Here is a 115,343-nt window from a genome sequence, read left to right on the forward strand (position 1 = left end):
GATCTCATAGATGCGTGAAACCCGAAGGCCAGTCCAAGCGTCTAATGTTGTAGAAAGCAAGAATGCCGGTCGATGGAGCAAGACTCTCCCGGCGGAAAAAGATTAAGTTGCGTCACTGGCCTCCCGGCACGGACAAATCAACGTTCGTGCCGTCTTTTTTTTGCATTTTACCCCGGAACTCTCTTTCTTCACGACAAATTCGGCCGCGCAAGTCCACACGCCTGTCTGCTGCTGAGCTAATATCGTCTTCAGGAGCAGCGCATGAAACGGATATTCATGGGCCTTGCTGTAGGCCTTGCCACCATCGCAAGCTACGCCCAATGGTCAAACCCGGCCGATGACATTCCCGCATATCACACTGCTCCGCCTGCAAAGGGCGAGAAACTGCCGGCCCTTCTTTCTGGTAGCCAGCTTCAGGGAGACTACTTCCGCTTCCCCTGGCAGAAAGAGGTTTATAAGGAGGCGGCGCAGGTTCCCAATGTGCTCTATCAGCTTCCCTGCTATTGCCGCTGCGATAAGGCCCTGGGGCATGCCAGCCTTCACAGCTGTTTTGAGGGTACGCACGGCGCTGTCTGCTCCACCTGCGCGAAGGAAGGCGCATACGCCTATAAGATGTCGAAGCTGGGCAAGACCCCGAAGCAGATTCGTGAAGGCATCGAGCGCAAGGACTACGAGTCGATCGACCTGAACCAGCTTGGCGGATAAAGCTTAGTCTGATTCGTTCCTGCTGCTACATTCATCCCTTACACTCGTTCTATGCCCCGCGGCTTTTTTCTCACTTTTGAAGGACTGGATGGTTCGGGCAAGACAACGCAGTTGCGCAGGCTCGCCAGCTGGCTCGAAGCACATGGCCACAAGGTAACCGTTACGCGGCAGCCGGGAGGCACGCGCATCGGCGACCGCATTCGGCAGCTGCTGCTCGATTCGAAGACCGAGAACCTTGCCCCTCGCGCCGAGCTTGGCCTGATGTTCTCGGACCGCGCACAGGCTATTGCCGAGGTGATTGTTCCGGCACTTGAAGCCGGAAATGTCGTGCTTTGCGATCGCTACACCGATTCCACCGAAGCCTACCAGGGCGGCGGGCGCGAGCTGGGCAGTGAAATCGTCCTGCAGCTGCACGCGGTCATGTGCGGCGGACTGCAGCCTGATCTGACGATTCTGCTGCTGCCTGATTTTGATGCGTCGCTGGGACGGGCGCGCCGCCGCAATGAGAAGAATGCGAAATCCGGCACGGATGAAAACCGCTTTGAGCGCGAAGACTCGGCTTTCTATCGCCGGGTCTATGACAAATACCGCGAGATTGCAGCGCGGGACAGATCTCGAGTGGCCGCGATTGAAGGCGATGCCTCGATCGAGGAGATTCATCAGCGGATTGTCGAAGTTGTAGACAACCGGCTGCGATCAAAGGCAGATTCTCCGCTTCCCGCCCCAGTCCGATCATGCAGCTAACTTGCTCGCCATAGCATGAACTCGCTACTCTCATCCTGTGGGCTTTCAGGATTTTCTCGGTAATGAATCAACTGTGCGCCACCTGCGCGAGAGCATCGCGCAGGGCCGGCTGCCTCATGCGCTGATCTTTGCCGGGCCGCGCGGATCGGGCAAATACACGCTGGCCATCATGCTGGCGCAGGCGGCAAACTGCCTCAATCCCCAGGAAGCAGATAGGCTGCCGGACTTTTGTGGAGCTTGCCGCAACTGCGTGCGTATTGCCGAGGCGATGCCGCTGGAAACGCGCGTGGAAGAGGCGATTGCCGCGCGCGAAGATCTGCGAGAGGTCGACAAGAAGGAAACGCGCATTCTGGTACAGACACACCCTGACGTGCTGGTGATTCCGCCGGATCCTCCGCAGCTGCTCATCAAGCTGGGTCAGGTACGGACGGTCATTCGCGAAATCTACCGCATTCCTTCCGGAGCAAAACGCGCGTTTTACATCTTCACCAGCGGCGCGTTTATGAAGGAGGCGGCCAATTCACTCCTTAAGATTCTCGAAGAGCCTCCGCCGCACGCGAGCATCTTTCTGCTTGTGGAAAATACGGGAGAGCTGCTGCCAACCATCCGCTCGCGCGCCGGCATCGTAAGACTCGGCGCTCTCCCCTTCGATCAGCTGGAGCAGCTGATCGCGCGTCAACGTTCCGATCTGCGTTCTGCGCAGCGCTCGCTGGTTGCGAGATTAGCGCAGGGCGCAGTAGGAGCAGCCCTGGGCTTTAATCTCGAGCTCTATCTCGCACATCGACAGGATGCTCTGGTGCTGCTGCGCAACGCAACGCGCGAGCCGGACCACTCTGCGCTCTTTCGCATGACAGAAACTTATCGCGCCGGAGCAGAGGGACAGGAAAAAACCGATGGGTTGCTGCGTGCGCTATCAAGCCTGCTTGAAGACATGCTGCTCATCCAGAGCGGACAGTCCGCGCTGGTTCGCAATATCGACGTGCAGACAGAACTGAATGCAATGGCGACGGCCGTCTCCTTTGAATGGATCGAGAATACAGCACGCGCCGTACAGCAGGTGCGTTCCGGCATGAGGCGCAATCTGCTGCGCTCACTTGCCCTGGATGCCTTCGCTGCCGAGATTCACGCACGCGCTTAGCATCCGGCAGGAAATACTTTCCTGCATACATTCCCACTTCATGAAAAAAATGCGCTGCCGGGTTCTTCATTTTTCCATTAAAAGGGTTTATTCCGCAGGAAAGTGATTTCCATGCACAACATACTTGAGTTACTCTGTGTTTAATTTCAACGCTTCTCAAATTAAGACAAGTTACAAAATAGACGCTGTTCAGCAGCACTTTTGAGTAGTCCAGAGCGCGAAGAACAGCATCTTATCTTGTAAGTATTTGCTTTGGAAAATTATGGCGAACCCGTCACCACTTCCTTTACCGGACGAGACTGGCGCGCGTTCTGTTGATTCTGCTCTGGCCTCAGATACTCAAGCCCCTGCGGAACAACCTGCGCCCGTAAGCCTCGCCGCAACCGGCCCCCGTAAACTTATCCGACCGTCACTGCCGTCGCGCGCTTTGAACAAAAGCCTGCTGCGGCGAAACGGTCAACCCCTGCTCGCGCACCATGAGATGATGACATCTCCGCACAGCCAGGAAAGCTCGCACGCCGAGACCTTCTATTTTCAGAAACAGGCGCAGGCGCAGACGCCGATGGTCTTCATCCTCGACGATGGCGAGCGCATTGAAGGCCATATCGAATGGTATGACCGCAACTGCATCAAGGTACGCAACCACACGCGCGTGCTGATTTATAAATCGAGCATCAAGTATCTGTATAAGGCGCAGGAGAGAGAATAGAGAAAACAGGAAAATAGGGAACAGGGAGATAGTTTTTAGCGCATCGGCCAACTCCTGTTCCCTACTTCCCTATTTCCCTCCCTGCTTCCCTGTTCCCTGCCTTAACAAGCCGGTCGCGGATGGCAATGCCGATTTCTGTCGCCGCCGGCATCGGGCAAAGAATCACCTTAGCTCCTGCCTGATCGAGGGAGCGCAATCCCGCAAAAAGCCGTTGTGCCAGCTTTACAGGATCGTTCCAGTTGCCCCATTCGAAGACAACTGCATTCGTCGTACTTATTCGCTGCGCAAATTCGTCGGGAAGCATCAGTCCGGGCTTCGCGCCATTCTGCTGTGCTCTCTCGACGGCTGCGGTAAATGCGGCAATCTGTGCTTCACCTTCTCCTTCAATCAGAATGAGCTTGGCCCGTGGAGCATAATGCCGCAGGCCTACACCCGGTGACGGCAGCGATTCCGGAGCAGGTTCGTCGAGCTTCGTCGATTCGTTGAAGGCCACTGCATCGACTCCAGCAGCACGCACCTGGTCGAGAGAAATTATGCCCGGACGATAGATGACTGCCGGCGATTCACAAACGTCAATGACCGTCGACTCGAGGCCATGCCTGGTTTCACCGGCATCGAGAACTGCATCGATGCGGCCGTCCAGGTCTTCGAGAACGTGAGCGGCTGTCGTCGGGCTTGTGCGGCCAAAGCGGTTCGCGCTGGGCGCAGCAATCGGCACACCCGCTGCCTGGATCAGTGCATGCGCTACAGGATGCTGCGGCATGCGCACGCCGACCCGCGGACGTCCGGCCGTCACCACATCGGGCACTGGGCTGCTCTTTTCGAGAAGCAGCGTGAGCGGCCCCGGCCAGAACCGGTCGATCAGCAGCGTCGCTGCTTCCGGCACATGCTTCGTAATTTTCTGGAGCATCGCTGTGTCCGAAATATGGACAATCAACGGGTCCCACGAGGGGCGCTGCTTCGCTTCGAAGATTCTGGCGACAGCCGCAGCGTCGAGCGCATTTGCTCCCAACCCATAGACGGTCTCGGTCGGGAAGGCAACTGTTCCACCCTGCCGGAGAATCTCCGCAGCCTGCTCGATTGCGGCTCGTGCTTTCTCTGAATCGAGATGGATGGGATCGATCTTGAGCCGCAACGTATGCATGATCTTATTTTAGGGCGCAGAAAGGAGAGGGAAGTAGGGGTTAGGCATTGGCTTTCAGTTCTTCTCATCGGCCGATGCGCTGAGAAACTATATCCCTAACCCCTACTTCCCTATTCCCTGCTTTTCTGTGCCCTATACTTATCCCATGAGCGCGGTTGAGATCGAGGTGAAGTTTCGTGTTGCTGATGGCGCAGCGCTGGAGCAGAAGCTGGCGGCACTTGGCTTTCGCCGGATCACTCCGCGAACGTTTGAGAAGAACATTCTCTTCGATACGCCGGATCGCGCTTTGCGGGCGCAGCAATCCATTCTGCGCGTCCGCCAGTATGGCGAGCGCTGGATTGTGACCCACAAGTGCCTGCCCAAGGACTACGACGCGGAGGCGCGTCACAAGCACCGTGTCGAGACCGAGACCGAGGTCGGGAACGGAGAGACGATGGCCATCATCTTCAGCGAGCTCGGGTACAAGCCGGCCTTTACCTATGAGAAATGGCGTACCGAATACGCCGACAATACGGGCCACTGCGTAATTGACGAGACGCCGATCGGACTATTTGCAGAACTCGAAGGCCCCGGTGAATGGATCGATGAGATCGGGCACAAGCTGGGCGTTGATTCTTCCGAGATGATCACACTGAGCTATGGGCGGCTCTTCGATGAATGGCGTGCAAAGACCGGGAGTTCGGCTACTGATCTGACATTTGCTCAAATAACAGGGAAATAGGGAATAGGGAAATAGAGATTAGGAAGATAGGGATGAGGTTAACTCCCTGATTTTCCTACTTCCCTAATCCCTAATTCCCTGCTTTCTCAAGCCCGCCCATTTTCTGCCGATAAAGACCTCAAACCAGCGGATTCCCCGCTGCATCCAGAGGTCATCCATGAATTTTCTGAAATTTCGTACTTCTGCCTTCGGAGTGTTGTGGCGTCTAGCCATTTCGATTGTCTGCCTGGCTGCTGCTCTGCCCGTGCACGCCGATGAGCGCCGGGTGGAAAAGCGCATTCCCCCGATATATCCGGAACTGGCCAAGCGGATGCGCATTTCCGGGGTTGTGCATGTCGAAGCCACGGTCGCTGCTGACGGGAGCGTCACCGCGGCCAAGGCCACAAGTGGCAACAAGATGCTTACGCCCGCGGCTGAAGACGCGGTAAAGCGCTGGAAGTTTGCTCCGGGCGACGGACAGTCCACGGTCGGCATCGACGTCAACTTTGAAGCGAACTAGCTGTTCAGAAAAGGAAGCATTCTCATGTCATTCATGCAGTCGCGCCTGACCAATAAACTGCGGCTTAGCACCGGCGTGCTGGTGCTGAGCATCCTGCTCGGCTCCTCGGCCGCTTACCTGAAGATGCGCCAGGCCAGCCGGCTTTCGGAAAGTGTTGCCGCTGACCAGATACCCGCGCTTTCAGCAGTGCGCGATCTGCGAATTGCTCTGCTCGATTCGTCGAATGCGCTCAAGGCCTATATGCTTTTCGGCATTGATCCCGCGATGGCTGCACGCTACCGGGAAACTCTGGAGAAAAGCAAAGCCGAGGCGAATCAGGCCGTTTCGCAGATCCAGGCCAGGCGGCAGATTATCAATGCCATGGCGGGCGCGGCGCAGGTCGACAACATGCTGAACGAATACCATGCCTTTGAGCAGGGTCAGGCTCGCGTCGAAGCAATGGCCATTGGACAGGGCAGCGACAGCACCAGCAAGGCATACGATCTTCTGCAGGGTGAAGTAGCCGATCACGAGGCCGCCTGCCGAAAGGCAGCTTCTTCCGTGGTTACAGCTGTGACGGAAGCTGCCGATGCAAGCCTTCATGAAACGGTGCATTCCATGCGCCTCGAGGCCATCTATCTGTGGGTTGCGATTCTCTTCGGCGGCATTATCGGTTCGGCGCTGGCCGAGCTCACCATCCGCCGCGTGGTGCGCTCGGTGGTTCTGGTTGCCAATCGCGCACAGCAGATTGCTGAAGGTGACCTGATGGGCGAGACGCTTCACACCGATTCCAATGACGAAGTCGGCAGCCTGGCGAGCTCCATCAATCGCATGCAGGACAACCTGCGCGAAATGATCCGCACTATGATGGAGATTTCAAACATGGTGAACGGCGATGCCGAAAAGCTTGCGCACTCCTCGGCCGAGTCCTTCCGCCGCACCAAGGAACAGAGCCTCCAGACACAGCAAGCGGCAACGGCCATGCAGGAGATGTCCATCAGCATCGCCGAAGTCTCAAAGCATGCGCAGAATGCTGCCGAGAACGCCAAGGAAGCTTCGAAAACTGCAAAAACGGGTGGTTCCACTGTCGAGCAGATGCTCATCAGCATGCAATCCATTGCAGACTCGGTCCGCAACACTGCTGCCACCGTCCAGCGCCTCGGCAAGGAATCTGAACAGATTATCCGCATTGTCAACGTGATTGAAGAAATTGCGCAGAAGACCAACCTGCTGGCACTCAACGCCGCGATTGAAGCGGCGCGCGCCGGAGAGCAGGGACGCGGCTTTGCTGTTGTCGCCGGCGAAGTACGGCGCCTTGCGGAAAGCACACGCAATGCGACCAGCGAGATCGGCCAGATGATCGAGGGCATTCAGGTGCACACGCGTTCCGCTGTGGACGCCATGGAAGCCGGCACTGCAACGGTGAACGAAGGAGTTGAAACCACCACGCGCGCTGGCGAAGCACTGCAACGCATCATCCACATGGCCGACCAGGTGGACAGCATGATTGCGCAGATCGCTGCTGCTGCGATGCAGCAATCCGAAGCCGCGCGTCAATCGAGCGCGAACGTGGACATCATCAACCGGCTTGGTGAAGAAAATGCCGCCGCGATTCCGGAAAGCAACACCATTGTCAACTCTGTACAGTCAGGAGCAAAGCGTCTGCAGGAGCACATTGCGCGCTTCAAGCTTGAAGAAGAGCGCTATTCCTCACGTCCTGCATTCCATAAGCCGGGGTTTGCAACGCAGACTGCCGCAGCCTACGGCGATTGATCCTGTTCGAAAAAGAAGGGTAGAGCACCCCCTGGCTCTACCCTCTCTTTCTGCGCCATGACCGAACCCTCTCCATGGCGAGAATAAACTGCCAGTGCTCGTGGTTTCCTTGTCCTTCCTTGTCGCGTACCCAGCCTCTCTCTGAACGCGCTCCCATATGTCATGCCAATGTCACGACCGTGTCATCTCTTTACTTTTTCCATTCACCGCAAAATTTGATGACATGAATTCTATGGTCCATAGAATTTAGCGTGTGTTTAAGGAGCTTTCTTGCATGTGGCTGCTATTCCTCTTCTCTCTTTTCTCCGTTTCAGCGAAAGCAGACGATGCTTCGCAAATCACGCAGTTGCTGCGCACCAAAGACCAGGCACTGCTCGACGCCATTGCTCCGGGCAACGCGAAAATATGGGACGATGCACTCGCCAGCAATGCCATCTATGTGGACGAGAACGGAGTCATCATGGATCGCGCTGCGTTTTTTAAACAGTTTGCTCCCCTTCCTGCAGGAGCCTCAGGAAACATCGTCATCAGCTCTTACCAGGCGACCCTGCATGACGATGTTGCTACTGTTATTCACACCGATGACGAGACCGAAAACTATCATGGCCAAATTCTGCACGCGCGTTATCTGATGACAGAAACATGGCAGAAAAAAGGCGGCGATTGGAAACTCCTGCAGGTGCACGCCTATGCAATGCTGAAAGACCCGCCTGCAATCCAGCTCAGCACGAAAGAGCTCGATGAATATGCCGGAACTTACGTTGCCGGAGACCTGAAGCAAACGCTCCATCGCAATGGCAACCACTTAGCGAGCCAGCGCGAAGGCCGGCCAGATATCCCATGGGATGCCGAGCTGCACGATATCTTCTTTGTCGAAGGACAGCCGCGCATACGCAAAATCTTTCAGCGCGATGCAGATGGAAAGATCACCGGCTTTGTGGACCGTCGCGAGAGCTGGGACCTGGTCTGGAAGAAAACGCAGTGAACAGAGCATTCTGCTACTCTGGGCAGGATGCCCACCAACTTCCGCTCCGCTATCGAAGAGTTTATCCGCAGCAACGCAAAACCCGTTGACAAATACGGACATCAGCCGCGTCTTTATGCATTGACACAGGCCATTGGCAAGGGCCTGGCCTATGACGATGATGTGGTATTCGCAGCGGCATGGCTACACGATCTCGGCGTCTTCATCGGGCACCGCCCTGAAGATCCAGCCGAACTCGCGCGCTGGGACCACGTGCGCTACGCATGCGAGCGCGTCCCGCAAATTCTTACTGATGCGGGTTTTCCTGGAGAAAAAATCCCGGCGGTGCTTTCAGCGATTCGCGAGCACCAGCCGCACGATGAGCCGGCAACTATCGAAGCCACTATTCTCCGCGACGCCGACATTCTCGAACAGCTGGGCGCCGTCGGCACCTTGCGCACGGTTACGAAAGTCGGCCGCGATACGCGCTATGCGACATTTTCAGAAGTGATGAAGCCCCTGCAAAAGAATCTTGAAACACTGCCCGGGAAGATTCGGCTGGAAAGCACAAAGCGCCTGGCAGAGTCACGAATCGCTGTGCTCAAGAATTTTCTTGATGCGGTTGAATCAGAGTCTGCAGGCGCTCTGTTTTAGAGCAGGCTAAGCTTCGTTCGCCCCATGGCATTTCTTATACTTCTTGCCTGAGCCGCAAGGGCAGGGATCATTGCGTCCAACCTTGTCACCTGTCCTGCGCTGTGCCGGAGCAGCTCCGTCATCGCTGCTTCCTGCCATGCGCGCTTGTTCGAGCTCGCGCTGCTTCTTGCGCTGGAACTCACGCTCGATCTGGTCAATGGTCGTGCTTGGCTGACGCGTTGGAATCGGGACTGAGGGCCGCTCTTCTACTGCTACCGCTGAAGGCGCGTGATGCTCGCTTGCTTCCGCCGATACCACCGGAGGCGCAGACGGGATCACTGGCCTGGGGCGCGACGGAATCTGCAGCGGCTGACCATCCGGCCCGACAATCTGCATGAGGAAGAGGAAGCGCACAGTGTCTTCCTGGAAGCGCGCCATCATGGTCTCAAACATCTCGAAGGACTCTTTCTTGTAGGCCACCAGCGGGTCCTGCTGGCCGTAGCCGCGCAGCCCGATGCCTTCCTTCAGGTGGTCCATGTTGTAGAGATGGTCCTTCCACAACCCATCGAGCACGCTGAGCATGATCATGCGCTCATGGAAGCGCATCTGCTTGTCGCCGATGATCTGCTCTTTCGCTTCATAGCGGTCTTTCAGACGCTCAAAGAGTGCCTCGCCGATCTCATGCCGTGTCAGTTCATTGAGATTGACGCCCTCAGCATCCACATCGAATCCGAATTGTCCGATGAGCGCGGTCTTCAGTGCATCCACGTCCCACTGCTCGGGGTGGATCTTCTCCGGCGCGTGCTCATCGAGCAGATTGCTCAGGATTGACGCAACGTAATCCTCAATGATGAGCTCTTTCTGGTCGAGCCCTTCGAGCAGCTGGTGACGCAGTCCGTAGACTGCCTCGCGCTGCTTGTTCATCACGTCATCGTATTCAAGCAGATGCTTGCGGGCTTCGAAGTTCTGCGCTTCGACTGCCTTCTGCGCTGCCTCGATGCGCTTTGAGATCATGCGCGACTCGATCGGCACGCCCTCTTCCATACCGAGGCGCTGCAGCAGTGTCGAGACCCATTCCCTCGCGAAGATACGCATCAGATCATCTTCGAGCGAGAGATAGAAGCGTGATGCACCCGGATCGCCCTGGCGTCCCGCGCGTCCGCGCAGCTGGTTGTCGATACGCCGCGACTCGTGCCGCTCGGTGCCGATGATATGCAGGCCGCCCGCCGCTACGACCGCGTCATGCTCCTGCGCCGCATTCGTTGCATAAGCAGCATAGGTGCGGTCCCAGGTCTCCTGCGTCGTTTCGAACTCCTGCCCCTGGTAGTAGAAGCGCATCATGCCCGGAGCAGCCATCGGATTCAGCGCGCCTTCAGCCACGCTAACTGCACGCGCCGCGCCCTTCTTTACCAGGTCCTGCTTGGCGACAAACTCGGCATTGCCACCGAGAAGAATATCCGTGCCGCGGCCTGCCATGTTGGTGGCAATGGTGACCATGCCCAGGCGACCGGCCTGTGCTACGATCTCGGCTTCGCGCTCGTGGTATTTCGCATTCAGAACGACGTGCTTTACGCCTTTGCGCTGCAGAATCTGCGAAAGCAGTTCTGATTTCTCAATCGATGTGGTTCCCACGAGAGCCGGCTGGCCCTTTTCATGCAGCTTGGCAATCTCGTCCGCTACAGCGAAGTATTTTTCTTTGGCCGTGCGGTAGACCACGTCGGGGTTCTCGATGCGCAGCATCGGCTTGTTCGTCGGAATCACGACGATCTCAAGCTTGTAAATCTTGTCAAATTCAGCCGCTTCTGTCTCCGCCGTTCCGGTCATGCCGGCGAGCTTCTGATACAGGCGGAAGTAATTCTGGAAGGTGATCGTCGCCAGCGTCTGGTCTTCGCGGCGGATGTTCACGCCTTCCTTAGCTTCAATGGCCTGGTGCAGGCCATCAGACCAGCGGCGCCCGGGCATCAGGCGGCCGGTAAACTCGTCTACGATGATGACTTCGTTGCCCTGCCCGTTGTCCTTCACTACATACTGCACATCGCGCTTGTAAAGCGAATGCGCCTTGATCGCCGTTTCGACGTGGTGTTTGAATTCCCAGTTTTCGGGGTCGGCGATGTTGCCGATGCCCAGCAGCTGCTCAACCTTCTCCCAGCCGTCGTCGGTCACGCTGATGGTCTTGTGCTTCTCATCGACCACGTAGTCGCCGGTAAGGATTTTCTCTTCGCCGCGCTCGATCTCTTCGCCCTGCTCAAGCTGCGGAATGATGCGGTTGACGCGCGCATATTTGTCGGTCGTCTGGTCTGTGGGACCGGAGATGATCAGCGGCGTACGGGCTTCGTCGATCAGGATCGAGTCCACTTCGTCGACGATGCCGAAGTAGTGGCCGCGCTGCACGCAATCCGCCAGCTCAAACTTCATGTTGTCGCGGAGGTAATCGAAGCCAAATTCGTTGTTGGTGCCGTAGGTGATGTCGGCTCCATAGGCTTCGCGGCGCTGGTTGTCGTCAAGGTCATGCACGATCACACCGACGGTCAGCCCCAGGAACTCGTAAATCTTGCCCATCCACTCGGCGTCGCGCTTGGCCAGGTAGTCGTTCACGGTGACCACGTGTACGCCGCGCCCGGCGAGAGCATTCAGATAACAAGGCAATGTTGCGACGAGCGTTTTGCCTTCGCCCGTCTTCATTTCCGAGATCTTGCCCTGGTGCAGCACCATGCCGCCAATCAGCTGCACATCGAAGTGGCGCATATTCACTGCGCGGCGGCCCGCCTCGCGGACCACAGCAAAGGCTTCAGGCAGAATCTCATCCAGGGCCTGCTTCTCCGCAGCCTTGCGTTCCTCAGCATCTTCGATGCCTTCAAGGGACCTGGCAATGCGCGCCTTGAACTCCTGCGTCTTAGCACGAAGCTCATCGTCAGAGAGCCGCTGCACATCCGGCTCCATAGCATTAATCGTCTGGACGACAGGCAGCAGGCGCTTCACCACGCGTTCATTGCTGGTCCCAAAAACCTTAGTAAGAGCACTACCGATCAAAGCAAAATTTCCTCAATTTATAGTATATGGTTTTGGAAGAGCGACCGCGAAATACATCGTCACCTATGGCGCATTATTTACGCTCTTTTGGAGAGCAAATTTGAGCACCATGGAGCAAACCGTCAAAACGTAGATAATCAGTATTGCGTAATCGACATAATTTGCAGTTTTGGGAGCGCCGGACGTGATAACGGCATGAAGTGCCCATAGAGACAAAAAATGTGCAGCTATAACCTCGGTTGCTTTGTCTTGTCTAATCGCTTGGATGGCAGCCACACTAGCGATAACCGCAATAAGAACAATCAAAATCGTCAAATTTCGAACAAAGTATGACCTCTCAATAACTATTGCGAATCGGTGGCGTTTCCATGTCACAGGTTCGGACATTTCGTATCCACTTTTAATGAAATCTGCCTCTGGACTTGTATATTGGGAAGACCAAATGAAAAGGTCTTTTTTCGTCGCAGGTCTGAATACATAGCCAGGATCTCCAAAGGAATATGTGATCGCACCTTCTTCGACATCCGCTGAAGGCACAATCCGCCCGTTATTTTTTAGACGCACCCTTTCTTGGATAGCTCCAATGAGTAAATATTTATCAAATGGGTAAACAATCGGATTACCAATGAGCCAGAAGTTAAACTCTTGTTCCTCCGGAGGGGTCGGTTTCATAGTAGTTCCAATTGTATTGAGTGAATCTGGGTAGGCGTTAAATAAGAAATCATTCCGGATGCCGGAAAGCAAAAAATCAGTTGATTTGTCGTTTACTATGAGTGGCTCAAACCAGAAACTGCACTTAATCTTTGTTGTTTCTCCCGCAAGCAGGAGATAGTCGCAATCCGGAACTTCTTTAGATTTTTGCGGTTTAACACTACCAAATTCATGAAATACCGGTTTTACTGCAATAGCAGCGCGCTGATCATCTGGATCAATTGATTTGACTGTCAAGTGATATCCCAAGCCACTCAGATGCTCATACGCGAAGTTCGAAGTAGAAGGATATTCTTGAGCTGATTTCAGAATCACAACCAAATACCCGAGCAGAAGCAACGATAATGCGGCAAGTCCTATTTTCTTAACTAGCATTTTTAAATACCACGCAAAACAAACGGATTCCTAATCGTAATCCTGCTGATCTTCTGCCCATCCTGCATGTCCTCAGAGTAGAGCGTGTCGCATCCTGCTTCGAGAGCGGCAGCCAGAATCAGCGCATCGTAGATGTGATTTCCATATCGCGCGGCAATCTTGAGAGCGGTCTCATGAATCTCGATCGTCACAGGAACAGGCGGCTCGCATAGAGCACGAAAAGCCGCAAGCGCCTCACTTATCTCACGCCACTCCATGCCAAGTTTTCGCCTGGCAACAGAGGCAAATTCGTTCAGTACCTGCACGCTGATGAATCCACCTTGAGCAAGAAGCTCTTCAGCAACTGCTGCTCGCGGGTCGCCTTCAGAAACTGCATAAATCAGGATGGTGGTATCGAAGAACGGCCTACCGCTCATGCGCGGCAGCCCTGTCAAAGGTAAATCCGGCAGGCAGTGGACAGCGGAGTTTCCGCAAGCGCTCGATTGCTTTTTCCCGGCTGCGGTCCCGGCTGATTTCGAACTCTCTCAGGCCTGCAATTCGCACTTCAATCTGGTCACCATCTTTGAGCTCAAGAGCTTCGACGACAGCAGATGGCAGACGGATCGCAAGGCTATTTCCCCATTTGGATACCTGCATGAGCCTCTCCTCGGATATACATTAATAATAGTATATCCGCATTGCGGATTACTTCCCCACCTTAATCAGCAAAAGCGCATCGCTGCCCATCTGCAGCGTCAGCCGGCCGTTGCTAAGCTTCCGCCGCTCCGGGTCACCCAACGTGCTTTCGCGGTTCATCTGTTCTACCTGGGCTTCTGTGGGATAGATTGGCTTGCCCATTGCCGCATAGGACTTGAGTGCGTTGCCATGGTTCTCGTCCACGCGCTGGATCGTCACCCGAGCATCGGCACGCACTCCATGAATCGCCAGCGTTATTTCTTTCTCCACTGGAGGCTGGCCGGGATCGACCAGATTCCATGCAGCAATCGCTAACGATCCATCAGGCAGCTTTGTGACGATGACGTTCTTCGACGGATTCGCCAGCCGCTGCTGGCCTAACTGGTGGAGTAACGCAAAGTCATAGTAGCTGGGCTTGTTGATGCCGCCCTTGGCGCGCAGTCCAAACTCGCCGATGAAGGGTTTCTCGATCGGGCCGCCTTCTTCAAAAACATCGGAGAAGGTCCAGAAGGAGAGCGCATCTACTTTGCCGTCGCACTCGCGGACTGTGTTTGCCAGAGCAGGACCAACATACGGTGTGTCTCGGGATTCCATCTGGCCGGGGACATTCCACTCCGTCCACAGCAGCGGAAGGCTCGGAGTTGCCGATGCCTTGATCTCGCCTCTTACTCTCTCGACGGCGCGGCAGACGCGGTCGTCCATGGGAATGTCTTCGTTGGTGCCGAAAAGATTATGCACCGTGTCATCGGCATAGCCGTGCGTCGAGACGAAATCTACCGGCACATGGTTCTCAGCCGTGTATTTCAAAAACTCGGGAATCCATGCGGCAGCCGCCGTCGCCGGTCCTCCGACGCGAAGACGCGAATTGATGGATTTCAGATCGCGAGCTGTATGGGCGTACAGCTCAAAATACGATTCCATGCGCGGAATGCCATTCCAGAAATCGATGTTCGGCTCATTCCACACTTCGAAATACCACTGCGCTACTTCTTCGATGCCATAGCGGTCGACAAGGTGCTGCGCGAAGTGCTTCATCAGGTCGTCCCAACGCTCCAGGCTCTTCGGCGGCGAGACATTCTGCTTGTACCAGAAGGGATGCAACGCATCGGGATTGAAGGCCAGTTTCTTCGGCATGAAACTGATCTCGACGACCGGCCTCACTCCGTTCTTCAGCAGGCCGTCATAGATCTGGTCTACATACGAAAAGTTATAAACCGGATTGCCACGCTCGTCTTCGTTGTAAACGCCCACTTCGTCATGCAGGATGGCATGGAAGCGCACGTAGCGAAAATCGGTGACCTGTTTTACTGCGCGCAGATCGTTGCGATAGCTCTCGCGCAAGGTGAGAATCGCTCGTCCTGAGCCGAACATCTCCTCCCAGAAATGCGGGAATGGCGTAGCGGGCCCAGTCGCGTCGATTTCCACCTGCTCTTGCGCAGAGGCGCGGTGAACAGTACCTGCAACGAGTAACAGAGGCAGAGACAAAAGCAGCAAACGCCAGCGATTTGTATGAAGCATGAAATTATTCTTTCTAAAATCAGGCGAGAAAAACCAGAAGCCGTGGCCAAAAACTTCCGGGGAGGCAATTGCCTCCCCGGATCTGAATAAGTTTCATCGGAAGCAAGGACTCAGAAAGAGAACCTTGCCTGTATATCCATCGTTCGGCCTCCCAGAGCGCCCTGCGCTTGTCCGAAGGAAGCGGAAGTGATGTCCGTTACGATACTGCTGCCGTTAAGGTTCAGATTGTTAAAGAGATTGAACGCGTCCACGCGGAACTCGAACTTCGCATCCTCGCCCAGCACAGGCATCTTGGGCAAGCCAAAGCTCTTTGAGAGCGTTGCGTCCACATCTCTGTAGTTAGGTCCGGTGAGGAAGCCGCGTGAAACTCCGGGAGACTGCGGAGCAGGACCAGCTGCAGGAGGCGCAGACGTGACCGTCGTATAAGCAGGAACCGTGAAGTAAGCCTGTCCTCCATTCGGATAGTTCCGATTGAACCCGCCGCTCGACGCACTGCCGCTCGACGGCCCCGGGCCAGACATAAACGCTTTGTTGCTGGTGTCATGTCCTGCTCCGCCAATGTAAGCTGCCGGACGCAGCGTGTTATACGGGCTGTTCTGGAAGTAGAGTGTGCCGCCTTGTACAGGCACGGTTGGTGTCCACGGGAAACCAGTGTGAACGTTGAAGATACCGCTCAATGACCAGCCGCCCGCGACTTTCTCCAGCCAGCTGTGGCCACCGGTGAAGAACTTCGGCTGCCACAGTCCCCACAATTTGAAGGCATTCTGCACGTTGTAGTCGGAACGCCCATACTGGAACTTACCGTCATAGAAATAGGCATCTTCATAGTAGGGCTGCGAACCCTGATCCAGGCTTTTCGCCCAGGCATACTCGGCGTCCAGCGAGAAACCATGTGCAAAATCGTGCCGCAGGCCGGCAAGCATGCTGTTATAGCTTGCATTGCCACGATTGCTGTAGAAGCCAACCTGCGTAAGCGTAGGATTCAGAGCAATGCCCTGCACAGCAGCAAGCGCATTCTGGTCGGACTGCAAGAGAAGGTGGCGCGAAATGCTTCCCTGGTAGCCAAGCGTTGCCACCCAGTTCCAGCCAAGGTCGTATTGCGTGTCGAGCGAGTAGTGATAGGTATAGATTGTCGACACGTTCGGGTCGAAACCTACGACGCTGGCAGTGCCGGTAAGCGGCAGGTTATTCGGACCGAATGCTGTAATTGTGGAAGGATTCGGGGGATATCCATACAACGAATGTATGTCGCTCGGCAGAGCATACACGATGCCAGGATTTGAAGATGTAGCCGTGCTGCAGCAGAGACTGGCGTTCAAAATATTAGGTATATTGTTTGTCCCGTTGGCGCTGATAGCAATTTCGTTCTGGTTATAGTTCATGCCGAAGCCGCCGCGGATTACAAACTTCGGCTGCGGATTCCAGGCGAAGCCAACCTGTGGACCAAAGTTGCCTTTCTGCGCGTTGTACAGGTTGCCGCCGATGCGCATGGAAAGCCCCGTCAGCCTGTCCTGGCCAGAGCCAAGCTGCGCCACGCTCAGGTTGTTCTGTTTGGAATAAAACGGCGAAAAATAGGAGTAGCGCACGCCAAGATTCAACGTCAGCTTTGGAGAAACTTTGAAATCATCCTGGATAAAGAATCCCCAAAGGTTTTCCCGGTTGTCCTGGCGATTTGCTGTCGGAGTACCGGTGAGTGGATTGAATACACCAGTCTCAGAATACGGAGCATCGTTCAGAAAATCCCAGACATTGGCAAAGTGGAACGTAGGACGTGCTGCATAGGGAGCTTCATTCAGATAGTAAAGGCGAGTCACGCCGCCGCCCATCTTCAGAGTGTGCCGTCCGGCGATCTTGGTCAGAATGTCCTGGTAACTGTAGGTCCATTGGTTGAAGATACTCGGCCCGGGGGTGCCAAAATATTGTAACGACTGGTTACTGTTCACTGGAAAGTCATAGCTGTTTCCATTTACATCAAAGTTGGCCTGGGAAAGACCAAAAGCAGCATCTGGATTGTCGGTAATCTCATTCCAACGCCATCCGGCAGCATTTACGCGCGCCTCGTTCAGAAGTGTTGGCGAAAAGATGTGGTTCCACAATCCGGCAAAAGCGTCGTTGATTCCCGAGTGATGCCAGAGGTTCGCGGCGCGTATCGTACCGTTGTAGTCGGTGTTACTGGTTGGCACCCAGTAAATGGTAAAAGTAATGCGGTCGTTCGCGGATACGTTGGCATCCAATCGCCCGTTGTACTGCGATTCCGTTACCTTGTTCGGATTCACCGTATTCATCAGTGCAATATCTGGAGATCCATCAAGACCATTGCCGGTGCCTGGAGTTGTATTGCCCACCCATGTTGGATCGTGTGTCCCCAGTGGCGTCGTCAACGGAGAGCCAATATCAACGCCCTGACCAGGGATTGTACGGCATTGCGTTCCTTCGCTCAGGCCAATGCTCGCGCATGTTCCGCCGACGATGGCGCTGGCGCTCGCCCCTTCACCGGGGAAGCCGAGGTATTGCGACGCAATGCTACCCGAAGGGGCTAACTTGTCAAATTGCGGCGTTTCATACCAGTTCGTGGCTGTGGAGACTGTATTGTTGCGCAGTGTTTCGTAATTGAAGAAAGCGAATATTTTGTCTTTCCAGATCGGACCGCCAAGGCTTCCGCCATATTGATTGAAGCGGCTGTTGTCTCTCAGGAGTCCACGTTGTGCTGCCGTTGAACCTATAGAATTCGGACCATTCCAGCTTTGATAGGCATTCAAACCAGGCCGGTCAGCTTTAAAAAAGAGGCTGCCATGCGGCGTATTGGTGCCGCTCTTCGATGTGACTTGAATCTGCGCGCCGGAGAAGCGGCCGCTCTCGGCATCGTAACTGTTGGCAACCACCTTTACGTTGTCCACCGAATCTTCGCTCGGCGTTACTACTGTGGATCCACCCCAGACGGCGCTCGCTGTGCTGATGCCGTCGATCGAAATTCCATTCGCATTGTTCTGGCCGCCATTGGCGACAATCTGTGGAGCATTTTCCGTTTTGAAGATACCGTCGGTTGAGCTGGAGCCTCCAGTGTTCGCCCCGGGCATCTGATACGAGCCGCCTCCGCCCTGTTGCGACGCATCGCCGAAGACTCCAGGAGCGAGCTGCGTAAGCTGCATCACGTCACGGCCAAACGACGGCATGTGCTGAATCTGTCCGCTCGATATCGTGCCGCTGATGGTTGCTGTCTGCGTATCGAGACGCTTGATTGCGTCGCCTGACACGGTAACAGTCTGCGATATCTGCCCCACTTCCATCTGAATATTGACCGCATTTGACTGTTCTGGAATTAAATGAAGGTCCTGGACAGTCTTTGTCTGGAATCCGTCCCTCTCTACTGTCAGCGTGAAGCTGCCAGGAGGCAGAGCGTTGAAGTTATAGACGCCGCTGTCGTTCGAAGTAGCCATGAGCTTCTGGTTCGTATCGTTGTTTTGAAGCGTGAGCTTCGCGCCCGGGACCACGGCGCCTGAAGTATCAGTCACGACTCCCTGAATTGATGCGCGAAATTGTGCAACGGCGGATGGGACCACAACAAAGGCTGCCAGAAGAGCGAGAAGTGTCCCATACTTGCGCCACAAATCATTTATGCATAGGCTGCTACCTTGTGCATTTTGCATGTTGCCTCCAATAAACAATGTGCTGTTCCTGGGAGTGTCTTCATTTCAAATGCCGCAACATGGGTGCGATTCGGCTTAGGCGATAGCATCTGACACTCCTCAAAGAACGTCTGTCAAACGATTCAGACGTCAAAGAACCGTCATCGTAAACACACCAATGGTTTTATGATGCATTTGCTTGAAGCAAGGTAACTATACGGAGGTTTGAAATATGAGGACTAACCAAGAAAGTAATGGGCTGCGAAGAAGGTACACTAAACGTATGCCATCCGACCGGATAGTTACAGATAGTCTGCTCCGCTGATGAGCTAGATGCAAATACATCCAAATGAGTTTTATTTCCCTTTTTTGATGGTGACAAACCATATACATCAACGGTTACAAAACTTCACAATTAGTAGTGGAACCGGCGGCCATCGCGCGACGTAATTCTGACAGGTTGAAATGCATAGGACCCGAGCTGAAGTTAGTACTGCGTGGTTGCGCATCGATGCTTTCCCACTGTTGTTTCGAGCAGGTTTCTGGATCTGCATTGTGATTGCGCTGGCCGTGGCAGTGAGACGGATGGTAGCGCTGGTCCATCCATCGCAGGGTGGTCCTCCGCAAATGGCAGGCCTCGATGCGGCATTTGCATCACATACTGCTCTGACGCTGGCGCATATTCTTCCTGCAGGATTGTTTGTACTGATGCTTCCTTTTGCTTACAGCCGCAGGCTCAGCGCGTCAGAGCGCGTGGAACGCATGCTGTTTCCGCTCGGAGTTATCGTAGGCGTGACCGCTTACCTGATGAGCAGCTATGCAGTCGGTGGATGGATCGAGCGCTCGGCAGTTCTCTTCTTCAACAGCCTCTTTCTTTTCTCGCTGTTGCGCGCGTGGTGGTCTATGCGGCACGGTGAGATTCAACTGAAGCAGCAGTGGATGGCCCGCGCTGTTGCCATCCTTCTGGGCATTGCCACGACCCGTCCGGTGATGGGAGTGTTCTTCGCTACCAGCATGCTGACGCATCTTAAACCACAGCAGTTCTTCGGCATGGCCTTCTGGATCGGCTTTTCCATCAATGCAATTGCAATTGAGTTGTGGCTTCGCTTGAGAAAAACTCCTCAGGTCTTATATGCATAAGACCCAAAGGATGCAGGATGTATCTCTGCTCTGCTAGTCTGATTAGTTTCACATCAGAACGGAGCAAGCATACACAATGGCCTTTAAATTCAAGGGTGTCGACTTCATCGGTTTCGACGCGCTCCTCAGTGAAGACGAACGCCTTACGCGCGACACTGCCCGCCAGTTTATTGAAGATAACCTCATCCCCATCATCGAAGAGTGCAACCGCGAAGGCCGCTTTCCGCGCGAGCTCGTGCCGCAGATGGGTGAGCTTGGTTTCTTCGGCGCGAATCTTCATGGATACGGCTGCGCTGGCATGTCGAATGTGGAGTATGGCCTGGTAATGCAGGAATTTGAACGCGGCGATTCCGGAGTGCGCAGCTTTGTGAGCGTGCAATCAGCGCTGGTGATGTATCCCATCTATACGTTTGGATCGGATGAACAGAAAGACTTCTGGCTGCCAAAGCTTGCGAAAGGCGAAAAGCTCGGTTGTTTCGGCCTGACCGAACCTGACTTCGGCTCGAATCCCAGCGGTATGCGTACCCGAGCCCGCAAAGTTGGCGATGAGTATGTCCTGAACGGTGAAAAGATGTGGATCACTTCGGGCACTATCGCCGATGTCGCCGTCATCTGGGCGAAGGTGGATGATGAAGGCGATCGCGTACGCGGCTTCCTGGTGGAGACAGACCGTCCCGGCTTCTCGGCTTACGATGTTCACGGCAAGTGGTCGCTGCGCGCATCGGTTACGTCGGGCCTTTCGCTGCAGGACGTCCATGTTCCGGCAAAGAACCTGCTGCCCGGCAGTGATGGACTGAAGTCCGCGCTGATGTGCCTGAACCAGGCGCGTTACGGCATCAGCTGGGGAGCGACCGGAGCAGCCATGTCCTGCTACGACACTGCCCTGCAGTATTCATTGCTGCGCAAGCAGTTCCGCGATGAGCCGATTGCGAGCCACCAGCTTATACAGGAAAAACTGACGTGGATGATCACGGAAATCACCAAGGCACAGCTGCTGTCACTGCAGGTAGGCCGCCTGAAAGATGCAGGCAAGGTGGGCCACGAGCATATCTCGATGGCAAAGCGCAACAATGTGTGGATGGCCCTTGAATGCGCGAGGATGGCGCGGGACATTCTGGGCGGTAACGGCATTACCGATGACTACCCGATCATGCGCCACATGATGAACCTCGAATCCGTGAAGACCTATGAAGGCACGCACGACATTCACACGCTCATCATCGGCCAAAGCATCACCGGGGTTCCGGCCTATTAAAAACAATTTTGATAAACCTGCTCTGAATGTCCGAAAGATAGGGGGTAAAGACGTAAACACTTGGCAGTATTGGATCATCCAATATGCAAGGTTTGGATGGCTTTTCCTGCCATTCGCCGGAATAGAACAGAAATTATTGAAAGCGGATAATTTCTGAATAAAGACAGGCTTCGATCAAAAACGGATTGCCGTCGACTCTACAGGATTTTTTATGCAGTTCCCCAAGCCCCAGAGACGGCCCGAACTCGATGCCTTGCGCGGCCTCTTCCTCGTCTGGATGACGCTGACCCACTTGCCTACGCGCTTCAGCGACTTTGTCAATCAGCCTATAGGCTTTGTCTCTTCCGCAGAAGGATTCGTCTTTCTTTCTGCTCTGCTGGTGGGCAGGGTCTACATGCGCGTCGCGCTCGAGAGCGGCTCTGCACTTCGAGCTACTCTATGGCGGAGATCATTGCGCATCTACGCCTATCACCTCCTGATGCTTGCGCTCGCCTTCACGGTTGCAGCCGCGTATGCGGTCAGGACGCATCATGCAGCGATCTATAATCTGCTGAATTTCTACATCGACCATCCCTTTGTCGCCATCATCGGCTCAATATTGTTGCTCTATTGCCCGCCTCTGCTCGACATTCTGCCGATGTACGTCATCTTTCTCTTCTTTACGCCGCTGGTGCTCACCTCTGCCGTGAAACGCGGATGGGGCAGGATTCTTGCCGCCAGCGCGGCATTCTGGCTCTTCGCTCAGTTTGGATTACGGGATGTAGTCCACAGCATCATCGTGCGCATTACAGACTTGCCTATTCCCCTGCAGGAAACCGGAGCGTTTAACCTCTTTGCCTGGCAGGCTGTATGGATTGCGGGCCTGTGGCTTGGCGCAAAATCCGCCACGGGCGATGTGCCGCTCAAGCGCATTCCCGGTTATGCAGTCGCGATCTGCGCAGCAGTGTGCCTCTTTTTTATCGGAATCCGCCACGAACTGCTTGGTCCACACCTGACACAGCAGGCGTTAGGAATGAAGCTGGATAAGTGGCAGATCGGCCCGCTGCGCGTCGTCAACCTGGTCACGTTTACCATTGTCTTTTACTGGCTGCGAAAATATGTGCTGCGCATCGTAGCAATCGAGCCATTTCTCACATTGGGAAAAGCATCGCTGCACGTCTTCTGCGCGCACGTGTTCTTTGTTTTTGTCGGGCTGGCGCTTCTCTACAACGATGTTCCGCAACTGCACGGCGGAGTTGCGATTGCGCTCCTGGCTATTACATTTGCAGGATTGATCTTTATCGCTGTACGAGAAGTAAGAAAGCAGCGCGCCGAACGTCTCCGGCAAGAGGCCCGGAAAACAAAACCTCGCATTCCTGAGCCTTCACTGGAACGGCCACACGAAGTGTTTCATTAAGAATTTAGACAGCGATGGTGAATGCGTCCTCTGTGCGCGTCACTTCGCGGTACATCGTGTCGCGTTCAAAGGGCTGGCAGCCTGCCTCGCGAATCAGACGAACCAGATCCTGGCGGCGCATGCCTTGCGGCGTAGTAGCGCCTGCATCGTGGTAAATTTTCTCTTCGACCACCGTCCCATCGACATCATCCGCGCCAAAACGCAAAGCAATTTGGGCAATCTGCGGAGTCATCATCTGCCAGTAGGCCTTGATGTGCGGAAAGTTGTCGAGCAGCAGGCGGCTCACGGCAATCTGGCGAAGGTCGAGCATGCCTGTCGTGCGCGGAAGGTGCTCGAGCGGCGTGTGGTCCGGGTGAAACGCCAGCGGGATAAACGTCTGGAAGCCTTGCGTGTCATCCTGCACGGCGCGCAGCCGCAGCAGATGATCGACGCGATCCTCATTATTTTCGACATGGCCGTAAAGCATGGTTGCATTCGACTTCAGGCCAAGCTGATGCGCAGTACGCGCTGTCTCCAGCCACTCGTCACCGTCAATTTTGTGGTCGCAGATGATGTGGCGCACGCGGTCTGCAAATATCTCGGCGCCGCCGCCCGGCAATGAATCCACGCCGGCATCCCGCAGTTTTTCGAGTGTCTCGCGAATTGAAAGTTTGCCACGGCGCGCCAGGAATGCAACTTCGACCATGGTGAAGGCTTTGATGTGCACCTGCGGGAAACGCTCTTTGAGTCCGCTGACCAGATCGAGAAAATATTGCAGCGGCAGATCAGGATGCAGCCCGCCTACGATGTGAAATTCCGTGACGGCTTCAGTGTATCCGGAGGCAGCTGCCTCCCAAGCCTGGTCGAGCGCCATGGTGTAAGCGCCTGGTGAATCTTTCTTGCGGCCAAAGGCGCACAAACGGCATGCCGCGACACAGACATTTGTCGGATTAATGTGACGGTTAACGTTGAAATAAGCGATGTCTCCATGCAGCTTTTCGCGAACATAGTTGGCGAGCCAGCCGACAGCGAAGATGTCATGCGAGCGGTATAGAGCGAGACCATCATCAAAATTCAACCGCTGACCGGAAAGAACTTTTTCTCGAACAGGCTCAAGCTGCGCATCGCTGGTTTGAAACGGATGCCGGGCTACAGGAAGTGTCATCGCTGATCCTCATTTACATGATAATGGAAGGATTCCCGCCGCATCTATTTCAGATATCCTCTAATTCATGTGCGTTTGAAGCTGTCTCACTGATAACATGCGTCAAGAAGCAACCACACAAACTTCAAAAGCCAAGGTTCTACGATTGCCCCATCGCTTGCGCTTGCTCCTTTTTCTCGTTTTTTCCTTCGTTCTACTGCCTGGCGCCAGGGCCAATCAGCCGAACGATACGCCCAAGGCTGCAGTTTTTCCTGCCCTGAGCGCATATAGCCTGGATAAAGCAAAAGTGAACCTTCCTGCCGATTTCGTCGGCAAGGCGAACCTGCTTTTGATTTCCTTCCAGCCTGAACAGGCGAAGGAGATCGAGACCTGGATGCCATACGCCCAGGCACTCCAGCACATGAATTTTGAATTCCGGTATTACAAAATTCCGGTGTCCAATTCAGAAAACATGCTCTACCGCTGGTGGGACACGTCTTCGCTGCGCAGCGTCGAAACCGATCCGGAATCGTGGCACTGGATCATTCCGCTCTATCTCAACAAGCAGGATTTTCGCCGTTCTTTGAATATTCCTGATGAGAGGTCAGTTGTCGCGCTCCTCACGGACAAGAATGGCCAGGTTCTCTGGAGAGCGTCGGGGCGATTTAACGATGACAAAAAAGCATCCTTGACTACAGCTGTTGCCTCTGCGACTCGCTGATCTGCTTTGTCATTACAAAAGCATCCAGAGAGCCCATGTAATAGCCCGGAATTCTTCCCGTCACTTCATATCCCATGCGCGTATAGAAATTCTGCGCGTTCAGATTATCGACAGCGACTTCCAGTTTGATGGAGCCAACAGCCTGGGAGCGAAAGTGTTCCTCTACTGCTTCCAGCAGCATGCGTCCCACGCCGTGACGGCGAGCTTCCTGAACCACATCAATCGTGATGATGTGTCCACGCGGCATATCTTCATGCAGGTAAGTATGGCCGATACAAAATCCCAGGATGGCGCTGTCATCGTTTACGGCAACTGATGTGCAGGCCTTGGGATGTTGAAGGTAATAGCGAAGCTCAGCCTTGGAATAGGCGATGCCAAGCGGGAAGCAGGCCTGGTCGATTTCATACAACCGCTCCAGGTCTGCCCGTTGAAAACGTCGAAGCTGAATCACGCAGAAGAAAGTTTATGGCTGCGAGCCCGCGCCTGTCTTGATGCTTGCAGATGTCTGTTCCCCGCCAGGCTGGATAACAACTCCATCAAAAAGAGAAGCCGCCACCAGACGCTCACCCAGCGATCGCACAGACCGGACAGTCCAGCCCGTGTCCCACCACTTCCAGGTCTTGTTATCCACATCAAGCGCGAGAACAAGAGTCGACCGCCACGATGTGACGACAAGACGACCGAGCTGTTTGTTGAAACTGAGGCCGTTGATATCGGCTACGGGCAGGGTCACCATCTGCTGCCAGCTTTTGCCGTGGTCCTCACTGAAGAAGAGCCCTTCCCGTCCACCGACCCAGAGGCTTTCATTCGGCGCAGTGGATACAGCCTGAACCGAGCTGAGCTTTGTCGGCAGGCTGATGGGATTCCATGTCGCTCCACTGTCGGTAGAGATCATCAACTCGCGCCGGTTTGCGGCCAGCACTTCACTTCCCTTCGCGCTGACGAACAGAAAATCTTCGCCCTTCAATATTGGCGGGGTCCAGGCCGATCCCTGGTTTTCACTGCGATAGACACCGTCTGATGTTGCTGCGTACCAGACCGGGCCGCTGGTGCTGATGTCGTTCACGCGGGAACTGATCGGTGTAACCTGGGGAACCTGTGTCGTTTTCTTGATTCTTTTCTTATTTCGAATGACGTAGGTCGTCTTCTCTGTGTAAGTGACTGTATTTCCGTCCTGCTCCCATGCAGACCCGTTCCAGCGGAAGATACCGCGTCCAGTTCCTGCAAGCAGCATGCCGTCGTCTGTCTGGACCAGCGAGAAGATATCCTTGCCATTCAACCCGTCACTGCGCTGCTTCCACGTCGCTCCGCCATCTTCCGTCACAAAGACGCCGCCGTAGCCTTTATCATTGAGCACTCCGGCATAGATGGTTTCGGGATGCTTGGCGTCGGCAAGGATAGTTGCCACCTGCCGCTGTGAAAATCCACTGTTTGCGGAAGCAAACGTCGTTCCCCCGTCCTGGCTCGCAAGAACACCACTGCGGTCGGTCGCCAGCAGCACATGCTTCGAATCCTTGGGGTCGACAAAAATATCGTTGATGATGACATCCGGCCCGGTCAAGCGCGACCAGTTCACGCCATCGTCGGTCGTTTTGTAGAGGCCCTCAGTAGTTCCGGCGTAAACTGTCTTCCTGTTTGATGGGTCCTGCATCAGAACGCGTGTGCGGCGCGCTGTAGAAGGAATGCCCTGTACTTTGCGATAGAGTTCGCCGGCGTTGTCACTGCGATAAATCCCCGAGCAGGCGCTGGTGTAGATCACCGTCGGGCGCGCTGGGTCAATGATGATCGAGAAGACGTCGGAATCGTCGATCAGGCCCTGCTTGATGTTATGCCAGTTGGCGCCGCCATCGGCTGTCTTCCAGGGCAGGTGCCAGGTTCCGGCATAAATGACATGCGGATCATAGGGATCGATGGCGATGGATTCCACTTCGTGTATCTCTGTGCTGTCCGGAGGACTGATCAGTTTCCAGTGATCGCCTCGGTCTTCACTGCGATACACGCCGGCAAGAGATCCAGCCACTAATACCTTGGGATCTGATTTAGACTGCGCAAACGCGCGCACCGACTGGCCTTCCATATCGTGGCTGGCCGTCCAGGTCTTGCCGCCGTCATGGCTGATGTAAATGCCTCCCGACGGATGATCCACCTGCCATACGCCGGCATACAGCGTCTTCGAATCGGAATTGTCAATGGCCAGGCTGTCTACTACGAGATTGTCGGCCTTGCCCAGGCGCGCGAGTCGCTTCCAGGTATTTCCCCCGTCTCCCGACTCATAAATCCAACTGGTTAAAGTACCGAGATAAATATGCTGCGGATTGGCCGGATCAAAGGCCAGACTGCGGGCGTCGCCGCCATTCGGGCCCACGGGCAGCCACTTCTCAGACTGAGCATGCGCCAGATTCGGACCAAATAGAAGATATACGGCTAAACCAAGGAGAAAAAACTGCAAAGGCTTTCGTTTCATCATGTCCAACTATTACTTTACTCCCGTTTTTTGCACTTGCCAGTGCTTCATTGGATGCAGGCACAAAGAGAAAGGCCAGCCGAATTTCTTCGGCTGGCCTAAGTGGTTGATATACCGCGTTACTCGCCGGCGTGATGGCGACGGCGGCCGTGGTGTCTTTCCCCAAGCGGCTTGCGCGGCTGTGCGGTGACGCTGGACTCATCGACTGCGGTTGTGCCCGGCACATCCGTGTCGAAGCTGGCACCTGCCGGCACGAGGTAGTCTTCCACCTCAGGCGAGCTGGCACTGCCAGTGCGTACCTGGATGCGGCTGGCGTCAATGCCCTTCTCCTTCACCAGGTAGTCCTTCGTGTTCACTGCACGCTGTGCTGCCAGGTTGGCCGGCGGAGGAGCATGTCTCCTTCTGCCTCTCGGCGCAGCCTGCTCATCCGGGCTGGCGTTGCCGACGACAACCACGGTTGCATCAGATGTACGCTGCGCGTTGAGCGCCACGTCATCGAGGCAAGCCTTGGCTTCGTTGTCGACGCGTGCCGGACGGCGCTTGTCGCGGTTAAAGGTGATCGAGCAGAGTGTCTGCGTCTTCGGAGCAGGAGCCGCAGGAGCATTGATCGACACCGAGCAGGTACCCGAAGCCGTCTGTCCCTTGTCATCTGCAACGTTGGCAGTCACTGTGATCGTGCCAGCCGGAGCGCCTGCTGTGGACAGCGTCGCCGTGTTGCCGGTGCCGCTGATCGAGCCAGAAGAAGCGCTATAGCTGTAGGTCAGAGGACGGTTCTGCGGGCTAACGCCGCTGGCCGTCACGGTAACCGTGTCGCCCGGGTTCACGCTGGAAGGATTGGCCGAGCAGCTTACTGTCGGCGGCTCATACTGCTTCACCGTGAAGTTCGCGGTGCAATCTGCGAACTGTCCAGGCTTCTGGCCTTCGCTCACGTGGCCGGTAACGGTGTAGCTGCCGGGCTGCAGACCCGTGGTGTCCACATTCGCCGTAGCCGTATCACCCTTCACCGTCACGCCCTGACCGGACCAGCTGTAGGTCGCAGTCTTCTTGGGGTTCAGGTTGGTAGGAGTGCCGGTAACGGTGACCGGATCGCCGGGATATACAGATGACGGGTTCGCCGAGCAGCTGTATTCCACCGGAGGCGGCGGAACGATGTTGCCGAACTTCCAGACAAGGCCGGTGCTCAGGCGCGCCGCATTCACATTGGCGCGGCCGCCGAAAGCGACCTCCGGACCGTAGTTGGCATGGAAGTACTCATAATCCGCCTGGAAGAGACGGAGAGCGAGATGGTGGCCCCAGAAAGGCAGATCGTAATCGAGTCCGCCACCAGCGGTAAGCGCCGGGCCCCAGGTCGCTTCATGTGCTGCGAAGGGCTCAGCATTCGGACCGCCAAGCTTTACCGCGCCAGCCAGAGCGTGAACGAACGGGGTAATGCCTTCTGAAGTTGGATAACGGAAAATCGGACCACCCTGAATGGTGTAGGCCGAGTCATTCCGGCCATCAGGATGAGCACCGAACTCAACCTGGCCGCCGAAATAACGGTTGAAGTAATAAGCGACACTGCCAATAGCGCCGAGATCGACCGATGAATAGGTATCACTGAATACCGATCCATCTACCTGAGGTGTCCGCACCGTGCCATGAGGCGCCAGGTAGGAATAACCAGTAAAAACATCGATTCGGGAAACGGGCCGCTCTAACGGAGCAGCCGGCTGTGGGTTCGAACTCTGCCCGAAAAGACTCGTTGCTCCGAGTCCTACGGCGCAACCAAATAGCAGAATTCGGCTCACGGAACTTAACGGACGAGTTTGCATGCGTCTATCCTCCGCAACCATAGCTTTGAGAAATTACAACTACTGAAGAGATCTGGCTTAAGACATCAAGCCTGCAGAACTGCCAAAAACTACATTTGAAAACTACAACGGTATAAAAACTACCACAGCTAATTAGCTTAGAGCATAAATTCTTCAATGAGTTGCCTAGAATCTTGCCCTTGCAGCAAAAAGCATCCTCACAGTAAATACCAGAAAAACGAGCCAAAACACCGAAACAGTGTCGGAGGCCCCTTCCTGGTTAAAAATCAAAACCCCGTAACGGGTAGCGTTTTCTAAGTTATTGAATTTTATGCTTTATTGCAAGTTCAGGACTCGCTTAAAGCTGCCGCGCTCGCGCTGAATCTTTTCCTGAAGCAGCGTAATGGCATATAGAAGCTGCTCCGGACGCGGTGGGCATCCGGGAACATATACATCCACAGGAATCACCTGGTTCACTCCCTGGAGAAGGGCGTAGTTATTGAAAACGCCCCCAGAAGTGGCACATGCCCCCATGGAAATAACCCACTTGGGCTCGGGCATCTGCTCATAGAGACGGCGAATGACAGGCGCCATCTTCTGCGAGACGCGCCCTGCAATCACCATCAAATCCGACTGGCGCGGCGAAGGGCGAAACACTTCCGCGCCGAAACGCGCAACATCGAAGCGCGACGCGCCCATCGACATCATCTCGATCGCACAGCAGGCAAGGCCGAAGGTCATCGGCCAGACAGAATTCTTGCGAATCCAGTTGATCGCCGCATCAAGAGATGTGAGAAACACACCGTCCGGCTGGTCATAACCATAGCTGACTTCCCGCAGCTTCTCGCGGTTTTTCCCACTGCTCTCAAGGTTGCCAAACAGATACCGGTCATGCGCTAATTCGCTCATATCTCTACTATAACGCCGCTTTCTTCCTGGAAAAAACCAGGCATAGAGTTTTCCCCGCACGTCAGCGCAAGAATTTGCGCTATCCATCGCTACAAAATCGCGGACCCGCACGATTTTCTTATATCTGCGATAAAAAATTGCTGTTTGCGATTTTTAAGAAATATGTAAAAGTAACTGCAACACATTCAGGAAATCCCCAGGGCATCAGGCTGTAACCACGCATGCCCGGCTGTGAATCAAGTTCGCACTCGTTTTATTTCGCCGGCATTTCGACAGGCTGGCAATGGTCTATCTCAAATCACTTTCAACGGGGTGTTATGCATCGTTGTCGCAGCATAAAAGTTTTTTTTGCATTGGCTCTCTCGAGCGGCAGCCTCTTTTCCGCACTTGCGCAGTCACCCACCAGCGACCAGATCAGCAAACTCCAGGCACAGATCGCCAATGCTCAGACCTCAGCCGACAATGGCTGGATGCTGGTCTGCGCTGCTCTCGTGCTGATGATGACGGGCCCCGGCCTCGCGCTTTTTTACGGCGGACTCGTTCGCAAGAAGAATGTGCTCGGCACCATGATGCAGAGCTTTGCCATGATGGCCATCATTACTGTGCTCTGGGCGCTCGTAAGCTACAGCCTTGCCTTTGATTCAGGCACCAGCTTTATCGGCGGACTGCACCACGTCTTTCTTCGCGGTGTCGGCCTCACGCCTGATCCTGATTACTCAACAACGCTGCCGCTGCAGACCTACATGGTCTACCAGCTGATGTTCGCGATCATCACGCCGGCGCTCATCACCGGAGCTTTCGCCGAGCGCATGAAATTCAGCGCCATGGCGGTCTTCCTCATCCTGTGGTCGATCATCGTCTACTCCCCCATGGCCCACATGGTCTGGGGCAAAGGCGGATTGCTCAATGCAGCACTCGGCGGGCGCTTTCCTACGCTTGATTTCGCCGGCGGCACTGTCGTTCACATCACATCAGGCGTATCTGCACTGGTATGCGCCCTCTATCTCGGCAAGCGCGTTGGATACCCGAAAGACGCGATGCCGCCGCACTCGGTCGTTCTCAGCTTTATTGGAGCATGCCTGTTGTGGGTAGGCTGGTTCGGATTCAACGCTGGCAGCGCTCTCGCAGCAGGAACCCTGGCCACCAGCGCTTTTGTGAATACGCACTTCGGCGCTGCCGGAGCAGCATTGAGCTGGCTCTTCGCTGAATGGATTCGCAATGGCAAGCCCAGCGCACTCGGCGGCATCTCGGGTGCGGTAGCAGGACTCGTCGCCATCACCCCGGCAGCCGGCTTTGTGCAGCCGATGTCAGCCATTGTGATCGGCCTTATCGCCGGCGTCGTCTGCTACTTCATGGTTTTCAAAGTCAAGAACATCTTCGGTTACGACGATTCGCTCGATGCCTTCGGCGTGCACGGAGCGGGCGGAACACTGGGCGCAATCCTCACCGGCTTCTTCGCATCGAGCACCATCAATCCGATCTTCAAAGATGCGAGCGGTAATCCTCTTCCTTCTGGAGCGGTCGATGGCAACTGGCATCAGGTTCTCAATCAGCTCGTCGGCATTGCCCTAGCCTGGGTGATCTCCATCGTGGGAACGCTGGTCCTGCTCAAGCTGGTCGATCTCACCATCGGACTGCGCGTGCCGCAGGAACACGAAGTCGAAGGACTCGACCTCTCGCAGCACGGCGAGGAAGGCTACGATTTCGCCTCGTAGGATTTATGAACCTGTTACCCTGTAACATCTGAGACCAGAGACTATGCAGAAGATTGAAGCGGTCATTCAACCATCGAAACTGGATGCAGTTAAAGACGCCCTGCTCGAAGTGGGCATCGAGGGCATGACCATTCTTGAAGCCCGCGGCCACGGCCGCCAGAAGGGCCATACAGAGTTCTATCGCGGCCGCGAATATACGGTCGATTTATTGCCGAAGGTCAAGCTTGAAACCGTCGTCCCCGACGAACTCGTCGAAAAGGCGGTACAGGCCATCCTCTCCGCAGCGCGCAGTGGAAAGATCGGCGACGGCAAAATTTTTATCTCGAAGATTGATGAAGCCATCCGCATTCGCAATGACGAGCGCGGACCTTCAGCACTCTAGCTCCAAAGAAAACGCAGGTGCCTTATGTTCGGCGCGTGAGCGCCTACGTGGGGTAACCGCTCAGTTTGAATCTCGTTAACGTAAGACTGAATCGAAGACCGCATGACGCCAGAGTCGCTATCCCTCCCGCGCATACGGGAAACGTATCAAAAAGACACAGCCGACCTGCGTCAAACCTTTGAGCGCACCGGCGATGGCTCAGCCGCCATTCGCCGCCGCTCCACGCTTGTCGATAAAGCAGTGCGCCAGCTCTGGACCGATCTGCTAACTGATCAATCCGAACCGGTGAACATTACGCTGCTTGCCACCGGAGGCTTCGGACGCAAAGAGCTCTTTCCCTACTCCGATGTGGACGTGCTCTTCCTCTGCGCGAACGACAGCATCGAACGCGACTTCCACAACCTCATCCGCATCTGCATCCAGTCCATGTGGGACATTGGCCTCCGCGCCAGTCCCGCCATCCGTACCTGGAAAGAATGCGACCGCGTCGACCCCGACAATCTTGAGTTCCTCGTCTCCCTGCTCGATCGCCGCTATCTCTGCGGCGATTACACGCTCTACAAGCGACTTGAAAACGACCTTCTGCCTTCGCTCGTTCTGCGTGAATGGAACACGATCGTGCAGAATCTCGCTGAAATCGCCCGCTCGCGCCATACGAAATTCGGCAACACCATCTTTCATCTCGAGCCCAATATCAAGGAGTGTCCGGGTGGACTGCGCGACTATCAGCTTTCGCGATGGCTGACGCTGCTCTTTTCCTTACAGGAACAGAAAGCGTGGCCGAAACCGACTGGCAATTCTTTCTTCACGGTTCACAACGATCTCGAATCGGCTTTCGACTTTCTCGCTGCCACACGATGTTTCCTTCACTACCGGTGCGGCCGCGATGACAACACGCTCGACTGGCACGCGCAGGATGAAGCTGCAGCGCAAAGCATTGGCCTCGAGACCCGCGGCAGCGCCGACCCAGCCTACTGGATGCGCACCTACTACCGGCACGCGCGCACGATCTTCCGCCGCACTTCCCTGCTGATGGACGACGTGCCGCCTGCGCGCCGTTCGTTCTACAAACAGTTTCGGCGTCGCCGCACGCCCGTTGCCGGCACGGATTTCTTCCTCGAACAAAGCCGTCTCGATCTCGACAGCACGGGAACCGTCAACGATGCGGACAGCATTCTGCGCATCTTCGGACTCATTGCCAAGCACGGCTACAAGCTCAGCCAGAATGCTGAAGACCGCATCGCTGAAGCGCTTCCCGTGCTCGCCGTGCAGATGCCCGAAGGCCCGTTCCTATGGAACTGCCTACGCGAAATTCTGCTTGGGCCGCATGCCGCGCATGCGCTGCGCACCATGCATGCGCTCGGCGTGCTCGAGCTCGTCATTCCCGAATTCCACGGCATCGACGCGCTCGTCATCCGCGACGCCTACCATCGCTACACCGTTGATGAGCACACCTTCCTCGTCATCGACAACATCCATGCCCTGCGACAACCTACGCACGACTGGGAGAAGCGTTTTGCCACACTGCTTCCGGAGATCGACCGCCTCGACCTCTTCCTGCTTGCGATCCTGATGCACGACACCGGCAAGGCGCGGCGCACCGGAGACCATTGCACACAGAGCGTCGAGCTCGCCGAGAGCCTTGTCACTCGCCTTGAATTCGAACCGGAAGAACGCGAAGCTGTGCGCAGGCTCATTCGCAACCACCTGGAAATGTCGGCTACGCTGCGCCGCGACATCTTCGACCAGGAGAGCATCCGCGCCTTCGCGGAAAAGGTCAGCAGCCAGGCACAGCTCAAAATGCTTTGCCTGCTCACCTATGCCGACATCAAAGCTGTCGCACCGGAGGCTTTGACTCCGTGGAAAGCTGAAAACCTATGGCAGCTCTACATTGCCACATCGAACTTCCTCGATCGCAGCGTAGATGAGGAGCGCTACCATGTCGAGTCCGACACTGGAGTGCTCAACCGCATCCTCGCGCTTGTTCCCGACCGCAGCGATGAGCTCAAGTCGTTCCTTGAAGGCATACCGCAGCGCTATCTGCAGACCCGCCTGCCCGAACAGATTCGCAATCACTTCCGCATGGCGCTCGATTTAGATACGGAGCCTGTGCAGCTCGCTTTCCGTCAATTGCGACAGGTGCATGAGATCACTCTCATCACCAAAGACCGCCCCATGCTTTTCGCAGAAATGGCCGGAGTGCTCTCCGCATGGGGAATGAACATCGTGAAAGCCGATGCTTTCTCGAACAGCGCGCACGTTATTGTCGACACTTTCCAGTTCACCGATCACTTCCAGACTCTGGAACTGAATCCGGAAGAGGTCGACCGCTTCCTCAAAAGCATCCGCGACGTTATATCCCAGCGCGTGCCGCTCGACACCCTTCTGCGCGCGCGCAGTCATACCAACCGCCGCAACCACGCGAAAGTGAAAGTCGAAACCCGCCTCTCATTCGACAACGAATCCTCATCGCACAGCACTCTGTTGCAGGTTGTCGCGCAGGACACTTCAGGCCTTCTGCGCGAACTCGCAAAAACCTTCGCTGAATGGCAGTGCAACATTGAAGTTGCCCTCATCGACACGGAAGGTGAAGTGGCCATCGACGTCTTCTATCTCACGTCTCACGGGAAAAAGCTGAGCGAGTCACAGCAACAAAATCTCTCCAATTCACTCAAGCACATACTCGAAGAGCTCAAGAGATAGGGAGGTAGGGGGATAGGGAATAGGCAACCCGCTCTTATTTCCCTATTCCCTGCTTCCCTCCTATTTCCCTACCTCCCTACTTCCCTGCCCTCACTTCAGATACGCACGCACCAGATCAATCAGATCCTCCGCCAGCTCCGTCGGCGGCTGCGGGCTTTTCTCCGTAAGCATGTGCAGCCGTATATGGTCCTCCAGGACCTCTGCCATCAGACTGTTGATGCCCCCGCGCACGTTCGCCAGCAGCATCAACACATCAGCGCAATCGTCGCCATTGGTCAGTGATCGCTCGATCGAATCTACCTGCCCGCGAATTCTTCGTATGCGCGCAACCAATTTCTGTTTTTCTCTTTCCAGGTGGCTCATGAAATATATCCTATGGGGATATGGTACATTATGTTCTGACGTCGGAATAAATACTGTAACGCCCATGCAATCTTCCAAGTAGAAGATCAGACTATCCTGGCGTCCTGGAGGCCTTTTGCGCAGGTTGTTCATTGCTACATGTCTGGCATTGTGTCCGTTTTATGGATTTGCCCAGGCATCTGCCCTGCTCCCTTCTGCGCCCTTGCCCCAGCAGAGATCCGAATTATCCGGGCAGTTTGATGTACAACCTAGCCCATCGAGCGCCGCAAGCATTTCTCCGGAAGAGCGCGAGGCCCCGGAAGCGCCCGCTGTCACGATGTTTCCGCACAGCGATACCGCACCTTACTGGATTTCCGGCCAGACCAACATCATCTTCCAGGCACATCCGCCATTTCATTCGCCATACCAGGGAACAAATAGCCTGCACGGCGCAGGAGAGTACAAGACCTCGCTCGTAGGAACACTCTTTCTCGGCTACCAGCCGCACCACAACACGCGCTACAACACGGACTTCATCGTGGATTTTGAAAGCGCCGGCGGACGAGGCATCAGCCAGGCGCTTGGCCTTGCCGGGTTCACCAACCTCGATGTCGTCCGTAACCCGAACCTTGGCTCGTCGCCCTATCTGGCGCGCGGCCAGATTCACCAGACCATCGGACTCACCAGCGAAACTACTGAGTCTGATCGCGGTCCTTTCTCGCTGGCAACGCAAGTCCCTGTGCGCCGCTTCGAGTTTCGCATCGGCAAAATGAGCATGCCCGATGTCTTTGACATCAACTCCATCGGCTCGGACAGCCACCTGCAGTTCACCAACTGGACCATCGACAACAACGGCGCATGGGACTATGCCGCCGATACCCGCGGCTACACTGTCGGAGGCATTGCCGAATATGACGACCGCAGCTGGAGCGCGCGCTACGGAATCGCAGCCATGCCCGTCGTCGCCAACGGAATCGACCTCGACTGGGCCTTCTCCCGCGCCAGTGGCCAGAACATGGAATTCGAGCTGCGCAAATCCGCCATCCGCGGTCGCAAAGGCGTCACGCGCATTCTCAGCTTTGTGAACCATGCGCACATGGGCAATTATCGTGAAGCAGTGCAGGCTTATCTTGACGGCATCGACCCGACACCCGATATCACAAAGCACGCGCACTTCAGCTCAGTGAAATACGGCTTTGGCTGGAACAACGAACAGGAGATCACCGAGGACTTTCGCGTCTTCAGCCGCTTCGGCTGGAATGAAGGCCAGCACGAATCCTTCGCCTACACGGAAGTCGACCAGACTGTCGCCTTCGGAGGCGATTTGCAGGGCACCCGCTGGCACAGGCCGGTCGATAAGATCGGCGTTGCCTTCGTTTCAAACGCCATCAAGCGCGACCACCAGAATTACCTGAAATACGGCGGCCTTGGCTTCCTTTTAGGCGATGGCAAACTGAATTACGGCCGCGAGAACATCGTTGAGAGCTACTACAACTGGCACACCTGGCGCGGCGTCTTCTTTGCGTTAGGGCTCTCACATATCGACGACCCCGGCTACAACCGCGACCGGGGCCCGGTATGGGTGCCGTCCATCCGCATGCACGTTGACTATTGAGCTACTGCCTGCTGGTTGCCGTTTCAGCCGTCAGCTTCTGCACCTTGCTGTGCTTGGTGGAGTAGGTGAAATAAACCACCAATCCGATCACCAGCCAGATAATGAGCCGCGCCCAATTCAGCCATCCCAGCTTGTACATCATGTAGCCGTTGAACACGATGCCCAGGATCGGCACCAGAGGCACCAGAGGTGTCTTGAAGGGACGTGCGCGGCTCGGGTCAGTCTTGCGCAGAACAATAATGGAGATGCAGACAATGACGAATGCCAGCAGCGTGCCAATATTCACCATCTTGCCGATGTCGTCGATCGGCGTAACGCTGCCGACGATGGCAGCCAGCAGTCCGGCGAGGATGGTGCTCTTATAAGGCGTGCGGAATTTTGGATGGATCGCGGCAAAAAACTTTGAAGGCAGAAGACCGTCCTTCGCCATGGCATAGAGCACACGCGATTGTCCCAGCAACATCACCAGCATCACGCTGGTCAGCCCTGCAAGCGTGCCGACAATGATGAGATCAGCTGCCCAATTCAGATTCCGGTCGAGAAATGCCCGCGCAATGGGAGCTTCAATATTCACCGCCTGCCACGGAACCATCCCTGTCAGCACAGCGGAAACGGCAATGTACAGCACCGTGCAGATGCCCAGTGAAAGAAGAATGCCGATCGGCAGATCGCGCTGCGGGTTCCTGGCTTCCTGCGCTGTAGTCGAAACCGCGTCAAATCCGATGTAGGAAAAGAAGACATACGCAGCGGCCGCGCTGATGCCGGAAAATCCAAACGGCGCAAAAGATGACCAGCTCGCTCCCCAGTTCCCCGGATGCACATACTTCGAGCCGAGCACGATCACAAACAGCACCACGCTGACCTTCAGCGCGACGATGCCGCCGTTAAACTTCGCGCTCTCCTTAATGCCGACCACAAGAATTGTAGTAATCACCAGCGCCACGATGAACGCCGGCAGATTGAATCCAATCTCCACGCCAAACAGATGAGGCGCCGCCAGCAGATCATGCGCGCGGCTCAACAGTTCCGGCGATGCCGACTCTTTTAAGCGATCGACCTGCTGCAGAAATTCCTGAGAACCCTGCGCGATATTCGGAAACGAAGCAGCAGTCATCTGCCGCGCCACCATGTCTGTCGCCCTGCGCAGGCCGGTCCAGTGATCGTAGGCGAGCCAGAGTGGAAGCCGCAGATTAAAGATATTGAGAAACTCGATGAAGTTATTGGACCAGCCGGAAGAGACCGTGCTTGCCCCCATCGCGTATTCGAGCGTCAGGTCCCAGCCAATGATCCAGGCAAAGAGCTCACCCAGCGTGGCATACGCATAGGTGTAGGCTGAGCCGGCCAGCGGAATCATAGCGGCAAATTCTGCATAGCACAGCCCGGCAAAAACGCAACCCAGTCCGGAAAGCACGTAAGACAGCATCAGCCCAGGCCCGGCATAATGGGCGCCCAGACCCGCCATCACAAAAATACCGGCGCCAATGACAGCGCCAATCCCAAGCGCCGTAAGGGACCAGGGCCCCAGCGACCGTTTGAGTGTGTGCTCTCCCTCTTCTGCTGCCTCATCGCATAGCAAAGAGAGCGGTTTGGTTGCAAACAAATTAGCCATCTACCAGCGCTTCCCCTTCAGGAATTTCAATTTTGATTTGCCGTCTGCCCGCGGCGCGACCAGACCATAAAAACCGGAATGCCAAGCAGAACAATCAACAGGCCCGGCCAGGTGAACTGCGGCTTGTAGCGCAGCAGCACCACACAAATCCACGCCGCCATGCCGATATAGATAGCAGGCAGAACCGGATATCCTATCGCACGGTAAGGACGTTCGGCATCCGGCCTGCGCCTGCGCAGCACGAAAAGACACGCAATGGTCAGGATATAGAAGATCAGCTCGGTGCAGATAATGTAGTCGAGCAGTTGGCTGTAGGAGCCTGTCAGGCACAGGAAGCACGTCCATACCGCCTGAATGATGAGCGCCGCAACCGGCGTCTGATAGCGCGGATGCAGCTTACTCGTCGACTTGAAGAAAAGCCCATCGCAGCTCATTGCGTAGTAAACGCGCGCGCCAGCCAGGATCAACCCATTCGCGCAGCCGAAGGTCGAAATCAGAATCGCGCCTGCCATCAGGAACGCGCCGCCATTCTGGAATATCTGCTGCAGCACTGCCGTCGCTACGCGGTCTTCTGCCGCATATTGAATGCCGCGCGCAAACGCTGTTGTTCCGTTGGGGTCGCCCTGGAGCGGCAGCGCGCACAGGTAAACAAAATTCGCCGCCACATAGAGCGCGATTACAATCACGGTGCCCAGCACCAGTGAGAGCGGCAGATTGCGCTTCGGATTGCGAATCTCGCCTGCTGTAAACGTGACGTTATTCCACGCATCGGCAGAAAAGAGAGAACCGGTCTGCACCACGGCGAGGACCGCCACCAGCCCCACCATGGCGATTGGGCCGCCTACCCCCACCTGCACGGGATGCAGCGAATGCCACGATGCGTTCTGCCAGAAATTATGACCGAAGTTTGCCGCCATCGCTGCCGGGTTGCGCCCGAACAGCAGCCCGACAATCACCAGCCCAAGCAGAGCCGCGGTCTTTGCCGTGGTGAAAACATTCTGCACCAGCGCACCCAGCCGCACACCGAGAATGTTGATCCCGGTCAGCAGCAGCACAATGATGATGCCGGTAAGATTGGCCGTGTTCAGACCGATATCCATGTTTCCCAGCACCATCGGACCTACCCGCAGCGCGGGAACATGCCCGATATGCCACAGCCAGTGCGATGAAGAGATCGTGGGAAAAAAGATGCCGAGAAACTTGCCAAAGGCCACGACAACCGCGGCGATCGTTCCTGTCTGGATAACGAGAAAAAGTGTCCACCCAAAAAGAAAGCCCCACATGGGGCCAAGAGCTTCGCGCAGATAAACATATTGTCCGCCTGCAGATGGCATCATGGCGGCAAGCTCACCATAGCTGAGCGCGCCAATGATCGTCATCACCGCGGTTACGAGCCATGCTGCGATCAGCAGAGCGGGCGAACCGACTCCGCGGCTGATCTCTGCCGCAACAATAAAAATCCCCGAACCGATCATCGACCCGACGACAATGGCCGTTGAACTGAAAAGTCCAAGCCGTTGCGCCAGGTGTGGAGCGGCAGAGGTCGTCTGTGCGGGAGTTGGTCGGGTACTTGTACTCACTTGTTGATTGTTCTACCGGAAATTTGCGAGAAAGTCTTTTGCTATTTTCGCAGAATCTTTACCAGACCCAAACAAGGCAGAAATTACGGCTACAGAATCGGCACCGGCATCGAGCACCTCATGTGCGTTTTCTATCGTAATTCCGCCAATCGCCACCAGCGGTTTCGCGGTCAGACGCCGCACTTCGCGCACATGCTCAAGCCCTACTACAGGATCAGGATTCAGCTTTGAAGATGTTCGAAACACAGGCCCAATCGCGATGTAATCGACTGGTTGTGCCTCTGCGATTTCCATCTGCGCACGATTGTGGGTTGAGATGCCTACGATTCTTTCAGGCCCTACAATGCGCCGTGCATCAACTGGAGAAGCATCCTCTTGCCCTACATGCACGCCATCAAAATCAGCGCGCAGCGCCAGGTCAGGACGATCATTCATAACCAACTTTAATTGCGCGCCTGCAGCTTTCTTTATAACGACTGCATCGGCAAGAATCTCTGCTTCCCCATCCTGCTTATTGCGATATTGCAACAGAGTGACACCTGCATCCGCCAGCTCCGATACAAGGCTTCTCAGGGACTTATCCCGGTCATGCGAAGGCAGAAATGAGGCGTCAAGAATGGGATAAAGCGGCGGAAACTGAAAGGGCATGCTCTCTTGAGGATATAACGTCTTCTAGAAGAACCGTGCATCGAAAGGATGCTCGTGAACAGCTGCTATTTTCAGTAATCCGGCCTCGGGGTGCAGTGGATTGACCAGTACATTCCATGTCTCAGGGACCAGTACACTCGGGACTCCCAACAGGAGAGTCCGCCCTTCTATGAGCCAGTGATCCCCGATGCTTTGCGTATATAAGGAGTCAGCTGCCCATTCTGCAGGCAGCTTCTTGAGTTCGATCCTTTCCCGCGAAAGCTTATTTGGCCCTTCAATCTTGAGCAGCTGAAAATACTCAGGGCGGTCCTCTGCGTCAATCTCCATATGGACAAGCGTTTCGAGCAGAGCAGTAGATGGATTGAGTGTGCAATAAACAACTGGATGGCCTTTGGTATGCCAGCGCCCCGATACATAAAGTCCACCGGCACCGTCCAGAGTTGCATAGTTGCTGATGCGCCATAGGACGATGGACATTGCTTAAGCGCTGAACCCGTAGTCAAGTTGCAGAAGCATTTCTTCGACTAAACGTGAGCCTGCTTCAGTACGAAGCAATTCCAGAGGAGTGCGCCCCTCAAAACGGACCTTCGGTTTTCGCAGCCAGCGCGATGCCTTGGCGTCATCGCCAAAAACCTCTTCCGCTAATGCGGTGATACGCGCCATCCGTACCGCGCGGTCTGATTCATCTGCAGTAAGCGGCTCTTGGCGGGTTCGTCTATGCAGTAATGTGCGCCTGGGCACGATGATGTTGTAGATTTCCTCGTCGCTGATCCCGTGGCTCGAAAGCGACTCAACCGAAGCAAGAGGGAGCCGTTTCTCGACAAGCTGCGCAAGATCATGATCCGAGCGCAGACGGGCAACACCAAGCTTACTCTCGATGCGGCGATACAGCGCCGCCGTTTCCCGTCTTTCGCGAAGATTTGGTTGCGCCATGCCTGCTCCTTGGCAATCTGCCTCAATTATATGAGCAGTTTGCCACTCCCGCAATCCGAAATTGATACGCGCTCTTAACAAATCCCTTAGAAACCTCCTACTCCTCCTTTATGGCCCCTGCATTTGAATAAGAAATCGGAGGAATTATGAGCGCATTTCGAACGTGCAGACCTTTACTTGTGGATGCGGAACAATGTACGGAAAACAGAACCATCGCTACAGACACCGGCTTTTGCAACGTGCAGCGCGGCGACTGGATCGTTCGCGGCGAAAACGGAGAGTGCTATGTTCTCGACAACGCATTCTTCCAACGCACCTTTTCACCCATCCAACATTACCCCTGGGAGAACAGCCATGAAGAAGGCCGCAATTACGGCGCGTAAACCGCAACGGCCGGCGAAGCCGTTATCGGAAATCAACTATACGCAGCTCGCAGTCCTTACAATGCGGATATATGGCAATTCAAAATCTCTCCGCTGAAGAACGCGCCCGGCGCATCAAGCTCATCCTTTTCGACGTAGACGGAGTGCTCACCGACGGGGGCATCTGGATCTTTCCCGCCCCGGCCCCCAGCCACACCACCGCCGCGCACGCGCAGGAAATGGAAAGCAAAGGCGGCTACGCCATCCACTCTGCCAACATGGTCGAGGCCAAAGGCTTCAACGCGCATGACGGATCGGGCGTTTCCCTCGCCCGCATCGGCGGCATGAAGTGCGGCATCATCACCAAGCGCATCTCAGAAACCGTGGCGCTGCGTGCCCGCGATCTCCGGCTCGAATATGTCTACCTGGGCCAGTCCTTCAAGATGAAGGCCGTGCGCGAAATCATGGAGAAGGAATCGATCTCGCTCGAAGAAATCGCCTATGCCGGCGACGACGTGATTGATCTACCGGTGATGCGCGAGGTCGGCCTGGCCGTCGCAGTCGCCAACGCCCGCAAGCAGGTCAAGGACGCGGCACACTACATCACACCGAACCCAGGCGGACACGGCGCCGGCCGCGATGCTGTTGAATTCATTCTCGAAGCCAAAGGAATTCTCGACGAGGTCATCGAGAAGTACATCGACGAACGCAATCCCATTGCAAGGAATATGGATATTGGCCAAGGGGGAATTTAAGACTGCGAACTACCCCAGGTTAGCTACGCGAACCTGGGGCACCCGCTCTTAATTTATGCTTTCGCGGCGTCTACCTTTTCTGAATCCACGCCAAGTTCTTCGAAGGCCTTCTGCGCGCGCTTGGCATCGAATTTGCCGTCGCGTGCCAGCTTTGAGAGCGTAGCCGCCACAATCGACTCGGCATTTACTTCAAAGTGACGGCGCAGATATTCGCGATTGTCGCTGCGTCCGAAGCCGTCCGTGCCCAGCGTCACGAGGCGGGTCGTCAGCCACGGAGCAAGCTGGTCCGGCACAACCTTCATGTAGTCCGAAGCCGCGATGATCGGCCCCTTCGCGCCCTTCAAGGCCTGCAAGATGTACGGTGTCTTCTCCGCTTCCACAGGATGCAGGCGGTTCCAGCGCTCGACCGAGAGTGCATCGCGGCGGAGCTCGTTGTAGCTGGTCACGCTCCACACGTCCGTCTGCACGCCGTATTTTTCAGCGAGAATCTGCTGTGCGCGCACCGCCTCGTTCAGGATTGGTCCGCTGCCGAAAAGCTGTGCATCCGCCTTGCCCTTGATCGCAGACTTGAATTTGTAAATGCCGCGCAGAATGCCTTCGCGCACCCCCTCAGGCATTTCGGGCATCGCGTAGTCTTCGTTGTACATGGTGATGTAGTAGAAGACCTGCTCATTCTCCTGATACATGCGGCGGATACCGTCCTGCAGGATCACGGCCGTCTCATAGATGTAGGCCGGGTCATAGCTCAGGCACGTCGGAACCGTGCTCGCCAGCACATGACTGTGACCATCCTGGTGCTGCAGTCCTTCGCCGAGCATCGTTGTGCGCCCGGCGGTGCCGCCCATCAGGAAGCCCTTGCCGCGCGAATCAGCGAATGCCCATATCATGTCGCCGACACGCTGGAAGCCGAACATCGAGTAATACATGTAGAACGGAATGGCCGGCACACGATAATTCGAATACGCAGCACCCGCAGCAGTGAATGAGGCCATCGATCCGGCTTCGGTAATGCCCTCTTCCAGAATCTGCCCGTCCTGCTCTTCGCGGTAGTAGAGCAGCATATCTAGATCATGCGGCTTGTACTTCTGCCCTTCGGCGGCGTAGATACCCACCTGGCGAATCGCCGATTCCAGACCAAACGTGCGGCCCTCATCGGGAACGATAGGCACAATCAGCTTGCCGATCTCCGGGTCCTTCAGCAGATGGCGCAGGATGCTGACAAAACCCATCGTCGTCGAAACCGCGCGGCCTTTCGATCCGGCGATCCATTCGCCGAAGTAATCCAGCTCCGGCGCCTTGAATTTAAGCTCAGGCACTTCACGGTGCGGCAAATATCCGCCGAGTTCCTTGCGACGCTCGTGCATGTACTGAATTTCCGGAGCATCATCCGCCGGCTTATAAGGCGTGCCGTGCATTGCCGCTTCTTCCGGCACCGGAATATCGAAGCGCTTCACGAACGAGGACAGCGCCTCATCCGTCATCTTCTTTTCCTGGTGCGCCGCATTGCGAGCTTCCGTGGTGCCCATGCCATAACCCTTCACGGTCTTGGCAAGGATTACCGTCGGGCCACCGCGATGTTCCACAGCGCGCTTGTAGGCGTTGTAAATCTTTACCGGATCATGTCCGCCGCGATGCAGCCGTGCCAGCTGCTCATCGGTCATGTCGCTGACCAGCTCCAGCAGCTCCGGATACTTCCCGAAGAATTCCTGCCGCAGATACGCGCCGCCCTTGGCCTTGAATGCCTGGTATTCGCCATCAACGCACTCCTCCATGCGCTTCAGCAGCAGACCCTTGTGGTCGCGCTCAAACAGCGCGTCCCAATCCGAACCCCAGACGACTTTGATGACATTCCATCCCGCGCCGCGGAAGACGCCTTCGAGCTCATCAATGATGCGCTTGTTGCCGCGCACGGGGCCATCCAGCCGCTGCAGGTTGCAGTTGACGACGAAGACCAGATTGTCGAGCTTCTCGCGCGAAGCGACCGTAATCGCACCCAGCGTATCGACTTCATCCGTTTCGCCGTCGCCCACAAACGCCCACACCTTGCGCGGCGTCTTCTCAATCAGCTTGCGGTTTTCGAGATAGCGCATGAAGCGCGCCTGGTAGATGGCATTCAGCGGTCCGATGCCCATGGAAACCGTCGGGAAGCGCCAGAAATTCGGCATCAGCCATGGATGCGGATACGATGACAATCCCGGCTTCTCGCGCAACTCATGGCGGAAGTTCTTCAGATGATCGTCATTCAGGCGGCCTTCGAGAAAGGCGCGCGCATAGACGCCCGGCGAAGCGTGTCCCTGGAAGTAAACAAAATCGCCCGGCTGGTCGCCATAGCTGGCATGGAAGAAGTGGTTGAAGCCAACCTCAAGCAGCGTTGCCAGCGACGAATACGTCGAGATGTGCCCGCCGATGCCCGCGTCTTTCTTATTCTGGCCATGCACCATCGCCATCGCGTTCCAGCGGATCAGGCTCTCGACGCGGCGCTCCATCTGGCGGTCGCCCGGGTATGGCACTTCATCATGTTTGGGAATGGTATTAAGGTAGGGAGTTCGAATTTCGCTTGGGGTGCTGATGCCGGCTTCGCGTGCCCGCTGCCGTAACGCGCCCAGCAGTTCCGCCGCCTGCTCCGGGCCTTCGTCAACCACAATCTGGTCAAAGGCCTCAATCCACTCTGCAACTTCTTCCGTAATATCCGCCTGGGCGGGAACTTCCAGTTTCGTAGCCATAGGATTCATTTCTGCACAGCAAGAAATTCAGCTTCCACCGGAGCTTCAAAAGGGCTGCCCACGGCGATCACCGGCACGCTGTAGTCGTCTTCAATTTTCGCAGAATATTTTGCAGGGTGCCAGTTTCCCTTACCGTACTATCAGAGTGTGAAAAGAACGCTAGCGCTTTCCATCCTTGCACTTCTTCCCATCGCACAGGTCCACGCGCAATCCACGGCAAAAAAGCCGGCGGCCCGTACTCGCACAACTGCGCCGGCCGCTCCAGCACTGCCGAAGAACATTCCTCCTGTCCCAGGAGTGCCCCACACGGCATATGCGCTCAAGTACATCGACATCAAGATAGGAACAGGCGAACTGGCTGAGCCGAATAAGTTCTATACAGTGCACTACACAGGCTGGCTGGCATCAGATGGAACGAAGTTTGATTCATCCGTCGACAGAGGCACCCCGATCACCTTTCCAGTGGGCATGCATCGCGTCATTCCCGGATGGGACACTGGTTTTGAAGGCATGCACGTCGGCGGCAAACGCCGCCTCTTCATCCCTTATCAGCTCGCCTACGGAGAAAACGGACGCGACCCCATTCCACCAAAAGCCGATTTGATTTTCGATGTGGAACTGATTTCCATCTCCGACACACCGCCCGCGCCCCCGGCTCCTCCAGCACAGCCTCAGCAAGCGCCGCAGCCGGAAAAACCAGCATCGCCGCAACCGTGAGGTATTAGAACTGCTAGAACTCTGCCTGCAAAATGTTATGTCTTCTGAAGCTGGGAACAGGGCGCTGTTCCATGTGGGCAACATCCATTATCTGCAGAATCTGGTCGACTGCATCAGCTGCTTCAGTCCGCTGCCCGGCATAGCATGCAGCAGACGCCGCTGCGCGCTGGAACATTGCTACCATACCCGGCGACTCAGTCAGAACATGCGGTGTATTCCGTAACAGCGACAACACCGCTTCGCTCTGAGGCATGGATGCTACATTCCACGTGCATTCGGGCTGGTACTCAAGGAAGAAAATCCAGCCGACGGGCGCCGGTGCATGCCCAACTAAAGCTTTGCATTCAGAGGCAAGCACAGGAAACTGCCCAGGGCCGCCATTGCGCAAAAGCAGAGGCCGCGGGTATGGATGCACACGCCCGTCTGCATCGATCAGCGCATACTCATCGGAAAAATAAGTGGCGCCTCGCTGAATCAACTCGGCCACCAGCGACGATTTGCCGGCATGTGAAACGCCCGGCAGCAGCAATGCCTGCTCGTTCCATACAACAGCGCCAGCATGCACGGCACGCAACCCAGTCAGGCGCTGGACGACAGCTTCATCCAGCACTCTGATAAGGTCCACCACCAGACCAATCGGGCGAGAGGCCGATGTCACCAGCACATCGTCGGCGAGCAACTGAAACTCCCGCGCATCCCGAACAATGCGAATCGAGAGGTCAGGGTGGCGGCCGACAATACCGATTCTGGGCAACGAAGGAAAGACATAACGCTCCAGAATGGAGTGCGCATCACGATTCTCCGTCGCCACTTGAATCGTGCAGCCGAAAGCGTGAATCCCGAAAGTATATTTGCTGGACATAGGAACCTGCGGCAAAGAACTGCGTTCTGCTCTGTCAATCAATACAGTTGACAGCCGATCGAGAGTGCCCGGGACTCCCGGGCACTCTCACTACCTGGTGACGCCGTTCCTTATAGTCCCAGCAAACCAAGCAGCCAGCCCAGCAGACCGCCCTTCCCGCCGCCGGACGGAGGTGGTGGCGGTGCTCCGGGTACTGTCGAACGCGCATGCTGTGCATAGGCGCGCTGCTCCGCAGCCGGCAAAGCCACAACAAGCGGCAAGGCAGCCGCAGCTGTGCCCAATTTTGCAATGAATTGACGTCGCGTGGAGCCCGGCAAAGATAACCCTGTGGTCTTCACCAGTTTCTGATCCTGCAATTGCAGAATTGCTTCCTGCGCAACCTCTTCAGTAACACCGGGGTCGATCAGGCGCATCTCTTCGGCCACCCTGGAAAGGGTCGTCGGCTGACTGCACGCGTCCCAGGCTGCACGGGCTGTTGGATTTAAGGCGAAGACGGTTTCATTCGCGGAATCCATAACAACCGCTGAACCGTCCGGAAGATGATTCACTACCAAGGCATTGGAGGTGGTGCGTTCTACCAGCATCGAACCTCTCCTTCATTTATGAATTTTCTAACGGGGAGGTTGTTCCGCAGTTACGCGGTATTGGTGAAGTGTATAAGAGCTTTCCGCTATTTGGGGAGTAACTTGTTGCCTCTTTCTGGTAATCCATTTACTTTGGGTACTTTGCTAAATCAGAGTAATCGGCGAGTATAAAGCACAGTAATGCGACTCAGTCTCGCTATAAGTACTTCCGGGCGGGTTATAAGGCCGGACTAATACCCATGGACCACGATTCCAGCGAACTGCTGCGAGCCATTGTCAGGCTGCCCGGCGATGCGGAAAAAATCCACCTCCTCGCAGGCAAGGTGCGTGACTGGGACGCCCTTCTGAATCTGGCGCAGGAACATCGCGTCGTGCCCATGCTGTTTTCGCGGCTTGAACAAACAGGCACAGCCATTCCTTCTGCAGCGCACGACCGCCTGCGTTCCGCCTATGAGCGCAATGTCTTCCACAACATGACGAATGCAGCGGAACTGATCGATGTGCTCAAAACATTTTATCGTGAGGCAATCCTCGCCATGCCGTTCAAAGGCGTCGTGCTGGGCGTATCTGTTTACGGTAACCTTGCCACCCGAACTGCCGGCGACATCGATCTGCTCATCCATTACAAAGACCTCGCGCGCGCCAGCGCTCTGCTCCTGGAGCGGGGATATAAGCTGACCAGTGACGACGTGCTTGCCGATGGCTCGCCGGCCCCGAATTGCTACGAATTCCGTTTCGAGCGTCCGGCAGACGGGAAGGTTCTCGAGCTTCGCTGGAGGCTCGAGCTTACCTATGCGAAATTCAAACGCGACCTCGGCATGGACTGGATCTGGCCGCGATGCCGAACCACAGTATTAGCCGGCGCCGAGGTCCCCAATATAAGCCTGGAGATCACCCTGCTGCTGCTCTCGATGCATGGGAGCAGGCACATGTGGTCCCGGCTTCTCTGGATTTGCGATATTGCGCAACTGCTCGCATCGTCGCCTGATCTTGATTGGAGTGAAGTCCTCAAGGAAGCGAAAACAACCGGCCTATGGCGAACGCTTGCACTTGGCGTTCTGCTCGCGCACCGCTTCACAGGAGTGCCGGTTCCTGCGCCCATCCTGCAACGCTTTGAAGCTGACGCTTCTGCATCGAGGCTCGCGCGGCATATCGATAAAAATCTGCTCGAAGCACCCGGGACCGCGCCGCCGGGCCGCGTCCCTTACTGGGTCCACCTGCTGGGATTTCGCGACCGCGCCAGGCTGCTCTTTTCGATGGATTTCCTGCGCCCCAACGAGAGAGACCGAGCGGCGCTGCCTCTGCCGAAATCACTGCACGCTCTCTATTACGTAATCCGGCCTTTCCGTATACTTCGCGATCGATCAGCCAGATAAAAACGAAACAAATGCTTCTACTACCATCATTGGCAATTCGTCGCGATTCCTCCTGGTCATGAGCTCATGCCCAGCGCCTGCAACCTGAAGAAGTTCCGTTCGCGCTGGTACGAGCTTCCTTGCCTCTTCGATTTCTGCGATGGAGCCGAACCCGTCCCGCGCACCATGTACAAACAGCGCCGGAGTCCTCAGCGATGGAAAGTGTCCAGTCCGCAATTCAGCAGGCCTCTGCGGCGGATGAAGCGGATATGAAAGCAGCAGAAGCTTCTCCACCAGACCAGGCTCTGCTGCAGCCAGCATCGATGCCTGCCTTCCGCCATAAGAATGCCCACCAAGAAAGATCCGGCTTGCAATTTTTTTTCGCATTGAAGCTACCGCAGAGCGAAGACCCAGCTGATCGCTCTCTGCGCTTCCGCGCGGCGGAGGCCCTTGCGGCCTGGACTGACGAAAAGGGAGATCGCAACGAAGAACAGTCCATCCCGAAGCAGAGAACGCGTCGGCGAGCGCAACCAGCAATGGAGCGTTACAGTTCGCACCTGCTCCGTGCGTCAAAATGAGACAGCCGCCATCTGAATCCGCCGGAGTATGCAGAAATCCGCGAACAGGCACACCGCCCGCTGCATCATCGAAAAACTCCGACACTTTGCTTATAACGTTATTCACAGGACCTCGCTGTCAAATGGAGATCCTACATAACAAACATTGCACATATGCACCCACGGACTAAGTTTTATCCTCGTTGACTGCAAAACCCAACCCCGCGCAGTCGTGCCGTAACTTTCGCGCACACCTTGAACAAAACCACAAGAATCACAGTGTGATGATGGAAGTCCACCTCCGAATCCCTGGAGCAGTAGTGAGTTGCAAAGGCTTCCGAATTTTTGTAGGTCGGACGACCGTCGCAACCCAGGTTCATAGTCGTGAATAGTTATTGACTCAAACCTATGCCATGTGCGCTCTCGCCTGCTGAAGTACAGTGGAGAGATGAAGGTCACTGAGGCTGCCGCGCTCATTCGTACACCACTCATTGAATGGGCGCGACCTCAATCATGGTCTGATCTAGGTTCCGGAAGCGGAACATTCACGATAGCCCTGGCTCAATTACTGGCGCCTGGCAGCATGATTTATGCTGTCGATTTCGACTGGAGAGCCTTGGAGGGAATTCCAGACCAACACAATGAAGTGAGGATTCGTAAGATTGTTGGAGATCTGCAGAGCCCAAGCCTTAGTCTCCCACTGGCCGATGGAGTTCTCATGGCAAACACATTACATTTCATTCAAGAGCAGCAAATATTCCTAAAAAAGCTTTTATCTGCGACAGACCGCTTTTTAATCGTGGAGTATGAACGGATCAAGCCAAATCCATGGGGACCCTATCCGGTTGGGTTTGAAAAACTCCGCCAACTCTTCACCGAGGCAGGAATAGAGCGAGTGAAAAAACTAGCGACACGGCCTTCGCGATTTGGTGGCACGATGTACTCGGCTTTCGCCGAATCATCCAAAGCATGTTCTCAATGAGGGCATGACCGCCAATCACCGATGCTTCAAAGGAAGGCAAGCTTACAGGTGAACGGTCAGTTCTTTGCCGTCGAACAGAATAGTCTTTTCCGGCCCACTGACAAGAGCAATCCGATACCTGTGGCCACGCGGAGCCACTCCGCCGCCGGGTTTGATGGTGAGGCTTCGATTTGCCTCTTTCCACTCAAGCTCCAGACGCGTAAAGTTGCCTTGTTCGTAAGCGAAGGTCTGTCCATCATCTTCGTAATGGGTGAACTGCCCATCGGCTCCAGGATAAACGGTAAGCTTGACTGGTTCCGTCGAAGGCGCAAGTGCGTATTGTTTCACCGGTCCCGTTGGCACGATACTCCCGGCCTTTATATAAACAGGCATGGTTTCCAGATTGACATTGCGATGAACCGATGTTCCCCCATTCACTCGTTCTGATGTCCAGAAATCCCACCACACTCCGTCTGGCAAATAAACCTGTCGATCCCTTGCGCCTGGTTCCAGCACAGGGGTCACCAGGAAGCTCTCGCCAAACATATAAGCATCATCGATGGATACAGCCTTCGCATCCTTGGGATAGTGCAGCCACAGTGCGCGCATCAAAGGCATTCCCGTTCGATGCCCTTCCGCCACTGAGGAATAAATGTATGGCAGAAGCTGGTACCTGGTATTGAGATATTTCCGACAGATGGGCTCGACATCAGGATTATGCAGATCTTCAGGCTTCGGAAGCACTTGAGCTGCATATTCCGGCTCAAGCTCAGCAGGACCATAATCGCCGGTGTTCCATCCCCACGGCAGACGCAGCTTCCAGGTCCGTCCATGCGAACGGAACAATGGGCAAAAGGCGCTGAACTGGAACCAGCGCACAAATAACTCAGCAGTAAATTCCTTGGTAGGAACAAAGCCACCTGTATCCGTGCCCCAGTAAGAGATGCCGCAAAGACCCGTGTTAATGCCTACCATAACCTGCGCAGCGAGTGTCTTCCACGTGGAGAAAATGTCGCCCGACCATAGCCATCCATAACGCTGTAAGCCCGCGTATCCGTTGCGATGCAGAGCATACGGACGAAGATTCGGTCGTACTTGCCGCTCGCCTTCCCAGTACATCTCGTTTCGCGTCAGGCGGGATGCAACAGGCAGCACATCTCCCTCATCAGGCCACCATCCATCTACGCCCATGCGCACCAGTGGAAGATGACGATTCCAATAAGACGCGACATCGCCGGGTTCTTCAGCCGCCGTGCCTGTATCCGTCACTTTTCCATGCAGGTCCTCAGGAGGATTCACAATGTGCAGCACCACTTTGAAATGGTCCTCATGTAATTGATGAATCATTGCCTCGGGATCGGGAAAGACCGCCTCATTAAAAGCGAAAGAGCCATGCCCTGTGTTCCATCCCGATGGGCAGAATCCAGTGCCGAGATAAATCATGGCGTCGCAAGGCAGTTGTTTCTCACGGAATGCCCTGACTTCTGCCAGCACTTCTTCTCTGCTGGCTAACGTGCGATGCGACTGCTGGTAGCCCAGCGCCCATATCGGCGGCATGTGCGGATATCCTGTAAGTTCCGCCCACTCGCGCATCAGCTGTGGCGGGGCTTCACCGAGCATTAGAAAGATGTCCTGTCCACGCGCGCTTTCCGACGAACGAACTCCAACTTCTCCAGTCAGGTCGAAGCTTCCCCATGGCTCATGGAAAAACAATCCCCACCCGCTTGCGCTGATCAGCAATGGAATCGGCACACGCGCTCCATAGACGCGCAGATCTTCCCCGTGCTGGCCATTGCGCATGGTATCGGTAGTACCGTGGCGATCCATCGGATGAACTCCCTCACCCAGCCCGAACAACGGTCCATCTCCATAGCGAAAACTGACTTTGCCCATGCCGGTATCGAAACGCAGTTCCTGCAGGACGTCTCCGTTGGCACTCTTCACCGTGACATGAAAAGGATCCGTGGATACCTCAATGCTGCGTTTTCCCCACGCTACGGATGACACCGCTGACTTTGCTTGTGCGTGCAGTAACGGTTTTGGCCAGGGTCTGGGAACGACACTGCCATCCGTATACGTCCGCTCCAGATCCACGTCCACCGCAGCAATCGTCACACGCAGCGTGTTCTCACTCACAGCTGTCAGCGAGAGCTCCATCGCAGCCTTGCCCGTGCCTGGTTTGTTTGCGAGCATCGCTCCGGGAAATGGAATGCCAGCGAAGCGTTCCCGAAAAAGCAGCTGCATGGTGCCAACGCTCATTACTCGCAGGATGGCTCTTCTTGAAAGATCGACGGTCATTCCTAATCTCCGAGGACTGCGCAACTAAGGTTCAAGTAAATGTTTTCTCAGCAGGTCAATTTATAGTACCTGCCTGCCAATCTGCTGAGTAATCAAAAGTTGGCGAGGCATCGCTGTCGCACCTAATTCATTGCCTGGTCTTGCCCCGCTTTCCACGCGTTACCGCACTGATGCGCTTGCGCAGACGCTCGTCGGCCTGCGTCTGATTTGCTTGAGCAAGCAAGGCCCGGGCATCGATCAGATGGTCACGCATGTGTCGCGCAGCCTCAGAGGTGTTGCGACGGGCAATGGCATCGTAGATTGCCTGATGAAATTCCAGAGTGTGTTCCTGAGTGACAAGTTGAGATGTCAGCATCATCATGTTCATCATGGAGCGATGAATAACCTGGAAGAGACGGCTGAAGAGGCGGTTACCGGCGCTTTGATGGATCATGCGATGGAATAGCAGATCAGCCTCGATGATGCGGAACTGATCGGTTCCCGCGGCCTCGATCTCAGCGATCGTCTGCCGCATGATGAGGAGCTGCTCCGCGGTGGCCCGCTCAGCAGCCTTCGTAGCGAGAATCGGCTCTACCATCAGGCGCGTTTCTACCAGTTCCTGCGATGAGGTCTCATCAAGCAGAAAGAGAAACTCCAGCGGCTCTGAGAGTACGGACGAGGCGTCATTGCTCAGATAAGTTCCGTCTCCCACACGTTGCGTGATGACACCCATCATGCTTAGCACCTTCATCACAGGGCGTAATGAAGTACGGCTTACGCCAAAGTGCTGGGACAGCTCCCGTTCGGATGGAAGCTTGTATCCAGGCTGCAGCGTTCCCTCGCTGATGAGTTGCTTGAAGCGCAAGATCAACCAGTCGGTTAAATCGCTCTTGTCCGAATTAGAGGAGGTTCGCGAGGTCATAATCAGAGTTCCAAATGTCTCCAATCTAGCCCATTTTCGCTGCCCGTCCTAAAAATACCTGAAATATCAGTAATTCATTCGTTGACAGGCATAAATTAATGGTACTACCATTCGTCGGACTCAGAAAACCACAACCTGTTGTCTTCCAGACGAGCGGGTTAGAAACAGAGGCATATCATGCCTTTCAGTAATACGAAGAAGATCGCGATTGTTGCAGGTATTTTCGTAGTGATGACCGTTGCAGGATCTGCGCAGGTCCAGTCGGGGCGAATCGTGGGCACAATCTATGACCAGAACAATGCCGTCATACCCTCTGCCACCATCACCGTAACAGAAACCGCTACGAACTCTGTGCGTACGGCAGTATCCAGCACTCAAGGAGAATATGTCGTAACCCCAGTAAATCCTGGCGTATACAATATCTCAATTACTGCACAGGGATTCCAGACAATGGTCCGCAATGCAGTCGAAATCCAGGTCGGACAGATTGCACGCGAGGATTTCACCATGCAGATCGGCGCTTCGACATCGACCGTCGAAGTGACGGCCGCTCCTCCTCTATTGAATGTAGACACTGCGACTGTGGGCCAGGTAGTCACAAATACTCAGATCGTGAACCTGCCCTTGAATGGCCGCGGTTTTTACCAGCTGGCCCAGTTGACGCCCGGTGCTGCCCTCCTGCCGTCAACTGGAAATTCAGTACCGATTCGACCAGAATCCATTAATGGTAATACCATTAGTGGCATACGTGGATCGGCGCTTTCTTTTCTACTGGACGGAATGGACGTGAGCGAGCAGCATCAGGGAGGGACTTTTGTGCAGACATCCATTGACGCGCTGCAGGAGTTCAGCGTACAGCAGAACCCCTACTCTGCAGAGTTCAATCGCGGTGGCGGCTTCTTCAATGCAACTACGAAATCGGGAACGAACGGTCTGCACGGCGATCTGTTCGAGTTTCTGCGCAACGATAAGCTGGATGCCAGGAATTTCTTTGCTTTGACGCGCGAGCCGCTGAAGCGGAACCAATTCGGAGGCACGCTTGGTGGACCGTTGACCGTTCCGCGCCTTTACAGTGGCCGCGACCGGACATTCTTTTTCATAAGCTATGAGGGGCAGCGTCTCCGGCAAGGAGTCGTTCAGAACATTGTTGTTCCTACCGCAGCACAGCGTAATGGAGACTTCAGCGCTTCTGGCCTGAACAAGATTTATGACCCGCTGACGACTACTTCAGGCTCCACGCCAACGCGTACCCAGTTTCCCAACAACATCATCCCTCCGGATCGCCTTTCCCCTCAGGCACAGTACATCAACCAATTTATCCCGCTCCCGAATACGTCATCGGGAACGTTTTCCTACAACCCGACCCAATCCATTGATCTGGATCAATTCACGATCCGGTTTGACCACAGAATCAATTCCTCGAACCGTCTTTTTCTACGCTGGAGCTTCAATAATGACCGTGAAGCCGATCCTAATGTTTCTCCTGTATTGGGTCTCGCTCCTCTGCATTCTCAAGGTGAAGACATCGCCGGAGGGCTGACAACGAATATTGGTACGAATAAGGTCTCAGAATTCCGCGCGCATTATCTGTTCAGCCGAATCCGTCTCTCCGCATTTCTGCAGGGACAGGACATCAACAGTGCTGCCGGCATCACCGGATTTGAAGAAACGCTGCGGCCCGGCAGCGGCGGCAGCTTTCCTGATCTCTCATGGAGTGGATATGGCAGTATCAATGGCTCGGCCTTTGACCAGCGTCCAAAGGGGCAGAATCGTAAAGTTTTTGAGCCCTCATGGAACCTCACCCTTATTGAGGGCAGACATACAATCAAGTTCGGCGCTCTGGTGCGGTATTACCAATGGCTTGGTTATGACAGCGAACAATATGTAGGGGTTTGGAGCATGACTGGTATCAATACTCAGAATCCGGCATCCTCCTCAGGAACCGGCGATGCTTTTGCTGACTGGATGCTGGGCTATCCGGCAAATGTACAGCGAGCGTATCCAGCCAATTTCTTCGGAGGCCAGAATACGTATTACCAGTTCTTCGGGCAGGATGATTACCGCCTTTCGAACCGCCTGACATTGAATCTGGGGTTGAGGTACGAATATACGCCGTGGCTTTCACCCTACAAAAATCAGATGGGAACCTTCGATCCGAGCCAGGCGAAACCAATCATCGTGAGCGGACACGGCGACACAGTGGACCTCTCATCGCAATATGCTGCTCCCGTCGCGTACCAGTTTTTCGGATCCTATATCCAGACCTCGCACCAGGCAGGCATCCCCTACAACATCACTGCTACGGATAAGACCCAGTTTGCGCCAAGGATCGGCCTCTCATGGCAGCCTTTCGGCAACAACACAGTGGTGCGAGCAGGTTACGGTATCTTCTATGAGCCGGAAAACGGCAACCGCGACAACTACAATATCCTGCCGTATAAGCTTGCCGAGACCGCATTCAACACCGCGAACACCATACCGAATCGAACCATCGCGAATTTCTTTCTGGGAGCGCCGCTCGGGGCATCCACAACGCAGCCTACCATTGCCTCCAGTCCGACCTCTCTCAAAATGGGCTACGACCAACACTGGAGCATCGATGTACAGCAACAGCTCACCAAGACCATGGTGGCCGACATCGGATACGTCGGAAATCACGGCGTGCATCTTCAGGGATCACAGGATTTGAATGATCCTCAGCCTGGGCCGGGAGCCGTCGCGGCAAGACGGCCTTATCCGGTATTTGGCGGCATTACGCTATGGAGTTCTGAGATAGGCACAACCTATAACTCGCTTCAGGCCAAGATCGACCAGCGTCTACGCAACGGACTCACCTTTCTCGCCTCATATACCTGGTCGAAATTTCTGCAAAGCAATCCGTCGCCTGCACTTGGAGGCAACAACGGATATGAGAAGTCGATATCGCAATTTAACATTCCGCAGAACTTTGCCTTCAGCGTCAGCTATGAACTGCCCTTTGGGACGAATAAGCAATTCATGAATCATGCAAACCGGTTCATGAATGCAGCATTCGGAGGATGGCAGATCCAGAACATTACCGTGCTGCGGAGCGGCTTGCCGTTTACGCCCGTCATCTCGCGGGATGTTGCCAACACTGGCGTCGGTAGTCAGCGCCCGATCCAGATTGGCAACGGCATACCGCAGCATCGCACGCTTTCCAACTGGTTCGACCAGACAGCTTTTGTTGTGCCGTCTCAATACACCTATGGAACATCGAGGGCATTCATCCTGCAGGGAGACATGTACCGGCAATACGATGTCTCCGTCTTCAAATCATTTCCTATAACTGAAGGCTCAAATGTGCAGTTTCGTGCCGAGTTCTTCAATCTCCCGAACATCGCCAGCTTCAATCCTCCATCACTCGCAGCTAATTCGACTGCCGCGCCCAGCGCTGCAGTTGATGCAGCAACCGGAGGAAAGATACTGAGCACTTCGACAAATCCACGGCAAATTCAATTTGCGCTGAAGTATTACTTCTAATTGCGGAGAGCCTGTGAAAAAAAATTTCAGAACCGTCGCAACCGCTTGTATTTTGTTGGCAACTGTTCCCTGCCTCGGCCAGACTCCGGTCACGGTCGACGTCGACCTCGCTCAGAAGATTGGGCCGTTTTCTCCGATCTATAGTTGGTTCGGTTATGACGAATCAAACTATACGACAACGAAAAACGGACAGGCGCTACTGCGTGAGTTGCATGACTTGAGCCCTGTCCCGGTATATATCCGCGCGCATTTTCTATTGGCAAGCGGAGACGGCAAGCCGGAGCTCAAATGGAGCTCAAGCAATGTCTACACCGAAGACGCTAAGGGCAATCCAGTCTACGATTGGACGATCCTCGACCAGATCTTCGATGCTTATGCCGCTGCGCATGTTCGGCCACTGGTTGAATTGGGATTCATGCCCAAGGCCCTCTCCAGTCATCCTGATCCTTATCACATTGGATGGCCACTGAAGCCAGGAGAAGTTGAAGGTTGGTCATATCCCCCGAAAGATTATGCGCGCTGGCAGGAACTGACTCGACAGGTTACTGCGCACATGGTGAAGCGTTATGGCGCGGATACTGTGTCTACCTGGTACTGGGAAATATGGAATGAACCCAACGGAAAGTATTACTGGAAAGGGACGCAAGCGGACTACAACAAGCTTTACGACTATGCAGTTGCGGGATTGCGCCAGGCGCTACCGACGGCAAAAGTTGGCGGGCCGGCGACAACAGGCCCCGGGCCTACAGGCAATGCTTCAGAATATCTGCGCGCCTTCCTCGAGCACTGCACGCATGACAAAAGCGCTGCGACCGGAGGCGAGATTCCGCTCGATTTCATTTCCTTCCATATCAAAGGCAGTCCGAATGTAGTAAGCGGACATGTGCAGATGGGGCTGGATCGCGAACTGAACAACGCGGCAGATGGCTTTGAGATCGTACGTTCGTTTTCGCGCTTCAGCCAATTGCCCATTATCCTTACCGAAGCAGATCCGGAAGGTTGCGCAGCCTGCTCCGCGCGTCTCTACCCGCCTAACAACTATCGCAACGGCCCTCTCTATCCCTGCTACACAGCGGCAGCCATGAAGGGCCTCTTTGAATTGGTAGACCGCTACCACGTCAACCTGCTGGGCATGCAGACGTGGGCCTTTGAATTTGAAGGCAAGTCTTACTTTGAAGGCTATCGGACTCTGGCGACCAATGGCGTCGACAAACCTGTGCTGAATTTCTTCCGCATGGCCGGCTTAATGCACGGCTCCCGCGTCATGGCAACAAGCAGCGGCTCCATTTCACTGGACAACATCATGAAGTCAGGCGTGCGCCAGGATTCCGATGTTGATGCCCTCGCGGCTTATGCACCTCATGAGGCCACGGTGATGTTGTGGAACTACCATGACGATGACATTGCTGCGCCTGACAACGCGATCGATGTTTCTATAAAGGGAGTACCGGCTAACGCTCATCGAGTGCTTCTGCAGCATTACCGCATCGATGGAGACCACAGCAATGCCTACACGGCCTGGAAGGAAATGGGCTCGCCACAGAGTCCATCTCCGGAGCAATATCGCAAGCTTCAGGCAGCCGGGCAATTGGAATTGCTGGATTCTCCGCAATGGATTACGCCGGACCACGGCACAATTCAAATGAATATCCATCTTCCGCGCCAGGGAATCTCATTGCTGCGGATCACATGGCCGGACGATGAGCACTCGTCGTCAATCGGACAATGAATTCTTAGTTTGCGGTCATAGCAGTGATAACTTCGTTTCCAGAAAAGGAACAGATTGCGTCAGGAATTCAAACCGTGGGTCTTTGTCGCGCTGGTCACTGCTGCGATTGCCATCAGCTATTTTGACCGGCAGGCGCTGCCGGTGGCTATTGCTGCTATCGAAAAGAACATTCCGATTTCTGACGCGCAGTTCTCAAAGCTACAGGCCGCTTTTCTGGTTACATATGCCTTGCTCTATGCCGGCGGCGGCCGGCTACTCGATGCCATAGGCACAAGAAGAGGATTCGCCCTCAGCATGACATGGTGGTCGCTTGCCTGTTCGCTTCATGGTCTGGCTCAAGGGTTCGGGACACTTATCACTGCGCGTCTTCTGCTTGGGATGGGTGAAGGTGCGGCCTTCCCTGCAGCAACGCGCGTCATCGCGGAGTGGCTTCCCGCAACCAGGCGGGCAACGGCAATGGGCGTGATCAATGCCGGAACAGCAGTTGGCTCCGTGCTAGCTCCGCCGCTTATAGGATTGATTCTTCTCGCGGGCAGCTGGCGATATGTTTTTTTCTGCGCGGGTCTTGTTGGGCTGGCATGGGCAATTACCTGGAGCATCTGCTACAGGCAACCCACGGAATTCAGCACAACAACTCGACCCCTAACAGGCAATCAGGCACAGGCTTCATGGCTCCACTTGTTGTCATCCCGTGAAGTTCTGGGAATGGTGACGGCTAAATTCCTTACTGACTCGGCATGGTACTTCTGCCTTTTCTGGCTGCCGAAATATCTCTACGACGCGCGCGGCTTCGATATAAAACGCGTCAGCTACTTTGCCTGGATTCCATACGCTGCTTCCGGCCTTGGAAGCTTTCTCGGTGGATGGTTTTCCAGCAGGCTCTTAAATGCCGGATACTCCTTGAACTTTTCCAGAAAACTGGCTCTGGGAATAAGCGCAGCGCTCATGCCTGCGGTCATTCTTGTTCCGCATGTGCCCGTAAGCCTTGCCCTGGCTCTCTTCAGCATCGCCTTCTTTGGACAGCAGTCATGGTCAGGATTGATTATGACGCTGCCGACGGACATCATTCCGATAAAATCCGTCGGCTCCGTTGCCGGGCTCATAGGATTTGGTGGCGCTGCAGGTGGTGCGCTCTTCAACCTGTTTGCAGGACAAATGCTCAGCCACGGATCGAGTTACGCAGTGCTGTTCGCTATCGTTGGCAGTCTTCACATCATCGCGTTCATCATTCTTCTTCTTACTACAGGAGTTCTGCATTCGCCGGAAAGCGGCACATTTCAACCACAAGGAAAACTGGTCTCATTATGAAGATTCATAAGGTTCGCACTCGCGTTGTGCAGTGGTCCGGAGAGACCACGCCGCTGCCGCCACATTTCTGCACCAACCCGATGGACCTGCTTTCGATCTCGAAGACTTCCATGAAAACTTTCACCTTTCACGACTGGCTGGTCGTCGAAGTGGAATCGGATGACGGTTTAGTCGGAATTGGAAACGCAGCACTTGCTCCGCTTGTAACCAAGCAGGTCATCGACATTTACCTGACGCCGCTCCTGCTTGGGCAGAATCCGTGGGACATCGAATTTCTCTGGCAGCATATGTATCGTCATACGATGGCTTTTGGCCGCAAAGGCATCGGAATGACCGCTATCAGCGCCGTAGACATCGCCTTATGGGACCTGCTGGGCAAGGCAGCGAAGCAGCCGGTGTATCGTTTGCTCGGTGGCAGAACCAAGCCGCAAATTCCTGTATATGCCAGCCGCCTCTATTCAGTTGGACTCGAAGATCTGGCAGCAGAGGCCAAAGCCTATAAGGCAGAAGGCTACAAGGCAATGAAGCTTCGTTTCGGCTGGGGACCAACGGATGGAGCTGAAGGCATGCAGCGCAATGTGGATCTCGTGCGTACTGTCCGCGAAACAGTAGGGAATGGGATTGATGTGATGGCGGATGCTTACATGGGCTGGACTCTCGACTACGCGAAACGAATGCTTCCCTTGCTTGAGCCTTTCGATCTTCGCTGGCTGGAGGAGCCGGTCATCCCCGACGACACGGAAGGATACGCAGAGTTGAAGTCATATGGACGCGTTCCTATCGCTGGCGGGGAGCATGAATTTACTCTTTATGGCTTTAGAAGCCTCCTCGAAAATAAAGCACTCGATTACATTCAGTTCGATACCAGCCGCGTGGGCGGCATCAGCCAGGCGCGAAAAATTTCAGCCATGGCTGAAGGCTTCTCGATACCCGTCATCCCGCATGCCGGGCAGATGCATAACTATCACGTTGTAATGGCTAGCCTTAATTCGCCGATGGCCGAGTTCTTTCCTCCGGTAGATGTGGAAGTTGGAAATGAGCTGTTTTGGTACATCTTTGATGGAGAGCCCAAGCCGAAGGATGGGTTCATCGATCTCAGTGACGACCTTCCAGGATTGGGCTTGACGATCAACGAAGAGCGTCTTCACCAATTTCAGGTGATTGAATGAGCGCGATGCAATTAGTGCAATTGAACGCTGGAGACAGGCGGCGTGTAGCGCTGGTCAGAGAGCCGGATCTGTACTTCGTCGATAATTTTGATTCCGTCTACGCTCTTGCCCTGGCCGCTATTGCAGGCAATGGCAGCCTGACTGAGTTAATAAATAAGAACCTGACCTCAGAAAAAATCGCTTACGATCCTGTCTATCTGGGTAAGGGAGAATGGAAACTTCTCTCCCCTGTCGACCATCCTGACGAGCCGTCTCGATGCCTTGTATCCGGCACCGGCCTCACACATCTCGGCAGCGCGCGTGACCGGCAATCCATGCACGCAGCCGCCAAGGCGGAGCAGGAAACGGACAGCATGAAAATGTTCCGCTGGGGAGTCGAAGCGGGACGTCCTGCAAAAAATGAGATCGGTATTGCTCCGGAGTGGTTTTACAAAGGCAATGGCCTGGCGGTGCAGTCTCCGGGAGAGCCGCTGCTGGTGCCTCCATATGCGGAAGATGGCGGAGAGGAAGCAGAAATTGCGGTGGTCTACGTCATTGGCCCGGATGGCCAGCCACACAGAGTCGGAATGATGCCGGGCAATGAATTCTCCGATCATCGCTTCGAGAAAAAGAATTATCTCAACCTTGCCGGCTCAAAATTACGAAGCTGTTCTACAGGTCCTGAAATTACGGTGAACCCTACCTTCGATTCAATTCCAGGCAAGGTGACGATTCTGCGCGGAGATAATGTGCTATGGACTCAGGACATCATCAGTGGTGAAAAAGAGATGTGCCACAGCCTGCAAAACATCGAGCACCATCATTTCAAGTTCGCGTTGCACCGGCGGCCGGGCGACATTCATATTCACTTTCTGGGAGCCCATTCACTCAGCTTTGGTCATGGTATACAACTTCAGGATGGCGACACGATGGAGGTACACTTCAAAGGTCTGGGCCGTCCTCTGCTCAACCCGCTTCGAGTAGTGAAAGAGGCCGATATCCCTGTTGAAGTTCATCCACTTATATAAGAAATCAGGAGATCCATGGAGCAGACAAAAGTAGCGATTCTAGGTTTGGGACTCATGGGTGGAGGGATGGCTCGCCGCCTGCTCGGGGCTGGATATTCATTGACCGTTTACAACAGAACAGCTGCAAAAGCGCAGCCTCTTGCTGAGCTTGGAGCGACGATCGCCGCCGCGCCGGCGGAAGCAGCCTCCAACGCGCAGGTGATCTTCAGCATGGTCGCTGACGACGACGCTTCCCGCAAGATATGGTTGGGAGATCATGGCGCTCTCGCCGCCGCAGCTCCAGGCACAATCCTCGTTGAGTCGAGCACAGTAACTCCGGGATACATTGCCGAACTCAATCATGCCGCGCAATCAAGAAACCTGACGCTCATCGACGCGCCCGTCACAGGAAGCAAACCCCAGGCTGCCTCCGGCCAATTACGCTTTCTCGCCGGAGGACCGGAAGCTTCTCTTGCCAGCATCATGCCTTTGCTCCGGGTAATGGGGCGCGACGTCGTGCACCTGGGACCGGTGGGCAGCGGCGCGTGCATGAAGCTGATTAACAATTTTCTTTCCGGAGTTCAGGCTGCATCTCTTGGCGAAGCATTAGGCCTCATTGAGCGCAACGGTCTGAATGTCGATCAGGCCATCGGGGTCTTAATCGAAGGAACGCCCGGAAGCCCCATGATCAAGACAATCGCTGCTCGCATGCTGGCGAGAGACTACGAACCGAATTTTGCTGCCCGGCTTATGGCGAAGGATTTGCGCTATGCTGTGGCCCTGGCAAAAGAAGCAGAGCAGGAGCTCCCCACTGCAACTGCCGCGCTCCGGGACTATGATGCCATCATATCCGCCGGACGCGGGGACGAAGATCTTTCTGTGGTCGCCGAACACTTTCGCGCAAAAGGCTAGCTGCGGAGGGAACATGAAGAATATCCGGTACCCATCGATCAACCAGAAACGCTGCTCCTTTAGAAGATAGTTCCCGGTAAGAATGCCAGGGATTGACAGTGGGAATCCAATGATATTTGGGCAGTATTTCCCATGATTTGATCCGATTGTGCCTCCAGATCACGAGTGTGTAGAACTTGCCGGTGTTTTATAGTAATCCTTTTCCGACAATGGCTTCTCTATAAGAAGTTCTTATCATTGCGACTTCGTATTAACCCAGTCCCGCTTCTTTAATCTCGTAAGCAAGCCTAAATCAAAATTTTCTAAAAACACTGGACAACTCTGCAAACCTCTGAGTATATTGCTCCACGAATTCCCTGAGAGACAGAAAAGCAAATCAATAATTCCGATTTAGAGAAAACGTATTCTTCAAGACGGGCGCAGACCTCATTTTGCAGAGTAAAGAAAAAGCCGGAATTGCATGGTGGGAATTCTAAGGGAGGTTTATTGTGACAATTTCAAATTTGCGTTCGCTAGCAGTAGTGCTTCTCTTCTTTCTTTGCTCCGCGGTACTCGCTCATGCTCAATTCAGCGGCAGCATAACAGGAGAAGTTCAGGACCCCAACGGATCTCTGATTCCGGATGCCAAGCTTACACTGACCAGAACAGATACCGGAGAAACAAGAACTACTTCCTCCAATGCCTCCGGAGTCTACCTGTTCGTCAGCCTGCCACCGGGCACCTATCACCTGGATACCTCAGCCAGCGGATTCGCTCTTGCCCAAAGTACGCTTACATTGCAAACAGGGCAGACGCTCAATATTCCAGTGAAGCTTGTTGTCGGCAGCGCCACCCAGTCGATCGAAGTCACCACCGAAGCGCCGGTGCTCGATACCGCGGACACGCGCCTGCAGGAGACCCTGTCGACGCAGACACTCTCTACCCTGCCGCTCGCAGGACGCAACATGATTTCTCTGGTCACTCTGGCTCCGGGCGTGACCGGGCTCGGCGTGACCTCGAACGGCAGCCCTGGTTCCGGACGCGATAACTATTCCACCGAAACGCAGGTGGACTCGAGCGCGAACGGACAGGGCGCCGTGGGCAACATGTACGTCGTCGATGGCCTCGATGTAACCAGCTCGATTCGCGCCGGCGTTCTGAACATGACGCCAAATCCTGACTCCATCCAGGAAACCAGCATCCAGACCAACACCTACAACGTGGACTATGGCCGCGCCAGCTCGATCCAGATGACCATGACAACGAAATCTGGAACCAACACCTATCATGGCAATGCCAGCGATTACTTCACTTATCAGGGATGGCTCGCGCGCACGGAATTCACAAAGTCATACGCTCCGTTTCACAGCAATAACATCTCCGCAACTATCGGCGGACCAATCATCCCACGCAAAAACTGGGGATACTTCTTCTTCGCCATCGAACCTCTGCGTTCTTCAGCCGCTTCAACCAGCAACATTACTTTTGAAGACCCGGCCTTCACCTCCTTTGCGCAGACAAACTTCCCGAATACGATAGGCACCCAATTGCTTACGACCTATCCCGTAAGCCACGTGTCTAACGTAACGGTCAGCCAGACTGCGCAAGACCTCTTTCCAGGCACATGCGGAACAGCAGCCACAAATAACCTGCCTTGCGGGCTGGCCATGGTAGACACCGGGAACTTCTCCTCCAGCGCATACCGCAATGGAATGCAATACAACATCCGCCTCGATAAAGACTTTGCCAGCGATCGCCTGTACGGCAATTTCTATCGCACCACACTCAACAGCAATGGCGTGAATCAGCGCGAAGCCTTCAACACCACAAGCAACTACTACCAATACGCACTCCAAATCAACGAAACGCATACTTTCAGCCCGAGAACCCTCAATGAGGCAGCCTTTGCCGTGATGAGAGTAGAAGGCATTCAGCCGGCCACTGGATTGTTCACAGTACCCGTGGTCAACGTCACAAGTATTGGATCTGCCTTCGGCGCGGGGTTCGCTCAGGGAGACTTCATCCAGCACAACTACCACTGGCGCGATGTACTGACGCACACCATCAAGTCGCATGTCATCAAGGCAGGATATGAGGGACTGTTCGGTGATGACGTCGAGGTCTTCAACGGACCGTATGATCAGCCGACATTTCAGTTCAATAGCCTGCTGGATCTCGCGAAGGATAATGTTTATACCGAGACCGGCCTGGCATATAACCCGCTGACCGGCCAGCGCGATCAATATGACTGGAACGCCGCCGGCGTCACCAATGGCGCATTTGTCGAAGACACGTGGAAGATTTCGTCCCGCCTGACGGCAAACTTCGGCTTGCGCTGGGATGATTTCGGCAATCCGTACTCGCGCAGCGCCAACACTGCATTTTCCAACTTCTTCCTCGGATCGGGCCAGACGCTGCAGCAACAGATCGCGAATGGCGTCCTGATCCGTCACAATCATGCGCTCAACCGCGCCATTACCGATGTCTTCAGCCCGCGTGGCGGCATCGCCTGGGACATCGGCGGCGATGGAAAATGGCTGGTGAAGGGCGGCGCAGGCTTCTTCCACAACTGGCCAACGCTCGCCAACCTGCAGGAACAGTATCGCGGCAATCCTCCGGGAGATATTTTCCCAACCTTCTATGGAGCGTCAGGCCCGGCGCCGGTCTTTGGCTTCGGCACGTCGAATACCAAGCCGTACAACTTCCCTGCGCCATCGATTGAAGCCTACACGCTGAACGAAAAAGGCGGCATTACAGGACTGCAGTTCGGTGTCGGTGCTATCGATCCCAATCTGCATTCGCCTGTGACATATGTTTATTCGATTGCCGCCGAGCATGAGCTCAGTTCCAATTTAGCTGCCAGTCTCGCCTACTCGGGAGCAAACGGGAGAAGCCTGATGTCGGGTGGCGGACAGGTGTATGCGGTCAACTACGGACAGAACATCAATGAGCTGCCTGGCGACCTGATCATGCACAACAGCCTCACACCAACGCGGCTCAATACGAGTTTTGGCTCCGTGCTCTACACGCAGAACGATCGCGTCTCCAACTACAACGCATTCATCGCCGCCTTGCGCGGCCGATTCTCGCGCGCATTCTTCAATGCTTCGTACACGCGCTCTGCTTCCAATGACGATACACAGGTCTTCCCCACCTACATCAATCCGCACCAGTTCTATGGACCATCGATATGGGACGCTCCGAATCGCTTCTCCTTCGCCGGCAACTACCAGTTTCCGGACTATAACCGCGGCCTCGGTCTATTAGGACGAGTCGCCAGCGGATGGCAATTGAGCGGCACAGGAATTCTGCAATCAGGCACACCGTTTACCGTATCCACAAACGCCGCCTTCAGCCCCACTATTGGCGCCGACGGCACTTATACCGGCTACGCTCCCGGCAGCGGTGACTATAACGCAGACGGTGACAATTTGGACTACCCGAACGTAGCCAGCTATCACTACTCAACCGGACGCCACAATTATCTGCAGGGCCTCTTTACGACAGGCAATTTCCCCCAGCCATCCTTTGGCTCAGAAGGAAACGAGTCATTTAACCAATTCCGGGAACCGGGCTTTGCGGAGTGGGATACCTCTCTGTTGAAGAACACCGCTATCACCGAGCGCGTTTCTTTCCAGCTCAGGTTCGAATTCTTCAACCTCTTCAATCGTCCGAACCTGTATAACGTAGACGCGAACCTGCCCGACGGAAACTTCGGGCGCGCAACGCAACAGTACACTCCGCGATTCATGCAGATTGGAGGCAACATCGTCTTCTGATCGCATTGCACCAGGGGAGAGCATTCGTACCGTGTTTAACCGAAGATATGCCAGGGCCTGCATCATCACGGGCACATTCTTAATAGGATGTGCCGCGATGGGGCAATCATCGCCGCAGAGCGATGATGCCATGCAGGCCTTGCGCCAGGGAGAGAACCAGCGGGCCATTGCCAATGCCGATACAGTGTTGCAGACAGATCCACACAATTGCCGCATGCTGACCATACGAGGGCTGGCACTGAAGAAGCTGGGTCGGACAGCTGAAGCTTTGAGCTCATTTGATAAAGCAGACGCAGCATGCCCCGACTTTCTCCCAGCGCTGGAAGGCATGGCAGAGATCGAGTACGCGCAAAACTCTCCAAAGGCAGCTGACACTCTCAATCGAATCCTCGCCGTCCAGCCTGGGAATCCAACGAGCCACGCGATGCTCGCCGTGCTGGATTGGAAAGCTGGGCATTGCGATCAGGCAGTGGATCACTTCGCCAAAGCCGGAGAAGTGATCCAATCCAGCAATGCCGCGCAGATTCAGTATGGAGCCTGTCTGCTGGCTCTGGGAAATAACGACCAGGCAGCAGCGCTCTTCCAACAAATGCTCAATCGTGAAGATACCAGTGGGAACAGGCTGCGTTATGCCTATGCCTGCTGGAAAGCCAAAACGTACGGTCAGGCATCGGCTGCCCTCGCACCTCTACTCAATGCAAATACAGCGAACGCACAGGCGCTGACTCTCGCTGCACGCATAGCAGAGGCCAGCGGAGATACTCCGCGTGCAGTGCAGCTTCTGCGACAGGCAATCCTGGCAGAACCGAAAGACCCGCGAAACTACCTGATCTTTGCAGAAATCTCGTTCAACCATTCGTCTTATCAGGTAGGCATCGATATGCTTAACGCCGGATTGCAGCAGCTGCCGCAGGAGGCGCGGCTTTATCTGGCGCGCGGAGTCCTGAAAGTAGAACTGAGCAAGATGGACGGAGCCATGGAGGATTTCCGCGAAGCGCATAAGCTCGATCCTCAATTATCGTTTGCCGAGGACGCCATGGGCATGATGTTGAGCCAGCATCATCAGGCAGGCGAGTCACTGACCGCGTATGCCGAGCAGGTCAGGAAGCATCCCGACGATCCGCTGGTGCAGTATCTGTATGCAGAAGCTCTGAGCCAATCAGAGAATGCTTCAGACAGCCATACAATAACCGCTGCCATCGCTGCCGCCGAACGCGCTGTTGCTCTGGAACCGGATTACCAGCCGGCACGCGATCTTTTGTGCGTGCTTCAGCTGCGTGCAGGCAATCTGAATGCCGTGATACAGCACGCCGAAGAAGCCCTGAAACGAGACCCCAACGACGAGACGGCCATCTACCAGGAGCTGATGGCGAATCGCCGCCTCGGCAAAAAAGATGAGGTAAACGCTCTTGCAGCCAGAATGAAGCAGGCTCACGAGCACCAGCAGGAAGCAAGAACGAACTATCAACTCCAGGAGATCGCTGTTCCCGGTCAATCTAACCCGTAACCCACTTCGTAGCGCATCAGGAGTTACATCATGAGTACAGGAATCAAAGTGAATCGGCGCCGGTTTCTCTCAGGAGCTGGAAGCATCGCTGCAGGCTCTATGCTGGCATCGCGATATGCAGGCGCATTGACTGCGGTCTTCGATGATCCTCAGACGAAGGCCACGGCAACGATGCAGTGGAAGAACAAATCAGTCTTCGATCTGTCAAAGTCGCCGCATGCAAAGCTGAAGCAGGTGCCTGTAAGCGCTGTCGTGATTCAGGAAGGCTTCTGGTCAAAGCGGCGCGCCACCAATGTAAGCTCCAGCATACCCAGCATGCATGATGAGTTGCTCTCACACGGGCGCATGGATAACTTCCTCCGGCTGGAAGGCAAATCAAACGCTCCGCAACACGGACCAGTCTTCTCCGATTCGGATATGTACAAATGGATTGAAGCGGTCGGCTTTGTGCTGCAATCTGGCGATACACCACAGCTGCGCCAGCTGGCCGAAACCGACATTCGCGGGATCATCGCCGCCCAGGAACCAAGCGGGTACCTGAATACCTATTACGTGCAGGACCGCAAGGGCGACCGCATGCTCTGGCAGATTCAGACCACAGGTCATGAACTTTATAACATCGGCCATCTCCTGCAGGGTGCAATTGCCTACTACCGCGCAACCGGCGACCCCACGCTGCTCGAAGCAGGCATGCGTTTTGTCGATAACTTCCTGCTGCCGAACTATGGACCTGCAGCCAATCAGAAACCGATCGTAGCCGGACATCCGGAAATCGAGATGTCCCTGATCGAGCTGTATCGCACCACCGGAAACCAGAAATACCTGGAACTGGCCGGTTACATCCTGCAAGGCGATTCCCGTGTTCCACTTCTTCCCCGGCAGATATCCTACATGTTCTGCGGCATACCATTCACTTCGCGCACAAGGCTTGAAGGACACGCCGTGCGCGCCATGTACGCCTGCTGCGGAGCGACGGATTATTACCTTGAAACCGGCGACCCATCGTACATGAAGGCGCTGCAGACTCTTTCCGACGACTTGATCGCGCACCAGATGTATGTAACCGGAGGAGTCGGAGCGCGCAGCGAAGGCGAAGCCTTCGGTGATGCTTATGAACTTCCCAATGCGCGCGCCTATGGCGAGAGTTGCGCCGCGATCGGAAACATGATGTGGAATGCGAGAATGCTCGCGGCAACCGGAGATGCGCGCCACGCCGATGTGATCGAGCGCGCTCTCTACAACGGCATCAACTCAGGCATGTCGCTCGACGGACGCACATACTGCTACCGCAATCCCCTGGCCTACGATCCGGTTGTAGACGCAGGAGACCGTCATACTCCGGAAGGCAAAATTCGCAATCCCTGGTATGACACAACCTGCTGCCCGCCAAACCTCGAACGGACCTTTGCCTCACTGCCCGCATATTTCTACAGCACAGCAAGCGACGGCATTTATGTGCACCTCTATGACAACTCGGAACTGCAATGGCAGCTCGATAGCGGTAATCCGATCAAGATCACACAAACAACCCGTTATCCCTGGGAAGGAAATATCGCGCTGCGCATTTCGCCAACTCATCCGGAAGAGTTCACTTTATACGCGCGCATTCCTGAATGGAGCAGGCATACGGTCGTCAAGGTAAATGGAAAGCTGGCCGGCACTCCTGTTCCCGGACAATATCTGCCACTGCGCCGCACCTGGACTGCCAACGATCTTGTTGAAATCAGCTTCGACATGGAATCCCGGATCGTTCGCGCGAATCCCGCAGTTGCCGACGATACCGGACGCATTGCGCTCCAGCGCGGACCGATCATCTTCTGCATGGAACAGCTTGACCAGACCGAGCATGACCGCCTGAAGTTTCCTCTGCTATCAGCTCGAGCGGGAAATGCCACTCCATCGCAATATCAGGCCAGCCTGCTCGACGGAGTCGTTACCCTCGAGCATCCCGGCATACTTGCGGAATCAACCGCACACGATGCGCTTTACAGTGCTGCCCCTTTGAAGAAGAGCGCCAGCAATACCACATTGAAGCTGATTCCTTATTATGCGTGGGCAAATCGTGAGCCATCCTCCATGCAGGTATGGATTCCATATATCGAAAGTTAGATAGTTCGAAAAGAACACGGAGAATTTGCCTTGAATCAAATATCGCGCAGGCAGTTATTAAAAACAGGAGTGGCTTTGAGCGCGGGCGCAGCTGCAGCACGCCCTCTGCGGGCATTTGCCACAGCAAAACCAACCGATGCAATCGTTCCGCAGCTATCGCAATTCTCATATTCTGAAGTGCAATTGCTGGATGGCCCGATGCGCGAGCAGTTCGACCGCAATCACGCCTTCTTTCTGGCGCTCGATGATGATCGTCTACTGAAGCCTTTTCGCCAGCGCGCTGGGCTGTCTGCTCCTGGCGAGGACATGGGTGGATGGTACAGCTTCTCCGATGCGTTCGATCCTCCAAAGAACATGACCGGATACGTTCCCGGCCATACCTTCGGCCAATATTTGTCCGGTCTCTCGCGCGCATACGCAGCAACCGGATCAAAGAAAACGCAGGAGAAAGTGCAGCGGCTGGTGCAGGGCTTTGCTGCAACCGTTACCCCCAATTTCTACAAGGGATACTGCCTGCCCGCTTACACCTTCGACAAAACAAACTGCGGATTGATCGACGCGCATGAGTTTGCATCTGATCCGCAGGCGCTTGCTGTTCTGAATCATGCAACCGATGCCGTCCTGCCCTTTCTTCCTGAGAAAGCGCTGACCCGCGCCGAGCAGAATGCCCGCCCTCATCCAAACATCGCCTTACCTGGGACGAAACCTACACGCTGCCCGAGAATTTCTATCTCGCATACAAGCGCGGCGCAGGCGAGCGCTATAAACAGCTTGCAGCACGTTTTATGCAGGACCGCGAATATTTCGCTCCATTGGCAGCAGGCGAAAATGTGCTGCCCGGCCAGCATGCCTATAGCCACGTTAATGCACTCTGCTCGGCCTTTCAGAATTATCTGGTGACCGGCAACGAAATGCGTCTGCGCGCAGCACGCAACGGCTTTGATTTTGTGCTCAACACGCAGAGTTTTGCTACCGGCGGCTGGGGCCCTGATGAAACCTTTCGCAAGCCGGGAAGCGGCGAGATGGGCGAAAGTCTCGTCAAGACGCATGCCAGCTTCGAGACTCCCTGCGGGGCCTATGGCCATTTCAAAATTGCGCGATACCTTCTGCGCGCATCCGCTGACAGCCGTTACGGAGACAGCATGGAACGCGTGCTGTACAACACGATCCTTGGCGCGTTGCCGCTCCAGGAAGACGGACAATCCTTCTACTACTCCGACTACAACAACTCGGCCAGCAAGTTCTTTCATCAGGACAAGTGGCCCTGCTGCTCTGGCACATTCCCGCAGATCACTGCAGACTACGGCATCAGCTCATATTTCCGTGGAGCGCGGAGTGTTTATGTAAACCTGTATGTGCCTTCCAAAGTTACATGGAGATTCGGAAGCACGCGCTGCGTCCTCAAACAGAACACCCAATACCCGATCGTGCCTGAAACCTCGATCGCTCTTGAGCTCGATCAGCCGCGGAGCTTCGCCTTGATGCTGCGTATTCCCGCATGGACAGGCAGTAGCACGCGAGTGGCAGTAAACGGACGCGCCGTGGAAAAACAGCCGGTGCCAGGCAAGTTTTTTGCCGTCGACCGGACATGGCGCAGTGGTGATCGCATCGAAGTAGCTTTCGACATGCCCATTCGACTGGAAGCTGTCGATCCGCAACATCCGAATACGGTCGCTTTGTTAAGAGGCCCACTCACACTTTTCGCCATCGGCGATGCTCCGATTCACGCTACGCGAGCTCAGCTGCTTGCTGTGAGCCAGATGGCACGCTCCTCATACACATGGAAGATAAAAGCCAGCGGCCAGGAATATGAGTTCAAGCCCTTCGCGGCCATCGGCCACGAAAAGTATCGCCTCTATCATGAGCTTGCTTAATGAGACATAGAAGGAGGCGCTGCATCAGGAGCGCTTCCCCAGTTCTTATTCGGCAGAGATCCCATGGTCAGCACCAGCTTTCCGCCATTGGCTATATCAGAGTGGCTGAACCATGGCTTGTTCCAGGGCTTTCCATTCAGCGTTGCTGACTGGATATAGATATTCTTCGCAGAGTTATTGCGGGCGATGATTGTGAAGTCTTTCCCACTGCCCAAGTGGATCGTCGCCTGATCAAAGATCGGGCTGCCCATGATGTAATCCGGGCTGGATGGGTCGACCGTATAGAAACCCAGAGCGCTCATTACATACCAGGATGAGGTCGAGCCTTGATCGTCCATTCCGGGAAATGCCAGGCCGCTCTTGTCACTGCCATACATAAGATTGAGAATTTCCCGCGTCAGCTTCTGGGTTTTCCATGGCTGACCGGCCCAGTCATAGTAATAAGCCGCCTGCTGGTCGGGCTGGTTTCCCTGAACATACTGTCCGATCACTCCGGTACAGTCACGGCAGATACCTTTTGCTGTATAAGGCGTCGTGAAGAACTCATCTAACTTAGCTGCGAACTTATCCCGTCCACCTAAGAGATGGATCAAACCCTGCACATCATGAGGGACAAGCCATAAGGTGGACCACCCAGATGCTTCCTTCATCATGAAGTTATAGTAGGGCTCGCGTGGATCAAACGGGGATATCCACTTGCCATCTTCTGTTTTGCCCCGAATGAAGCCTACCGAAGGGTCGAAGACATTCTGATAGTTATGTGCACGCTTCAGAAACAGCTCATAGTCATCCTGCCTGCCAAGTTTTTTCGCATAAAGAGCAAGAGCATAATCATCCCAGCTGTATTCGAGTGTTGTAGCGGCACCGGCCTTGCCACCTGCATACGGAGGATTGGGATTCCGGTCTTTCGGAATGAAGTCTGAGATCCAGCCGTTCTTCATGTATTCTGCAAGATAGCCTCTGGGCCCCTTGGGATCGGTCGCGTTCTTGCGCAGGTATTCGTAAGCCGCGGCCCAGTCAAAGTTCAAGCCGCGCTCCCAATCGCCCAGATACATCAGAACCGCGTTGTCGCCGTGGAATGACGTGCCCATGTAGCCGGACTCGCGCGCGATATCAAGCTGCGAGCGCAGAATATCCACCTTCACATCAGGCTCGAGAAGCGTAAGCAATACAACCTGGTTGCGGCCCGTGTCCCACAGTGGCACCTGATCGTAACGATCATAGTCTGCAGTATGCACTTGCCTGTCGCGTCCCGTGAACTGCTCTCCTTTTTTCGCGATCAGGTGCGGGCTGGCAAACGAATGGTAGAGGCAGGAGTAGAACAGCATCTTTTCTTTTTCTGTTCCACCTTTTACTTCAATCAGGTTCAGCTTTTTGGCCCACGTTTCCTGAGCCTGCTGCTTGATGTGATCGAAGTTCCACCCTGAGCTCTCGGATTGCAGCCTCTCTTCAGCCACCTGGTAACTCACTCCGGACGCAATCTTCATCAGGACCTGTTCACCTTGTGTAGTCGTGAATCGCAGATAGGCTCCGGCATAGTTGCCAGAAATTGTTCGCGCTTCAGGATTCACATCATTCCAGCCGAGAATATCTCCACGCATCGGCTGCTCTGGCGGATTCTGCTTGAAGACGCCGAAGGTCGTGAATGGTCTTGAGAATTCCGCGACAAAGTATCGGTTGCCATAGCGGGATTTCCCGCGCACTGTATGGTCATCGACAACCTCAATGTCTCCACCACCACGCCCGAGGTCAAGCAGGATGTTAGATTTTTCTGACTGAGGAAAGGTAAACCTGAAGATGGAAGTCCAGGTAGTCACCGTCATTTCAGCGAGTGTGTGAAAGTCATCGAGATACGCGCTGTAGTATCCGGGTGAGGATTTCTCCCGTGTCTTGTCGTATACGGAAGCGCTTCGCTCAGGAGGAACTGTCCAGTCTCCGACTACCGGCATTACAACCGGGCCACCGGCGGTTCCAGTCGAGAACCCATACATCATTCTGTTCGGATAGAAGTATGCAGCCCTCACTCCCGCGGAATACTCAAGATCGAGATTTGCATTAAGGGGGCCTGGATGAGTAGACCCATGAGGCAGCACAGCATCGGGAGAAGTAAAGCCGGAATACAGCTGTTCTCCCGGAGGCGGTGCGTTTCCAATAAGTTTCTGATCGTCCAGCGGCGCGGTACCGACCAGCCCGTTGGCATAATCGATGGGCTGTTTGTCAGCAACCGCTGTACGCTGGGCCGGCAGTGAAAGTAAACAACATCCAGATGACAGCAAAATCGTCAGCAGTTTGATCCGGGTTGAGATCATCCTATTCATTCACGAACCAGGCTAATTGCAAGCGCCAGCACATAGCGGTTATCAGGCAACTGAATGGATTTCACCGCCTTATTGCAGTTAATAGGCAGCGCATATTCATAAAGATTGAAAGCCTGGTTATCCTGAGTGCCGTCGTTTAAATCACGATAGCGCATCTTTACCGCTAAAGCTTCGCGTGAGTAGCCTTGCGGGGTATACCAGTCGCTGAAGCTCTGCGTAAATTTCGCTGTCGTTCCGTCAGTGTATGTCACCACGATAGTTTGCGAGGCCTGATTCCCCTGAACTCCTGTTCCTAGAATGTACAGAGTATTGTAGCGACCGGCTGGCAGCGCGATGCTCTGGCCTGCGCCATAAACAACATTCTCCTGGTTCGCCGCGGCGAGATTGAACTTAACGCCGTTCACCACCAGGCTTGATAGGCCTGTTTCATCACCAAGCAGATTGGCTGAGTAAGCTGCGCCTCCTCCATCGATCCCTCCCGTTTCTGAGAACGTTGTGCTGTCGGTATAGATTCCGGCTGCATTGAAGGCGGAAGTAAGAGAGGCCTGCGCTCCGAGATTCTCATTTACAAGTGTTGCAGCAAGCACGACTACATCACGGTTGCTGGGAAGGGTAAAGCTTTTTGCCGTCTTTCCTGGCGTGAGAAGAAGTGTATAGCCATATACATGAAAAGGCCTGTTGTCTTTGGCTCCGCTGGCTGTGTTGCGATACGGCATCACCACGCCTTCCGCTTCATTGATGTTGCCAGAAGGACTGTACCAGTCACTGAATCCCTGCGCGTATTGCGAGGTAGTGCCGTCTGTATATGTCACAGTAATGGCTTGCGACGCATGGTTTCCGTCGATTCCGGTTGCCAGCAGTTGCAGTGTATTGAACTGTCCGGCAGGCAAAGTGATTTGCTGTCCTGCTCCATAAACTGCATCGTTGGCATTTGCCGGCCCCAGATTGAACTGCACTCCACTGAGGACACGCGCACGCGTCAATATATTTTCCGAATACGCATAGCCGCCGCCATCCAGACCTCCGGATGTGAAGGTTTGCCCATCGGCATAGATGGCTGCCACGTTGTACGCCGAACTGAGATCCACTGGCTGCCCGGCACCATTCTTGCCGATAGCCGCACTTACGGATAGCGTTGCTGAGGACAACGTATGCGTGGTGCTGCCGGACACGCCTGTGATACCGATAATGCTGGTTCCGGTTGCGGCTTTACTGCCGGCGGTCAACAGCAACGTGCTGCTCGTTGCTGTCTGAGAAGGCTGAAACTTGCCCGTGACAGAATCCGGAAGCGCATTCGCAAGAGAAAGCTGCACCTTGCCGGTGAATCCATTCTCAGGCGTGACGGCTACAGTGCCTGTTGTAGAGCTGTTCTGGTTCAGATACAAAGCCGTCGGAGTAAGCGCGAGGCTGAAATCCGGCAGCGCAATCGAAACGTAAGCGGTCTGCGACAACCCGCCGCTCGTGCCTGTGATAGCCAGCAGAATATTTCCACCAGGCGCAGCGCTGGTTGTCGACACGGTCAGCATAGAAGAGCCTGCGCCGGTAATAGAGGAAGAACTTAGGCTCGCAGACACGCCTGTGGGCGCTCCAAGAATCGTCACCGTCAGGTTCACGGTTCCGGTGAACCCATTAACCGGTGCAACCGTGATCGTCGACGTTCCATCGCTGCCGGGCGTGAGATTGATGGTGGATGGAGACGCAGTAAGCGCAAAGTTGGCAGCTGCAGTATTTGCCGGAGCAAGCGAGTCAATCAGGTTTTGCCCGGTCGGTGAACCCCATCCGGTAACCAGGTCGTAGCCGGTAACTGCTGAGAACAAATCAGGACTGCCGCTGTTGAAGTCGTTGCCGGTAGTGATGTCGTGAAACAAGTTCGTATAGTTTGAGGTCTGGCCAAGCGAATAGAGAGTGGTGTTCAGAAAGCCTACCGGGCTTCCATTAGCCTGCTGGTTCACCAGGGCCAGAAAGCCCGCCCATCGCGGTGCTGAAAGGCTGGTGCCGCCGATTCCTCCCTGGCACGATCCATTCGCGCAGAAATAGTTGTCAGTATTTGCTTCCATCGCAACGTCTGGAATGTTGCGATAGCTTGTAGAGCCTTGGTTGGTGGAATTGATGACAGGTGTCTGGTAGCTCGGGATCGGCGATTGCGTGCTCCATCCACCGCCGCTGCCAACCCATCCGGATTCCGACGACCACGCACCGCCAGCGCCGTTCGTGGTAAGGTCCGTGCCGCCTGCATCGGTGATATTGGGGCTGTTTCCCGGATAACCCACGCCGCCAACATTGGCTCCCGAGTCGCCTGAAGCCACGAACACATTCTGCCCCTGCGCCTGGAGCTCCATGAATATCTGCTCATATCCGGGTTCAGTGTCGGGAGTGCCGCCCCATCCAAAGGAGAGGCTCAGCTGCTTGGCAATATTGTCATTCGCCGCCTGCGTAAATGCAGTGAGCGCATCGCTGTTCGCGCCATATGCTTCGTACACAATCAATGCCGAGAGATGCGGCGCCATCGATATCGCCTGCTGGATGTCGATGACCTCCTCGCCGTCATCGCAGCCGCCAGTAGCCGGCGTTCCTGAGCAGATGCCGTCCACGTTGAGCAGGACGTTGTAGATGGGGACATTGAGAGGCTGGTTGATAGAGCTGAAATAGCTCTGGACGTCGCTCAGATTGTAGGGCCCAAGTTCAATCAAGCCAACAGTCTGCCCGGCGCCGTCAAGCGTCACTCCCGGAGCATAAGCGGCACGCATGTCGCTGCCCAGAAACTGTCCGTTGGGTCCTGATCCGGTTGTATAGCTCTGCACTGCATCGCGCGCGGCCTGTTTCAGCATTGGATGCGGCAGGTGATAGTTGCTCAACCCCTGCACACTGAGGACCGGCAACCCTTTCTCGATGGATGGCTCTGTATCGGGCGCATAGAACTTCCGGTTTTCTGACGGATGCTGATACGAGTGCATCGTGAAATGAAACGCCTGGTTCACTGAAGCAACCGGAGCGGTCATATTCACCAGCATGCGATTGGAATAAGTCTTCGTCACCTTCATTCCATGCGATCCGGCATAAGCGATCACTTTGTCGTAATCGCTGGACGTTGGACCGAACCGCTCCGTGAATTGCTCGACCGTCAGGAAGTGGTTGTACTGCGGGCTTGCTGGATTGTGCAGTTGATCGAGAAATGCCTTGAGCTGCTGCTGATTTCGCAGGGGAAGGGCCATGGAGAAACTTAGCGATTGCGAATCGGGAAGCCTGCCGGCGTCCTGCGCGCCCGCCGGCGCAGACAGGTGCGTTGCAAGCACCTGCCGCTGCGCGCGTAACGGCAATACGGAGAGGAAGAAGACTGCCATGCATACAGCGAGGAAGTAGCTGAAGAGAGCTCTGCGCATAAGCGGTGTTGCCTCCGTTTTTGAGTGTGGTTGACGTGGCAGGTTGTTGCTTTGCCGGGGACTCGACTGAGCCTCCGACGCTGACAAACGCAAGATTGACCAGAAGGTGATCTTCCCCGAGATTTGCAGAATTCTCAGGGAAGTTATGTTGCGTTGATCCTACTTACTAGAATTGCAGTTTCAGCGACATCTGAATCTGGCGCGGGAAATTCTGCTGCGTCGATCCAATCGTCCCGTAACCTGACCAGGAACCAGGCTGGTTGTCAGTGCCAACACTGGTGCGTGTCAATTCCTGATCGGGCGATGACGTGCTGGGACTTCCGAAGATAGGAGTGTTGGTGAGGTTAAACGCTTCTGCCTTGAACTGCAGTGTCGTTCCCTCGCGGACAATGAATTTCTTCTGGAAACTCAGAGCGGTTTGCTGAGCCCACGGGTTGCGGATTACAGTTGTACGCGGCAACTTGGTAGTTGCAGTGTACTCGGTAAATGTAGAGAAGCAGGTATTGTCCGAATTGTTTAAATAGCTCTTCCAGCTTTTATGTTGCGGAAGAATGTTGTAATTTCCGCAGTTGTAGTTATAGCCGTTCGGGTAGCCGACAGGCGTTCCTCCATCATTCTGGAAAATCCATTCCATCTGCCAGTCATTGACGATCTGTCCGAGCAATCCGTGCGCATTGGAAAGAATTGCGCCGCCTTTACCAATCGGAAGTCCAAACAATCCGCTGAAGGCCAGATCCCAAGGGCGGTCACCGCCATCGATGTCATAGTATGGCTTCGGATCGACCAGGCTTGCGCCACTGTTGTTAAGGAGTCCGGTCGCGGACATCAATTTCGACCAGGTAAACGCAGAGATGAAGCTAAGACCCTTCGAGAGAGCTCCCGTGCCTGAGAATCTTTTCTCCAGTTTGGCCAACAGCGCGTTGTAGTTGCTATATCCACCCGGATAGGTGTAGTCGTAGATATTTCCATCGAACGCAGGATAAGGAACCTTGAGATAGCGTGCCTGGATCGTGGGGTTCTGACCCAGCGCCACAGTGGTGGGCAGTACTCCATAGAACGGGTTGGTAACCTGCTGATCCAGATAGTTTGGATCGGCATGCCCTTGTGCGAAGTCGGCTGCGCTGATGCCGTTCAATTGTTTCGATGCCCGCAGGTTGGTGGTATGGGAACCGAGATAACTAATCTCCCCGATCATCTGGAAAGGCAGCGCTTCCTGAATGCCGAAAGTCCACTGCTGAACGTGAACGATCTTTCGGTCGCGCAAATCGATGCCAAAACCGGTTCCGACCAGCGCCAGCGCACCCTGAGAACTGCCTGGAGGGGTGATGAATCCATTTGGATAAGGATTGCCGTTGCGGAATGCATCGGATGGATGAAGTTTGTCGTCAGGAGAAAAGTTGTAATTCGTTGACTGGTTCCATGCCGAAGCGCCTCCTAACTCGATGCCGAAGGCCTTGTTTAACACCCAGCCGCCATGAAGCACTATGTTTTTTCCCAGTCCGAGAGAGGCGCCGATCTTTGGCTGCCACAGCTCGGTATTATTCGGGTACGCGGGTTGCGAACTGCTGGCAAAAAGCACAGTGCCATAAAGTGGAGCCAGTGACGGAACGCTGGACGAGATTGGATTCACGCAGGTCAGGCACATTCCAGCCAGCAGCCGGTTATGCCGCTCGATGGGAGAAAACTCCTCATCCCAGCGAATGCCGGCGTTTATCGTCAGGTTGTGCCGTATCTTCCAGTCATCCTGTACGAAGCCGCCAACGTACCGATACGACTCGTAAGGAGCAATGTTGTAATCAACGCTGCCGGCGTCAGGGTAGCCGAGCAACAGGTTGGCAACAATAGACCCGTCCTTGTTCTGCTGGAAGGGGTTCTGCTGCGTGAAATCCGTTCCGAAGCCAAAGTAGCCATTCGGACGGCCAATGCCGGACGGCACATCGTGATAGAGGGAAAACTCTCCGCCATAGTGCAGGCTGTGATTGCCCAGAATCTGCGTGATGGACGGCCCGACATCGTATGTTTCAAAGATATTGGGATTGACCTGGTTTCCGATAATGTTCGGCATGTTATCGCCAAGATCAATTTCCGGAGCATAGCTCTTATTCGTCGTTGGTATCTGCGGCATGCTCAACCCAAGGTCTGATGCAGAAAGAGAGTTGAGTCCGGCAGACACTGTTCCATTCGGATCGGCATAGTAGTAGCGGTTGAAAGAAACGCGGATGTCGCCTATCAGAGATGGGGTGAACGTGTGTGTCAGGTCGAGCACCTGCGTCAGGCTGGAGCGGTAGTTGTCGATGTCGCCCATGATTGCTGGTCCGACCAGGCCGTTGCCGTTCCGGTATTCATGCCCTGACCACCACGCGAAAATACCATACAGCTTTGTCCGGTCGGTAAAGTTATAGTCGACGCGTGCAATCGGCATGTTGTAGCGATAGCGGTCCTTGCCGTTGAAGACATAGTTATTGATGTATCCAGGCCGGTTCGGCGCAGGAAACTGCTTCATGATGGCGAGTCCGACCTGGCTGATGCGGTTTGCCGGAATAACATTTCCGGCAAACGGCTGGCGGCCATAGGTAGTGCAGCCTGAGTCCCCTTCCTGCACGCAGGCGGTCGTGAGAGGATCGTAGATTCCTCCAGTACGGCCCGTTGACGCGAGATAATTCGTCAGGTTCACTGTCCCGCTGCCGTCCGGAAACTGATCGGCAGTAGGCACAGTGGTCACCACACCAGCCGGAAGCACCTGACGGTAACCTTCATAGCTGAAAAAGAAGAATCCATTTCGTTTCAGAAATGGGCCGCCAATTGTCCCCCCGAACTGGTGCTCATTATGGAAAGGTTTCGCTTCATTCTGCTGGTTGAGCTGATAGGTGTTGGCATCCAGTACCGAGTTACGCCAGAAATCATAGAGCGTCCCATGAAAACGAGGCGTCCCGTTCTTGAGGATGATATTGACCGCGCCTCCGCCGACACGCCCGTACTGCGAGTCGAATGTGATGGTCATGATCTTGAATTCCTGGACGGCATCGATGCTGGGCGAGATATTCCATGTACCCGATGGACCTCCTCCCTGGACAGAAATGGGAGCGCCGTTCAACAGGAACTGGTTGGTGGTCCCGGGCTGGCCGGTGATGGAGTAGGCGTTCGAGGTGTCCCATCCGCGCGTGCCGGAATAGCCGCCTGGACCGAACTGGGTCTGGGTGAAACGCACTCCGGGTGTCAGGCTCATCAGCATATAGACCTGCCGTCCATTAAGCGGGAGGTTCTGGACTTTCTCCGGATCGATGACCGTGCCGCCTGAAGCATCGGCAGTACTGAGTTGCAGCGAATTCTCACTTACAGAGACTGTTTGATCCACTTGTCCTACCGGCAGCGAGAATGCCTGGGTGATCTTGGCGTTTACATCGACACTGACGCCTTGATGAACCACGGTTTTGAATCCGGTTGACTCGGCCTGGATCGAATAGGTTCCCGGCTGCACATAAGGGATGTAGAAGTTACCTCTGTTGTCAGTTTTGCCGTTGTAGGTTTGTTCGGGACTGGTTGCGGTGATGGTTGCATTGACGATGGCATTTCCTGAGCTGTCTGTTACCTGTCCGGTGATGGTGCCACGGTATTCCTGTGCGCGGGAGGGCTGCTGAAAGATAACGCACAGGGCTCCGAGAAGAAGACAAGTGAAAAACCACTGCTCAATAACCAGGAAAGCACGGCTGGTCCGTGACCTTGGGGGATGGTATTGCACGGTGACCTCCGAAAAATTGTGGGACTGTTTTTCTTCCTGCCTGCGGCGATCTGCGGACAGGCACAACATTCGGAAGGAAAGGTATTCCGTGAAAAATCCGGTTGTCGTGAATAGTTCTGAAAAACCTATGAAATTTCTATGAGATATCTAACTCATTTTATTTCAACCTGATAAGCTGTTAACTTCAAACAATTTCATGGTAACGATTCCACTTTTCCATCGTTCCCGCGTATACTTGGCAACTACAAGATTGATCGGGAGGAGCTTCGGTGACCGTTTCAGCAGAGGCGGTTAGTTGCTATCTCTTTGGCGATTGCAAGGTTGATATCGTCAGCGGATGTTTAATTTGTTCTGGCCAGGAACGCACACTCAGGTATCAGAGTTTCCAGGTGCTGCTCTATTTCCTTCAGCATCCCGGGACTCTCATCTCAAAAGACGAATTGATTGCCGCTGTCTGGAATGACACGGCAGTCACTGATAATGCTTTGGCCCAATGCATTGCGGAGATCCGCAGGGCGCTTCGTGATAATCCGCATCAACCGCATTTCATCAAGACTTTTCCTAAAGTCGGCTACAGGTTCCTTGCCCCTGTAGAAGTGGCGCTGCAGCCTGTTCCGATCATTGAAGCGGCTGGTCCTCGTGAAATAACTGTCGCACCGAAGCCGTTCAGTATTCCGGCACCGAACCGGTTCCTCACGCGTGCATGGCTCTGGTTGCTTCTGGCCACTCTGGCGGCAGGATTGTTCTTCTACTGGCATGAAGGTCGTCTGCATCATTCAGGGCAGGTGAATGCAGCCACCATCTCTCCTTCAGGCGTTCCAACATTGGCTGTTTTCTCCTTGAGAAATGAAACAGGGCGGACTGATCTGGACTGGCTGCGCGAAGGCTTCTCAGACATGGTCTTGACCGATCTGGCTCATACTGTCAAATGGAAGATTTTGAGCCGCGAAAAAATCCACGCGCTGCTCAATGATGAAGGCCATCTCCAGACCATTCAGGCGGCCAAAGCGCTCGATGTCGCCAGGTCGATTCATGCCACAGCATTTGTCATCGGCGCAATATCTTCTTCCGGACAGCAGATACATGTCCGTGTCGAGACGCATGACGGTAAAGACGGGCACCTGATTGCCGCCGACGAAGCAGCCTTAGGTGATCCTCGCGAGATCGTAGCAGAAGCTAATCTGCTCTCCGCAGACATTGCCCGCCATCTTGGATTTTCTGATACCGGCACGCCCCCGCTTGCCGATGTCATGACGAGCAATATGGAAGCGTACCGCTACTACTCCGTCGGAGTAGAGAAAGCCGAACGCTTCCAGAACGCACAGGCAATCGATGATTTTAAGAAGGCAATTGAATTCGATCCCCACTTTGCCATGGCATTTGCCCGCATCGGATACGCCTACTCCGTGCGCGACTTCCAACCGGAGAAGGGCCGTCCCTACCTCGAACAGGCCCTCCGCCTTTCGGGACAGTTACCGGAACTGAACCAGCTTTACATCCGCGTGTGGTACGCCATGGCCCGAACCGACTACGATACCGCGACGCGGGTACTCCAGCAAATCATCCTTCAATATCCCGATGAAACCGAGGCCTACTGCGAACTAGGCCGGCTTCTCCGCGGACAGGAAAAAGTGCAGGAAGCTGCCATCATGCTGGAAAAGGCCATTCACAACAACCCGAATTCTGGCGATCTGTACAATGCCTACGGTTTTGTCCTGAGCGGGCTCGGGCGGATCGAGGAAGCCACTGGCATCTATAAACAATATGTCGCGCTTGCACCGGAAAATCCCAATGCTCATGACAGCCTCGGAATGGGCTATCAACTTGCAGGTCAATACAATGCCGCCGTGTCGGAATACAGCAAAGCCCTGAGGCTCGACCCTGAGTTTGAACCATCAATCGTTCACCTCGGAGACACCTACTACCAGCAAGGCCGCTACCATGACGCGCTGAGCGAATACCGCCGTTATATTCAGGTGGCTCATGGGAACGATACCAAGGCCTTTGCTTACGGAGACCTCGCCACGGTTTATATGACGATGGGAAAGACAGCAGATGCGCAGGCATCTGCTGACCAGGAACTTCACTACAATCGCGCGTCGGTCTGGAATTCGCTGGTCATTGCTCTTCAAAAGCACGAGAAGCAGCGGGTAGCCGATTTGGAGAAGATTCTCTTCGCAAGCCCACTGAACTCCGAGCGCGGCTCACCGCGGGACATGCGGACTGAGTTCTTTTACCAGGGCTATATAGAACTCAAAAGCGGTAATGCTCAAGGAGCGATCAGCCATTTCAAAGCCGCTCTCGAACATTTGCCTCCCTCCTCCGGAATCGACATGCATGAAGACTGCCTTGCAAATGCTTATCTCGAACTCCATATGTTTCCTGAAGCCATCGCCGAGTACCAGCGCATTCTCAAGATCAATCCCAATTACCCACTGTCCTACCTGCATCTCGGTCAGGCTTACGAAGCAATGAAAGACAAGCAAAAAGCTGCCGATGCCTTCCAGCATTTCCTTGCAGCGAATCCATCCGCTGACCAGGACAGCCCGCATGTGCTGGAAGCTGAGCTTCACCCCTAAGTACTCTTCATCCTGAGATACTGGACCTGTGTTGCGGCTATTCCGAGCAAGCGAAGACCAGAAGGAAAAACTCCTGGCAGCTGCCCGCGAAGCTCCACCTTCCAGTCCTCACTTCCTGACAGGAACAGGCGGCTCGTTAGGAGCCCGACCGAAGGGCTTTGTGCATGATCTGTCACGCAGCGAGATTGGTCGAGGACCGCATGTTTTCTCAGCGGCACGCCAAGCTTTTCAGCGATGGGAAGAGTTCAATTTGGGGTGGGTACAGGTTGTGAACCCTTTTGCCAAAATCGCACCGGGAGAGCTAGTAGCTGTGGAGGCGCATACCGCCTGCTTATGGTCGATAAATTTCAGCCGCATTACTGAGGTAGTAGACAGTCCGACTCGCTTCGGTTTTATGTACACCACCACCGCCTTTCATGTCGAGGAAGGGCAGGAGCGTTTTGTCATTGAGTTTGACCCCGAAAGCAAGTCTGTCTCTTATCTCGTTGAAGCAGTATCCCGTCCGAGACATCTTCTGGCTCGCATTGGCTACCCTTTCTCACGAGCGGTGCAACATAGATTCGCAAGAGATTCACACGAACAGATGAGACGCTGTATCAAAGAAGAAATCTCGAGGTCAGAAGTCTACTAATGTGGACGGAGTGGTAGCTTTAGCAATCGGAAAGCACTAGGAAACCCGAGCTGGATTTTCCGTACGCGTATGGAATGGGCAAGTGCCTTGTTCAGGCGCATTGTCATCCGGCAATGCGTACTGTTTCCACTCACGATTTTGCAAGTCTCCATAGAAGCCGATATCCGGATGGACAGGCATACCGTCGTAAACCAGCATGCGCTTGTGAATGCGATGCCTCACATCAGCGGCAATTGGTTCCGATGTCATCGGATCGATAAACAGTGTTCGCGGCTGGAAGATTAACACGATACCAGGACCGAGGTTTCTGCTGCGACGCAGTCGGTAAGTCGGCGAGGTTCCAACGACGAACATTTCACGACCCTCAAATGAGAACTCCCAAAGAGGATCATCAGGAATTCTGTTAGTTACGGGAGATGTGTCGTGCTCATGGAGATACTGGAGTATATGCCAGAACCGCTCGACGAATGAGGAGTGATCCCGAATCACAGGATCCGGCTTGAAGAAGGCAGTTAGACTCGCGCGTTCGAACTCGGGGGTGCTGAGGAGGTGAACAAAGCGCCGCATGTTGGGAACTATTTCATCCAGACGCTCCGCATCGATGAAGGCGTAGAGCATCTCTCCTCGTACCTCTGCAGTTTGACCAAAGAAGCAAGGATAATCGGCAGTACTGAGTTTCGTTTTGTATTCCTCGTAAGCCTCAGTCTTCCAACTTTCCTGCGGATGGATTCCAACCTCACCCTTTGTCAGGACCCGGGTCGTCCATACTGCATAACGCTGAGAAATCATGATGCGGTCCCAACTGCTGCAGTTTTCTTTCCTCTGCGAGCCAATCGAACCATACGGCGGAACCCGGCCGCTTGCTGTTCAGTCCATGTACCGTTTACCAGGGCAGGCTCGGCCCCTGCATCGCCGGTCTCAATGGTGTCGTCATTGAATCGAGCAGTCTTAAAGAAAATGTCCCAGACTGAAAGAGCTGTACCGAAATTGCAGCTTCGCCGACCTGCAGCACGCAATGCGTGGTGAGTGCGATGAAAGCGTGGAGACACCAGGATATGGCTTCCAAGCCATCCATAACTAAGTCGCGTATTCGCATGAGACATGCTGCCGAGCAGTCGGAAGCAGAGGATAAGGAACGGAAATTGCATCGAGGGCACACCGATGGCGAGGCCAACAACGATCAGCCATACATAGGTAATTGCATCCTCGAGGACGTGCGAGCGGTCGTCGGACCAGAAGGTCAACTGATCCTCGGCATGGTGAAGAGAATGGATGCCATACCACCAGGCAATCCTGTGAGAAATACGATGCTTCCAGTAGTCCGCGAGATCAAGAATGGCAAAGTTCATCATGAAGACGAGTGCGGGCAGTGAGGTAAGAGCTGGAATCGCTGCCGGAAGGGAGAATGCCGTAACACCATGATGTTCAAGAAATGTATCGAGAGAGGTACGCAGCCAGTCAAACTCGAAATAGGCAATCAATGGAAACAGGACAATACGCACGAAGAATGCATACGTAATATCGGCAGCGATGGGATTGCGCTTAGGCCAGCTGGTGAGCGGCCAGAATTTCTCGATCGGCGTGCAAACCAGAAAGCTGATCGTGAGTTCGGCGACCCCGCAAGCAGCAAAGAAGAGCCACAGAGCCAGGAATCGATCGAACGCTCCGAGTCCGAGGTGCCCAAGAAAGGATTGAATCGAGCCAATGACGCAATCTGGAATTGCGGCACACAATAGGCTGGAATGAAGTGTCCACGGCATGGCTACCTCCATATAGCCGACCAATCCGAGTCTGCCAGAATCGGCAGACGTTGCCACATTCTTGCAGGGAGCGCGCGGCGTTCTGCAGTGAACGCCCTCTTTTAAGGACGATTCATGGCGGTTATTTGAAATCTCTGATCGGATTAAAAGTCCATGAATAGAAGCTTTCCGGGCGCACCGTCCCGGTGTCATCCCTATAGTTTTGGAGTCCGAGCGCAGAAGAAAAGCGCGCTAAGATAGAAATCGATTATGGACGCGCTTACTCCTGATTCAAAGACCTCCCAACTCAACAAACCTGTTTTGCAGTCTGACTGTTCCCTTCTGCCTCTGCCAGTCGTTTCCGAAGTTTCTGGTGTCCTGACACTGCATTTTCAGTCGGATTATGTTCAGAGCCAGATGCTCGTCGACAACCCGGACTTCCTGGCGCTCAGCTATACGCGGACCATGATGGCATTTGAGCTTTTCCAGCCTAATCCCGGACATATTGCCCTGATTGGCCTCGGAGGCGGTTCGATCGCAAAATGGTGTTATCGCCACCACGCAAAAGCGACGCTCACGGTGGTCGAGATCAATCCACATGTCATTGCCATGCGTGATAGATTCCAGATTCCACCGGATGATCACAGATTTCAAACCCGTTGTGAAGATGGCGCACAGTTTGTTGCAAGAGCCTCATCGAAATTCGATGTGCTGCTCGTCGACGCATTCGGGGCCGATCATCTGCCTCATGATCTGTGCTCTCAGAGCTTCTACGACAATTGTCATCAGGCATTGACTGAAACGGGTCTGATGGCAGTCAACGTGTGTGTGGAGAATAATCAGCAGATCCTGGCTCGGATTCGCAAGGCTTTCAGCGGCAAGGTGCTGCTGTCGCCTGATGACGATGGCAATACAGTGGTATTTGCCTGCAAAGGACAACTCCTCTGGCCGAAAGGTGAGTCTCCTGGCTCATTCCAGATGAAACTCAGAAAGTTTGAGAAAAAGCATGAATTAGGAAAAGCCATGACTCCTCTCGGTTAAGCCATGCGCTTCTGGGCAGCATTTTGCGAAAAAAGGTTCTTCAGGGGCGCTCGTCGGTCGGAATATAACTATTGAAACCAGCTTTTGTCATCCCGCGTTGCGCCTCCGGGTTCTTCATAAAGGTTTCCCACACGAAAGCAGTGCGCAGGTTTTCCGCCATAAGCATGATGATCCCAGCATCGATACCCACAATATCTGTGTCATACCATTTCTTTAACGGATTGAAGGCATCGATAAAGCCATAGCGGTTCCAAGCCTGAGGGTAACGATTCTTAATGTTTTTCAGGACGCGCATTGTGGCCTCAGGCAGAAATGGAAGCGAGCCCCCAGCGGCTGCGGGAACTACCGTTCCATCAATCGGACCCATGGCCGGAGGACCTCCCCAGATCACGTAACCCTTGTCGGAATCAGATGCAGTGATACCCCACAAATCATCACTGTAATCCGGAAAGGTTTTGCTGAGTTCTACACAGAAGCGACGGTGAACTTCGGTAGCAGTAGCCGAGTTCTGAAAATAATCCGCATACTTGTCGCGCTTATGCCGGAAATCGAACCATGCCTGCGAATATTGATGAACAAACAAAGGCGCAAATGAGCCGATGTAGCGAAGTCCATCGTACTCGAAAGTGGTCCGTTTCCATGCCAACCATGCCTCAGGATGAAGAGGATGAGTGGAAGACCCCATGCCCAGAAGATAGATCATCATCAATTCGCTATAGTAATCCCACTTATACGGCAGGAAGCCGAGCTCAGGCGTCCACCCCAGAGGTAACAGTGAGACATCTTCTGATAACCACGTCCAGTCCACACGGTCGAAAATTGCGTGAGAGAGTTCGATAATGTCGCGGTCCCGAAAGTGCTGCCGGCACGTAAGAATCCCGCAAAGCAGAATGGCTGTATCGACAGAAGAAACTTCAGAGTCCCATATTCTTTCGCCTGTATCGATGTTGGCAAAGTGGTAGAAGAATCCCCGGTGGGTTGGCAGTTTCTTCCAAAGAAATACAAGTGTCGCGATCACGCGCAGACGGGCATCCTGGTGAGATATGAAGCCGCGCTTCTCTGCAATGCAGATTGCTGTCAGGCCAAAACCGGTCGATGCGATGCTTGCCGCGGCACTCGTGTCGGGTGTGCGCACATTGCAGCGATCTTTGATCAGCCCCGTTTGCGGATTCGCTTGTTCCCAGAAATAAAGAAAGGTTTTCTGTTCAAGATCGTCCAGAAATGCCTCGTCTTCAGGTGAAAGCACAGGTTGCGCAGGAGGAGTCACTGATTGCGGGCGCTGCGCCATTCCCGTCAGAGTCTTCCATTCAGCGAACGGCAGACCCAGTGAGACAGCGGCTATCTGGCGTAACAGTTGGCGCCGGGAACTTAGATTTGTGCGCGAATCGTTTAGCTGACGGATTTGTACTTCATTGCGTCTGTTCTCATCCATGCTCATTCGGGCCATTTGTATTCGCTAAGAAAAATAATCCCTTATGACACTAGTATGGAATACATAGATGTACGATGTCGCAGTCTGACTGCTTTGCTGGCATCATGCCCTTTCTGTCAGGCGTCTAATTATGGTCGGTGTCGAATGACGGGAAAAAAGATCGTCTGGATATCAATTTCAGTTGTGGCACTTGTGGTTGTTCTGTTACTGCTGCGCGCGCACCGGTTGCGATCACTTTCCACGCAGTTGCTTATTGAAGGCACTGTGATTCAGAGCGATGTGGACACAAACAAGCAACTCCCGATAGCAGACGTTGCCATCACCGCATCTGATGGCGCTGTGAACGCAACGGCCCGCTCCGAAACGTCAGGATATTTCAAGGTAACCCTGCAAAGGAGAGTATTATCCGAAGGGCAGGTAATAGTCTCTTTCCGGCATCCATCTTACGAACCTTATGATCTGAATGTGCAAGTCGGAAGACTTAAGTCCCCCGCCAAACTATACGTTGTGCGAATGGTTCCTGTTGCCACGAAGAAATCAGCAGGCTCGAATCCCGCGGGGATGGTTGTTGCCAATATCCGTGTGAGATATACGCTCAACTCCCGCACTGATGCAAATGTGGGCAGCGAAGCCAGAACCTTTCGCGTCGTCAACCAGGGAAACGTGCCTTGCAATCATCAATTCCCATGCTCACCTGATGGCAAGTGGAAGGCTTCTTCTGCATCTGTGACGGTAGATGCAGGAGCCGATAATTTGTTTCGCAATGTCAGAGCCTCCTGCATTGCAGGACCATGCCCATTCACGCGAATTGACTCCAGTGGATTTATTCGCGGTGGCCGCAAGATCACCATTACTGCCTTGAACTGGTCAGATACTGCCACTTTCCTCCTGGAAGCCGAGGTCTATCACTCCGCAATCAACTCCAGCGTTCGCGAATTGTATCCGGTCACTTTTGGCCGTACGCTCAGCTTTACATTGCCTCCCATTCAAGAAGGAGTAAGCCTCGAGGCCGAGATCAATGGCTCTCCCATGGTCTTCCCGCTAGGTCCGAAACTTAATTTAAGTTGGGCTACATGCACCGAGCAAACTAGCGCAGACCAGGAAAAGACGATGATGTACCGTTGTGAACTTAAGCCCGAGTATCGATTCCAATAAGTGAACACATAGTGAAAAATCTCAAACCAGAGGGGGCCAATAGACCTCTGTAATCTTGATGCCTGGCTTAAGCGTGCTTATAAAGGGAGTCAGCAACAAACGCAGATCTGGGGAACGGGGCTGGTATACAGCCCCTCTTTTTTATGTAGCTCTTCAAGAAAGAGCCAGCATATACATCGAAACACAGTGCAGCTCAATCTCCCATTGAGATCTGTACCAGCTCCTGGTCCAATTTCTTTGAAGCTGTTTGTTTTCGTTGTCTCCATGCTGGGAGCGCAAGACGCTGGAAGCGCGCGATCGTGCTTCCAATCGTCATCGATGCTTGCATCAGATGTTTCGCCTGCAGAGGACCGGCAAGGCGCATTCCGCTGATCCAGTGCGCGGCCGCGCTCGCAGAGCAGCCGCATTGAGAGCAGTCGGGATCACCGCCAAAGACACAGGGTTCAATGTCTGTCTTGAGGTCGGCAGAATAATTCTTAGAGAGACGCGAAAAGGTGCATTCCTTTGGCGACGCCGGTGGATGCAGCAGAGCTCGCGTGTAGCCCTTCGGTGTGAGCAGCTTCGGATAAAGCGCGTGGAGACGCTGCAGCTCATTAGTTACGTGTTCCCGTTGCTCTAAGGTTAACTGTTCCTCGCTTTGCTCACCTCGCTGAGGAGAGTAAAGGCTAACCCAGATCATGCGTACCTCCGGCCGCGCGCACCAGAAGCGCGCATATTCCTCCAGATATCCGGGACGGCTCAACATCTGAGCCGTGATTGTCCAGTGGATATTGACCTGTCTGCCGGCAAGATTCTCAAGAATCCGTTCGTACGTGGCCGGATTACGGCGCACGTTGTGGTGTTCGGGCAGGCCGTCGATAGAAATCGCCGCCGTGAAATGAGGCAGCGCCATCCACTCCTGTGGGATAGGAATAATCCCGCTGGTGACTACCATCGAGAAAATTCCCCGGCTTTCCAGTTGAGGCAGAATCCGGCTCAATTCGCGATGCCGTACCATCGGCTCGCCGCCTACCAGCGTCACATGCATCGGCTTGTGCTGGTCAACAAGACCAATAACGCCCCTTACAAGCTCATCGCCACGTTTGTCGCTGAGCTCGCGCAGGGTCACATCGCCACCAAGATGGTTTGATCCATAGGCATAACAGCCAGGGCAGTGCAGCGGACATTCGCGCGTGACCTCAATGGAGAGCATTGGAGTATGGCCCCGCAGGACTTTCCCCCAGGATGTCAGAACATGAGTAATTTGCAACTTCGCTACTCCAGGGATATTGGGAATGACTGTCTCAACGACATTCCTGCCCCTTCTCCCTTAGACGCGCGACAGTGGCGCAGGATGCGAAACGGTAGAGCCTGCATGCTGCCACAACTGCATCATTTATTCTCAAGAGAATAAGATGACGCCGCAAATATTTGAAAACAAAGCGGGTTTCATCTCTGAATCATCGAGATATGAGCTTGGCACGTGTCCTGCGGAAGGAGCGAAGTATGGTTTTTTATTTGGAAACTGTGCCAGGAAGAAATGCAACCAGGAGAATGAACCGGAGAGTGCTGACTGAAAACTACTCAGAAGATCGCAAAAACGTAATTGGAATGTTCAAATGCGTATCGGTGATGATGAAAATGATTCAGAATGGCGCAACGCGAGCCTTGTCACGTTGCGCCATTCCTGAGCTTAGAAGAAGATCTTCGCTGCTATCTGTACTTTTCTTGGGTTACCGCGCAGGCCGGTGATGCTGGCAAATTGCGTCGGGTTATTGAAGTTCAGATTCCCTGGTTGGGCAAACTGTGTCAGGTTGAGCGTGTTGAAGGTTTCAAGCCGAAGCTGGAAGCGCCAGCGGTCGGTCATCGTGAAGTTCTTGAAAAGTGAGGCATCCAGGTTGTTGTATTGGGGTCCCCTGGCTTGTCCCGGACCTCCGCCAAGAGCGGCCAGATTCACTTCATTGTTCGTAACCGCCGCCGGATTGGAAAACGCGGCTGGGTTAAGCCATTGTGTGCGGTTATGCGGCCCGGCGTAGATGTCCTGCCCTTTCACTGTGGGCGCAAAGCAGCCGAAGAAAGCCGTAGTCGAGGTGGGGCAGCTGATCGTGAAAGGCTGGCCTGTCTGGTAAGTGTAAATCCAGTTTGCCTGCCATCCGCCAACCACCGCGTCGAGGGCGCGGTTCATGTTTTTTCCCACCGTCATCCCGCGTCCAACCGGGATCTGATACGTTCCCGAAAAGTGAGTGACACTCGTTGAGTCAGAATCGCAGAGACCGTAATCTCCAGCGATACCGAAGCCACTAAGCCACTGCGCACGATATCCCGCGGCAGCCGAGTTCTGCGGTGACCTCTGGTCAGTCATGCAACGGCTATAGGTGTAGTTGGCCAGAACTCTCAACCCGAAGCTCGCCTGGTGCTCGTAGGTGACCTGCATCGAGTTGTAGTTGCTCATGGCATTGGTCGTCTCATAGGTCGAGCCGCGGGAGAAATCCGGAAACGCGACATAGGAAACGGGGTTGGCTCCGGGAGGCGCGAACTGGCTCGGCGAATTCGTTGAGCCGAGGATATCCAGGTGACGGCCTAGAGCACCGACGTATCCGACCTCAAGGGAGTCATGCTGAGTGAACTGCTCCTGCGCAGCCAGGTTAAAGGTCTGCACGTAGGGCGTCTGGTAACTCCACTGGCGACCATAGAGTGCAACGCCGGCGCCGTTCACTGATGCCGGATCCGAGAGGTTCAGTACTGAGAACGTATTCTCCATGGTTGCCGTTTCCCCGTCAGGCAGTACCAGGGGGGCCTGAGAGCTCGGAGCCGTGTTGCTGATTGAGTAGACGAATGGATAGTTGGTTCCGAGAGTGCCGCCATAACCGAGATTGGCCAAAGCGCCATAAGTAATACCGTATCCGCCGCGTACGACGAAACGGTCCGTGGGGCGCCAGGCAAAGCCGAGCCGGGGAGCAAAGTTGGTATATGGCGCATTTCCGGTCCTCATACCCGGGTTACAGACCAGGTTGATACCGTCGGTCTGGAGCAGGGCATCGAAGGTCGGCGAGCGGTTGACTTTGCATCCCTGGTTGGCGATATAAAAGGTTCCACCCGGCCCATTTCCTCCGTCGGGAATGAAATTCGCCTGGCGTCCATTGGTGTCTCCATAAGGAGTGAAGAAATCCCACCGCAGGCCGAGGTTGAGGGTAAGGTTAGGGAGCACCTTCCAGTTGTCCTGGAAGTATGCGCCGATAAACCATCTCTGGTAATTGCTTCCGGCAAAGGCATTACCGCTGTAAGTCTGGACGCCGCCTACGTTATCGACGCCGCCCTGCACTGTGGCTGGGATAGGAGAAAGCAGGATGTCCGCCAGGCCATTCAGTCCTGCGCTCTTGTTGGGAATATCGGAGAACTGTCCGTTGAAAGTGAATGATCCGCGCGAAGCGTTTGGCTGCACGATGTTTCCATGGATGTCATCGACCGAGACGCCGGTGTGCATGTCATGTGCGCCGCGGACAATGGTCACATTCTCGGTGACCTCGGTATCGAAAACCGTCTGGAGCGTCGGACGGAAGAGGCTGTCTCCGAGACCGGTAAGACCGCCGATCGAGATCGCCGGAAGTCCGCCGTTGTTCGGGACCTGGGGGATGCCTCCAATGCCATATTGAGCAGGAAGACCTGTCTGATTGGCATCGAAAGGAATCTGCAGCTTATTGCTGTGCGAGAAACCGACGTGCAGCTCGTTGATAAGGCGGGGATTGAATGTGTGGACGTAGCCCGCAGAGATCATGTAGCTGGGAAAGTGCTGATTCTGCGCTCCCGACTGGCCAATTGCAGCGCCGGCGAGATGGCCCGGTGTCACCTCGTCAAAATAGCTCTTGTCAAAGACACCGAAAAGAGTGTCCTTCTCGCCAAAAATCTCATCGATGCGGATATCGTACTGCTTGACGGTCGCATCCTGCTTTGGATTGATGAAGTAGTTATTAGTAAAAATCGCCGGGTTGGTCGGACCGGGATAGAGACTGAGCAGTTTCAGGGCATTCGGATCGAGCCGGCTCTGCGGCAGGATATTGAGCGAACTGGTCAGGTTGGTGAAGTTCGTGATGCCCGCCGTCGAACCTCCAGTGAAGAAGGGGTCGCGAACATAGACCGTGCTCGTCGAGGTATTCGGAAGTCCGGAGACAGGATCGATCGCGCCAGCTGCGACGGAGCGCGTCGTTGCCGGATCAAGAATCGTTCCGTTGCTGAAGGTTCGGCCAAGACCATCGGTATGTGTCCCGCTGTTCAGCGTGATGAGGTCCTGCAGGTTAGAGAAGTTGCTCTGCTTCATGCCCAGGGTCGGCACTGTGCCGGTAAATGCCTGCGGGGTGATGAATTTGAGCCCCTGGTAGTCGAAGAAGAAGAAGGTCTTGTTCCTTCCGTCATAAAGCTTGGGGATCATGACCGGGCCACCGATAACGCCGCCGAACTGGTTCTGACGATACTCGCCCTTGCGGGTCCCGTTCAGCTTTGAGAAGTAGTCGTTCGAGTCCAGCGCCTCGTTGCGGAAATACTCATACAGATCGCCATGCAGGTCATTGGTTCCTGACTTGAGCACGACATCGATCACAGCTCCCGTCGAGTGACCGAACTCGGCGTTATAGTCGCCGTTCTGGATGCGGAATTCCTGGATGGCGTCGGGCGGTGGATTGACTGTCGCGTCGCTTCCGGCATAGCCGCCGCCAAAGACTTCGATGTTGTTATTGATACCGTTCAGGCGGACATCGTTTTGCCACAGGTTCTGCCCGTTGACCGAATAGAATGTGTTCTGCGCTGTTCCACCTGTCGGAGATCCATTGATGCCGGGGGCGCTTGTGCTTGGCATTCCCACGCCAGCAGAGAGCTGGCCGAGCGAGAGCCAGTTTCGGCCGTTCAGCGGAAGGTCGTTGACCAGTTCCGTTCCAATCGTCTGTCCGACGGAGGCATCCTCTGTCTGGATCAGCGGGCTGGCGGCGGTGACGACCACTTCCTGATTCTGAGACGCCGGAGCGAAAGTAATGTCGACCGTCTGTGTCTGCTGGACGTGAACTTCGATGCCATTGATGGTGACCGTGTTAAACCCTGCACGCTCGGAGCGCACGGTATAAGTGCCAGCGGGCACTGAGTTGAATACATAAATACCGTTTGCATTGGTCCTGGTGGAGTTCTGGGCTCTGGTCGCAACGTTTTCGAGCGAAACCGACGCATCCGATATCACAGCCCCGGATTGATCCTTCGCCGTTCCGGTAATGCCGCCAGTGTCGAGCTGAGCATAACTTCGAGCTCCACCCAAAGTTAATGCCAAGGTGATTAAAACTGCTGTAAGGCCTGCCTTCAGAAATGACATGTATCCCTTTCAAACTGACCAGGGATTGCGTCTGTGAGACTGCCGACTTCGACTCTGTGGGCTGCACAGAGTCGTTCCCCGGTTTGCAGTAGCCCTATTGTTCGCTTTCTCTCGGCAAGCAAAAAAGGCTTTACCCTGTGTGGGTTTCCGGGTATACACCTGTGTACAAATGCAATTAACTCATTTAGATTGAAAAGGATACATCCAGCATTAATTATTGGTAAAACTACACTCGAATATCTCCGGGAAATGTATTTACCTTGGGTTTATCCAGTGACGATACATTAACCAATAAATAAACCCCATTTGAGTTTGAAAGATGGATAGTGGTCGAGTTTCCCTTCTGCCTGAATATCAATCTCTGGTTGAAGATGATCCGCGGTGGGATCTCGTTCAACGCATTGTTGCGAGCCGTCAATTTACGCGAGCGCCGCTCTTATCGCGATTCCTGGTTTACATCTGCAGCAAGACGCTCAGTAACCAGGAGCACGAAATCAGTGAATACCAGATTGGGGTGCAGGTCTTTAGTCGTCCCAAAGGATACCGTACTGTCGAAGACAATATCGTACGCAACTATGCACGCCAGCTGCGTAAACGCCTGACTGAATACTTCACTACAGAAGGTCAGAGCGAACAACTTCGTATCGAGATTCCTCTAGGCAGCTACGTGCCCTTGTTCGTGGCCCATGCTTCCCTTCCTTCTGCGTCCGTCTCGGAACCTCTGCACGAGACTGACGCCGATAGTTCCGAAGCAGCCGTACCGGTGCAATTAGCGGTGGAAAATGGACACGAAGCATCGAAGCTCAATGCGGAGGGCTCATCGTGGAAAAGCAGATTGGGGCTTGCTGCGAGTCTGTTTGTCTATTCGGCGATATTGGTCGCCGCGACAATGGCTATTGCACATCACACTTCTGTTCCGCAGCAGAAGCCTACCGATCTGATGACAGCATTGTGGTCCTCTCTGTTTCGAGAGCCGCTGGACACCTTTGTGGTTCCCGCTGATTGTGGGCTCAATCTTCTCGAAGATATCTCGAAAAGGCAGATGAGCCTGGATGATTACCTCAGAGGCGACTACCGGACACTGTCGCTTCCGGAGCTGGATGAGCACAGCAAGATCGACCTGCGCACGCAGGAGTTTACCAGCTTTGTGGACCTGCATACAGTTGCGGCAATTTCACGTCTTCCCCAGGTTGATCCGCAACGGATGTTTGTGCGTTTTCCGCGCGACCTGAGCATGGATGATTTAAAGGACCATAATATTATTCTGCTCGGTTCGGTTGGCAGCAATCCATGGGCTGAGATCGCCCAACGCAATCTGAACTTCCGCATTGAATACAGCAAAGAGATGAACCAGGCATGGGTAGTGAACAAAAAGCCATGCACCGGCGAAGCAGACCGCTACCTGAGTCGCTGGAGTGAGCCGACGCACACAACCTATGCGGTGATCGCGTATCAACTCAATCTGAGCGGAAATGGCCATCTCTTTCTGATCCAGGGCCTCGATGTGGCAGGCACGCAGGCAGCTGCTGAAGCATTGCTGCATGGAACCATTCTTGATTCGGTATTACACGCAGCGTCTCAGAAGAGCGGCGCCTTTCTCCCGTTTGAAATCCTGCTTCAAATTACCAGCGTCGAATCAAACGCAACCAATGCGCATGTAGTTGCATACCGTCTTGGAGAAAATTAGAAAGGCTTCAACTGCCCGAATAAGAAGTCGGCAAAAGTGATTCCGCTCAAAAACAAATTTGTGGATAAAAAAAGAGAAGAGCTTCCAGGAATTTGGCCCTTTCTGCTCTTCTCTTTCTATCCACTGCTGAAATGCAGCTCCAGCACATTACAAGTACTACTGACTAGAAACTGTAATGTAATGAGAACTGCACAATACGTGGCTGTGACCGGGTATCAGTGATCTGACCAAAGCTGCTATCACTGATGTTGGAATCCGGGTAGTTATAGCTGGCGAAATTGAATGCGTTGAAGAAGTCGGCTCGGAATTCAACACCCTGGTTTTCCGTAATGTGAAACTCCTTGCCCGCAGTCAGGTCGATCTGCTCGAACCCGGGAGCACGCTCCGTGCCATTGCTCGCGGTACCGAACTGTTCGCTGTTTGGGGTGCCGTAGGCGCATTCACCATTGTCGAATCCGTTGCTCCCGGTACAGGGAGTGGCAGACGGATCAGTACCAAACCATTTACCGACGCTGCGATTCCGTACTTCAAGCGGACGATAATGATTTGCGCGTGAAGATCTGTTGTTGACCGTTGTCGTGTTCGGCGCGCTGATCGTGATGGGCAGGCCGGAGAAGGCCATAGCCGTTCCCGTCAGCTTCCAGCCACCGGCAACTTCGTCGAGCCACGGGTTCAGGTTGCTCCCGAAACGGCGTCCACGACCGAATGGAAGCTCGTACACGCCTGTTGCCGACAGATTATGACGTACGTCCATGCCAGCCGGACCATAGTCCGCGTGGCCGTTGTAGCCATTCTGCCAATAGGCGCTGTAGTTGGGACCGTTATTGCCCGAGGAGTTCGCGCCATAGAAGCCCGGATTGTTAGTCAGCGCCTTGGCGTAGGTGTAATTCACCGTGTACTCAAGACCATTGTGCTGACGGTGACGGACCTGGGCCTGCAGAGCATTGTAGTTCGACATCGATTCAGCTTCAGTCACAACCACACTGCCGCTCTGGCCAACCAGGTTTGCATACGGAGCAGTAGTGTTTGGAGCATAAAGCTGATTGCCTGCGCGCGCATCAATCAGGTGCTGACCGGTCTGACCAACATAACCGACAGATATCGAGGTCTGATTGTTGAGCTCATACTCTGTTGAAAATGTGAACTCCTGGATGAGCGCGGGACGCAGGTGACTCTGCCATGCGCGAAGCGTATTGCTGCTGGTGGAAGCACTGAAGCTCTCCGGCAAAGCATTCTCCGCGGTCAGAGGCGTACCCGGACTTGTGGTGCTGGCGTTTGTTGCCTGATAGGTAAAGGCCGGCTGAAACGGCGGATTGAAGTTCAGGCGCAGGTTTGCGCCAGTGCCTTCAAGGAAGTTAGTAATGCCGTATCCACCACGGAAAACCCAGCGAGCGGATGGCTGGAAGGCAAATCCGATACGGGGCATGAAGTTGGTGTAGACCGGATGGTACAGTGCATTCCCACTGCCAAAGACCTTGGCGGCCTCAGGCGTGCCTGCCAGGTAATACTGGCCGGTAGCCAGATCGACATTCGCCTGCTTATTGTTCACTTCATAGATTGGCTGGTCATACTCATAACGCAGTCCCAGGTTGAGGGTCAGAGCGGAAGTTACCTTCCAGTCATCCTGGAAGAAGCCGGCATCCCGATACTGACGCTGACCGGAACGGCCTACATTGGCTGAGATGCCAGCGTAGTAGACCTGGTCCGTATCGAAATCTGCGACATTGCTGCCTGTGAATCCACCGCCATACTGCAGGCGGCCCATCACGCCATCATTACCGGGGTAAAAATTGTTCTGCTGGTAGCGAACCACTTCGGCACCCATCTTCATTGTGTGCTTGCCCAACTCGATGGTGAGGTTATCGCCATAGGTGAAGATGTTGTTGATCAAGCTGCTGCCGAGGCCGGTAGTACCGATGCCGGTAAGGTAAGTCTGATCGAAGCTGCCCTGGCCGCTCCCAAAATCCTGAAAGGCAAAGCCGGGATATGGCTGATTGGGATAATTGATGCCGACAACCGCATTGCCCGTGGTGCCGAATGCGCCAGTTGTATCAACCGGGATGCCCTGAACCCAGCGGATACGCGACCAGCCTGCACGGAACTCGTTGACAATTGCAGGCGAGAAGATATGCACCTGATTGAAAGCAACGCCCTTGAAGGGATAACTGTTTACAGTTGGAAAAGTAATCGCAATCGGAGTTTGCGGTGTGGCATCGGAGGCCTCGCCCTGCGAATAACGGACACTGAAAGTATCTTTTGATCCGTAGTGCCAGTCGATTTTCGCGTCGCCCTGGTCGTTGCGCACGGTATTCCGATAATTGCCAATATAGTTGTTCTGCGCGACTCCGTCGGTAGGGGTCTTATTGGGAAGAGGGTATAGCTCTGGATGAGCGAACAGATATTGTGCCACCGGATTCGTGACGGGTACCTGATTGTTCGGATATGGCGTACGAACACCATTCACAAAGTGATAGAGCTGTACCGGAGATGAAGAAAAATCACCGTTGCGGAATGCCTCAGGAATGACGCTTGCAGTCTGAGTGCCTCCGGTGTGGTAGCGGGAGCCTTGATAATCTGCAAAGAAAAATAACTTGTCACGCAGGATCGGGCCGCCGATTCCTCCGCCGAAAATGGCTTGAGTAAAGGGCTGCTTTGGGGTTCCTGAGAAGTTGTTCGCCCAGGTGTTCGCATCCAGGTTGTAGTTTTCCAGGAATCCGAAAGCTGAACCATGAAATTTGTTTGTGCCGCTCTTGATGACCGCGATGATGTCGCCGCCGTTCACGTTGCCATACTCGGCACCCGCGTTGGAGGTGATCACCGTCAGATTTTCAAGTGCGTCCGGGCTCGGGTTGTAACCGATCACGTTGTTGATCGTTTCGTTGATCTCGACGCCGTCCATCAGATAGTTGTTGGTCTGGTTCCGATTGCCATTAACGGAAACCTGCCCATTCTGATTCGTGTCACGCTCGATGGCATTGACGCCGGTCATGCCGGATGGGGTTGCAGTCACGGCGCCAGGGATGAATGAAGTCACAGACGAGAAATTGCGCCCGTTCAGTGGCAGATTCTGAATTGTGTTCGAGGTAAAAGTGCTGGAAATGGATGCGTTGTCGGTGTCCAGAATTGGCTGGAGCTGTCCACTGACCGTGACTGTCTGAGATTCATTCCCAGGTGTCAATTTGGCATCGATCTTCGCAATCTGATTTACTTCGAGGGTGAATTGGGGCGATGTATAGGTAGAAAAACCAGCGCCTGAAACCGTTACTGTATAGTGGCCAATCTGGAGGAAGCGAATATTGTAATCGCCGGTATTGTTGGAAGTCGTTTTAGTCTCGACTCCGGTGTCGACATTATGCGCGGTGATAACAGCATTAGGAACAACAGCGCCAGACGGATCAGATACCGTTCCATTAATGGAACCTGTAATTGTCTGTGCCCTGCTCAGTGTGCTGATCGAAAGCATCACTGCACTGGCTGCAACCAAACAACGAAACTGCCTGTAAAACATGAAAAAGAGTTGCCTCCTGTATAACGAAATAAGGATTTATATATTTCTCTGATTGCTGAAGGAAAGGACGTGCATAGCTGCTCATTCTGCCAATGCCGTGAGAAAGTACGCCCTTTTGTATCGTTGGAGGATCAATCATTCTCAGGCTGGCTTAAGTCGCCGCTAAATCGCTTTTTTCAAATTTGAATGATATTACCCGGAAAGCGTTGTCTCAATTTTTTAATTTAATAATTTATGAATTAATAATCAATGGGTAGAGAATGCGAAGCAGGCAATTTAAACGGACATTATTAACCAGGCAGAACATCTTGAGTCGATATGAGCGCAAAAGCGCTCTTCCCCATCTGTAAGTCTGTAAGTACTACCCACCCATTTTTTCTGAGCTATCGTAAAGCAGGACGCCTTAAGCTATGCTGGGGAAAGAATTACCCCCTCGACAAGTGTAAACATTTTCTTTGTCCATCCGCTGTTGCCAAATTGGGAATCATATAAACCCGCGGCACACTTGCCATTTTTGTGAATGTATAAGTGAGTGATTCCTGGTAGCGCCATCGGGGATCGAACCCGAACTCTCCGCCTTGAGAGGGCGGCGTGTTAACCAATTACACCATGGCGCCAGATGAAATGTCGGCGCAGGCGCTGCTGCCGACTCTCCTGATTCTAACAGAAGAGTCCGCGTGAATCATTCGCTGCGCTTCAGGCATCCTTCAATTATGTCCAACGCCGCACGACTCGCACGCACGCCGCTTTCTGTTCTGGACCTCGCGCCGATCAAAGAAGGCCGCTCCATTGCAGACAGTTTTCACGAGACACTCGATCTCGCGCGGCATGCAGAGCAGTGGGGATACAAGCGTTATTGGCTCGCCGAGCACCACAACCTCGCATCGGTCGCCAGCGCCGCAACCTCTGTTCTCATCGGCTACGTTGCCGGAGGAACCTCGACCATCCGCGTCGGCTCCGGCGGCGTCATGCTGCCCAACCATGCACCGCTCGTGATCGCCGAGCAGTTCGGGACTCTTGAAACTCTGTACCCCGGACGCATCGATCTTGGGCTCGGCCGTGCCCCGGGCACCGACTTCCCCACCATGCGCGCCCTGCGCCGCGAGCTTCGCAACGGCGACAACTTCCCTGAGCTGGTCGCCGAGCTCCGCGGTTATTTCGCCACGTCTAAGTCCGGCCAGGCCGTCAAAGCCCTCCCTGGAGCAGGACTCAACATTCCCATCTGGCTGCTCGGCTCCAGCGGATTCAGTGCGCAGCTCGCCGGCGATCTCGGCCTGCCCTTTGCCTTTGCTGCGCACTTCGCTCCGACTGATCTGATGTCGGCCCTCGAAATCTACCGCCACTACTTCCGCCCCTCGGAAGTGCTCGACCAGCCTTATGTCATGGTCGGCGTGCCTGTGCTCGCGGCCGATACAACCGAAGAAGCGCAGCGTCTCTCGACGACGGAATACATCAATATCCTGCGTCTCATCCGGAGCCAGCTCGCGCCGCTATCGCCCGCGGTCGACAGCGTGGAAGGCCTCGCAAACGACTTCGAGCGCGTCGCTATTGCTCAGAAGCGCGCTGCTGCTATCGTCGGGGACCGCAGTACAGTCCGTCAGAAGCTTGAAGTTTTTCTTGAAGAAACCGGGGCTGATGAACTGATCCTCACGTGCAATCCCTATGACCACACAGCCCGTCTGCGTTCCTATGAAATTGTCGCGGAGATCAAAAAGGAACTGCTATCAAGAGAAGAGAACCAGCAATTCGCAGCGGCGAAATAAGAACTTCTCCCAAGCAAACAGCGAGCTGCAAGCAAGAAACAAAACGTAGGCAAGAATGGCGCGCAAAGCGCGCGTGTGCCCGATCGGCTAGAGACCGAGCTTCTTCACTTCGTCAGTGTAGTATTTGCGGTAGAGAATGTCCCACTCCTGGCTGCCCTCAAGAATGACCTTCCGCTGCGACTCGATCTTCTGCCGCGCAGCCTGGTCGATCCTCATCTCTTCGGTCAGCAGGTGTTCAAGCGCCTTACGCGCCTCCTGCCGGATGGTGTTGCGGTCCTCCTGAAACTCAACCTCGTCGATCTCGGCCAGGGTGTCGGCAACCACATGCGCCAGCTTGTTCAACTTGTCCCGTGAGATTCTCACAGCACCGCCTTGTATTTGCGCGCCAGTTCCTGTTTTACTTTTTTGAACATCTCAGGGTAGCTCGCGCCCGTGCGTCGCATTTCTTCCTGGAAGGCCTCCAGGATAACGCGGACTTCTTCATTGATGCGGTCTTCGAGCTGCAGCTCTTCAAGGAGACCGTTGTAAATGCGCTCTTCGACGAGTTTTTCCTTGTCGGTGCGGATCATCTTCGCATCGATCAGATGCTTGACCGTATGGCGCGCCAGATATCCAACATATTCTTTTGAGAAAATCATTGATCCTAATGGGAATATAGCACGGGACTGCGCGTCCAGCGACACGCGCCTTCGGCGCCAATTGCCAAACATTCTGGTTGAGGTATACGCAAAAGGGTATGACCCATGACCTGCGAAAACAGAAAAGTCTGTGGCAGGAACTCTCCATCTGAAACCTGCAGAGCGACTAGATTTGAGCGTTCGGTTACATCGCTCATTGGGGTCTCCGCAGAGATAACAAACCAGGTTGCCGCTTTAAGAAACCGCCCGAAAATTCAACACTGCTGCGGTTACAGGCAGGCGCCCTGCTCTGATATGGTATCTCGCAACAAATTCTCGCCGTGAGAGGCCAGCTATGCCCTGCAACCCCGATGAGTTACGACATGTTCCCCTTTTCGAGCTCCTGGACGACGACGAAGCTGCAGTTCTGGCAGCGCAGGTGGAAGTCAGGAAGTTTGCGCCGCGCCAGCGTATCTACAAGCTGGGTGAACCTGCAAACCATGCCTATGTGGTCATGTCTGGCACGGTGAGTGTCACCACTACCGACGAGGATCAGCAGGAAGTCATCGTGCACGAACCGACTCACGGAGAATTCTTCGGTTTCGCTTCCATGCTCCAGCAGGTGGAGCACCACACCACGGCTATGGCCGTGGACGAAGTAATGTGCCTCGAAGTCGGCCGCGACGACATTGCCGCCTTGATTACACGCAGGCCGATGGCAGGGATCGATATGCTCGCCATGCAGGCGCGGCAATACCACAGCACGCAGAAGCTGGTGCAAAGCCGCGCCAGCCGCAATCCAAACGAGGTCATTGAAGAGCAGTCGACCTTTGGCGAGCGCATCGCGGATTCAGTCGCGGGCTTTGGCGGCTCCTGGGCATTCATCATCACGTTCATTGTCGTGCTGGTGACGTATTCAGCCGTAAACATCCTGCTGCAGAAACGCGCATGGGACCCCTACCCCTTCATTCTGCTGAACCTCTTTCTCTCCATGCTGGCTGCAATCCAGGCGCCGGTCATCATGATGAGCCAGAACCGTCAGGATGCAAAAGACCGCCTGCGCAGCGAACTCGACTTCGATGTCAACCGCCGTGCTGAGACGGAAATTCAATCCCTGTCACGCCGCCTGGGTCTGCTTACAGACAAGGTGAGCGATGTAGAAGACCTGGTAAGGCATACAGTGAGTGAATCTTCGCAACCGCGCGAGGGCACGATTTAATCGAAATGACCTGTTGCCTCATCAAGCCACACGTTAATTTGAGAAAACGTTGTGGACAAAGCTACTGCAGCTCAGATGCCATGGATCATGATTTCTGTAGCAAAAACTGTGTGGAAGATGCAGTGAAAGCTCCTTCCACACAACGTTTGAAACTATCGAACCTTGATCTGGCCCCGGATTTCACCTGTCGGAAAATCCTTCGAGTGCACATTCACGTAGGATGTGCCGCTGAGAATCGCCTCCGCCAGAGCTCCGAAGTTTCCCGGGTAGACGCCTTGAGGAATGACTGAATCGGGATTGTTTGCTGGAAGAACGCTTACATCCGAGGCAGTAATTGTGCCAGATACCGAGCCCTCGGCTGGGCATGCAGGCTTGGGAGCACCGCATAGAAAAACCATCACGCCACCGTTGGTTTTAGTCGCGCCAAAATGTATGTGTGCCTGGGTGGTAGGAGAGCTTAAACCAGAGAAGGTCAACTTGTACGAGAGTGAGCCATCCTGACTGAATTCTGCCGTGAAATTGCCGTGCGCAAAAGAGGCTTTCGCCGGAACCTCATCTAAAGGGGAGCAAAAGAGGCTTTCGCCGGAACCTCATCTAAAGGGGAAAGGTCAGCGCTGAGAAACTGCCGATGCTCAATGTTCTGTGAGTGCATTGTAGCGTCCAGCATTCCGAAAATGGCCAGAGCTACAAATGAGAGGGCAAACTTACCTTTGCTTGAAGTACGCATCTTTCACATTCTCCTTTTAGCGTTATCGCTTAGGTGCAGGCGGAATCTGTTGCCGTGCTTAGAAAAAGGCGTGAGCGTATCAATGCTGGTCCAATGAACAGTTCACGCATTCTGCGGGTAATAAAACACCGCACAGATTTTTATTCCCTATGTCTTATGGATAAGTCGATGCGAGACACGAGGCTCCAGCAATTGGAGATTGGCGCGACCGACGGGCACTCTCGTAAGAATGCAAATGTGATGGGGGAGACGCGAGCTCCACCGACAGAAGCTCAAAACCAGCTCAGACTAAATAACTCGCGTTTCTCTAGGGAACGACATAGCCCAGAAACTTATCGGTTGTCTCACCATGACATTTGGGATCATTGCTGACAAAGTGATCGCGCCCCGTGGAGCAGCGGTAGAGCGCGACCAGGTTCAGACCAGATACTGGCCCGGAATAGCCATATCCATTCTTGCCCAGCACTCGCTTGCCCTCACATGCACTGTCGAGTGACACAAAAAAATCTTTCTGCCCGCTCACACACGCGTAGAACGGAACATTGGCTCCCTGCCCCGGAGCTTCATAAAGATGGCCCAATACTGATTCCTGTCGAAACCCTCCACTGGGAAGGCTCCAGCCTGTCGTCGCCATGTGAACAGAATCATTGAAGTATTGGGCGAAAGATTTGGGAGGTTGATTCGGAACCCACTCAAAGGGAGCGATGTCCCATGAGTCAGGCCCAGCAGAACTCGCCGCATCTTTTGGAGACGCATCCCAGCTTGGTCGCGGATCTGACACGGACACATACAACTGGATCGAAGGATAAGCCCCGACATTAACGGTACCGTACGGGTCGCGTACGAAACCGGCAAGAAAGTTCGATTCAAACCCGGTTGCATTGGAGTCAATCGTACCGAGTTGTTGCCATGGTGTGCTTCCTGTAAGAAGTGCACTATCAGGTATCCGGTACAATTCGACGCCGAGTTGTCCGCGTTCCGTGACTCCCCCTGTTGTAGAAGGATCACGGAGTGGCAGGTTAAAAGCCGCATACCAGTAACCTGTTTTGGCGTCGTATGCCATATCTCCCCAGGACGCATCTGTGCAGTCGGGACTCAATCCATTGGTTGTCAATGTTCCCTGTACAGTGAAGTGCACACCGTCGCTTGAAGTGGCTTTAATGTGACTTGTAGTGGAATTACTCTCCTCATAAAACATCGTTATGCCGGCCTTGTGATCCGTGTTGTACAAGGCCGGTTGGCCAACGCCGTAACCAATTAACGAGCCAGGAGTGATAACTGGCTGGGGATATTTCTTCCAGGCGATTCCGTCGTTAGAGAAGGCTACGCCAAGATTATTCGTTGATCCATCGTTAATGCCCACGTAATACAGCGCATACGTGTATGTCTTGCCGTCATTCAAAGGATTATTAAAAGTTCCCTCGATCACTTTTGGGTTGCATGTATACACTGAATCCCATGCGTGAGGAGTCTCCGCCAGGACGGTCAAAGGTCCTGTAGTTTCTCCTGTGACAAGGTTTACCGATTCATAGAGAATTGCATCCGAATCCTGCGATGAGTCGGCGGGATTATGTGCCTGACCGCACCACCAGAATTGCCTGGTGTTGCCGGACTGGATCACCGAGGGTGAATAATCATATCTGCCGAGTCTGCCAACCATTCCCTTTGGTAGCTGCGATGACGCGCAACTGACTACGCCAAGCATCATCACGACCATTACAAATACTGCTCCAAGGCTAAAGCCAATCTTCCTAAAACTCTCCATACAGGAGCACCCGCTCCTCCTTACATGTCAGTGAATCCAACTTTATCCTAAAATTTCCAATCCGCCATGCCCTTTGTTTTCGCTTTTGAAACGAGACTGTAACCACATTCGACTCGCCAGTAATCAGCCCTTCATCAGCGCCATCCGGTGCGGGCAGCTCGCCGTGTTGATGCAGCCCTCATCCAGCATCAGCCGTTCCACAGGCCGGCCATTGACGATGTGCTCCGACACGATCTCATCCACATCTTCCGGCTTAACAAATCCGTACCAGACCTCGTCCGGATAGACCACCACCGTCGGCCCATGCTCGCACTGGTCGAGACACCCGGCTTTATTGGCGCGGACTCTTGCCTTCAGCCCCGCATCCTTTAGCTTGTCCTTGAAAAGTGTGTGCAGATCATTGCTACTGCTATTGGGCGCACGAAGGCCTCGCGCTGCCCGGTTCGCGGGAATTTGTGCACACAAATACGTGCCGCTCGAATTTCGCCAAATGCTTGTCTCCTGTTTCTATCGTACAATTCGTTAGCTGGCGACTAAGACATTCCTGGTGCAAATCTTTGCTGAAGTTCGAAGGCTCTTTCAGTCACGAATGGGCCCGAAGGCGCGTCCCGCCGAACGCGGAGTTCTGAGAGAATAGACACTTGATGATGCAGCCCGACAATCTCCTCTCCCTCAAAGACGACATGATCGCCTTCATTGAAGGCCACGGAATGCGCCGACTCCCCGGATACATTGGTGAAGACGTGCCCACCGTCACTTGGGAAGACGACTCGAATCCCGACAGCTGGAAAGACTTCGTCGAAACCGCCAAGGCCGCCGGCGCTCCCTTCGTCACCATGAGCGATTTTCTGCTCGAGAAAGAAGACCTCGAGCTGCTCCTTGAGGAACTGCAGGACCTCGACTTCCCCAACGAAGAAAGCGCAGACGCCGAAGAGGCGCAGTCGCTCATCAACTATGTCGGCAAGACCGGCTACATCCAGCTTGGATTTGTGCATCAGGGCGTGGCCTTCATCCACGAATCGTCCACCTCGTGGTATGACCGCTACCAGCGCCTGCTGGAATCGGTCGACGACTTCGGCAACATCGTCTTCGAACAAAACGAGGAAGAAGACGAGTAGCTGTGGGCAGTATCGCGACACCCACCGAATCAGCGAGCAGAAGCAGGCGGGCTCGCAGGCGTTGGATCTATCCCGAAACTGATGCCACTGCCGCTGCCGATCTCGCCCGCTCCGCCAGCCTCCCGCTTATCGTTGCTGAGCTTTTGCTCTCGCGCGGCTTGCGCACTGCAGACGAAGTCGGCCGTTTCCTGCATCCTGAGTTGAGCGATCTGCACGACCCTTACGCGATGCGGGGCATGTCCGCCGCCGTGCCCCGCATCCAGCAGGCCATCGCGCGCCATGAGCCCATCCTCATCTATGGCGACTACGACGTAGACGGGACCACTGCCACCGTCCTGCTCAAGACCGCCATCGAAATGCTCGGCGGTGAAGTCCGCTTCCACATCCCGCACCGCCTGCGTGAAGGCTACGGCATGCGCGACGACCGCATCGAAGCCGCAGCCGCGGAAGGCGTCCGCCTCATCATCAGCGTTGACACCGGCATCCGCGCCTTCGCCGCCGCTGAAGCTGCAGAAGCCCTGGGCCTCGACCTCATCGTCACCGATCACCACCTGCCCGAAAGCAGCATTCCCAAGGCGCTCGCCGTCCTCAATCCCAATCAGCCCGACTGCTCCTATCCATGCAAGCATCTATGCGGAGCAGGCGTCGCCTTCAAGCTTGCCCAGGCACTACTGGAAGCGCACGACGCCGAACGCGCCCGCACAAAAATCCTGCCATCATTCCTCAAGATTCTCGCTATCGCGACCGTGGCCGACGCAGTCCCGCTCCTCGGAGAAAACCGCGTCTTCGTCGCATTGGGACTCGACGGCCTCCGCCGCCCCGTCAACTCCGGACTTCGCCACCTGATGCAGGCTGCAAATCTCGATCCATCGCAGCGAAAGCTCACGCCCGTTGACATCGCCTTCCGCATCGCCCCGCGCATCAACGCCGCCGGACGTATGGACATCGCCTCCGATGTCGTCGAGCTCTTCACCACACGCCAGCCGCAGCGAGCCCAAGAGCTGGCCGAAAAACTGGAGCGCCTCAACACCGAGCGCCGCGCAACTGAAGCCGGTATTCTTGCCCAGATCGAAGAGCGCCTCAAAGATCCGGCATTCGAACAGACCCGCTGCATCATCATGGACGGCGAAGGCTGGCATCGCGGCATCATCGGCATACTCGCCTCCCGTATAGTCGACCAGACCGGCAAGCCCGCGCTTGTCCTTACTCACGAAGAAGGCGAGGCCCACGGTTCAGGCCGCTCCATCGCCGGATTCCACTTGCTCAACGCTATCGAAAGCTGCCACGATCTCTTCACCCGCTTTGGCGGACACGCCCATGCCGTCGGCTTCTCCCTCGATTCTTCGAGTGTCACTGAACTCCGCCAGCGCCTCGAAACTTACGCCTCGGACCATCTCGCAGAAGATGCTCTCGGAACGGCGCTGACCATCCAGGCAATTCTGCCTCTCGACCGCATCACACCGGCACTCTTCACATGGCTGCGCCGCATGGAACCCTGCGGCATGGGGAACGAAGAACCTGTCTTCGCCGCGCAGAACGTACGCCTCGCTGCGTCCCCGCGCTTCATCAAGGATAAGCATGTCCGCCTGCAGCTGGCGCAGGGCCCACGCGCCGTCAGCTTCCCGGCCATTGGGTGGCACTGGGCCGAGCGCATGCAGTCCTTAGCACTCGCAGAAGGCGCCGTCATCCATCTCGCCTACAAACTGCGAGAAAACGACCACCCGGAATTCGGAGGCTTGGAGCTGGAAATCGCAGATATCGAAGTCGCGCACTGAAAGTAACCATCTTATCCATCAAGTTAGAGTGATCTGCGCCAATAGCTTCAATAGCTTACAGGCTACTTAAAAATATTGATTGACAAACTAGTAACTTCAACATACTGTCAGACTTAACTTCCTATAGAGAAAGCCCCCCAATGGTTTCGGCCTTGTTAAAGGCTGCAGGTTTCAGTGCCCTTGCTGTCCTTGTGTCTCTCGTCAGTGGATGCGGCTCCTCCACGGGAGCGCCCATGGCATCCGCATCTTCCGTAGAAAATCTGCCTGTTTCTGCAACGAACCCACTCGCTGGCTACACGCTTACTGGCGATACAAATCCCGTGCATGACCCCAGCATCATCCGCCAAGGCAGCACTTACTATGCATTTACCAGTGATGTGCTCGCTTTAGTTCCCGGAAACTATCTGCCCATCCGCTGCTCCCAGGACAAGGTTAACTGGACCGCCTGCGGCAGCATCTTCCCCAAACAGATGCCTGCCTGGATCACGGCCAAAGTTCCAGGCGCTCTTTGTCTCTGGGCGCCGGACATCTCCTTCTTCAACGGTCTCTACCATGTGTACTATGCTGCTTCGACGACCGGCTCGCAGCAATCTGTGATCGGATTGGTTACAAACACTACCCTCGACTCCACCGACCCCAACTACAAGTGGACAGACCAGGGCGAAGTGCTCTCCTCCGCACCGGGCGATGACTTCAACGCCATCGATCCCAACATCCTCGTCGACGCCGACGGCAGCGTCTGGCTCACCTACGGCAGCTATTGGAGCGGCATCAAGCAGCGCCACGTCGATCCCGCAACCGGAAAGTTATCCGCAACAGATCTGACCCGTTACGACCTCGCCACCCGCCCTGGCGTGTCAAACAACCCCATCGAAGGCCCGTCGCTCATCCGCCACAACGGCTATTATTACCTCTTTGTCTCCATTGACCGCTGCTGCGCTTCAAGCCTGCAGTCCGACAACTACAAGGAAGCAGTAGGCCGCTCCATCAGCCCGCACGGCCCCTTCACCGATGAGCAAGGCAAGTCCATGATGCAGGGCGGAGGCTCTATCCTTCTCGCAGGCAGCGGCACATGGATTGCTCCCGGAGGAGGCACAGCCTGGATCGATACAGAAAGCAGCGACAGCCTGATCGTCTTCCACGCCCTGAACCAGAGCGAGAACGGCACACCCTATCTCTGGCTCAGAAACATCACCTGGCAAAACGACTGGCCGGTACTTGAATAATTGTCAGAAAGATAGGTGAGAGCTAAAGAGGATGCTGAAGGGTCATAGTTTTGAAGGGGCACGGCTTCAGCCGTGCCGTAAGTGAACGAAATTCAGTGCGGCTTTAGCCGCCGAGGGATTGCTTTCAAATCAACTTGACTTTTTCAGCATCCCTCTTTAAGACCCTGAGGTCTATCTTACGGACGCTTAACCACTTCCAGATGCAAAGGCATGCTCTGCCAGAACAGCACTTCATGGCCGCCGAGGAGGCGCATTTCGTGAAATGGCGTCAGCCAGCCTGAGCGCTGAAACAGGTGCTCGCATGTCGGATTGCAGTACGCGATCTTGATGTGCCGCGGTTGTTTCAGCCATGATTGCCGAATGTTTTCAAGCACTTCACGCATCGAATTTTCGCCGAAAGGATTGTAGAAGAAGTAGAGTGTTCCATCGGAAAGATCAGCTGTCGTCGCGTCTTCGCAGACCATCTCGATAGGCGAATGCCGGCCGCGCAGTTTCCTCGCATTGGCCCGCGCAATCCTCCAAAGCGGATCAGACAGCTCAATGCCTACGCACTTGCGCAAGTGTTGGCGCGCCATCATGCACACAACCCGCCCCATGCCCGCGCCGATGTCGTAGAAAACGTCATCAGGCTCTGGGTCGAGAACTTTGATGATATCGCGTATGTTCCAGTAGTCGATGCTGGAATAAGGAAAGCTATCACCGTGCAGAGAACTGAAGCCTGAACCGTCTTGCCGCCAGGATATCTGTTCTTTAATTGCCTGCCCGTTCTTCGATTCGGTCTGGATGCCAAGCAGGCGTTCATTGGCCTGAACCCAGTACGGTTTCGCCAGTGAAACCGCCGTCTTTACCATGTCATTGAATGAAACTGTACTCTTTAGATCGTTGAATGAAACTGTGTTCTTGACGACAACCTTCATACGGAGCCCTGCTTTCACCCCCAAGAGGCATCTCACTCACAAAGCACAGAACCGTTGGCTTACAGGAAATAGCAGGCACCATCGCTCCCTTTACTTTCACCACTGGGCGACGTAGCGGCTTCAGTATACCGAACAGCAAACACTTCTCGCTGTAGAAAAGTACAGAAATATGCTTATTTTATGCGGGTAACGTACATCTTCCCTGGAGATTGAGTACCCCGGAGCTCCCACATGCCAAGCCAAAGGTAACTCAGAGGTAACAATTCTTATTTTCATATATGAACAGCGAGGGTGTTTCATACATCGCTCAGTTATGAACGAGATGAGAAGTTAGAGGTTTCTCAGACTAAGTGAGTTATCTACCTCGGTTAAATCTTCAGATATTGAGAAATCCGCGTTACACAAGAATTGAAAGATAAAAGTCCAGTGTCCAATATCTCAATTTCAGCAGCACGCGCTTCTTCCCGTAGAAAACGCGCCCAATCCATCATCACCGGAGTTACAAGTTCGGGCTGCGAGCGATCTATCTGGAGCCTTGCTGTCCTTGTCACATCATCGCAGTCGACAAGAAGAATATGTGCACCCGCAATCCCTGACGCCTCCAGAGCTTCCTGTATGAACGCAATCCGCATTTGCCCCTCAAACAGGACCGGCATTCCGTTCGGCAGTTCGCTTCCGATGCGTTCCATCCATTGAAGCGTCATAGCGCGCTGCCACGCTTCCCCGCTTCCATATTGCTTTTCCATGGTTTCAGTAGAGGGCACACCAACAGAGTCAAACAGGAACACTCTGCAGCGCTGCGGCTGACAGCTCTGAAAATATCGAGCCAAAGTAGTCTTGCCGGCGCCTGAAGCGCCTGTTAGCACAACCAGAGGCATAGTCATGCGCCTTAGTTAGGAGCTCTCAATTTTCTTCGCTTGATGAGAAATGAGTGAGAAATCGGGGTGCCCCAGGTTCGCGAAGCTAACCTGGGGTAGTTCACAGGATTTCAACAAACACTGAATATTTCGCACTCACGCAATCCCGGCAAAAGGCTCCTCCAGCGAAGGACTCTGCGGCGTGAACAGCTCTGCTCCGTTCTCCGTTACGTGCATATCATCCTCGAGTCGCACTCCGAACTCGCCACGGATATAAACTCCCGGCTCATCCGACAACACCATCGCCGGAGCCAGCACAGGATGAAGCTCCGTTCCGAACATGTTGTTCTTCACGAAATACGGCCACTCATGCCCTTCCATGCCCATTCCGTGACCGACGCGATGCGTAAAGTATTTGAACCCGGGCCCATATCCCGCATCTTCGATCACCTTGCGCGCCGCCGCATCCACATCCGCCAGCGGAACACCCGGCTTCGCCGCAGCCAGCGCCGACGACTGCGCGCTGTGCACGATCTCGAAAACGCGCTTCATCTTGTCCGTCGCCTTCCCCAGCACAAAGGTGCGCGTTATGTCCGACGTATATCCCTCAACCGAGCAGCCGTCATCGAGCATCAGAATTGTGCCTTCACGGATCGTCTGCTGCTGCGCCGAGCCATGCGGCGAAGCCGTAAACTCGCCGATGTTCAGGCTCGCCTCGCCCTCGAAGCCTACCTTCTTATAGGCCGCCTGAATCAGTCCGCGCACATCGCGCGTCGTCATCCTAGGACTGAGCGACTGGTACACCGCGCGATACACCAGCAGCGTGGCATGGCATGCCAGGCGAATGCAGTCGAGCTCATGCTGGCTCTTGAGCATGCGGCAGCCCGCCGTTACCGGAGTCGCACTCACCCACTTGATCTGCGGCCCTGCCTTCGCCAGGCCATCGGCGAAGACGAACTTTACATTCTCATCGAGCCCGACCGTACCCGTCGCAATTCCACGGTCCTGCAATCCCTTCGCTGTCAGCGTATAGGGGCTTTCATCTTCCTGCCAGGTCAGAATGTCCGCGTCCTTGGCAAACGGCCCCGCGCCCAGCAGTTCCTTCGCCCGGTCTTCTTCAAATGCGGGACAGACGACAAACGGCTTCGCTTTTGCCGGAATCACCAGTGCCCAGAAGCGCTCACCGCCGCCAAAGCGAACGTTGGCAAAATAGACCGATGAAGCCGCATTGTTCGCCAGAACAATGGCGTCAATCCTGTTCGCAGCCATCAATTCCCTGGCCCGTTCAATCCGGGCCAGCCGCTCATCATTGGTAAAAGGCTTCGCCTGCCCGGTAAGATTCGGCAAAGCAGCAATCGCCGGCGAAACAGAGCCGGCAGCGGATTCCTGAGCACGCAGACGCTGGTTCAAACCAAGCACAGCAGCAGCCGAGGACAGTTGAAAAAACTTTCGACGGGAAAACATACCCCATCCTACACAACACCCCAAAATTCCCAACTGACTTTCGATATCGCTCACGGAAATAGAGGCAAATGAAACTGGAGTAAAATGGAAATAGATCTTTTACAGGCTTCAGACTTCCACGAAGCTGCTCCACATGGGGGCGTCACGGTTTCGACGGGATTGTTTGCGGCATAGAGGCATGCCGGGGGCTGGGCACCCGTAATCGCTCGGAAAATGATAATTGCCGATCATCAACTGGCATACGCTGCTTAATTAACTAAGTAGCCGTCCTCCGCAGCTTTGTCTGCGGGCTGCGGAAGGACGTCGCACAGCAGACTGGTATTTGTGGCTGGGTACGGGCCATAAGTACGAGATCCACGGACTAGCAATGCGCGCATCTTGTCCGTTCTGAGCGCGCAAAGCGAAACTCATCGGAACGCGACTGAGCATGGAGTCTCTCTGCTGACTGCAATTTCGGACGCGGGTTCGACTCCCGCCGCCTCCACCAATTAAGCCATTTATCTTCAATTGCTTACATATGAAAAAGCGAAAAAGGCGATGAGAATTGCCAAGTTCTGGACAGATGGCTTGCTTTACGATCGAGGACAAATCTGGGTTGGGAGTCGAGATCAATCTGGCATTTAGCTCAGGGTGCTGGACCACCCGAGCACTGCAATCGCAGCCAACAACACTACCACTCCGGCAGTCATCCATCTTTGTGTGTCAGCGTGCGTGAACTTCCATTCGCCTGTCCAGTAACCTGCAAAGTTGGCCGTAATCAGACCAGCGATTAATTTGATCGGCCATCCAATTGCCGGCCCAAGCTTCCCGATCATGGGAGAGGCGAATCCATAAAGAAAGATGTCCCCTCCCCACAACAATCCCATCAGGATCGCCAATATATACAAGGTTGCGGAGCGCGTAACAGCATAATTCGCCCAACTTCGGTTCTTGCTGAGAAGATATGCGCAAAAGCATAGGTTTGGAACTGCTCCGCAGGTCAGCATCAATAGCCAGATCAAATTGGAGCCAGCGAAAGGGCTGTAGCCGAGATGAACTGCGGAACCTAATATGGGCTGTGCCTTACTGTAGCCAATGTTCAGCACTGCAGAAAGCAGGCCCGCGCCCACACAAAGCAGCAGGCCGACTCCGAAACTTCTGGCCCTGCCGACCATTTCCCC

General features: G+C 54.6%; 83 protein-coding genes, 1 tRNA gene, 1 other RNA gene and 3 pseudogenes (1 of these 88 running past the window's edge). 44 read left to right on the top strand and 44 right to left on the bottom strand.

The genetic code is table 11. The features are described from left to right. Positions 1 to 261 precede the first annotated feature (261 nt). From AC5S16_RS05230 to AC5S16_RS05245, 4 genes are all read left to right on the top strand, one after another. A complete protein-coding gene (locus AC5S16_RS05230; RefSeq protein ID WP_493928976.1) occupies positions 262 to 705 on the top strand; it encodes a CYCXC family (seleno)protein in 444 nt (147 codons plus the stop codon). Positions 706 to 756: 51 nt separating this feature from the next. Further along, a complete protein-coding gene (gene tmk / locus AC5S16_RS05235; RefSeq protein ID WP_493928977.1) occupies positions 757 to 1,449 on the top strand; it encodes a dTMP kinase in 693 nt (230 codons plus the stop codon). 73 nt (positions 1,450 to 1,522) lie between these two features. Beyond that, positions 1,523 to 2,587 (top strand): DNA polymerase III subunit, encoded by a 1,065-nt coding sequence (locus AC5S16_RS05240; RefSeq protein ID WP_493928978.1) that lies wholly within the window; start codon positions 1,523 to 1,525, stop codon positions 2,585 to 2,587. A 262-nt stretch (positions 2,588 to 2,849) separates the two neighbouring features. Continuing rightward, positions 2,850 to 3,296, top strand: a complete 447-nt coding sequence (locus AC5S16_RS05245) for an Hfq-like protein (protein ID WP_493928979.1) — start codon at positions 2,850 to 2,852, stop codon at positions 3,294 to 3,296. A gap of 61 nt (positions 3,297 to 3,357) precedes the next feature. On the opposite strand, the gene AC5S16_RS05250 is transcribed toward AC5S16_RS05245, so the two are convergent. After that, a complete protein-coding gene (locus AC5S16_RS05250; protein WP_493928980.1) occupies positions 3,358 to 4,440 on the bottom strand; it encodes an L-threonylcarbamoyladenylate synthase in 1,083 nt (360 codons plus the stop codon). A 166-nt stretch (positions 4,441 to 4,606) separates the two neighbouring features. Between AC5S16_RS05250 and AC5S16_RS05255 the strand changes: the two genes are divergently transcribed. The 5 genes from AC5S16_RS05255 to AC5S16_RS05275 all read left to right on the top strand — a co-directional run bounded on the left by AC5S16_RS05255 (position 4,607) and on the right by AC5S16_RS05275 (position 9,030). Further along, positions 4,607 to 5,161 carry a class IV adenylate cyclase gene (locus tag AC5S16_RS05255; RefSeq protein WP_493928981.1) on the top strand — a complete coding sequence of 185 codons (555 nt, stop codon included), beginning with the start codon at positions 4,607 to 4,609 and terminating at the stop codon, positions 5,159 to 5,161. 157 nt (positions 5,162 to 5,318) lie between these two features. Continuing rightward, complete coding sequence (locus AC5S16_RS05260; protein ID WP_493928982.1) at positions 5,319 to 5,660, top strand: energy transducer TonB; 342 nt, start codon at positions 5,319 to 5,321, stop codon at positions 5,658 to 5,660. Between the two features lie 24 nt (positions 5,661 to 5,684). After that, positions 5,685 to 7,412, top strand: coding sequence for a methyl-accepting chemotaxis protein (locus AC5S16_RS05265; protein ID WP_493928983.1), 1,728 nt, complete (start codon positions 5,685 to 5,687; stop codon positions 7,410 to 7,412). A 274-nt stretch (positions 7,413 to 7,686) separates the two neighbouring features. After that, on the top strand, positions 7,687 to 8,397 hold the full coding sequence (locus AC5S16_RS05270) for a nuclear transport factor 2 family protein (protein WP_493928984.1): 711 nt from the start codon (positions 7,687 to 7,689) through the stop codon (positions 8,395 to 8,397). A gap of 27 nt (positions 8,398 to 8,424) precedes the next feature. Continuing rightward, the gene (locus AC5S16_RS05275) at positions 8,425 to 9,030 is read left to right on the top strand and encodes an HD domain-containing protein (RefSeq protein WP_493928985.1); all 606 of its coding nucleotides are present in this window, start codon (positions 8,425 to 8,427) and stop codon (positions 9,028 to 9,030) included. 6 nt (positions 9,031 to 9,036) lie between these two features. Here AC5S16_RS05275 and secA read toward each other — a convergent pair whose 3' ends face one another. The 6 genes from secA to AC5S16_RS05305 form a co-directional block, all read right to left on the bottom strand. Beyond that, complete coding sequence (gene secA / locus AC5S16_RS05280; RefSeq protein ID WP_493928986.1) at positions 9,037 to 12,039, bottom strand: preprotein translocase subunit SecA; 3,003 nt, start codon at positions 12,037 to 12,039, stop codon at positions 9,037 to 9,039. Between the two features lie 63 nt (positions 12,040 to 12,102). Further along, complete coding sequence (locus tag AC5S16_RS05285; RefSeq protein WP_493928987.1) at positions 12,103 to 13,125, bottom strand: hypothetical protein; 1,023 nt, start codon at positions 13,123 to 13,125, stop codon at positions 12,103 to 12,105. Between the two features lie 2 nt (positions 13,126 to 13,127). Beyond that, positions 13,128 to 13,541, bottom strand: a complete 414-nt coding sequence (locus AC5S16_RS05290) for a PIN domain-containing protein (protein WP_493928988.1) — start codon at positions 13,539 to 13,541, stop codon at positions 13,128 to 13,130. Then, positions 13,531 to 13,761 (bottom strand): AbrB/MazE/SpoVT family DNA-binding domain-containing protein, encoded by a 231-nt coding sequence (locus tag AC5S16_RS05295; protein WP_493928989.1) that lies wholly within the window; start codon positions 13,759 to 13,761, stop codon positions 13,531 to 13,533. The genes AC5S16_RS05290 and AC5S16_RS05295 overlap by 11 nt, the downstream gene beginning before the upstream one ends. Before the next feature lie 48 nt (positions 13,762 to 13,809). After that, positions 13,810 to 15,318, bottom strand: coding sequence for a GH39 family glycosyl hydrolase (locus tag AC5S16_RS05300; RefSeq protein ID WP_493928990.1), 1,509 nt, complete (start codon positions 15,316 to 15,318; stop codon positions 13,810 to 13,812). A gap of 110 nt (positions 15,319 to 15,428) precedes the next feature. Continuing rightward, complete coding sequence (locus AC5S16_RS05305) at positions 15,429 to 18,965, bottom strand: TonB-dependent receptor (protein WP_493928991.1); 3,537 nt, start codon at positions 18,963 to 18,965, stop codon at positions 15,429 to 15,431. 444 nt (positions 18,966 to 19,409) lie between these two features. On the opposite strand from AC5S16_RS05305, the gene AC5S16_RS05310 reads away from it, so the two are divergent. The 3 genes from AC5S16_RS05310 to opgC all read left to right on the top strand — a co-directional run bounded on the left by AC5S16_RS05310 (position 19,410) and on the right by opgC (position 22,735). Continuing rightward, a complete protein-coding gene (locus AC5S16_RS05310) occupies positions 19,410 to 20,084 on the top strand; it encodes a DUF2306 domain-containing protein (RefSeq protein WP_493928992.1) in 675 nt (224 codons plus the stop codon). A gap of 76 nt (positions 20,085 to 20,160) precedes the next feature. After that, positions 20,161 to 21,339: an acyl-CoA dehydrogenase family protein gene (locus AC5S16_RS05315; RefSeq protein WP_493928993.1), complete on the top strand. Its 1,179-nt coding sequence runs from the start codon at positions 20,161 to 20,163 to the stop codon at positions 21,337 to 21,339. A gap of 211 nt (positions 21,340 to 21,550) precedes the next feature. Next, positions 21,551 to 22,735, top strand: coding sequence for an OpgC domain-containing protein (gene opgC / locus AC5S16_RS05320; RefSeq protein WP_493928994.1), 1,185 nt, complete (start codon positions 21,551 to 21,553; stop codon positions 22,733 to 22,735). Between the two features lie 4 nt (positions 22,736 to 22,739). On the opposite strand, the gene mqnE is transcribed toward opgC, so the two are convergent. After that, complete coding sequence (mqnE, locus tag AC5S16_RS05325) at positions 22,740 to 23,879, bottom strand: aminofutalosine synthase MqnE (protein ID WP_493928995.1); 1,140 nt, start codon at positions 23,877 to 23,879, stop codon at positions 22,740 to 22,742. 286 nt (positions 23,880 to 24,165) lie between these two features. Here mqnE and AC5S16_RS05330 point away from each other — a divergent pair, with 286 nt between their 5' ends. Continuing rightward, entirely contained in the window at positions 24,166 to 24,579 is a 414-nt protein-coding gene (locus tag AC5S16_RS05330) for a hypothetical protein (protein WP_493928996.1), read from the top strand. On the opposite strand, the gene AC5S16_RS05335 is transcribed toward AC5S16_RS05330, so the two are convergent. The 4 genes from AC5S16_RS05335 to AC5S16_RS05350 form a co-directional block, all read right to left on the bottom strand. Beyond that, positions 24,551 to 25,030 carry a GNAT family N-acetyltransferase gene (locus AC5S16_RS05335; protein ID WP_493928997.1) on the bottom strand — a complete coding sequence of 160 codons (480 nt, stop codon included), beginning with the start codon at positions 25,028 to 25,030 and terminating at the stop codon, positions 24,551 to 24,553. The two genes, AC5S16_RS05330 and AC5S16_RS05335, sit on opposite strands and share 29 nt — an antisense overlap. A gap of 12 nt (positions 25,031 to 25,042) precedes the next feature. Then, on the bottom strand, positions 25,043 to 27,028 hold the full coding sequence (locus AC5S16_RS05340) for a WD40/YVTN/BNR-like repeat-containing protein (RefSeq protein WP_493928998.1): 1,986 nt from the start codon (positions 27,026 to 27,028) through the stop codon (positions 25,043 to 25,045). A 134-nt stretch (positions 27,029 to 27,162) separates the two neighbouring features. Continuing rightward, on the bottom strand, positions 27,163 to 28,854 hold the full coding sequence (locus AC5S16_RS05345; RefSeq protein ID WP_493928999.1) for a hypothetical protein: 1,692 nt from the start codon (positions 28,852 to 28,854) through the stop codon (positions 27,163 to 27,165). Positions 28,855 to 29,169: 315 nt separating this feature from the next. Then, on the bottom strand, positions 29,170 to 29,742 hold the full coding sequence (locus AC5S16_RS05350; protein ID WP_493929000.1) for an NADH-quinone oxidoreductase subunit B: 573 nt from the start codon (positions 29,740 to 29,742) through the stop codon (positions 29,170 to 29,172). A 317-nt stretch (positions 29,743 to 30,059) separates the two neighbouring features. Between AC5S16_RS05350 and AC5S16_RS05355 the strand changes: the two genes are divergently transcribed. The 3 genes from AC5S16_RS05355 to glnD all read left to right on the top strand — a co-directional run bounded on the left by AC5S16_RS05355 (position 30,060) and on the right by glnD (position 34,542). Further along, positions 30,060 to 31,457, top strand: coding sequence for an ammonium transporter (locus AC5S16_RS05355; RefSeq protein WP_493929001.1), 1,398 nt, complete (start codon positions 30,060 to 30,062; stop codon positions 31,455 to 31,457). A gap of 43 nt (positions 31,458 to 31,500) precedes the next feature. Beyond that, the gene (locus AC5S16_RS05360; RefSeq protein WP_493929002.1) at positions 31,501 to 31,839 is read left to right on the top strand and encodes a P-II family nitrogen regulator; all 339 of its coding nucleotides are present in this window, start codon (positions 31,501 to 31,503) and stop codon (positions 31,837 to 31,839) included. A 102-nt stretch (positions 31,840 to 31,941) separates the two neighbouring features. Next, positions 31,942 to 34,542 (top strand): [protein-PII] uridylyltransferase, encoded by a 2,601-nt coding sequence (gene glnD / locus AC5S16_RS05365; RefSeq protein ID WP_493929003.1) that lies wholly within the window; start codon positions 31,942 to 31,944, stop codon positions 34,540 to 34,542. A 90-nt stretch (positions 34,543 to 34,632) separates the two neighbouring features. Here glnD and AC5S16_RS05370 read toward each other — a convergent pair whose 3' ends face one another. Beyond that, the gene (locus AC5S16_RS05370; protein ID WP_493929004.1) at positions 34,633 to 34,905 is read right to left on the bottom strand and encodes a metal/formaldehyde-sensitive transcriptional repressor; all 273 of its coding nucleotides are present in this window, start codon (positions 34,903 to 34,905) and stop codon (positions 34,633 to 34,635) included. A gap of 115 nt (positions 34,906 to 35,020) precedes the next feature. On the opposite strand from AC5S16_RS05370, the gene AC5S16_RS05375 reads away from it, so the two are divergent. Then, a complete protein-coding gene (locus AC5S16_RS05375) occupies positions 35,021 to 36,499 on the top strand; it encodes a carbohydrate porin (RefSeq protein ID WP_493929005.1) in 1,479 nt (492 codons plus the stop codon). 1 nt (position 36,500) lies between these two features. Here AC5S16_RS05375 and AC5S16_RS05380 read toward each other — a convergent pair whose 3' ends face one another. Genes AC5S16_RS05380 through AC5S16_RS05400 form a run of 5 tightly spaced genes read right to left on the bottom strand, consistent with a single transcriptional unit; the run spans position 36,501 to position 41,269 of the window. Next, positions 36,501 to 38,108 carry an amino acid permease gene (locus AC5S16_RS05380; RefSeq protein ID WP_493929006.1) on the bottom strand — a complete coding sequence of 536 codons (1,608 nt, stop codon included), beginning with the start codon at positions 38,106 to 38,108 and terminating at the stop codon, positions 36,501 to 36,503. Positions 38,109 to 38,134: 26 nt separating this feature from the next. After that, the gene (locus tag AC5S16_RS05385; protein WP_493929007.1) at positions 38,135 to 39,688 is read right to left on the bottom strand and encodes an APC family permease; all 1,554 of its coding nucleotides are present in this window, start codon (positions 39,686 to 39,688) and stop codon (positions 38,135 to 38,137) included. Positions 39,689 to 39,700: 12 nt separating this feature from the next. Beyond that, positions 39,701 to 40,336, bottom strand: coding sequence for a thiamine phosphate synthase (gene thiE / locus AC5S16_RS05390; RefSeq protein ID WP_493929008.1), 636 nt, complete (start codon positions 40,334 to 40,336; stop codon positions 39,701 to 39,703). 24 nt (positions 40,337 to 40,360) lie between these two features. Then, a complete protein-coding gene (locus AC5S16_RS05395) occupies positions 40,361 to 40,813 on the bottom strand; it encodes an RES family NAD+ phosphorylase (RefSeq protein WP_493929009.1) in 453 nt (150 codons plus the stop codon). 3 nt (positions 40,814 to 40,816) lie between these two features. Then, positions 40,817 to 41,269, bottom strand: coding sequence for an Xre family toxin-antitoxin system antitoxin (locus AC5S16_RS05400; RefSeq protein WP_493929010.1), 453 nt, complete (start codon positions 41,267 to 41,269; stop codon positions 40,817 to 40,819). Positions 41,270 to 41,415: 146 nt separating this feature from the next. On the opposite strand from AC5S16_RS05400, the gene AC5S16_RS05405 reads away from it, so the two are divergent. Together AC5S16_RS05405 and AC5S16_RS05410 are read left to right on the top strand one after the other, a co-directional pair. Continuing rightward, positions 41,416 to 41,652, top strand: coding sequence for a hypothetical protein (locus AC5S16_RS05405; RefSeq protein ID WP_493929011.1), 237 nt, complete (start codon positions 41,416 to 41,418; stop codon positions 41,650 to 41,652). A 71-nt stretch (positions 41,653 to 41,723) separates the two neighbouring features. Next, positions 41,724 to 42,386, top strand: a complete 663-nt coding sequence (locus tag AC5S16_RS05410) for a KdsC family phosphatase (protein ID WP_493929012.1) — start codon at positions 41,724 to 41,726, stop codon at positions 42,384 to 42,386. 53 nt (positions 42,387 to 42,439) lie between these two features. Here AC5S16_RS05410 and aceE read toward each other — a convergent pair whose 3' ends face one another. Further along, a complete protein-coding gene (gene aceE, locus AC5S16_RS05415; protein WP_493929013.1) occupies positions 42,440 to 45,109 on the bottom strand; it encodes a pyruvate dehydrogenase (acetyl-transferring), homodimeric type in 2,670 nt (889 codons plus the stop codon). A 147-nt stretch (positions 45,110 to 45,256) separates the two neighbouring features. Between aceE and AC5S16_RS05420 the strand changes: the two genes are divergently transcribed. Further along, positions 45,257 to 45,826, top strand: coding sequence for an FKBP-type peptidyl-prolyl cis-trans isomerase (locus tag AC5S16_RS05420; RefSeq protein ID WP_493929014.1), 570 nt, complete (start codon positions 45,257 to 45,259; stop codon positions 45,824 to 45,826). A 13-nt stretch (positions 45,827 to 45,839) separates the two neighbouring features. On the opposite strand, the gene AC5S16_RS05425 is transcribed toward AC5S16_RS05420, so the two are convergent. Further along, entirely contained in the window at positions 45,840 to 46,688 is an 849-nt protein-coding gene (locus AC5S16_RS05425) for a hypothetical protein (protein ID WP_493929015.1), read from the bottom strand. A gap of 110 nt (positions 46,689 to 46,798) precedes the next feature. Beyond that, on the bottom strand, positions 46,799 to 47,272 hold the full coding sequence (locus tag AC5S16_RS05430; RefSeq protein ID WP_493929016.1) for a PqqD family protein: 474 nt from the start codon (positions 47,270 to 47,272) through the stop codon (positions 46,799 to 46,801). 239 nt (positions 47,273 to 47,511) lie between these two features. Here AC5S16_RS05430 and AC5S16_RS05435 point away from each other — a divergent pair, with 239 nt between their 5' ends. After that, on the top strand, positions 47,512 to 48,648 hold the full coding sequence (locus tag AC5S16_RS05435; protein ID WP_493929017.1) for a nucleotidyltransferase domain-containing protein: 1,137 nt from the start codon (positions 47,512 to 47,514) through the stop codon (positions 48,646 to 48,648). Here the strand turns inward: AC5S16_RS05435 and AC5S16_RS05440 are convergent. Beyond that, positions 48,637 to 49,311: an alpha/beta hydrolase family protein gene (locus tag AC5S16_RS05440; RefSeq protein WP_493929018.1), complete on the bottom strand. Its 675-nt coding sequence runs from the start codon at positions 49,309 to 49,311 to the stop codon at positions 48,637 to 48,639. The two genes, AC5S16_RS05435 and AC5S16_RS05440, sit on opposite strands and share 12 nt — an antisense overlap. A 321-nt stretch (positions 49,312 to 49,632) precedes the next feature. Here AC5S16_RS05440 and AC5S16_RS05445 point away from each other — a divergent pair, with 321 nt between their 5' ends. Further along, a complete protein-coding gene (locus tag AC5S16_RS05445) occupies positions 49,633 to 50,166 on the top strand; it encodes a class I SAM-dependent methyltransferase (protein WP_493929019.1) in 534 nt (177 codons plus the stop codon). A gap of 42 nt (positions 50,167 to 50,208) precedes the next feature. Here the strand turns inward: AC5S16_RS05445 and AC5S16_RS05450 are convergent, their stop codons facing one another. Beyond that, positions 50,209 to 52,443, bottom strand: coding sequence for a glycoside hydrolase family 31 protein (locus tag AC5S16_RS05450; protein ID WP_493929020.1), 2,235 nt, complete (start codon positions 52,441 to 52,443; stop codon positions 50,209 to 50,211). A gap of 127 nt (positions 52,444 to 52,570) precedes the next feature. After that, entirely contained in the window at positions 52,571 to 53,344 is a 774-nt protein-coding gene (locus AC5S16_RS05455; RefSeq protein WP_493929021.1) for a FadR/GntR family transcriptional regulator, read from the bottom strand. Positions 53,345 to 53,521: 177 nt separating this feature from the next. Here AC5S16_RS05455 and AC5S16_RS05460 point away from each other — a divergent pair, with 177 nt between their 5' ends. From AC5S16_RS05460 to AC5S16_RS05510, 11 genes and pseudogenes are all read left to right on the top strand, one after another. Next, positions 53,522 to 56,845 (top strand): TonB-dependent receptor, encoded by a 3,324-nt coding sequence (locus AC5S16_RS05460; protein WP_493929022.1) that lies wholly within the window; start codon positions 53,522 to 53,524, stop codon positions 56,843 to 56,845. 13 nt (positions 56,846 to 56,858) lie between these two features. Further along, positions 56,859 to 58,574 carry a GH39 family glycosyl hydrolase gene (locus tag AC5S16_RS05465; RefSeq protein ID WP_493929023.1) on the top strand — a complete coding sequence of 572 codons (1,716 nt, stop codon included), beginning with the start codon at positions 56,859 to 56,861 and terminating at the stop codon, positions 58,572 to 58,574. A gap of 54 nt (positions 58,575 to 58,628) precedes the next feature. Next, positions 58,629 to 59,882 carry an MFS transporter gene (locus AC5S16_RS05470; protein ID WP_493929024.1) on the top strand — a complete coding sequence of 418 codons (1,254 nt, stop codon included), beginning with the start codon at positions 58,629 to 58,631 and terminating at the stop codon, positions 59,880 to 59,882. Further along, positions 59,879 to 61,051 (top strand): L-rhamnonate dehydratase, encoded by a 1,173-nt coding sequence (locus AC5S16_RS05475; protein WP_493929025.1) that lies wholly within the window; start codon positions 59,879 to 59,881, stop codon positions 61,049 to 61,051. Before AC5S16_RS05470 ends, AC5S16_RS05475 begins: the two co-directional genes overlap by 4 nt. Then, positions 61,048 to 62,058 (top strand): AraD1 family protein, encoded by a 1,011-nt coding sequence (araD1, locus tag AC5S16_RS05480; RefSeq protein ID WP_493929026.1) that lies wholly within the window; start codon positions 61,048 to 61,050, stop codon positions 62,056 to 62,058. The genes AC5S16_RS05475 and araD1 overlap by 4 nt, the downstream gene beginning before the upstream one ends. 15 nt (positions 62,059 to 62,073) lie before the next feature. Then, a complete protein-coding gene (locus AC5S16_RS05485; protein WP_493929027.1) occupies positions 62,074 to 62,949 on the top strand; it encodes an NAD(P)-dependent oxidoreductase in 876 nt (291 codons plus the stop codon). 488 nt (positions 62,950 to 63,437) lie between these two features. Beyond that, positions 63,438 to 66,707: a TonB-dependent receptor gene (locus tag AC5S16_RS05490; protein ID WP_493929028.1), complete on the top strand. Its 3,270-nt coding sequence runs from the start codon at positions 63,438 to 63,440 to the stop codon at positions 66,705 to 66,707. A gap of 97 nt (positions 66,708 to 66,804) precedes the next feature. Further along, positions 66,805 to 68,214 (top strand): tetratricopeptide repeat protein, encoded by a 1,410-nt coding sequence (locus AC5S16_RS05495; protein ID WP_493929029.1) that lies wholly within the window; start codon positions 66,805 to 66,807, stop codon positions 68,212 to 68,214. A gap of 30 nt (positions 68,215 to 68,244) precedes the next feature. Next, the gene (locus AC5S16_RS05500; RefSeq protein ID WP_493929030.1) at positions 68,245 to 70,323 is read left to right on the top strand and encodes a glycoside hydrolase family 127 protein; all 2,079 of its coding nucleotides are present in this window, start codon (positions 68,245 to 68,247) and stop codon (positions 70,321 to 70,323) included. 198 nt (positions 70,324 to 70,521) lie between these two features. Continuing rightward, a pseudogene (locus tag AC5S16_RS05505) lies at positions 70,522 to 70,884 on the top strand (beta-L-arabinofuranosidase domain-containing protein); the annotation flags it as partial. A gap of 152 nt (positions 70,885 to 71,036) precedes the next feature. Then, positions 71,037 to 72,197, top strand: a complete 1,161-nt coding sequence (locus tag AC5S16_RS05510) for a beta-L-arabinofuranosidase domain-containing protein (protein ID WP_493929193.1) — start codon at positions 71,037 to 71,039, stop codon at positions 72,195 to 72,197. Here AC5S16_RS05510 and AC5S16_RS05515 read toward each other — a convergent pair. The 3 genes from AC5S16_RS05515 to AC5S16_RS05525 form a co-directional block, all read right to left on the bottom strand. Beyond that, on the bottom strand, positions 72,194 to 74,506 hold the full coding sequence (locus tag AC5S16_RS05515; RefSeq protein ID WP_493929031.1) for a GH92 family glycosyl hydrolase: 2,313 nt from the start codon (positions 74,504 to 74,506) through the stop codon (positions 72,194 to 72,196). The genes AC5S16_RS05510 and AC5S16_RS05515 overlap by 4 nt on opposite strands. 5 nt (positions 74,507 to 74,511) lie before the next feature. Next, positions 74,512 to 77,895, bottom strand: coding sequence for a beta-sandwich domain-containing protein (locus AC5S16_RS05520; RefSeq protein WP_493929032.1), 3,384 nt, complete (start codon positions 77,893 to 77,895; stop codon positions 74,512 to 74,514). A 166-nt stretch (positions 77,896 to 78,061) separates the two neighbouring features. Beyond that, positions 78,062 to 81,634, bottom strand: a complete 3,573-nt coding sequence (locus tag AC5S16_RS05525) for a TonB-dependent receptor (protein WP_493929033.1) — start codon at positions 81,632 to 81,634, stop codon at positions 78,062 to 78,064. Between the two features lie 269 nt (positions 81,635 to 81,903). Here AC5S16_RS05525 and AC5S16_RS05530 point away from each other — a divergent pair, with 269 nt between their 5' ends. Then, positions 81,904 to 84,213: a tetratricopeptide repeat protein gene (locus AC5S16_RS05530; RefSeq protein ID WP_493929034.1), complete on the top strand. Its 2,310-nt coding sequence runs from the start codon at positions 81,904 to 81,906 to the stop codon at positions 84,211 to 84,213. A gap of 28 nt (positions 84,214 to 84,241) precedes the next feature. Continuing rightward, on the top strand, positions 84,242 to 84,844 hold the full coding sequence (locus AC5S16_RS05535; protein WP_493929035.1) for a DUF1990 domain-containing protein: 603 nt from the start codon (positions 84,242 to 84,244) through the stop codon (positions 84,842 to 84,844). 36 nt (positions 84,845 to 84,880) lie between these two features. On the opposite strand, the gene AC5S16_RS05540 is transcribed toward AC5S16_RS05535, so the two are convergent. Beyond that, a complete protein-coding gene (locus tag AC5S16_RS05540) occupies positions 84,881 to 85,633 on the bottom strand; it encodes a YqcI/YcgG family protein (protein ID WP_493929036.1) in 753 nt (250 codons plus the stop codon). Then, complete coding sequence (locus tag AC5S16_RS05545) at positions 85,630 to 86,604, bottom strand: sterol desaturase family protein (RefSeq protein WP_493929037.1); 975 nt, start codon at positions 86,602 to 86,604, stop codon at positions 85,630 to 85,632. Before AC5S16_RS05545 ends, AC5S16_RS05540 begins: the two co-directional genes overlap by 4 nt. A gap of 249 nt (positions 86,605 to 86,853) precedes the next feature. Between AC5S16_RS05545 and AC5S16_RS05550 the strand changes: the two genes are divergently transcribed. After that, complete coding sequence (locus tag AC5S16_RS05550; RefSeq protein WP_493929038.1) at positions 86,854 to 87,624, top strand: fused MFS/spermidine synthase; 771 nt, start codon at positions 86,854 to 86,856, stop codon at positions 87,622 to 87,624. Positions 87,625 to 87,664: 40 nt separating this feature from the next. Here the strand turns inward: AC5S16_RS05550 and AC5S16_RS05555 are convergent, their stop codons facing one another. Then, positions 87,665 to 89,056: a glucoamylase family protein gene (locus tag AC5S16_RS05555; RefSeq protein ID WP_493929039.1), complete on the bottom strand. Its 1,392-nt coding sequence runs from the start codon at positions 89,054 to 89,056 to the stop codon at positions 87,665 to 87,667. A gap of 144 nt (positions 89,057 to 89,200) precedes the next feature. Between AC5S16_RS05555 and AC5S16_RS05560 the strand changes: the two genes are divergently transcribed. Then, entirely contained in the window at positions 89,201 to 90,211 is a 1,011-nt protein-coding gene (locus AC5S16_RS05560; RefSeq protein ID WP_493929040.1) for a hypothetical protein, read from the top strand. Positions 90,212 to 90,404: 193 nt separating this feature from the next. On the opposite strand, the gene AC5S16_RS05565 is transcribed toward AC5S16_RS05560, so the two are convergent. From AC5S16_RS05565 to AC5S16_RS05575, 3 genes and pseudogenes are all read right to left on the bottom strand, one after another. After that, positions 90,405 to 91,403 carry a radical SAM protein gene (locus tag AC5S16_RS05565; protein ID WP_493929041.1) on the bottom strand — a complete coding sequence of 333 codons (999 nt, stop codon included), beginning with the start codon at positions 91,401 to 91,403 and terminating at the stop codon, positions 90,405 to 90,407. 480 nt (positions 91,404 to 91,883) lie between these two features. Then, on the bottom strand, positions 91,884 to 95,039 hold the full coding sequence (locus tag AC5S16_RS05570) for a TonB-dependent receptor domain-containing protein (protein WP_493929194.1): 3,156 nt from the start codon (positions 95,037 to 95,039) through the stop codon (positions 91,884 to 91,886). Positions 95,040 to 95,219: 180 nt separating this feature from the next. Next, positions 95,220 to 95,540, bottom strand: a pseudogene (locus AC5S16_RS05575) (carboxypeptidase-like regulatory domain-containing protein); the annotation flags it as partial. 319 nt (positions 95,541 to 95,859) lie between these two features. Here AC5S16_RS05575 and AC5S16_RS05580 point away from each other — a divergent pair. Further along, positions 95,860 to 97,227 (top strand): hypothetical protein, encoded by a 1,368-nt coding sequence (locus AC5S16_RS05580; protein ID WP_493929042.1) that lies wholly within the window; start codon positions 95,860 to 95,862, stop codon positions 97,225 to 97,227. 163 nt (positions 97,228 to 97,390) lie between these two features. On the opposite strand, the gene AC5S16_RS05585 is transcribed toward AC5S16_RS05580, so the two are convergent. Both AC5S16_RS05585 and AC5S16_RS05590 read right to left on the bottom strand, forming a co-directional pair. Then, complete coding sequence (locus AC5S16_RS05585; RefSeq protein WP_493929043.1) at positions 97,391 to 100,735, bottom strand: TonB-dependent receptor; 3,345 nt, start codon at positions 100,733 to 100,735, stop codon at positions 97,391 to 97,393. A gap of 540 nt (positions 100,736 to 101,275) precedes the next feature. Then, a tRNA-Glu gene (locus tag AC5S16_RS05590) sits at positions 101,276 to 101,352 on the bottom strand. Between the two features lie 60 nt (positions 101,353 to 101,412). Here AC5S16_RS05590 and AC5S16_RS05595 point away from each other — a divergent pair. Continuing rightward, positions 101,413 to 102,498 carry an LLM class flavin-dependent oxidoreductase gene (locus AC5S16_RS05595; RefSeq protein ID WP_493929044.1) on the top strand — a complete coding sequence of 362 codons (1,086 nt, stop codon included), beginning with the start codon at positions 101,413 to 101,415 and terminating at the stop codon, positions 102,496 to 102,498. 87 nt (positions 102,499 to 102,585) lie between these two features. Here AC5S16_RS05595 and AC5S16_RS05600 read toward each other — a convergent pair whose 3' ends face one another. Further along, on the bottom strand, positions 102,586 to 102,861 hold the full coding sequence (locus AC5S16_RS05600; RefSeq protein ID WP_493929045.1) for a DUF507 family protein: 276 nt from the start codon (positions 102,859 to 102,861) through the stop codon (positions 102,586 to 102,588). Then, positions 102,858 to 103,136, bottom strand: a complete 279-nt coding sequence (locus AC5S16_RS05605) for a DUF507 family protein (RefSeq protein ID WP_493929046.1) — start codon at positions 103,134 to 103,136, stop codon at positions 102,858 to 102,860. The genes AC5S16_RS05600 and AC5S16_RS05605 overlap by 4 nt, the downstream gene beginning before the upstream one ends. Positions 103,137 to 103,470: 334 nt before the next feature. Here AC5S16_RS05605 and AC5S16_RS05610 point away from each other — a divergent pair, with 334 nt between their 5' ends. Continuing rightward, positions 103,471 to 104,334 (top strand): DUF1003 domain-containing protein, encoded by an 864-nt coding sequence (locus tag AC5S16_RS05610; protein ID WP_493929047.1) that lies wholly within the window; start codon positions 103,471 to 103,473, stop codon positions 104,332 to 104,334. A 152-nt stretch (positions 104,335 to 104,486) separates the two neighbouring features. On the opposite strand, the pseudogene AC5S16_RS05615 reads toward AC5S16_RS05610, so the two are convergent. The 3 genes and pseudogenes from AC5S16_RS05615 to AC5S16_RS05625 all read right to left on the bottom strand — a co-directional run. Then, positions 104,487 to 104,882: pseudogene (locus AC5S16_RS05615) on the bottom strand (CHRD domain-containing protein); the annotation flags it as partial. A 486-nt stretch (positions 104,883 to 105,368) separates the two neighbouring features. Next, positions 105,369 to 106,826, bottom strand: a complete 1,458-nt coding sequence (locus AC5S16_RS05620) for a hypothetical protein (protein WP_493929048.1) — start codon at positions 106,824 to 106,826, stop codon at positions 105,369 to 105,371. A 123-nt stretch (positions 106,827 to 106,949) separates the two neighbouring features. Continuing rightward, complete coding sequence (locus AC5S16_RS05625; RefSeq protein WP_493929049.1) at positions 106,950 to 107,291, bottom strand: (2Fe-2S) ferredoxin domain-containing protein; 342 nt, start codon at positions 107,289 to 107,291, stop codon at positions 106,950 to 106,952. A 179-nt stretch (positions 107,292 to 107,470) separates the two neighbouring features. Between AC5S16_RS05625 and AC5S16_RS05630 the strand changes: the two genes are divergently transcribed. From AC5S16_RS05630 to AC5S16_RS05640, 3 genes are all read left to right on the top strand, one after another. Continuing rightward, entirely contained in the window at positions 107,471 to 107,944 is a 474-nt protein-coding gene (locus AC5S16_RS05630) for a hypothetical protein (RefSeq protein WP_493929050.1), read from the top strand. Between the two features lie 2 nt (positions 107,945 to 107,946). Next, positions 107,947 to 109,719, top strand: a complete 1,773-nt coding sequence (gene recJ / locus AC5S16_RS05635) for a single-stranded-DNA-specific exonuclease RecJ (protein ID WP_493929051.1) — start codon at positions 107,947 to 107,949, stop codon at positions 109,717 to 109,719. A gap of 233 nt (positions 109,720 to 109,952) precedes the next feature. Continuing rightward, positions 109,953 to 110,945: an arabinan endo-1,5-alpha-L-arabinosidase gene (locus AC5S16_RS05640; RefSeq protein WP_493929052.1), complete on the top strand. Its 993-nt coding sequence runs from the start codon at positions 109,953 to 109,955 to the stop codon at positions 110,943 to 110,945. A gap of 176 nt (positions 110,946 to 111,121) precedes the next feature. On the opposite strand, the gene AC5S16_RS05645 is transcribed toward AC5S16_RS05640, so the two are convergent. The 3 genes from AC5S16_RS05645 to AC5S16_RS05655 all read right to left on the bottom strand — a co-directional run bounded on the left by AC5S16_RS05645 (position 111,122) and on the right by AC5S16_RS05655 (position 114,183). Then, a complete protein-coding gene (locus AC5S16_RS05645; RefSeq protein WP_493929053.1) occupies positions 111,122 to 111,862 on the bottom strand; it encodes a class I SAM-dependent methyltransferase in 741 nt (246 codons plus the stop codon). 368 nt (positions 111,863 to 112,230) lie between these two features. Then, the gene (locus tag AC5S16_RS05650; RefSeq protein WP_493929054.1) at positions 112,231 to 112,740 is read right to left on the bottom strand and encodes a P-loop nucleotide/nucleoside kinase family protein; all 510 of its coding nucleotides are present in this window, start codon (positions 112,738 to 112,740) and stop codon (positions 112,231 to 112,233) included. A gap of 135 nt (positions 112,741 to 112,875) precedes the next feature. Continuing rightward, positions 112,876 to 114,183: a M24 family metallopeptidase gene (locus AC5S16_RS05655; protein WP_493929055.1), complete on the bottom strand. Its 1,308-nt coding sequence runs from the start codon at positions 114,181 to 114,183 to the stop codon at positions 112,876 to 112,878. Between the two features lie 135 nt (positions 114,184 to 114,318). Between AC5S16_RS05655 and ssrA the strand changes: the two genes are divergently transcribed. Next, positions 114,319 to 114,670: a transfer-messenger RNA gene (gene ssrA / locus AC5S16_RS05660) on the top strand. A 133-nt stretch (positions 114,671 to 114,803) separates the two neighbouring features. On the opposite strand, the gene AC5S16_RS05665 is transcribed toward ssrA, so the two are convergent. Then, positions 114,804 to 115,343, bottom strand: the 3' portion of a protein-coding gene (locus tag AC5S16_RS05665) for an L-rhamnose/proton symporter RhaT (RefSeq protein WP_493929056.1). 522 nt of this gene lie beyond the right edge of the window; 540 of the gene's 1,062 nt are visible here — the last part of the coding sequence; its start codon lies beyond the right edge, outside the window — the gene reads right to left on this strand; its stop codon occupies positions 114,804 to 114,806.

The sequence above is a fragment of the Acidobacterium sp. FHG110202_01 genome (genome assembly GCF_059115305.1).

Bases quoted from the DNA above. Each gene is read 5' to 3' on its own strand.
- AC5S16_RS05230 (WP_493928976.1), top strand. From the start codon at position 262: ATGAAACGGATATTCATGGGCCTTGCTGTAGGCCTTGCCACCATCGCA.
- tmk (WP_493928977.1), top strand. From the start codon at position 757: ATGCCCCGCGGCTTTTTTCTCACTTTTGAAGGACTGGATGGTTCGGGC.
- AC5S16_RS05245 (WP_493928979.1), top strand. From the start codon at position 2,850: ATGGCGAACCCGTCACCACTTCCTTTACCGGACGAGACTGGCGCGCGT.
- AC5S16_RS05250 (WP_493928980.1), bottom strand. From the start codon at position 4,440: ATGCATACGTTGCGGCTCAAGATCGATCCCATCCATCTCGATTCAGAG.
- AC5S16_RS05260 (WP_493928982.1), top strand. From the start codon at position 5,319: ATGAATTTTCTGAAATTTCGTACTTCTGCCTTCGGAGTGTTGTGGCGT.
- AC5S16_RS05265 (WP_493928983.1), top strand. From the start codon at position 5,685: ATGTCATTCATGCAGTCGCGCCTGACCAATAAACTGCGGCTTAGCACC.
- AC5S16_RS05270 (WP_493928984.1), top strand. From the start codon at position 7,687: ATGTGGCTGCTATTCCTCTTCTCTCTTTTCTCCGTTTCAGCGAAAGCA.
- AC5S16_RS05275 (WP_493928985.1), top strand. From the start codon at position 8,425: ATGCCCACCAACTTCCGCTCCGCTATCGAAGAGTTTATCCGCAGCAAC.
- AC5S16_RS05285 (WP_493928987.1), bottom strand. From the start codon at position 13,125: ATGCTAGTTAAGAAAATAGGACTTGCCGCATTATCGTTGCTTCTGCTC.
- AC5S16_RS05290 (WP_493928988.1), bottom strand. From the start codon at position 13,541: ATGAGCGGTAGGCCGTTCTTCGATACCACCATCCTGATTTATGCAGTT.
- AC5S16_RS05295 (WP_493928989.1), bottom strand. From the start codon at position 13,761: ATGCAGGTATCCAAATGGGGAAATAGCCTTGCGATCCGTCTGCCATCT.
- AC5S16_RS05300 (WP_493928990.1), bottom strand. From the start codon at position 15,318: ATGCTTCATACAAATCGCTGGCGTTTGCTGCTTTTGTCTCTGCCTCTG.
- AC5S16_RS05305 (WP_493928991.1), bottom strand. From the start codon at position 18,965: ATGCAAAATGCACAAGGTAGCAGCCTATGCATAAATGATTTGTGGCGC.
- AC5S16_RS05310 (WP_493928992.1), top strand. From the start codon at position 19,410: ATGCATAGGACCCGAGCTGAAGTTAGTACTGCGTGGTTGCGCATCGAT.
- AC5S16_RS05315 (WP_493928993.1), top strand. From the start codon at position 20,161: ATGGCCTTTAAATTCAAGGGTGTCGACTTCATCGGTTTCGACGCGCTC.
- opgC (WP_493928994.1), top strand. From the start codon at position 21,551: ATGCAGTTCCCCAAGCCCCAGAGACGGCCCGAACTCGATGCCTTGCGC.
- mqnE (WP_493928995.1), bottom strand. From the start codon at position 23,879: ATGACACTTCCTGTAGCCCGGCATCCGTTTCAAACCAGCGATGCGCAG.
- AC5S16_RS05345 (WP_493928999.1), bottom strand. From the start codon at position 28,854: ATGCAAACTCGTCCGTTAAGTTCCGTGAGCCGAATTCTGCTATTTGGT.
- AC5S16_RS05350 (WP_493929000.1), bottom strand. From the start codon at position 29,742: ATGAGCGAATTAGCGCATGACCGGTATCTGTTTGGCAACCTTGAGAGC.
- AC5S16_RS05355 (WP_493929001.1), top strand. From the start codon at position 30,060: ATGCATCGTTGTCGCAGCATAAAAGTTTTTTTTGCATTGGCTCTCTCG.
- AC5S16_RS05360 (WP_493929002.1), top strand. From the start codon at position 31,501: ATGCAGAAGATTGAAGCGGTCATTCAACCATCGAAACTGGATGCAGTT.
- glnD (WP_493929003.1), top strand. From the start codon at position 31,942: ATGACGCCAGAGTCGCTATCCCTCCCGCGCATACGGGAAACGTATCAA.
- AC5S16_RS05370 (WP_493929004.1), bottom strand. From the start codon at position 34,905: ATGAGCCACCTGGAAAGAGAAAAACAGAAATTGGTTGCGCGCATACGA.
- AC5S16_RS05380 (WP_493929006.1), bottom strand. From the start codon at position 38,108: ATGGCTAATTTGTTTGCAACCAAACCGCTCTCTTTGCTATGCGATGAG.
- thiE (WP_493929008.1), bottom strand. From the start codon at position 40,336: ATGCCCTTTCAGTTTCCGCCGCTTTATCCCATTCTTGACGCCTCATTT.
- AC5S16_RS05395 (WP_493929009.1), bottom strand. From the start codon at position 40,813: ATGTCCATCGTCCTATGGCGCATCAGCAACTATGCAACTCTGGACGGT.
- AC5S16_RS05400 (WP_493929010.1), bottom strand. From the start codon at position 41,269: ATGGCGCAACCAAATCTTCGCGAAAGACGGGAAACGGCGGCGCTGTAT.
- AC5S16_RS05405 (WP_493929011.1), top strand. From the start codon at position 41,416: ATGAGCGCATTTCGAACGTGCAGACCTTTACTTGTGGATGCGGAACAA.
- AC5S16_RS05410 (WP_493929012.1), top strand. From the start codon at position 41,724: ATGGCAATTCAAAATCTCTCCGCTGAAGAACGCGCCCGGCGCATCAAG.
- aceE (WP_493929013.1), bottom strand. From the start codon at position 45,109: ATGGCTACGAAACTGGAAGTTCCCGCCCAGGCGGATATTACGGAAGAA.
- AC5S16_RS05425 (WP_493929015.1), bottom strand. From the start codon at position 46,688: ATGTCCAGCAAATATACTTTCGGGATTCACGCTTTCGGCTGCACGATT.
- AC5S16_RS05430 (WP_493929016.1), bottom strand. From the start codon at position 47,272: ATGCTGGTAGAACGCACCACCTCCAATGCCTTGGTAGTGAATCATCTT.
- AC5S16_RS05435 (WP_493929017.1), top strand. From the start codon at position 47,512: ATGGACCACGATTCCAGCGAACTGCTGCGAGCCATTGTCAGGCTGCCC.
- AC5S16_RS05445 (WP_493929019.1), top strand. From the start codon at position 49,633: ATGAAGGTCACTGAGGCTGCCGCGCTCATTCGTACACCACTCATTGAA.
- AC5S16_RS05450 (WP_493929020.1), bottom strand. From the start codon at position 52,443: ATGACCGTCGATCTTTCAAGAAGAGCCATCCTGCGAGTAATGAGCGTT.
- AC5S16_RS05455 (WP_493929021.1), bottom strand. From the start codon at position 53,344: ATGACCTCGCGAACCTCCTCTAATTCGGACAAGAGCGATTTAACCGAC.
- AC5S16_RS05460 (WP_493929022.1), top strand. From the start codon at position 53,522: ATGCCTTTCAGTAATACGAAGAAGATCGCGATTGTTGCAGGTATTTTC.
- AC5S16_RS05475 (WP_493929025.1), top strand. From the start codon at position 59,879: ATGAAGATTCATAAGGTTCGCACTCGCGTTGTGCAGTGGTCCGGAGAG.
- araD1 (WP_493929026.1), top strand. From the start codon at position 61,048: ATGAGCGCGATGCAATTAGTGCAATTGAACGCTGGAGACAGGCGGCGT.
- AC5S16_RS05485 (WP_493929027.1), top strand. From the start codon at position 62,074: ATGGAGCAGACAAAAGTAGCGATTCTAGGTTTGGGACTCATGGGTGGA.
- AC5S16_RS05495 (WP_493929029.1), top strand. From the start codon at position 66,805: ATGGGGCAATCATCGCCGCAGAGCGATGATGCCATGCAGGCCTTGCGC.
- AC5S16_RS05500 (WP_493929030.1), top strand. From the start codon at position 68,245: ATGAGTACAGGAATCAAAGTGAATCGGCGCCGGTTTCTCTCAGGAGCT.
- AC5S16_RS05515 (WP_493929031.1), bottom strand. From the start codon at position 74,506: ATGATCTCAACCCGGATCAAACTGCTGACGATTTTGCTGTCATCTGGA.
- AC5S16_RS05520 (WP_493929032.1), bottom strand. From the start codon at position 77,895: ATGCGCAGAGCTCTCTTCAGCTACTTCCTCGCTGTATGCATGGCAGTC.
- AC5S16_RS05540 (WP_493929036.1), bottom strand. From the start codon at position 85,633: ATGATTTCTCAGCGTTATGCAGTATGGACGACCCGGGTCCTGACAAAG.
- AC5S16_RS05545 (WP_493929037.1), bottom strand. From the start codon at position 86,604: ATGCCGTGGACACTTCATTCCAGCCTATTGTGTGCCGCAATTCCAGAT.
- AC5S16_RS05550 (WP_493929038.1), top strand. From the start codon at position 86,854: ATGGACGCGCTTACTCCTGATTCAAAGACCTCCCAACTCAACAAACCT.
- AC5S16_RS05555 (WP_493929039.1), bottom strand. From the start codon at position 89,056: ATGGATGAGAACAGACGCAATGAAGTACAAATCCGTCAGCTAAACGAT.
- AC5S16_RS05560 (WP_493929040.1), top strand. From the start codon at position 89,201: ATGACGGGAAAAAAGATCGTCTGGATATCAATTTCAGTTGTGGCACTT.
- AC5S16_RS05565 (WP_493929041.1), bottom strand. From the start codon at position 91,403: ATGCTCTCCATTGAGGTCACGCGCGAATGTCCGCTGCACTGCCCTGGC.
- AC5S16_RS05570 (WP_493929194.1), bottom strand. From the start codon at position 95,039: ATGCCAAGCACAAGCGCCCCCGGCATCAATGGATCTCCGACAGGTGGA.
- AC5S16_RS05580 (WP_493929042.1), top strand. From the start codon at position 95,860: ATGGATAGTGGTCGAGTTTCCCTTCTGCCTGAATATCAATCTCTGGTT.
- AC5S16_RS05585 (WP_493929043.1), bottom strand. From the start codon at position 100,735: ATGTTTTACAGGCAGTTTCGTTGTTTGGTTGCAGCCAGTGCAGTGATG.
- AC5S16_RS05605 (WP_493929046.1), bottom strand. From the start codon at position 103,136: ATGATTTTCTCAAAAGAATATGTTGGATATCTGGCGCGCCATACGGTC.
- AC5S16_RS05610 (WP_493929047.1), top strand. From the start codon at position 103,471: ATGCCCTGCAACCCCGATGAGTTACGACATGTTCCCCTTTTCGAGCTC.
- AC5S16_RS05620 (WP_493929048.1), bottom strand. From the start codon at position 106,826: ATGGAGAGTTTTAGGAAGATTGGCTTTAGCCTTGGAGCAGTATTTGTA.
- AC5S16_RS05630 (WP_493929050.1), top strand. From the start codon at position 107,471: ATGATGCAGCCCGACAATCTCCTCTCCCTCAAAGACGACATGATCGCC.
- AC5S16_RS05640 (WP_493929052.1), top strand. From the start codon at position 109,953: ATGGCATCCGCATCTTCCGTAGAAAATCTGCCTGTTTCTGCAACGAAC.
- AC5S16_RS05645 (WP_493929053.1), bottom strand. From the start codon at position 111,862: ATGAAGGTTGTCGTCAAGAACACAGTTTCATTCAACGATCTAAAGAGT.
- AC5S16_RS05650 (WP_493929054.1), bottom strand. From the start codon at position 112,740: ATGCCTCTGGTTGTGCTAACAGGCGCTTCAGGCGCCGGCAAGACTACT.
- AC5S16_RS05655 (WP_493929055.1), bottom strand. From the start codon at position 114,183: ATGTTTTCCCGTCGAAAGTTTTTTCAACTGTCCTCGGCTGCTGCTGTG.